This is a genomic window from Flintibacter sp., from assembly GCF_046973065.1.
In genome coordinates this window covers 64,061-146,568 of record NZ_JBKVXZ010000004.1, presented here as the reverse complement: position 1 = coordinate 146,568, position 82,508 = coordinate 64,061, and the positions used below count along the sequence as shown (strand labels likewise).

Annotated in this window: 76 protein-coding genes; 47 read left to right on the top strand and 29 right to left on the bottom strand. The window is 48.4% G+C overall.

Annotated elements, in window-relative coordinates; translation table 11 throughout:
- Positions 1–568: 568 nt before the first annotated feature.
- Together ACLTXB_RS03235 and ACLTXB_RS03230 are read right to left on the bottom strand one after the other, a co-directional pair.
- The gene (locus ACLTXB_RS03235) at positions 569–1,387 is read right to left on the bottom strand and encodes a DUF6138 family protein (protein WP_428226105.1); all 819 of its coding nucleotides are present in this window, start codon (positions 1,385–1,387) and stop codon (positions 569–571) included.
- Positions 1,388–1,400: 13 nt separating this feature from the next.
- A complete protein-coding gene (locus ACLTXB_RS03230) occupies positions 1,401–2,516 on the bottom strand; it encodes a hypothetical protein (RefSeq protein ID WP_428226104.1) in 1,116 nt (371 codons plus the stop codon).
- A 1,214-nt stretch (positions 2,517–3,730) separates the two neighbouring features.
- Between ACLTXB_RS03230 and ACLTXB_RS03225 the strand changes: the two genes are divergently transcribed.
- The gene (locus ACLTXB_RS03225; RefSeq protein ID WP_317336483.1) at positions 3,731–4,873 is read left to right on the top strand and encodes an exonuclease SbcCD subunit D; all 1,143 of its coding nucleotides are present in this window, start codon (positions 3,731–3,733) and stop codon (positions 4,871–4,873) included.
- Positions 4,870–8,163 (top strand): AAA family ATPase, encoded by a 3,294-nt coding sequence (locus ACLTXB_RS03220; RefSeq protein ID WP_412261078.1) that lies wholly within the window; start codon positions 4,870–4,872, stop codon positions 8,161–8,163. Before ACLTXB_RS03225 ends, ACLTXB_RS03220 begins: the two co-directional genes overlap by 4 nt.
- A gap of 711 nt (positions 8,164–8,874) precedes the next feature.
- On the opposite strand, the gene ACLTXB_RS03215 is transcribed toward ACLTXB_RS03220, so the two are convergent.
- Complete coding sequence (locus ACLTXB_RS03215; RefSeq protein ID WP_428226103.1) at positions 8,875–9,087, bottom strand: hypothetical protein; 213 nt, start codon at positions 9,085–9,087, stop codon at positions 8,875–8,877.
- A gap of 271 nt (positions 9,088–9,358) precedes the next feature.
- The gene (locus ACLTXB_RS03210) at positions 9,359–10,036 is read right to left on the bottom strand and encodes an alpha/beta hydrolase (RefSeq protein WP_317335102.1); all 678 of its coding nucleotides are present in this window, start codon (positions 10,034–10,036) and stop codon (positions 9,359–9,361) included.
- Between the two features lie 284 nt (positions 10,037–10,320).
- Between ACLTXB_RS03210 and ACLTXB_RS03205 the strand changes: the two genes are divergently transcribed.
- From ACLTXB_RS03205 to ACLTXB_RS03165, 9 genes are read left to right on the top strand one after another with little or no spacing between them, the layout of a single operon-like run.
- The gene (locus ACLTXB_RS03205; RefSeq protein ID WP_412261109.1) at positions 10,321–13,476 is read left to right on the top strand and encodes a DUF3427 domain-containing protein; all 3,156 of its coding nucleotides are present in this window, start codon (positions 10,321–10,323) and stop codon (positions 13,474–13,476) included.
- A complete protein-coding gene (locus ACLTXB_RS03200; protein ID WP_317335101.1) occupies positions 13,477–13,860 on the top strand; it encodes a (deoxy)nucleoside triphosphate pyrophosphohydrolase in 384 nt (127 codons plus the stop codon).
- Positions 13,850–14,167 (top strand): phosphoribosyl-ATP pyrophosphohydrolase, encoded by a 318-nt coding sequence (locus ACLTXB_RS03195; RefSeq protein ID WP_412261075.1) that lies wholly within the window; start codon positions 13,850–13,852, stop codon positions 14,165–14,167. Before ACLTXB_RS03200 ends, ACLTXB_RS03195 begins: the two co-directional genes overlap by 11 nt.
- On the top strand, positions 14,164–14,622 hold the full coding sequence (locus ACLTXB_RS03190; protein WP_317335097.1) for a DUF6998 domain-containing protein: 459 nt from the start codon (positions 14,164–14,166) through the stop codon (positions 14,620–14,622). The genes ACLTXB_RS03195 and ACLTXB_RS03190 overlap by 4 nt, the downstream gene beginning before the upstream one ends.
- A 1-nt stretch (position 14,623) precedes the next feature.
- Positions 14,624–16,897, top strand: coding sequence for a DEAD/DEAH box helicase (locus ACLTXB_RS03185; protein ID WP_412261073.1), 2,274 nt, complete (start codon positions 14,624–14,626; stop codon positions 16,895–16,897).
- Positions 16,898–16,916: 19 nt separating this feature from the next.
- A complete protein-coding gene (locus tag ACLTXB_RS03180; RefSeq protein ID WP_412261071.1) occupies positions 16,917–17,690 on the top strand; it encodes an AAA domain-containing protein in 774 nt (257 codons plus the stop codon).
- Positions 17,620–19,638, top strand: coding sequence for an AAA domain-containing protein (locus tag ACLTXB_RS03175; RefSeq protein ID WP_428226102.1), 2,019 nt, complete (start codon positions 17,620–17,622; stop codon positions 19,636–19,638). Before ACLTXB_RS03180 ends, ACLTXB_RS03175 begins: the two co-directional genes overlap by 71 nt.
- 36 nt (positions 19,639–19,674) lie before the next feature.
- A complete protein-coding gene (locus ACLTXB_RS03170; protein ID WP_412261067.1) occupies positions 19,675–20,208 on the top strand; it encodes a GDSL-type esterase/lipase family protein in 534 nt (177 codons plus the stop codon).
- On the top strand, positions 20,205–20,597 hold the full coding sequence (locus ACLTXB_RS03165; protein ID WP_412261065.1) for a rhodanese-like domain-containing protein: 393 nt from the start codon (positions 20,205–20,207) through the stop codon (positions 20,595–20,597). Before ACLTXB_RS03170 ends, ACLTXB_RS03165 begins: the two co-directional genes overlap by 4 nt.
- 134 nt (positions 20,598–20,731) lie before the next feature.
- On the opposite strand, the gene ACLTXB_RS03160 is transcribed toward ACLTXB_RS03165, so the two are convergent.
- Entirely contained in the window at positions 20,732–21,808 is a 1,077-nt protein-coding gene (locus tag ACLTXB_RS03160) for a DUF6076 domain-containing protein (protein WP_412261063.1), read from the bottom strand.
- A gap of 137 nt (positions 21,809–21,945) precedes the next feature.
- Here ACLTXB_RS03160 and ACLTXB_RS03155 point away from each other — a divergent pair, with 137 nt between their 5' ends.
- The 9 genes from ACLTXB_RS03155 (at position 21,946) to ACLTXB_RS03115 (ending at position 28,649) form a co-directional block, all read left to right on the top strand.
- A complete protein-coding gene (locus tag ACLTXB_RS03155; RefSeq protein WP_412261061.1) occupies positions 21,946–22,158 on the top strand; it encodes a helix-turn-helix transcriptional regulator in 213 nt (70 codons plus the stop codon).
- Positions 22,158–22,823: a helix-turn-helix domain-containing protein gene (locus ACLTXB_RS03150; protein WP_412261059.1), complete on the top strand. Its 666-nt coding sequence runs from the start codon at positions 22,158–22,160 to the stop codon at positions 22,821–22,823. Before ACLTXB_RS03155 ends, ACLTXB_RS03150 begins: the two co-directional genes overlap by 1 nt.
- Positions 22,820–23,251 carry a hypothetical protein gene (locus tag ACLTXB_RS03145; RefSeq protein WP_412261057.1) on the top strand — a complete coding sequence of 144 codons (432 nt, stop codon included), beginning with the start codon at positions 22,820–22,822 and terminating at the stop codon, positions 23,249–23,251. The genes ACLTXB_RS03150 and ACLTXB_RS03145 overlap by 4 nt, the downstream gene beginning before the upstream one ends.
- Positions 23,252–23,588: 337 nt before the next feature.
- Positions 23,589–23,996 carry a hypothetical protein gene (locus tag ACLTXB_RS03140; RefSeq protein WP_428226101.1) on the top strand — a complete coding sequence of 136 codons (408 nt, stop codon included), beginning with the start codon at positions 23,589–23,591 and terminating at the stop codon, positions 23,994–23,996.
- Positions 23,997–24,092: 96 nt separating this feature from the next.
- Positions 24,093–24,389, top strand: coding sequence for a DUF6809 family protein (locus tag ACLTXB_RS03135; protein WP_412261054.1), 297 nt, complete (start codon positions 24,093–24,095; stop codon positions 24,387–24,389).
- A gap of 57 nt (positions 24,390–24,446) precedes the next feature.
- Entirely contained in the window at positions 24,447–25,649 is a 1,203-nt protein-coding gene (locus ACLTXB_RS03130) for a tyrosine-type recombinase/integrase (RefSeq protein ID WP_412261052.1), read from the top strand.
- Positions 25,613–27,190, top strand: a complete 1,578-nt coding sequence (locus ACLTXB_RS03125) for a tyrosine-type recombinase/integrase (protein ID WP_412261050.1) — start codon at positions 25,613–25,615, stop codon at positions 27,188–27,190. The genes ACLTXB_RS03130 and ACLTXB_RS03125 overlap by 37 nt, the downstream gene beginning before the upstream one ends.
- Before the next feature lie 152 nt (positions 27,191–27,342).
- Positions 27,343–27,834 carry a hypothetical protein gene (locus ACLTXB_RS03120; protein ID WP_428226100.1) on the top strand — a complete coding sequence of 164 codons (492 nt, stop codon included), beginning with the start codon at positions 27,343–27,345 and terminating at the stop codon, positions 27,832–27,834.
- Positions 27,831–28,649 (top strand): hypothetical protein, encoded by an 819-nt coding sequence (locus ACLTXB_RS03115; protein WP_412261046.1) that lies wholly within the window; start codon positions 27,831–27,833, stop codon positions 28,647–28,649. Before ACLTXB_RS03120 ends, ACLTXB_RS03115 begins: the two co-directional genes overlap by 4 nt.
- Before the next feature lie 353 nt (positions 28,650–29,002).
- On the opposite strand, the gene ACLTXB_RS03110 is transcribed toward ACLTXB_RS03115, so the two are convergent.
- The 10 genes from ACLTXB_RS03110 to ACLTXB_RS03065 all read right to left on the bottom strand — a co-directional run bounded on the left by ACLTXB_RS03110 (position 29,003) and on the right by ACLTXB_RS03065 (position 48,397).
- Positions 29,003–32,626, bottom strand: a complete 3,624-nt coding sequence (locus ACLTXB_RS03110) for a hypothetical protein (RefSeq protein ID WP_412261044.1) — start codon at positions 32,624–32,626, stop codon at positions 29,003–29,005.
- A gap of 507 nt (positions 32,627–33,133) precedes the next feature.
- Complete coding sequence (locus ACLTXB_RS03105) at positions 33,134–34,291, bottom strand: PIN domain-containing protein (protein ID WP_412261042.1); 1,158 nt, start codon at positions 34,289–34,291, stop codon at positions 33,134–33,136.
- Between the two features lie 472 nt (positions 34,292–34,763).
- A complete protein-coding gene (locus ACLTXB_RS03100; RefSeq protein WP_428226099.1) occupies positions 34,764–34,943 on the bottom strand; it encodes a putative motility protein in 180 nt (59 codons plus the stop codon).
- A gap of 493 nt (positions 34,944–35,436) precedes the next feature.
- Positions 35,437–40,686 (bottom strand): DEAD/DEAH box helicase, encoded by a 5,250-nt coding sequence (locus tag ACLTXB_RS03095; RefSeq protein ID WP_412261040.1) that lies wholly within the window; start codon positions 40,684–40,686, stop codon positions 35,437–35,439.
- The gene (locus tag ACLTXB_RS03090) at positions 40,686–41,693 is read right to left on the bottom strand and encodes a hypothetical protein (protein WP_412261039.1); all 1,008 of its coding nucleotides are present in this window, start codon (positions 41,691–41,693) and stop codon (positions 40,686–40,688) included. The genes ACLTXB_RS03095 and ACLTXB_RS03090 overlap by 1 nt, the downstream gene beginning before the upstream one ends.
- Entirely contained in the window at positions 41,693–44,458 is a 2,766-nt protein-coding gene (locus ACLTXB_RS03085) for a coiled-coil domain-containing protein (RefSeq protein WP_412261037.1), read from the bottom strand. The genes ACLTXB_RS03090 and ACLTXB_RS03085 overlap by 1 nt, the downstream gene beginning before the upstream one ends.
- A complete protein-coding gene (locus tag ACLTXB_RS03080) occupies positions 44,455–46,029 on the bottom strand; it encodes a hypothetical protein (RefSeq protein ID WP_412261035.1) in 1,575 nt (524 codons plus the stop codon). Before ACLTXB_RS03080 ends, ACLTXB_RS03085 begins: the two co-directional genes overlap by 4 nt.
- A 510-nt stretch (positions 46,030–46,539) precedes the next feature.
- Positions 46,540–47,205 carry a DUF3879 family protein gene (locus tag ACLTXB_RS03075; protein WP_412261033.1) on the bottom strand — a complete coding sequence of 222 codons (666 nt, stop codon included), beginning with the start codon at positions 47,203–47,205 and terminating at the stop codon, positions 46,540–46,542.
- Positions 47,206–47,332: 127 nt separating this feature from the next.
- Positions 47,333–47,842 (bottom strand): helix-turn-helix domain-containing protein, encoded by a 510-nt coding sequence (locus ACLTXB_RS03070; protein WP_412261031.1) that lies wholly within the window; start codon positions 47,840–47,842, stop codon positions 47,333–47,335.
- 144 nt (positions 47,843–47,986) lie between these two features.
- A complete protein-coding gene (locus ACLTXB_RS03065) occupies positions 47,987–48,397 on the bottom strand; it encodes a TIGR04076 family protein (RefSeq protein WP_412261029.1) in 411 nt (136 codons plus the stop codon).
- A gap of 259 nt (positions 48,398–48,656) precedes the next feature.
- Here ACLTXB_RS03065 and ACLTXB_RS03060 point away from each other — a divergent pair, with 259 nt between their 5' ends.
- Complete coding sequence (locus tag ACLTXB_RS03060) at positions 48,657–48,932, top strand: hypothetical protein (RefSeq protein ID WP_412261027.1); 276 nt, start codon at positions 48,657–48,659, stop codon at positions 48,930–48,932.
- A gap of 378 nt (positions 48,933–49,310) precedes the next feature.
- Here the strand turns inward: ACLTXB_RS03060 and ACLTXB_RS03055 are convergent, their stop codons facing one another.
- The 8 genes from ACLTXB_RS03055 to ACLTXB_RS03020 all read right to left on the bottom strand — a co-directional run bounded on the left by ACLTXB_RS03055 (position 49,311) and on the right by ACLTXB_RS03020 (position 54,270).
- Complete coding sequence (locus ACLTXB_RS03055; RefSeq protein ID WP_317336587.1) at positions 49,311–50,258, bottom strand: IS3 family transposase; 948 nt, start codon at positions 50,256–50,258, stop codon at positions 49,311–49,313.
- Between the two features lie 2 nt (positions 50,259–50,260).
- Entirely contained in the window at positions 50,261–50,692 is a 432-nt protein-coding gene (locus ACLTXB_RS03050) for an HTH domain-containing protein (protein ID WP_317336586.1), read from the bottom strand.
- Positions 50,693–50,999: 307 nt separating this feature from the next.
- Positions 51,000–51,638 carry a hypothetical protein gene (locus ACLTXB_RS03045; protein ID WP_428226098.1) on the bottom strand — a complete coding sequence of 213 codons (639 nt, stop codon included), beginning with the start codon at positions 51,636–51,638 and terminating at the stop codon, positions 51,000–51,002.
- Positions 51,639–51,666: 28 nt separating this feature from the next.
- On the bottom strand, positions 51,667–51,954 hold the full coding sequence (locus ACLTXB_RS03040; RefSeq protein ID WP_154038876.1) for a hypothetical protein: 288 nt from the start codon (positions 51,952–51,954) through the stop codon (positions 51,667–51,669).
- Between the two features lie 29 nt (positions 51,955–51,983).
- Positions 51,984–52,397 (bottom strand): hypothetical protein, encoded by a 414-nt coding sequence (locus tag ACLTXB_RS03035; protein WP_298730891.1) that lies wholly within the window; start codon positions 52,395–52,397, stop codon positions 51,984–51,986.
- Positions 52,398–52,431: 34 nt separating this feature from the next.
- Positions 52,432–53,241: a YcxB family protein gene (locus tag ACLTXB_RS03030; protein WP_154038871.1), complete on the bottom strand. Its 810-nt coding sequence runs from the start codon at positions 53,239–53,241 to the stop codon at positions 52,432–52,434.
- A complete protein-coding gene (locus ACLTXB_RS03025) occupies positions 53,241–53,798 on the bottom strand; it encodes a hypothetical protein (RefSeq protein ID WP_298730888.1) in 558 nt (185 codons plus the stop codon). The genes ACLTXB_RS03030 and ACLTXB_RS03025 overlap by 1 nt, the downstream gene beginning before the upstream one ends.
- Positions 53,799–53,826: 28 nt before the next feature.
- A complete protein-coding gene (locus tag ACLTXB_RS03020) occupies positions 53,827–54,270 on the bottom strand; it encodes a hypothetical protein (RefSeq protein ID WP_428226097.1) in 444 nt (147 codons plus the stop codon).
- A gap of 513 nt (positions 54,271–54,783) precedes the next feature.
- On the opposite strand from ACLTXB_RS03020, the gene ACLTXB_RS03015 reads away from it, so the two are divergent.
- The 7 genes from ACLTXB_RS03015 to ACLTXB_RS02985 all read left to right on the top strand — a co-directional run bounded on the left by ACLTXB_RS03015 (position 54,784) and on the right by ACLTXB_RS02985 (position 59,126).
- A complete protein-coding gene (locus ACLTXB_RS03015) occupies positions 54,784–55,173 on the top strand; it encodes a sigma-70 family RNA polymerase sigma factor (RefSeq protein WP_298730885.1) in 390 nt (129 codons plus the stop codon).
- A 151-nt stretch (positions 55,174–55,324) separates the two neighbouring features.
- A complete protein-coding gene (locus tag ACLTXB_RS03010; protein WP_154038862.1) occupies positions 55,325–55,687 on the top strand; it encodes a hypothetical protein in 363 nt (120 codons plus the stop codon).
- A complete protein-coding gene (locus tag ACLTXB_RS03005) occupies positions 55,674–55,883 on the top strand; it encodes a helix-turn-helix domain-containing protein (protein WP_154038860.1) in 210 nt (69 codons plus the stop codon). Before ACLTXB_RS03010 ends, ACLTXB_RS03005 begins: the two co-directional genes overlap by 14 nt.
- Complete coding sequence (locus ACLTXB_RS03000; RefSeq protein WP_154038858.1) at positions 55,880–56,284, top strand: helix-turn-helix domain-containing protein; 405 nt, start codon at positions 55,880–55,882, stop codon at positions 56,282–56,284. The genes ACLTXB_RS03005 and ACLTXB_RS03000 overlap by 4 nt, the downstream gene beginning before the upstream one ends.
- A gap of 228 nt (positions 56,285–56,512) precedes the next feature.
- Positions 56,513–56,827, top strand: a complete 315-nt coding sequence (locus ACLTXB_RS02995; RefSeq protein WP_154038856.1) for a plasmid mobilization protein — start codon at positions 56,513–56,515, stop codon at positions 56,825–56,827.
- Positions 56,827–57,822, top strand: a complete 996-nt coding sequence (locus ACLTXB_RS02990) for a relaxase/mobilization nuclease domain-containing protein (RefSeq protein ID WP_298730876.1) — start codon at positions 56,827–56,829, stop codon at positions 57,820–57,822. Before ACLTXB_RS02995 ends, ACLTXB_RS02990 begins: the two co-directional genes overlap by 1 nt.
- 152 nt (positions 57,823–57,974) lie before the next feature.
- On the top strand, positions 57,975–59,126 hold the full coding sequence (locus tag ACLTXB_RS02985; RefSeq protein WP_428226096.1) for a tyrosine-type recombinase/integrase: 1,152 nt from the start codon (positions 57,975–57,977) through the stop codon (positions 59,124–59,126).
- A gap of 91 nt (positions 59,127–59,217) precedes the next feature.
- Here ACLTXB_RS02985 and ACLTXB_RS02980 read toward each other — a convergent pair whose 3' ends face one another.
- The 4 genes from ACLTXB_RS02980 to ACLTXB_RS02965 all read right to left on the bottom strand — a co-directional run bounded on the left by ACLTXB_RS02980 (position 59,218) and on the right by ACLTXB_RS02965 (position 62,974).
- Entirely contained in the window at positions 59,218–59,910 is a 693-nt protein-coding gene (locus tag ACLTXB_RS02980) for a zinc ribbon domain-containing protein (RefSeq protein ID WP_154038851.1), read from the bottom strand.
- Between the two features lie 26 nt (positions 59,911–59,936).
- The gene (locus ACLTXB_RS02975; protein ID WP_154038849.1) at positions 59,937–60,728 is read right to left on the bottom strand and encodes a competence protein CoiA; all 792 of its coding nucleotides are present in this window, start codon (positions 60,726–60,728) and stop codon (positions 59,937–59,939) included.
- Positions 60,729–61,256: 528 nt separating this feature from the next.
- Positions 61,257–61,931 (bottom strand): alpha/beta hydrolase, encoded by a 675-nt coding sequence (locus ACLTXB_RS02970; RefSeq protein WP_412261017.1) that lies wholly within the window; start codon positions 61,929–61,931, stop codon positions 61,257–61,259.
- 101 nt (positions 61,932–62,032) lie between these two features.
- Complete coding sequence (locus ACLTXB_RS02965; protein ID WP_412261015.1) at positions 62,033–62,974, bottom strand: phosphoadenosine phosphosulfate reductase family protein; 942 nt, start codon at positions 62,972–62,974, stop codon at positions 62,033–62,035.
- A gap of 261 nt (positions 62,975–63,235) precedes the next feature.
- On the opposite strand from ACLTXB_RS02965, the gene dndC reads away from it, so the two are divergent.
- The 8 genes from dndC to ACLTXB_RS02925 are packed head-to-tail and all read left to right on the top strand — an operon-like array spanning position 63,236 to position 72,995.
- Positions 63,236–64,648, top strand: coding sequence for a DNA phosphorothioation system sulfurtransferase DndC (gene dndC, locus ACLTXB_RS02960; RefSeq protein WP_412261014.1), 1,413 nt, complete (start codon positions 63,236–63,238; stop codon positions 64,646–64,648).
- The gene (locus ACLTXB_RS02955) at positions 64,620–66,815 is read left to right on the top strand and encodes an AAA family ATPase (protein WP_412261012.1); all 2,196 of its coding nucleotides are present in this window, start codon (positions 64,620–64,622) and stop codon (positions 66,813–66,815) included. The genes dndC and ACLTXB_RS02955 overlap by 29 nt, the downstream gene beginning before the upstream one ends.
- On the top strand, positions 66,812–67,192 hold the full coding sequence (locus tag ACLTXB_RS02950; protein ID WP_412261011.1) for a DndE family protein: 381 nt from the start codon (positions 66,812–66,814) through the stop codon (positions 67,190–67,192). Before ACLTXB_RS02955 ends, ACLTXB_RS02950 begins: the two co-directional genes overlap by 4 nt.
- Positions 67,189–68,373 carry a cysteine desulfurase family protein gene (locus ACLTXB_RS02945; protein WP_412261009.1) on the top strand — a complete coding sequence of 395 codons (1,185 nt, stop codon included), beginning with the start codon at positions 67,189–67,191 and terminating at the stop codon, positions 68,371–68,373. Before ACLTXB_RS02950 ends, ACLTXB_RS02945 begins: the two co-directional genes overlap by 4 nt.
- Before the next feature lie 27 nt (positions 68,374–68,400).
- Entirely contained in the window at positions 68,401–70,449 is a 2,049-nt protein-coding gene (locus ACLTXB_RS02940) for a DEAD/DEAH box helicase family protein (protein WP_412261008.1), read from the top strand.
- Complete coding sequence (locus ACLTXB_RS02935; protein WP_412261006.1) at positions 70,439–70,636, top strand: hypothetical protein; 198 nt, start codon at positions 70,439–70,441, stop codon at positions 70,634–70,636. Before ACLTXB_RS02940 ends, ACLTXB_RS02935 begins: the two co-directional genes overlap by 11 nt.
- Complete coding sequence (locus ACLTXB_RS02930) at positions 70,633–72,603, top strand: AAA family ATPase (protein ID WP_412261004.1); 1,971 nt, start codon at positions 70,633–70,635, stop codon at positions 72,601–72,603. The genes ACLTXB_RS02935 and ACLTXB_RS02930 overlap by 4 nt, the downstream gene beginning before the upstream one ends.
- 2 nt (positions 72,604–72,605) lie before the next feature.
- The gene (locus tag ACLTXB_RS02925) at positions 72,606–72,995 is read left to right on the top strand and encodes a hypothetical protein (protein WP_412261002.1); all 390 of its coding nucleotides are present in this window, start codon (positions 72,606–72,608) and stop codon (positions 72,993–72,995) included.
- A gap of 60 nt (positions 72,996–73,055) precedes the next feature.
- Here ACLTXB_RS02925 and ACLTXB_RS02920 read toward each other — a convergent pair whose 3' ends face one another.
- Positions 73,056–74,852, bottom strand: a complete 1,797-nt coding sequence (locus ACLTXB_RS02920) for a DUF262 domain-containing protein (RefSeq protein WP_412261000.1) — start codon at positions 74,850–74,852, stop codon at positions 73,056–73,058.
- A 297-nt stretch (positions 74,853–75,149) separates the two neighbouring features.
- Here ACLTXB_RS02920 and ACLTXB_RS02915 point away from each other — a divergent pair, with 297 nt between their 5' ends.
- The 3 genes from ACLTXB_RS02915 to ACLTXB_RS02905 all read left to right on the top strand — a co-directional run bounded on the left by ACLTXB_RS02915 (position 75,150) and on the right by ACLTXB_RS02905 (position 76,512).
- Positions 75,150–75,533, top strand: a complete 384-nt coding sequence (locus tag ACLTXB_RS02915; RefSeq protein ID WP_412260998.1) for a (deoxy)nucleoside triphosphate pyrophosphohydrolase — start codon at positions 75,150–75,152, stop codon at positions 75,531–75,533.
- Between the two features lie 71 nt (positions 75,534–75,604).
- Positions 75,605–76,138: a GDSL-type esterase/lipase family protein gene (locus tag ACLTXB_RS02910; protein ID WP_412260996.1), complete on the top strand. Its 534-nt coding sequence runs from the start codon at positions 75,605–75,607 to the stop codon at positions 76,136–76,138.
- Positions 76,135–76,512, top strand: coding sequence for a rhodanese-like domain-containing protein (locus tag ACLTXB_RS02905; RefSeq protein WP_428226095.1), 378 nt, complete (start codon positions 76,135–76,137; stop codon positions 76,510–76,512). Before ACLTXB_RS02910 ends, ACLTXB_RS02905 begins: the two co-directional genes overlap by 4 nt.
- 119 nt (positions 76,513–76,631) lie before the next feature.
- Here ACLTXB_RS02905 and ACLTXB_RS02900 read toward each other — a convergent pair whose 3' ends face one another.
- Complete coding sequence (locus tag ACLTXB_RS02900; protein ID WP_428226094.1) at positions 76,632–77,597, bottom strand: DUF6076 domain-containing protein; 966 nt, start codon at positions 77,595–77,597, stop codon at positions 76,632–76,634.
- 284 nt (positions 77,598–77,881) lie between these two features.
- Here ACLTXB_RS02900 and ACLTXB_RS02895 point away from each other — a divergent pair, with 284 nt between their 5' ends.
- The 8 genes from ACLTXB_RS02895 (at position 77,882) to ACLTXB_RS02860 (ending at position 82,357) form a co-directional block, all read left to right on the top strand.
- A complete protein-coding gene (locus tag ACLTXB_RS02895; protein ID WP_155857006.1) occupies positions 77,882–78,049 on the top strand; it encodes a hypothetical protein in 168 nt (55 codons plus the stop codon).
- Between the two features lie 63 nt (positions 78,050–78,112).
- Positions 78,113–78,322 carry a helix-turn-helix domain-containing protein gene (locus ACLTXB_RS02890; RefSeq protein WP_024723271.1) on the top strand — a complete coding sequence of 70 codons (210 nt, stop codon included), beginning with the start codon at positions 78,113–78,115 and terminating at the stop codon, positions 78,320–78,322.
- On the top strand, positions 78,319–78,759 hold the full coding sequence (locus ACLTXB_RS02885) for a helix-turn-helix domain-containing protein (protein WP_024723270.1): 441 nt from the start codon (positions 78,319–78,321) through the stop codon (positions 78,757–78,759). Before ACLTXB_RS02890 ends, ACLTXB_RS02885 begins: the two co-directional genes overlap by 4 nt.
- A complete protein-coding gene (locus tag ACLTXB_RS02880; RefSeq protein ID WP_024723269.1) occupies positions 78,753–79,124 on the top strand; it encodes a hypothetical protein in 372 nt (123 codons plus the stop codon). The genes ACLTXB_RS02885 and ACLTXB_RS02880 overlap by 7 nt, the downstream gene beginning before the upstream one ends.
- 344 nt (positions 79,125–79,468) lie before the next feature.
- Positions 79,469–79,882 carry a hypothetical protein gene (locus ACLTXB_RS02875; RefSeq protein ID WP_087299030.1) on the top strand — a complete coding sequence of 138 codons (414 nt, stop codon included), beginning with the start codon at positions 79,469–79,471 and terminating at the stop codon, positions 79,880–79,882.
- Positions 79,882–81,687 (top strand): MobP3 family relaxase, encoded by a 1,806-nt coding sequence (mobP3, locus tag ACLTXB_RS02870; RefSeq protein WP_024723266.1) that lies wholly within the window; start codon positions 79,882–79,884, stop codon positions 81,685–81,687. Before ACLTXB_RS02875 ends, mobP3 begins: the two co-directional genes overlap by 1 nt.
- A gap of 87 nt (positions 81,688–81,774) precedes the next feature.
- On the top strand, positions 81,775–82,029 hold the full coding sequence (locus ACLTXB_RS02865) for a type II toxin-antitoxin system prevent-host-death family antitoxin (RefSeq protein WP_009260451.1): 255 nt from the start codon (positions 81,775–81,777) through the stop codon (positions 82,027–82,029).
- Positions 82,022–82,357 carry a type II toxin-antitoxin system RelE/ParE family toxin gene (locus tag ACLTXB_RS02860; RefSeq protein WP_024723265.1) on the top strand — a complete coding sequence of 112 codons (336 nt, stop codon included), beginning with the start codon at positions 82,022–82,024 and terminating at the stop codon, positions 82,355–82,357. The genes ACLTXB_RS02865 and ACLTXB_RS02860 overlap by 8 nt, the downstream gene beginning before the upstream one ends.
- The last annotated feature ends 151 nt before the right edge of the window (positions 82,358–82,508 follow it).

Sequence of the window (82,508 nt, the reverse complement as noted above, 5' to 3'; positions counted from 1 at the left end):
CCGTGCGCCCAGATAGGGCGTTGAGCAAAGTAGTGTAAGGCACTACCCCGTAAGATAACACGGGAAACAACCTGCCTAACCGAAAGGCGAAAGCTGAAACGGGAACACAGCACGGCAGGAAAGCAGTAAGTCACCTAAAGATAACTTGGTGCGACTGAACTGCAATGTTAAGTGGATATGAGGCTTAAGTTGGGTTTACTGAACGCAAGTTTCTAATTTCTGTTATCGGTCAGGCGGAGGAAAGTATCTGTAACCTCTGGCACACTGGCGATTGGTTATAGGTGTCAATCAATCGGTTATCAAAAACGGTGTGCAATCTGTAGGAGAACCTATGGCAAGGAAACGAAAGCGGAGACCGACAATCCACATTTGCCTATGCTCAACGCTAACTGGGGATGCCCTAAAGTAAAACGCTGGTTGTGTGCAAAAAATGCCATGTTGCAATCCACAACCAGTGAGTAACTGCTGACCGAACGATAACAGAGCCGGATACATTGAGAGATGTAAGTCCGGTTCCCGGAGAGGGTGGTGCGAACCTACCATAGTAATATGGCAAGGCGGTGCCTCCCTACTCCACCTTCTTGGGCAAGCCGGGAATGGGCAGATAGATTTTCTCCTTTCCTCTGCACTCCACCGAGTAACTGCGGGGGAATTCCTCCTGCTCCAGCACCGCGCACAGGTAGTCCAGGATTTCAGCATAGCACTCCTCCGTGGAGTCCCTGGCGGTGATGCGGATGGTGGCAAAGGCGTCATTGGCCGATGCGGTGAAATGCACCGTCTTACGTTGTTGGATGTCCTTTGGCAATTTGCCGCTGCCGTTGGTTTTCAGTTCCTTTACCATGTCGGGACGGATTTGGGAAACCAAGCCGAGAATGTGTTCGGTGGTGAGGGATTCAAAACTCTGCCCATACACGGTATGGCAGACAGCCACATAGCAGGCAAAGCGCAGCAGTCCTTCGTCCACATCCTCCGGACGCAATTCCGGCCGCACTGCGCAGGGCGGAAAGACGGTAAAGCCATCTTCCCGCTCTCCCACAAGGAAGCAGCGTTCCTGCACCTGCTTTTCTATGTACTTCTCCAACTCATAGCGGATCTCTTCCCAGCCCACCAGCCGCCGCATGGCGTCGCAGATGGAAACCGCATCCTCGCAGGGAAATTCCTTCAGCGGCAGCCGGGAAAGATGCCGCTCCAGCAGCTGATTGGGGAGAAAGGGCGTTCCGTTATGATTTCGCACCACGGTCGGGTAGGCGGCGTGATTTTCACGGGCGGCGCCGCTCAGCACATCCTGAATGCAGAGATCCGCTTCCACCAGCACCTCAGGGTCAGTATCCGGCTTATGGATCAGATAATAACGGCCATGCACGCCGTCACGCTTTGGCAAGCTCATATAGGTTCTCCCCTCAGGTCTGCTGGTGCTGCATGGATACGATCTGGCAGTCCGGGCAGAACTCCACATAAAGCGCGCCCTCTGCACAGTCAAACACCGTATCCCACTGGATCTGGGCCAGGTACTTCATGGGCTTCCCACAGTGGGGGCAGGTCGTATATTCCGCGTCCTGCACCCAGTTGGCAAAGCCGCCGATGGTGTTCACATCCTGGCAGGCCGCGCCGTAAAACAGGGGCACAGGCGCTTCGCCCAGCACAAAGGGATTTTCCGTGAGGGCCTTGTAGTCCTCGGGACTGACATAGCAATCCGTCTTCTCCGCTCCGTCAAAGAGTTCGGAGGGAAAGACCTCCACGCCGCCATCCAGAGTGAACCGGTTGAAGGCGGGGCCTTTGAGGAATCCCACGCAGCTGGGGCAGCAGGTGGCAGTCAGGATACCATCCAACCCCAGAAATTTCAGACGCTCATCCCGGCCGTCCAGCACCAATATATCCACCACGCGTCCGCCGCAGTGGGGACAGGTATCTTCCCGTTCTCGGCCAATGCGGACGGGAGATTTCTCGCCAGTGGTTCCCTTGACCATAGGATAGCAGGTGTCGAAGTTGAGTTGGATTTTCTGGCCCTCCTTGTCGAAGGTCCAGCCTCCGATCTGCGCATAGCTGGATGGGTCTACATAGAGGCCCTTGCGCCAGGGCCGGGGATTTCGCTCCAGCTCCAGCAGAGTTTCCATTGCCTTGTCATCTCCTTGCATAGCAAGGCAACTCATCAGGTTGGAGGCCGCGCTGGAATATTCCGCGGACAACAGCGCATGGATCAGACCATCCCGCACATCGGCGGGAGCGTGATAATAGATCTCACAGGGCCAGAACACCTCTGCGGCCAGTGCCACTCGCTGAATCTCCGGGGTGATGGCATCATGGTAGCCAAGCAGCTGCCAGAAGTCGGCGAACTCCGGGTCCTCCATATCAGCCAGCCTCTGGATGTTCTGAATCAGGTTTCTCTGCTTCTCGGCAATCTGTTCCGGCGTCCAGGCAAGAGCAGCCTTCCGCTCCTGTTCAGATTTGCATTTCCAGCACAATCCCTCATAGCCCAAAGAGGTCCCACAGCCGGGGCAGATGTAGTTTAGACTCATATTTCTTAACTCCTTTCCAAAGGTAGAAAAACGCCCCGCGACACCCTGTCACTTGGACAGGCTGACGCAGGGCGTGAAAAGGCCGCAAGAAAGAAGCCACATCTACCCCCAGATGTGGTTTCCTCCACAGGCAAAATCCATTTTTTATATAGAATCAAAGTTATCTTTAACTGATTCATGTGCATCTCCAAAAACTTTCGCCTACATCACGCATGATTCCATGCGTACAGTGTAAGTTGCTTGTGATATTTTTATATATGGTTAGTTGCTTCTTTCAAATCATAAGGTTGGATGGTTCTTTTCCATCATACCTAATTACATGGAAATTATCAACTAAAACTTGAATTGATAAAATCCCAGAAACTGTTCTCTGTTAGGAAAACACATAGATGATGACTGACAACGGGCGTACCAATTTTTAGCACGCAATATACAAAGAATAAGCACTATAAAGCATATTCAAAAAAGCCCTTGAGACATACTATCAAGAGATGAGTGAAGAAGTGAGCCGCAAACGAGTTTCGTTTTCCCAGAAAATCAATTATTAAAAGAGAAATCAAATACTTCGCTCCCACTTTTGGGCGCTTTTCGTACTTTTATTCCTTTTTTGAAAGAATCCTCGTCGCTGTTTATGATGGTCAATTTTTATAAAAATGTATAACTATTTTACAATCTTTGAGCGAGTTATCCGCACTTTGAGAAGTTATTGGTCATCTTTTTGCGATTATTCGTTTCTAACGCCGGAAACGACTTAAAGAGGTTCCCAGCATTTTTTGTGGTTGTTTATAGCAATTTATAGTCCTTTCCACTCCAAAGCAATTACTTTTTAACGATCTTATTTCCAATGTTTCCGTGTACTCCAACGCTGTCTGTGGTCTTACATGTGGTCAAAGAGCCCTTCTTGACCAGGTGCAGTAAAACTGCCGTTACCTGGTTAGAAGGGCTCTCTTGCATGTTCAGGTTTGGGGTATTGTACCTTCGATGAGATCAAGAAGCAAAGTGTTTTTTCAAGCCAGGCGTATCAATTTTTAACACGCCTATACAAAGAATAACCTCTGCGAAGTCACCTGATTTCACCGGAGGTATTCTACCTTGCTATAGATTTGCTGATTCAGTATAATGGAAAAAACTACATATCAATTACTCGGCTTTGGCCCGACCAATACGATGTGATAGTCATGGTTCCGAACACTGATGCTTTAGGGGGTATTTCGATGAAATTCATTCACCTCTCTGACCTGCATTTGGGTAAGCGGGTCAATGAGTTTTCCATGCTTGAGGATCAACAATACATCCTCACAGAGATCCTCCATATCATTGATACAGAGAAACCGGACGGGGTCCTAATTGCCGGAGATGTCTATGACAAGTCGGTGCCTTCCGCTGAGGCAGTAGCTCTATTGGATGACTTTCTGGTGCGAATGTCCAAACGAAGCCTTCGAATCTTCCTGATCAGCGGCAACCACGATTCTCCGGAGCGCATGGCCTTTGGTGGCCGGCTGATGGAGAGTAGCGGCGTCTATCTGGCTCCAGTTTATGACGGCAAGGTTACTCCCATTACGCTCATCGACGAATATGGTCCAGTAAAAGTTTATCTTTTGCCCTTTGTGAAACCGGCCCATGTACGCCGCTGCTTCCCCGAACAGGAGATTTCCACCTATACGGACGCCCTGTGTGTGGCCATTGAGGCCATGAATGTGGACCCAGTAGAAAGAAACGTATTGGTCACCCACCAGTTCGTTACCGGCGCCACCCGGTGCGACTCGGAGGAGTTGTCCGTGGGCGGGACAGACAATGTGGATGTGTCTGTCTTTGAGTCCTTCGACTATGTGGCTCTAGGTCACATCCACGGCCCCCAACAGGTGAGCCGGGAGACGGTGCGCTACTGCGGTACTCCTCTGAAATATTCCTTTTCGGAGGCGGGACATCAGAAGTCTGTAACAGTGGTGGAGCTGGGGACGAAGGGCACCGTATCCGTCCGCACGGTGCCCCTTGTTCCCCTGAGGGATATGGTTGAGCTGCGGGGTACCTATGAGGAACTGACCTTCCGCGGTTTCTATGAGGGAACAAGTTACCAAGAGGACTATATCCACATAACCCTCACAGATGAGGAGGACATTCCAGATGCTGTGCGTAAACTCCAGATCATCTATCCCTACCTGATGAAGCTGGACTATGACAACAAACGTACCCGTGCGGGAATCTGTCTGGATGGAGCGGAAGACGCAGAGCACAAATCACCTCTGGAACTGCTGGAGGAATTTTATACGCGACAGAATGGACAGCCTATGGGCGAGGAACAACATGCTTTCGCCCGGATGTGGATGGAGCAAATTTGGGAGGAGGGTGAGAAATGAGACCGCTGAAATTGACTGTATCCGCCTTTGGGCCTTATGCAGGGACGGTGGTCATGGATCTGGAACCGCTGGGTGAGCAGGGGCTCTACCTGATCACTGGGGACACCGGTGCGGGTAAGACTACCATCTTTGACGCCATCACCTATGCCCTCTATGGAGAACCCAGCGGAGATGACCGGGACCCATCTATGTTTCGCTCCAAATATGCCAAGCCTGAGACACCCACCCAGGTGGAATTGGTATTCTCCTACGGTGGAAAAACCTATACCGTCCGCCGGAATCCGGAGTATGAGCGTCCCGCAAAAAAGGGTAGCGGTACGACAATCCAGAAAGCAGATGCGGAATTGCATCTCCCAGATGGCCGTCTGATTACCAAAGTCCGAGAGGTCACACGGGAGATTACCGGAATCATCGGCCTCAACCGCAGCCAGTTTTCTCAGATCGCCATGATTGCGCAGGGAGATTTCCGCAAGCTACTGCAGGCTGATACTAAAAGTCGTCAGGAGATCTTCCGGGAAATTTTCAAGACCCGGTATTACATGGTGTTTCAGGAAAAAGTAAAGGGCCAGGCCATTGAACTTCAGCGGGACTGCCAGGCTGCTCGGGCCAGCGTGCAGCAGTACATCGGTGGCGTAGTCTGTCAAGAAGATGATCTGTTGCAGCCCAACCTGCTGAAAGCTCAGTCAGGAGATCTTCCCCTTCAGGAAACTGTTGAACTGATCCAGCGTTTGATCGATCAGGATCAGGAAGCAGAAGGAGTCTGTCAGAAGGATTTGGACCGTCTAGACTGCACACTGAAAGAGACCTCCACCCTGCTGGGGAAGGCTCAGGAAGCTCAAAAGGTCAGAGAAAAGTTGGAGCAGGATCGAAAAGAGCGGGAAATGCTGGCATTGCAGATGGAGGTGGCACAGAAAGCCCTGGAGGCAGAGCAAGAAAAGGTGCCCCGGCAGGAATCCCTGAGGAAAGAACTGGCCGCTTTGGAGGCGGAACTGCCCCGGTATCAGGAACTGTCCAATCAAGAGGCGGTACTGGCTACCTTGGTGGAGAGCATTGAATCGTTGGAGAAAACATGCAGCCAGCAGGCAGAGGAGCAGGCCGCAAAGGAAGGCTTACTGGGAAAGTGGAAACAGGAGCTGGATGGGCTGGCCTCGGTGGATGCAGAGCAGGAACGCCTGCTACGTGAGCGGGATCAGGCCGAAGGCCGCCAAGCCGTGCTGGCCGCTTTGAAATCCCAGATCGAGCAATGGCAGGTATGCCTTCAGAAGATCAATACTGAGCAGCATCAACATGAGGAACTGATCCAAAAACAGAAGGAATTAGCCGCCCGATTGGCCGAAGAAAAGGCGCGCCTGCGGGCCAACCAGGAGACGTTCCAGGCCTCTGCCGGGCTTTCCGAAGAAAAATTGGAACTCCTCCATCGCCAGGATCAGGCTCAGAAGAGACAACAGGCTTTGGCTGATCTGCTATGTGAACTGGACAAATACAACGAAGAGGAAACCTCTTTGCAAGTAGCCCAGTCGGACTATGAGCAGGCCAGAGAGCGGTCCGAACAGTTGGAGGAAACTTATCGACGGAAAAATCGCGCTTTTTTAGACGAACAGGCCGGCCTATTAGCTCAGTCGCTGGTGGAAGGCCAGCCCTGCCCGGTGTGTGGCTCTCTCCATCATCCTACCCCCGCCCGGTTGTCCGGTGATGCCCCTACCGAGGCGGAACTGGAGGAGGCCAAAACCGCATGGGAAGAGGCGCAGCAGAAAACACAGGATACTAGTATGGCTGCCGGAAAGCAGCGGGCTAGCCTCGAAGAGCAGGAAAAACAGTTGATTCGGGCAATGACAGATTATATTGATTCGCCGGTTCTGAGCACAGCTCGTGAGCAGCTTATCGCCTGTCAGATGTATGGGGCGGAAGAACTTGCCCGGCTGCACCAGGTGCTGCTGGAGAAGGAGGCCCAACTCATCCATCGGGAAGAACTGGAGCAGGAAATTACCCGCCAGGCAGACTCTCTGACAGAGTTGGAAGAGCAAGCGGCGGAAATGAAAGAAAGCATCAAGCGGACAGAGGTCTCTCTGGGTACGCTGGACGGACAACGAGCACAGTTGGAGGACAACCTTCATCGGGAACTATTAGCCCATTTACAGGCTTGCTCTCTGGAAGACGCTCCGGCGGCAATTAGCCGGACTTTATCTGAGGTGACGGAGAAAATCGCGCAGATGGCGAGACTGGAGCAAGAATTTGGGGAGAAACCGAAAAAAAAGCAGGAGTTGAATCGGAACATCCCCCTGATGGAACAGGAAATGCGGATGTTGGAGGAGAACACCGGGAAACTGAAGGAGGAGCTGGCCGGTGCCCGTAGCCGGCAGGAGGAACTGTCCAGGCAGCTCCAGACGCTGCGCGGTCGGCTGCCCTTCCCGGATCAGGATGGCGCACGGCAAAAAATCACTGCGCTGCAGGAGGAACTGCAGGCCCTTGCTGCCACGCTGGAACAGGCCAAAAAAACGGTCACAGATCAGCAAAAGGCTCTGGCTGCCGCTGATGCCGCCATCAGAGAACAGGAGGATTTTCTAAAAAGCGCACAGACAGCGGATATGGAGGTATTGCAGCAGAAAAGCGACGAGTTGACCCGGCAGCGTACGGAGACAAGTGAGGCGCAGAAAACCATCCATACCCGCCTGGTCACCAACCAGACCGCACTACTAAATATCTGCGAGAAAGCGACGGACCTGGAACAGTTGGAAAAACGGCAGCAATGGCTGCAGGTGCTCTCGGATACCGTGAACGGACGGCTACGTGACCGGGAAAAAATTGCTCTGGAGACCTACATCCAGATGACCTTCTTTGACCGCATCATCCAGCGGGCCAATCTCCGGTTGCTGGTCATGTCCGGCGGCCAATATGAGCTCAAGCACCGGATGGAGGCGGACAACAACCGCAGCCAGAGCGGTCTGGAACTAGATGTTATCGACCACTACAATGGCTCCGAGCGCAGCGTGAAATCTCTCTCCGGCGGGGAATCTTTCAAGGCATCCCTTTCTCTAGCCCTTGGACTTTCTGATGAAGTGCAGTCCGCCGCGGGGGGCATTCGACTGGACACCATGTTTGTGGATGAGGGATTCGGCTCCCTGGATGAGGAGTCCCTTGCCCAAGCCATCCGAGCCCTCACGGGTCTTACGGAAGGAAAGCGCCTGGTAGGCATTATCTCCCATGTGACGGAACTGAAAGAAAAAATAGAGAAACAGATCGTTGTAACGAAAGAGAAAACCGGAGGCAGCCGGGTAGAGATCGTAGTGTAACGGCTCGCGTGTGTCGCAATTTTGCAAAAAGGAGCAGTTTCCGTGTGTTCTATGGGAAACTGCTCCTTAATTTATGTCGGATACTATAAAAAGTTAGGTGTTATTAGAAGAGTAAAAGGTCCTGTTAAAGTGGGAAGGGATTTGATAGGCGTATTAAATTTTAACACGCAATATACAAAGAAATAGGGAGTCTATGATCAATGAGCAAATTAACTCAAATATAAATACGATATAGCAGACCAATAAACTTCTCCGATAAATTTAATTTTAAGACGCTGAAATTGACATTAAAGCATAAATAAGGTTTTTGTTCTAATTTTCAATCAACCGCTCTGTTTATTGCAACAATTATGCAAAATCAAATGTGGTCACTTGACAGCAGGATGGTCATTAGGCTATGAAAAATTATAACTTTTATTGGATTGTTGTGCGCAGCATTTAGGTTTTTAGGGGGCTTTCGATAATCTTTTCGGAATGTGTTCGCTTCTCTTGCACAAAAATCCCAAACGCTTGAACCAAATTTTTTGTGGTGATTTGTGGTGTTTTTCCGCGCTTTCTGCTCGGTATTAAATATTTTTCGACGCTTTTAAATCCGCTGATTCCACGTGTTCCGGCCCCGACTGTGGTCAAATATGGGGTCAAAAACGCTTCCTGACCAGGGACGGCAGGTATCTGCCAGTCCTGGTTGGGAAGCGTTTTTTGTGAGAGAAGTTACTCGATTTCCAGCAGCTGCTGGGCGGCATCCAGTGCCGCCCGCTTATCCCGGATCTGTGGGTCGTCATACGACTTCCTACGGCACATCCAGCAGGAGCAGTGGATCTTCCCCTTGGACAGTCGTCCGGCGGCACCGTGTTCCCATGCAAGGACGTACTCTTCTCCTCCAAGCTGGCGGAGGATCGTTTCCTTGCGATGAATCGCACGCATGCGCTGTTTGCGATAGTAACTGCGGTCTCTGTTCAATTGTGCTCACTCCTTGACTGTTCGGGCCGCCTGCAAGAGTCGTCAAGGAAACATGCTCTCTTACAGGCAACCTATCGGCCAAGAAGAAAAACGGTGATAACCCATTATTTTAATCCTTTCTGTTGTTTGGGCTATTGTACCTCTGTAGAGAGTGTTAAGCAAGTCTTTTCTGTAGGGTAGGCGTATCAATTTTTCACACGCCTATTCAAAGAATAAAAGGCCTGCGGACTGCGGTCTATCTGTTCAGCAACCACTGAATACCCGCCACCGTCCGCTCGATCTCATGGACAAAGTGGTTTCCGAGATTCAGTTGGAACTCTGTGTCGATACCTTTACTTTTGTAAAAAGCCCGGATCTCCTCTGTATTTTCCTGAACTGTTTTCAGGACTGGATTGCGGGTCTTGTCCTCCCTGTCCCCCAGGGAGAAGTAGATACAATCCGGTCGCCGTTTCGGCTCGTGGGAAAAGATGTATTCTTTAAAACCTGGAAACCACAAGGAGCCGGACATACACCCTACCCGCGAAAACACATCTGTCCGATAGATGGCGTACAGAGCGAATAGCCCGGCCAGCGAGTACCCAGCGATCCCCCGCCATGCCGGAGGACTGGCCAAGTCTTTTTCTGCCCTGGGTATGATCTCCTCCACCAGTAGACGCAGGTAATCATCCGCCCCGCCGGTAAAGGGTTCGCCCTTCTTGAAGGCCGCTGGGCTGTCCCAGGGAGCCATGTCGTGGTTCCAATCCAAGTCGCTGATAGCGACCAGCGTAAACGGTGGATAGCCAGCGGTCTGCGTAGCCTCAAACAGCTGTTGCCCCTCATCGGAGTATGTGTTCAGATAAATCACCGGAGAACCGGGCCTGTTGCTAAGGAAAACAAATACTGTTTTGCCTCCTATTTCAAATGTACGACGCATAGAGCCAACCACCTCCTTGCCTGGACGAATTTTTGATCTAAATAGCTTTGTTTTCATTGTAGCGAAATAAAATAACTCCCGCAAGGGGTATGGCGCCCCCACCAATTACTTTTTCTGATGAGAACCGTGTAGAATAGTCCCATTTATTGTATATTCCTTGTGGTAGAATACAATATCCTTGGAGTTGCCTTTGTGGATATTTGCCAGGAAAGGCTTGTCGAATTCTGGAATTCCGATTATACTGAAGAAAAAACGATCCAACCCAAACGGAGAGTGTGACCAATATGCTTCCTCCCGGCCTGTACGAACAAGTCATCAATACCGCTCTGAACCGCGAGCTTTCGGAGATTCCTGACGCCCGCAAATCGGTTGCGCCCATTGACAAGGCAGAGGCATCGAAAGTACTGGCGCAGTATCTGGCGGATGTGGTACAGAAGGGCCTGGACAACGTACTGGACAACGGTGGAGATATCTCCATGCAGATCAGTCTTGCCAATAAGATCGTAGACCTTATTCAGAACACAACCCAAGAAGCTGACTTTGCCACGCTGAGTGTTGAGCAGCGAGCAGAGCAGCTTCTTGCGCTTTTGCGGGAGCAGGACCCCCGGCTGGCCGTAGGCAAAACGGCTGCCGACCTAATCCGGCCAGAGACCTCCATTGCCCAGAGCAGCCTATTCACCGGAGCCATTCATGAGCCCCAGATGTATACGGAACTGAAAAGGGAGATTATCTCCGCCGACCGCATTGATATGTTGGTGTCTTTTATCAAGTGGAGTGGTCTACGACTCTTAATAGACGAGCTGCGGGAGTTCACACAAAATGGAGGCAAACTACGGATCATCACCACCTCCTACATGGGGGCCACCGATGTGAAGGCCATCGAGGAGCTACGCAATCTGCCCAACACCAAAATCAAGGTAAGCTACGATACCAAGCGCACCCGCCTTCATGCCAAAACCTATATCTTTTATCGGGATACTGGCTTCACCACCGCCTATGTAGGCTCCTCCAACCTGTCCAACGCCGCCATCTCCAGTGGCCTGGAGTGGAATGTGAAGGTTACCCGCAGGGATCTGCCGGAGACTATCGACAAGATCGCCGCCACCTTCGAAAGCTACTGGAATTCCAATGAGTTTGAGTACTACTCGGAAGATCAGAAAGAGCGGCTGGCTCGGGCACTGAAGGCAGAAAAATACTTCGACGCCAACAACGCCGAAGTGTACACTATGGATATTGCGCCCTACTCCTACCAGCAAGAGATTCTGGACAAGCTGGAGGCTGAGCGTACTGTTCGGGGCTACACCCGCAACTTAGTGGTGGCCGCCACCGGCACCGGCAAGACAGTGATCTCCGCCCTGGACTATAAGCGCTTTTGCAAGCAACACACCGGGAAACCCTGCCGGCTACTCTTTGTGGCCCACCGGGAGGAGATCCTGCGGCAGAGCCTGTACACCTTCCGAGCAGTTCTAAAGGATGCCAACTTCGGGGAGCTGTTTGTGGGCAGCTACCGGCCAGAGGGCATTGACCACCTGTTTTTGTCCATTCAGACCTTCAACTCGCAGGATTTCACCGCCAAGACCGCTCCGGATTTTTACGACTACATCGTTGTGGATGAGTTCCACCACGCGGCGGCACCTACCTATCAGAAGTTACTATCCTATTACCAGCCTCAGATCCTCCTGGGCCTGACCGCCACCCCGGAGCGTATGGACGGCAAGAGCGTGCTGCCCTACTTCAGCAACCGGATTGCAGCGGAAATTCGCCTACCTGAGGCCATTGATCGCAAGCTGCTGTGCCCCTTCCAGTATTTCGGTGTTACTGACACAGTAGATCTGAACACTCTGAAATGGAGCGCTGGCGGCTACGACAAAAATGAGCTTTCCAATCTCTACACCCTCAGTGGCGCCGTGGCCAACCGCCGCGCGGATCTGGTGATGTCCTCACTGCTCAAGTATGTCACTGACATTGACGAGGTAAAGGGCCTGGGGTTCTGCGTGTCCATCGAGCACGCAGAGTTCATGTGCCGCTATTTCAACGATCACGGAATTCCGTCCATCTTCCTGACCGGAAAATCCTCCGATGAGGAGAGAAAAACAGCCAAGGGACGTCTGGTAAGCGGTGAGATCCGTTTCATCTTCGTGGTGGACATCTACAACGAAGGCGTGGACATTCCAGAGGTCAATACGGTCCTGTTCCTGCGGCCCACCGAGTCCTTGACTATCTTCCTTCAGCAGTTGGGGCGTGGCCTGCGGCTTTCGGAGGATAAAGAATGCCTGACCGTGCTGGACTTTATCGGCCAGGCCAACAAGCGGTATAACTTCGAGGACAAGTTTGCCGCCTTGCTCTCCAATACCACCCGCAGCGTGACCCGAGAGATCAAGGATGGATTTGTCTCCGCACCCAAAGGCTGCTATATACAGCTGGAGAAGAAGGCCGCCAAGTACATTTTAGACAACATTCGCGCATCCTATGGCAATACCGCTGGTCTGGTATCCAGGGTGGCCAGCTTTGCAGAGGACACGGGCTTGGAGCTGACTTTGGCAAACTTCCTAGATTATTACCACTTGGATCCCAGGGCAATTTACAAGTTTTCTTCCTTCTCCCGTATCTGCGCCCGGGCGGATGCAATCTTGGACTTTAACGAACCGCTGGAGGATATACTCACAAAAGCCCTCGGCCGATTGGCCGTTGTGGACTCCCGGCGCTGGATCCGCTTTTTGCTGGACCTGCTGCCTCGTCTGGACGATGTGGACTTTTCGGCGCTGAGCGAGCTGGACCGGCGGATGCTCCAGATGTTCTATGTGACTGTTTGGGGCAAGGCAGCAGAGAGTTGGGAATCCGATGAGGTTTTGGACAACCTGTATGCCCTCTCAGATAGCCCCGTGCTGTTGGGTGAGCTATTGGACCTGCTCCAATATCGATATGAGCAGATCGATTTCATTGACGAGCCGGTAGAACTGGGCTTTGACTGTCCGCTGGACCTCCACTGCACCTATACTCGTGACCAGCTGCTGGTGGCGCTGGATTTCCTAAAACCGGCCACGGTGCGTGAGGGTGTGAAGTGGTTGCCGGAGAAGCAGTTAGATGTGTTCTTCGTGACGCTGAATAAGGCGGATAAGGACTACTCGCCTACCACCATGTATCACGATTACTCCATCAATGAAAACCTCTTCCACTGGCAGAGTCAGAGCACCACAGCAGCGGACTCTTCTACCGGACAGCGGTATATTCACCACCGGGAACGTGGGAGCAAGATCCTGTTGTTTGTCCGGGAGTTCAAGGCGGATCGAATCACAGGAGGGGCCGAGGCCTATACCTTCCTAGGAACGGCAAACTATGTGAGGCATGAGGGCAGCAAGCCGATGAATATCACTTGGAAACTGGATCGGCCGATCCCAGCGAAGTTTTTGAAGAAAACAAATAAATTGGTGGTGGGATAAATGACAGAGGTAGTTGCAGCCCTGATTTGGGATAAAAACAAATTTATGATTTGCCAGCGCCCGGCCAATAAAGCAAGGGGGCTATTATGGGAGTTTGTTGGTGGCAAGGTGGAGCCTGGTGAAACCAAAAAACAGGCGCTCATTCGGGAATGTCAGGAGGAACTGGCCATCACTCTGAATGTAGGTGAGATATTCATGGATGTGACGCATGAATACCCGGATTTGACTGTTCACCTAACGTTGTTCCATGCGACCATCCGGGAGGGTATCCCTCTGAAATTGGAGCACAACGACATTCGCTGGATTACAGTGGATGAGATTGACCAATATGAGTTTTGCCCAGCAGATGTGGAGATCTTGAGGAGGATAAAAGATGCCTACTAAATCCTATCACAAGCTCGTCCGCGACCGAATCCCAGAGATCATCGAAGCGGACGGTAAAACCTGCGTCTGTGAAACTCTGTCCGATGAGGACTATATATCTCTCCTGGACCAAAAGTTGAATGAAGAACTGGATGAATACCAAGAGAGTAAATCCCTGGAGGAACTGGCTGACTTGCTGGAGGTCATACAGGCTGTCGTGAAGGCCCGTGGTTGGACTGTAGAAGATCTGGAGCGGGTACGGGCGGACAAGGCTACCAAACGGGGCGGATTCGCGAAAAAGATTCTACTGAAGGAAGTGCTGGAATGAGCGAAGCAACGATCCAAGATTCAGTGGCAGCAAAAATCAAGGCACTTTACGAAATATCTCATAATCTGGAGGAACTATTCCCTGGACGGCACTATACGCCGGATGGCCATATGATCGGGAGCATCGGAGAGGCCTTGGCAGCCAGCTATTATAACCTGGAACTCTTTCCCGCTTCAGAAGAAACTCACGATGCGAAAGCGCCTGATGGCCGTCTGGTGCAGATCAAAGCAACACAAATCAACCGTGTTGCTCTTTCCAGTGAGCCAGAGTGGCTGCTCGTGCTGAAAATACATAAAGACGGCACTTTTTCTGAGGAATACAATGGCCCCGGCAAGCTGGCTTGGGAACATTGCGGGAAACTGCAGAAAAACGGTCAGCGGCCTATCTCTTTGGCAAAACTGCGAGAACTCCAATCAGCGATCCCGCAGTCTGATCGACTAAAACAAACGATGTGAGGTGACCTCCATGTCTACTTACCGCTCCGCCTCCGGCAGCAGCGCCGAGGATCTGTTCATTGAACTGTTCTCCGACACCTTCGGTGCTGAGAAAGCCGGCTATCTCTACTCCCAGTACCCTTTCTCCGACATCTACCAGAACAGCCGGTTTGCCGACTTTTTGATTGAGAATGGCGGACGGAAGGTGGCCATTGAGATCGACGATGAGGCCTCCCACAACCCCAAGTTGGTCTCTCAGGACAAATTCTACGATGATCTGCTCAAGCAGAACAGCATGATCTACCTAGGCTGGGATGTGTATCGCTGGGCAGTGCGGCAGATGCAGCAGCCGGAGACGGTCAAGGACGAGCTGCGGGTATTCCTGGGCCAGCACCCCAGTTTCAAGGAGATTGAGGACTACCTCCCCACCCAGCGGGGCAAGTCCCTGGACGGCTCCAAACTGGAGCTGAAGGAGCACCAAAAGCAGGCCCTGGCAGCTCTGGAGGAAATGCGCTGTAACTTTGAAACCATTGCCCTGCTCTACCACGCCACTGGCACCGGCAAAACAGTGACTGCCGTCATGGATGCCAAACGATTTGGAAAGCGCACGCTGTTTCTGGCCCACACGGTAGAGCTGGTGGATCAGGCCACCAAGACCTTCCGGGCACTGTGGCCTCGGGTCACGGTGGGCCGCTACGTGGAGAGCATGAAACAAGGCAACGCCTTTGTGGTATGCGGCAGCATCCAGAGCGTGGCCCTGAACCTGGAACGGTTCAAGTCGGATGACTTCGGCTACATCATCGTGGACGAGGCACACCACGCCTCCGCCGATACATATCAGAAGGTTCTGTCCTATTTCACACCGGAATTTACCCTGGGCCTGACCGCCACGCCGGAGCGGGCTGACGACAAGAATATCCTAGATATTTTCAAAAATACTGCTCACAAGCTGGACATCCAGACCGCCGTGGAGATCGGCGAGTTGGTGCCGGTGCGGTGCATCCGCATCCATACCAATATTGACTTAACCAAGGTTCGTTTCAACAGCGTCCAGTACAACATTCGAGACCTGGAAAGCAAGATCTACGTACCGGAGCGGAACCAGCTCATCGTGGACACCTGGCTCCAATATGTAAAGGACAAGCGGACCGTCATCTTCTGTGCCTCCGTCAAACACGCCCAGGAGATCGCCGGGCGGCTTCATGATGCCGGCGTGGCCGCTGAAGCAGTGTCTGGTGAGATCAAGGCCAGTGACCGTCGGGAGGTGCTGGCCCGGTTCGAGAAAGGCGAGACCAAGGTACTGTGCGCCTGTGACCTGCTCAACGAGGGCTGGGACTGCCCTGCTACCGAAGTGCTGTTTATGGCCCGGCCTACCATGTCCAAGGTGCTCTACACCCAGCAGCTGGGCCGCGGTATGCGGCTGTTCCCCGGCAAGGAAAGCCTGATGGTGTTCGACTTCGTAGACAACGCCAGCCAGTACAACATGCCCTACTCCATGCATCGCCTGTTCCGGCTGAAAGACTACAAGCCCGGTGCGCTGGTGCTGGGCACCAAGCAGCAAAAGGTTGCCGAACAGGGCCTCTACGACCGAGGCGAGCGCCCGGATGCCCTCATCGACTGGCCGGTTGATGCCCTGGACTACGAGCTGGTGGACATCTTCAACTGGCAGGAAGAGGCCGCTGGTATGATCTCCCAGATGGAGTTTGTCCGCCGGGTGGATGTGCAGACGGAGACCATCGAGCGGTATGTCCGGGACGGTCTGCTGGTGCCCGACTTGGTGGTGCCCATGAGTGAACACCGAACCTTCAAGTACTTCAAAGAGGAAACCCTCCAGAAGTATGCGAAACAATATGGCTGGACGCTTATTGACGACTCCAACCGCAAGGATCTGTTCCTGGATATGGTACGGCAGATGGATATGAGTTACTCCTACAAGCCGGTGCTGCTCAAGGCGGTGCTGCTGTTCGCCGACGACAAGGGCCGGGTGAAGCTCGGCGACATCGTCACCTACTTCCGGGAGTTCTACGAGGCCCGCCGGGCGGCTGGGCTGGTGGTGGAAAAGGCCAACAGCATCTACGCCAAGGGCGGCTACACTGACGCCCAGGCCCAGCGGAATATCCTGTCCAACCCCTTCAAGCGGTTTGAGGATATGCAGATGCTCCACCACACCAAGACCCTGGGCGTGATCCAGGTGGACGAGTCTGTCTGGAAGAAGCTGACCCGAGAGGAGAAGCAGGAAATTGAGCGGATCTGTGATGAGAAGCTGGAGCAGTATTATAGTCGTCAAAACATATAACCGAAAGTAGGGGAATGCGATGGACAACAAAAAATACATGCTCCTGGTCAATGGCCAGGATAAAACAGACTCCGTCGCCAGCTTCCATTTTCAGGGCGGTATGTGCGAGGTAGTCTATACTAGTTCCCCTAAGTCCTATCGCTACCACGCTGGAAAAGTACGTCTCTTAAAAGCACAAAATCATATCACTCCTTCGGAGTTCATCATTACTGTGGACGGAAATCCTCTTTCGCAGGTTGATGAGATTCTGGATTTTGGCCCCTTTTACCGTTTCCTCCGGAATGAGAAAAAAGCCCTTACATATCCAAAAGGACGGGTGGAACTCCAGAAAAACTGTCTTACGAACCAGAAACAGGCAGGCGTTTTTGAATACTTCAAAGAAACGGCAACGGCGGTCAGTCTGGTAGCTGAAGGTGGCCTCAACATCCTGAGTGCCCAGTACGAACGCATCAAAAGTGTTAGTGATGCAACTGTCCTATCCTGCTACCTGGATGCCTCCAAAAAGCCCGCAGCACGGGCCCTTCCAGAATCTATTATCTACCCTTTTGGGCTGAACCAGAGCCAGAAAACAGCAGTAGAGAATGCCCTTTCTTCTCAGGTCAGTATCATCCAAGGGCCTCCCGGTACCGGTAAGACACAAACCATTTTGAATATTATCGCCAATGCGGTTCGGAATGGCCAGACGGTAGCTGTTGTCTCTAACAACAACTCCGCCACCTTAAATGTGGCGGAAAAAACTGGAAAAGAAAGGTCTCTCCTTTCTGACTGCTTTCCTGGGAAGCCGTGCCAATAAGGAACATTTTCTGGAAGCCCAGACTGAGCGATATCCTGATATGTCGTCTTGGGTTCTAGAGACGGAAGAGAAGTCGCAACTGGATCAGGAGGTAACGATTCTCTCCAAAGAGCTCAGTGAGATGCTCAACGCAAAGAATCGTATTGCAGCCATTGAACAAGAACTCTTACAGCTGACACCGGAAGAACACTATTTTGGTGAGTACTACAACACTTACGCCCAGGCCCCAAGGAATGAGGTGAAAGGTCTCTCCTCTCAAAAGATTCTATCTCTCTGGTTAGAATACGAGCAGTATGCCCAGCAGGAGAACAAACTGGGTCTGCTCCAAAAGATATCCATTCTCTTTCGCTTCAATCGCAGTGCGCTGAAAGTGTTTCTCCAGGCTCCGGAGCTGGTAATTCCGTATCTCCAGCGGCAATTTTATGTGGTACGCCGGCAAGAATTGACGGATGAACGGGCTCAACTGGAGAAAAAGCTGGAGCAGTATGCATTTGACGAAAAGATGGCGGAATTGACGGAAAAGTCTCTGCGGCTATTCCGGGCAGAGCTAAGCAAAAAGTTCCATTGGCAGAAGCCCCGCCAGCGCTTTGAAATGCGGGATTTCCGGGCAAAATCCAAAGAATTCAATCATGAATATCCAGTAATCCTGAGTACGACTTACTCTATCAAGGGCACCTTGAACTTTGAACATATCTACGATTATCTCATCGTGGATGAAGCCTCTCAGGTGGATCTGGCCACTGGTGTCCTCGCCTTTGCCAGTGCCAAAAACATCGTCATCGTAGGAGATCTTCAGCAGCTCCCGAATGTGCTGGACAGTCAGAATACTCAGAAAAGCGAGGAAATCTGGAAGCGGTATTCTCTCCCGGAGTCCTACCATTTCTCTGCTCATAGTCTGCTCTCCTCTGCCATCTCCGCATGGCCGGAAGCTCCTATGGTTCTCCTGCGAGAACACTATCGTTGCCATCCCAAGATTATCAATTTCTGCAATCAGAAATTCTATGGTGGGAAGCTCATTGTCATGACGGAGGACCATGAGGAGCCCGATGTGCTGACCATGTACCGGACAGCACCCGGCAACCACGCCCGTGATCATTTGAACCAAAGACAGATTGATGTAATCCGGCTGGAAGTACTTCCCCGTTTGGCGAAACAAGGGTATGAGAGTATCGGCATTATCACACCGTACAGGGATCAGGTAGCAGCAATTCAAACACAGCTGGGCAAAGAGTTGGAAGTGGCTACCGTCCATAAGTTCCAAGGCCGTGAGAAGGACGCTATCATCCTGACTTCCGTGGATAATATCATTACGAAATTTGTAGATGATCCTCGGATGCTGAATGTGGCGGTTTCTCGAGCGGTCAAGTCATTGACTGTTGTCACCTCGCAGGATCCGCAGAATGATCGAACCAATTACGGGGATCTGGCCCGCTACATCGAGTACAACAACTGCGCGGTAATCGAAAGTACAGTCTACTCCGTTTTCGATTTACTCTATCAGGGGTATGCTGAACAGCGGCGATCCTTTCTGAAAAAGCACAAGAGAGTCTCGGAATATGACTCAGAAAACCTTCTCTACGCCGTAATTCAAGAAATTCTTCAAAAGGCAGAGTTTTCTTTCGTGGATTGTGCCGCCCATGTGTCCTTGGTCAATTTGGTGAAAGACTACTCCATATTGACAGAGGAAGAAACAACTTACGCTCGCAATCCCCTAACCCATGTAGATTTTCTCTTGTTCCGCCGAATGGATAAATCGCCTCTCTTGGCAATCGAAGTGGACGGCGTTGCTTTTCACGCTGCTGGAAGCCTCCAGGCAAGCAGAGATGAGAAGAAAAACCGGATTTTTGAACGGTGCGGAATGCCACTACTTCGTCTTCGAACAGATGGAAGCGGAGAGAAAGAACGCATAGAGCAGGCATTACTGGCGGCAGTTTCTAATAACAGATGATATACGAAATATTACACAGAGAAGAGGAACTACAAGATGAAAGTCATCTGCTTCGGCGATTCCAATACCTTTGGCTATGATCCCCGGAGCTATTTCGGCGGACGTTACGACGCAGACAGCAGGTGGGTAGACATTCTAGCCACGCAAAAAGACTGGACAATCTCCAACATGGGTCAGAACGGCCGGGAGATTCCTTCCTCTGCCCCTTCCTTCCCTGCTGACACAGATCTGATGATCGTCATGCTGGGGATCAACGACCTACTCCAGGGCCGGAGCCCGAAGCAGGCCGCTGAGAGGCTGGAGAGATTTCTCTCCGGCATAACCTTGGATCGAAAGAAGATCCTCCTGATCGCACCGCCGCCGGTAGCCTTGGGGGCATGGGTGCCCAATCAGCAGCTCATTGATGATTCCCATACCTTCGCCCAGCTCTGTCATGCCCTGGCGGAGCGAATGGGCATCTGCTTTGCCGATGCCGGAATGTGGAATATTTCCCTGGCCTATGATGGCGTACACTTCACAGAGCAAGGGCACAAGGCCTTTGCCGCAGGACTTTTGGAGGTGCTCAAATGAAACGGATTCTGCCCTTGTTCCTTCTCCTTCTGCTGTTAACCGGATGCGGAGGAACTGCATCGAATTCCTCATCAGAGAACGACTACCAGCAGATCTCCCAGGAAGAGGCCAAAGAGATGATGGACACCCAGGATGTCATTATCCTGGATGTGCGGGAGCAGGACGAATATGACAGCGGCCACATTCCCGGTGCCGTCCTGCTGCCGGTGGGTACCATTGATGAAGAGACTGCCGCGGAGGTGATCCCCGAAAAGGATTCTACCGTTCTGGTCTATTGCCGCAGCGGGAACCGAAGCAAAACCGCCTCCTCTGCCCTGGCTGAACTAGGCTACACCAACATCTATGAATTCGGCGGCATCAACACCTGGCCCTATGAGACAGAGTCGTGAGAATGTCAACACTCGAAGAAGCAGTCATCCCTAAAATCATGCATCGCTATATCAAAGAAAAGGCCGGCAGAGCTGAGCAGTTCTGCCGGCCCTTTTTGTCATCTGCTCACTGTTTCTGCTTTGCGTTATCACCATCAGAATGCGTCCAACCGCTGCACAAGTTCGTCATAAGTCAATTCCCCGCGCTCTACTTGTTTTTGTAATTCCCACACCTGGGCCATCAAGGTATTCCATTCATCGGCATTGATTTTTCCCCGAGTCTTTCTCTGTTTCAATCTGTTATATACCCGGTAAATTTCTCTCTCAGCAAGTGTGCGCTCGGAATTGCGCCGCAGCGCTTTCTGGTGTGCTCCTACCTTTCTGCAGGTACGCACTGTCTCCCCCGGCGCAATATTATTGCAGTAGCAGGTGTTGTACCCGGCAGTCAGCAAGAAATATTTCCCACAGTTGTGGCATTTCCGCGGAGCATTGCCAACGGTCAGTCCTCGAAAGAACTCAACTTCCAAAAAGGATATCAATCCTGTCAGACCAGAAAACCGTGTCTGCTCCGCCAGGATGATTTTGCCCTTATCTGTGGGAGACTCCATGGGAACAAATTTCACTTGAACCGGAAAACTGTGTTCAGGAGGTGACTCATGATTCTCTCTCCCTGCTGTTTCCATATCACTGTAGAATCGATAGATCCCTGTTGCATAAGCTTCCGAATTTCTTCGCTTCAAGGGTTCTAAATATGCGTCCAGTATCTGCATGATTTCTTTTCGGAAAACCCGCAGGAAATCCATCACACCTGTAAGGCTGCGCAGCTGCTTGCCCACTTCTGCCCGTTGTTTGACTGGTATCTTTCGAAGCACAGTCCAAAACGTTTTTACCAAATCGGCATTCTGAGAGATTGGCTGTGACCAATCAATATGCATATCCCGATAGACCGGCAGCCTGGATACAAGAATCCAGACCTCTTGCATTTTCTCCTGTGCGATCTGCACGGAGTTCTTGGTATCCTCTTTCCACACACGCTGTATGGCATGGTAAACATCCTGTAACGCCTGATCAATTGCAGACAACTCTTCTTCCCCGACATTCAGAATGTCCACGACACACTGCCCGGTCGGATACGCCCGCTCACCCACGTAAACACGGTCCTCATGAAAAAGTACTGAAAAATCATCCAAGCTGCTTTTGAATTTGCGCTCATCAGCAAATCGATCATCCATGCTAGTGGCCTCCTGTGATGTACCCGATAATTTTTTAAATTTCCATGAACTGGTTAAAACCCATTGAATATACTTCATGTTTTTGTTATGATCATTGTACCAGATGGAATTATAAAAGTCAATCGGATGATACAGGTATGAAAGAATCGATCCATAAAAGCTACGACGACCTGCCGCTGTTTCTCAACGCGAAAATGGTGGCACAAGTGTTGGGAGTGTCGGTGTCGAGCGGATATGAGCTGATGCACGATCCGAACTTTCCAACACTGCGGGTGGGCAGCCGCATGGTGGTCCCCAAGGAACAATTCATCCAATGGGTAAACGGCCACGCGAAAGGAGGCGGCGGCTGATGTTCTGCTTCCCCTGTCATCGTGACTCCAGATCCTTCCGTTTCCCGCTTCCGAACCGGATCTGGAAGTACCATCTCAAGTACCCGGCCTTCTCTATGCTGGCCTATCTCCACTACCGGCGTCACCGGGAACTTCCCGGCAAAGCAACGCCGGAGGAAGTGGCCGACACCCTGGATCTGAAAACCGGTGTCATCGGCCCCATCCTGGAAGAGCTGGTGCAGCAAGGCCTCATCACACCGGACCTGATCCCGGTCAGTACCAACGAAAAGTTTTTCTCTCTGCCGGATGAAGTCTTCCACCTGGACCTTGGATGCGCTGCCATCGCCATCTATGCCTTCCTGCTCTACCGGGAGAACCGGAAGACCTATCAGTGCACGCTCAGCTACAAGACCATCGGACAGGCCATCGGCGCCAGCAACAACACCGTGCGCAAGTACGTGCTGGAGCTGGAAGCGGCCGGGCTCATCGCCACTAACCGCACCATGGTGCTGGACGCCAACGGAAAAGAGCGCAACGGTAGTCTCCGCTACACCATCCTACCGGTGCAAAATGCGATGGAGCTGTATCACCAGCGGCTACTGGCTGCGCTAGATGCTGCCGCAGAACGACAGAGGGTGAAAAAGCGCCTGTCCGCTTCCGCCCCGAAAGGAGGTGCTGCCCTATGACCATCCTGGCGGATCTGCTGGATCAGATCCTGGAGCAAGACCCCCATGCATCAGCAGAGTACTTCCTGGTGGCCAGGCAGTACATCCAGACCCAGTGGCAGGCTCTCCACGGGGCACCCATGCCGGAGGAAGCACTGACTCTGTACATGGCCGATCCGTCCCGCGGCGATCTCACGGAGGAACAAAAGGCCCTCGCGCACAGATGCTTGGGAGAAGTGCGCGGCAGCTTCCAGCGCACCATCTGGAATGTGATGCTGTGCGACCAGATGCTGAAAGACGACATCATCCGAAACCTCCGGGAGTTCCGAAATCTGAATCGGCGGCGGTATGCCGGAGGCGGTGCGCCGGAGACGCGTTGTGAGCCCCTGTGTGCGCCCGGCCAGGACAACCCCATCCCAGCACCAGAAGTACATCCCGAAGGCGTGTGACGGGGCTGTGCGGGAGAGTGGGACCGTTTTCTGCGATCCCCCTCTCCCCCCTCGGATTCCGCCCTGTTTGGGGCCCTTTCGGCCGGCCGAATTTGGGACAAGATAAAGGGGCGTGCACCTAAAAGGTACCGTTTCGCCCCAAAAACACCGGACCCGCAATGCGGGCCGGGGTACCGCTGACCGCGGCGGTTTTGGAGGTTTGGTACCAAACAGGGTGCTCTTCATTTGAACAAATCGGGAAACGGCAGAGGATTGAGGGCCGTTTCCAACGTGATCTGAATTGGTACCGGAAGGAGGACCGGAAATGTTAGAAAAACGGGTAAAATCAGGACTCGCGGTGACCCCGCGGCACCTGAAACTATGCGACGACAATCTGCGGCGGGCAGGTGTCAGCTCCCGCAATGACTTCGTGGAGCAGGCCATCGAGTTCTACTGCTCCCATCTTCTGTCCCATGAACTCGCTCAACTGCGCAGCCGGGGTGAAGTTCCCATGGAGCGGTTCGAGACACTGAGCAAATCTCTGGGCACAGGACAGTACAAACTGTCGGTGGAAGTCGCCACCATGGCGCGCATCCTGGCGCGGATGGCGCACCTGCCGGAGAGCGAGGTGCGGTCCATTCAGGCAGACAGTATACAGGAAGTCAAACACCTGGGCCGCGCCCCCACGTTCCTGCAAAGCTATCGTCGGGAACAAGGCGGTTCCTTCTGTCAGGATGATGTCGCGGACGAGGACGATCTGCTGTAAAAGCAAATGATAACTTTCTCTTAACAGTGCTGTGTCTCTCTGGCTATTCCGCACGCCGGACGGTATTGTGTGTAGCAAAAGAAGGAGGCGGCACACATGAACGACTACATGAGAGCACTGCATCAGCGGTTCTTCCGGGAGCCGGACTGCACAGAGATCCGCCGGGAGCTGGAAACGCTGCGTCTCACACTGCGGGACAAGCTGGACCGGCAGGACCGGGAGGCGCTGCTGAAACTGACGGATCTCGCCATCGAGCTGCGGGAGGACGTCTCCCTGGCGTCCTTCACCGCCGGCTTCCAGCTGGGGCTGGGGATCGCCGGAGAGCTGACGCACTACTCGTTCGAAGACGATGAAGAGGAGCGTGCACTGCGCCGGCAGGAGCAAAAAGAGTGATGAGCGTGCATCGCTATATCAAAGAAAAGGAACCAGACAAACAAGAGGTGATCGAGCATGAGTAAACGGAGACCATCCGGAGACGGTATGGTCCGCAAACGGGAGGACGGCCGCTGGGAGGGCCGTATCGTGGTGGGCCACAAGCAAAACGGCGAGCCCATCTTCCGGTACGTGCTGGCCAAGACGCAAAAGGAACTGCTGGCCAAGCTCCACCGGGACATGGATCTCTATCAGGATGCGCAGCTCACCGAGGACAGCCGCATGACCCTGGGTGAGTACCTGGACCGCTGGATGGAGGAGTACGGTGCTGTCACTCTGCGTCCCAACACCCTGCGCAGCTACGAGCAGTACATCCGGTGCTACGTGAAGCCCTACTTAGGCGGCAAGATCATCTCCCGCATCACTCGTCTGGATATACAAAAGCTATACCAGAAGCTGAAAAAAGAAGGCCGGGTCCACGACCACCCAGAGTACGGGTACGAACTGTCGGACACCATGGTGCTCCGCATCCACGCCATGCTCCACCGGTGTCTCAAAGACGCGGAACGGGATCACATCATCCCCTACAATCCCACGGACGGAACCAAGCTGCCCAAGAACAGCTACAAGCCCAAGCAGGTTCTGGACCGGGAGCAGATGGACGCCTTCCTGGCGGCAGTGGACAAGAACGAAACCTGGCGGGACTTCTTCTACACGGAGCTGACCACCGGCCTGCGCCGGGGTGAAATCTGCGGTCTCATGTGGAAGGATTTCGACGCGAGCACCGGGACGCTGAAGATCCTCCGTTCTGTGAATGCCCCCAAGCGAGGGGAGCTGGAGATCGGCGAAACCAAAACGGAACGGGGCAGGCGCACCATCCGTCTCCCGCCCAGCACCATCCAGCGTCTGAAGGAGCGGAAGAAACACTCCATCAGTCTGTGGATCTTCCCGGATCCTCTGGCGCCGGAGAAGCCGGTGCGCCCCAGCGCCGCCTACTACTGGATGAAGGTACTGCTGAAAGAGGCAGGACTGCCCCGCATCCGGTTCCATGATCTGCGCCACACCTTCGCCACCCACGCGCTGGCCAGCGGCGTGGATGCCAAGACGCTCTCCGGCATCCTGGGTCACACCAACGCCTCCTTCACGCTGGACACCTACACCCATGTGACGCCGGACATGCAAAAAGCCGCCAGCGATGTGGTTGGCGGCTTTCTGAAAGATCTGCTGGGAGAGGAGTTGAACCCATGGCAAGGAAACGAAAAAGCGGAACCGGCACCATAAGGCAGCGCAAGGACGGCCGCTGGGAAGGCCGTGCCGTGGTGGGATACGATGAAAAGGGCCTGCCCAAGACGAAAAACGTGCTGGCCAAAAGCAAGCATGAGTGTCAGGAAAAGCTCACCAAGCTCATGGAGGCGGTAGGCAACACCAAGTCTGAAAAGATCCGTGCCGACATGCCCTTCGGAGAATGGGTGGACTTCTGGTATCAGACCTACGTCAAGTCCGGTCTCCGCCCCACCACGCAGCACACCTATGAGACCAACATCTACCAGCACGTCATTCCGCAGCTGGGCCAGATTCCGCTGTGCCAACTGACCCAGAAGGATCTCCAGCAGTTCTACGCCCACCTGAAAAAGGAGGGCCGGCTCATCCGCACCGATCTCTACGGCAAGGGTCTCTCCGACCGGATGGTGCGGATGTGCCACGCCAAATGCCGGGCAGCCCTGGACCAGGCGGTGCAGGAGAACCTGATCCGGACCAACCCGGCAATAGGCTGCAAGCTGCCGCCCAAACGGGGCCGGGAGATGCAGGTGTTGTCCCGCCAGGAACTCCAGCGGTTTCTCATGCAGGCCAAGGCAGATGGATACTTCGAGCTGTTCCTGCTGGACCTGTCCACGGGACTGCGCCGGGGAGAGCTGCTGGCCCTGCAATGGTCCGACTTGGATCTGGATGCCGGGACACTGTCTGTGACCAAGCAGATCTATGAAGTGAACGGAAAGATGCAGATAAGCATCCCCAAAACCAAGGCATCCATCCGCAAGCTGGTGCTGCCGCCTGCAGTGATAGAAGTATTCCGGGAGTATCAGAAAACGGCCAAATGCCGCTGGGTATTCCCCTCGCCCATCAAGGAGGATGCGCCGCTCACCCCCGGCTCCATGCTCCGGCGGCTCCATGTGACGCTGGAGCGGGCCCAGTGCAAGCAAATCCGCTTCCATGATCTGCGCCATACTTTCGCCACCATGGCCCTGGAAAACGGCATGGACATCAAGACCCTCTCCGCCATGCTGGGCCATGTGTCAGCGGCAACCACGCTGGATATCTACACCCATATCACCGGCGACATGCTCAGCGAAGCCGCCGCCAAGATCGACCGAGGCCTGGGCAATGAGGTGGCGGAGGACACTTCGGAGGCAGCGCAGAACCCCCTCGCCGACTTCAAACCGGTCATGCGGCGCATCAGAAAGCCCGGCACCGGCTGCATCAATGAACTCAACGACCACCTCTTTGAGGGACGCTACTCCCCCACCTGGCCGGACGGCACGAAGCATTCCAAATGCGTCTACGCCCACACCCGGGAGGAGTGCGAGGCAAAGCTAAATGTGCTGATTCAGCAGATGAACGCAGAGCGGAAAGCTATCCAAGACCGCCTGCGGGGAATCGTCTCACCGGATAAGCTCACTAAGAAGCAGCGGCAAATCTGGGAATACCTGCGGCTTCACCCGGACGAGACAAATTACAGTATCATTGCCAGGGGTGCAAAGGTGACCCGGCATACGGTGGCCAAGCACTATGGGATGGTACGGGAGATGCTGGGGTTCCACTAACGAAACAATCCCGGCATCCGGTATGCGGAATGTCCCCATTGAAAAATTTCTCTGCCACCAGAAATGGCAACAGCGTATTTTCCTTGTTTATTCGTACCGAATAGCATATAATATTTTTGAGGTGATGTGCTGTGGAGAAGCGCACTGCAAAAGTGAATATCAGTGCCGCAGGCGGAACTGCGGCAAAAGGATCCCGAACCTGCAAGGTCACGCTGCCTACTACCTGGCTGGAGGCCATGGGCGTCAGCGAATCCCAGCGGGAACTGGAACTCTCCTTTGACGGAGAACAGATCACCCTTTCCCGCCCGGATGCCGTCTCTGACGCGGAACACGACGTCCGCACCTTCCGCTTCTACGACGGCCAGCGGCTCTGCACCACTATCCGCGCGGACTTCACGGCGAAAACCGTGTCTGCAGAAAATCATGTGGTCGACCCGGTAAAAACGGCGTTCGGCAATAATCCCCGCCCCTCCTGGGCCGACTTCCAAGCCTTCCTGGAAGAGCGTTGCATACCACGCCAGCGAGCCGGCTTGCGGGAGTATCTAGAGGCCATCGGCGTGGCGGAATATGACCCTCTGCAGATCATCCAAAAAACCAAAGGCCGTATGGCTGAGGATCAGCAGTGGCTGGAGGTGCTGCCATGAGTATCTCTCTGGTATCAAATCAGAAAATTGCAGAGACATCTTCCAAGGGAAATCAGGAAAAATGGTACGACGCTGGCACGGATAGCTGGTACAAGCTGGACCAGTTTGGGTATGAAGCCTTGGCGGAAACCGTGATCTCTCAACTTCTGGAGCAGAGCAATATTGAGTGCGACACTCCGTTCACCTTTCTTCGCTACCGTATGGAAACTCTGCGTGTCCATGGGCAAGAGCGGACAGGTTGCGTTAGTTCTAATTTTCTGAAAGAAGGCCAGTCCATCATCACGCTGAACCATCTGCTGACCCGTTGCTTGGGAATGCCCTTACGGGACAAGCTTGCGCGGATTCCCAGTGACAAGCGCCGGATCGCCTACCTGGCAGAAGCCACGGCAGACTATACGGGCCTTACGGACTTTCCCCAGTATCTGACACTGCTCTTTGAGGTGGACGCTCTGTTCTGTAACGACGACCGGCATCTCAACAATATCGCTGTCCTCCAGGAAAACGGCGTTTACAGCTACTGTCCTATTTTTGACAATGGAGCTGGACTGCTCTCCAACACGCAATTCTCCCGCATGGACATCGAGCCCGCTGCTCTGATCACTTCTCTCAAGGCGCGGCCTTTCCTGACCACCTTCACCCGGCAGCGGAACACCGCCCGCAGCCTATTTGGACCGCAACTCCGGATGCCCATACTAACTGCAGCAGAGATCCGGGAGGTGCTTTCACCCGCGCTGGAATTCTATCCGGCCAGGGATCGCGGCACCATCACTGACCGGGTTACGGCGTGTATTATGCTACGACAGCGGGCGAAGTAAAGCGGTTAGCGCAAGTAATGAAATGACTAATTATTATATCATAAGCGTTGACGTGTGGGATCTATGTGGGGTGTCCACTGTTTCGGCGTATTGAATTTCGGATGATTCCGTAAAACAAGAAATCTCACTTTGGTATAGATGGTTGGTTTTGGGTGCATCAAATTATAGCCTGTGATAATCCATCGATAAAAATCTGCTCCCCCTCGAAAAGATAGCGTTACCTTTCTTCTCAAGAAGGAGCAGAGATACTCTGTACGTCTTACACACTAATAAGGAACTGGAATAGATGTGACCATATTCCAGAAGGGAGAAATTACTGAAGATACTACAAAAGCTGCAAAGCGACTTAACTCTTAATCTCGGTTCTCTTCTACTTCAGTTTTTCTAGGCTCCCTCCTCCTAATCTTGTAATAATCCGGATGATTCTCATCTTCATAATACTCGTATATCCATTTTTTCCTCTTGAACGCATCTAGCAATACTTGATTTTGAGCAGTTCTCTCAAATTTTGGTCTGCTATGAGAATCAAAGATTTGAATAAAGTCTGTTAGCTTGAGAATCGATAAACACTTTAATGCTTCGGCTTGATTGATATCTTGGAGCATCACCGCAAGAAGGTGCACTTTATCTTCAAAAGAAATTTTACCAGCACAAAGCAAATCTTCCTTTAAAGGCTCTTCAGCGATGCGTGGATCATCAATTATTTCCTCAAAATGATCTGTCGCATTTTGCAAAACTATTTCTTTGATCTCATTAGGTTGCTGATTGTATGACAGGTAAAAGGAAGTCATATCATCTTGCTGCAAATTATTTTTGAGTATATATACACAAATTTGAAGCGAATAGTTTTTCCCAATAATCGAAATTGCATCTGTCGAATAGCTGAGTAGCTTCATTTTATAGGAATCTTCAACATCCCATGATAGTATCTCCACAAGCTCTTCTTGAATAAAGAGTTCATCATTGATAAGATCCAAGTATTCTTTTATGTGCTTCCGGATAAATCTAAATAGGCTTGATTCATATTCCGCTCGCACATAGGTTAGGGTAGCAGTGTTCATCTGAATGATATCATTGTCTATCAAGATAGCCATCTTGGAATCCTGAATACCCGAAACGCCGAAATTCACATACTGAAGTCCAATAGTAGCCATGATATCCTTATACCGCTCATCAACAATATTGTTGCAACTCACTATATAGTCAAGTAGGACATCTCTCTCTTCTTCTGTAATATCAATATTTTGGGGTGAAAAATCTAAAGGTTTGTCTGCACTGTTGATATACTTCACAAGTGAAAAATCCACCTTCTGCTTTTCGCCAAGATAACTTAAGATATTACGCTCAGAGCAAATAAGTTCTCCGGAATCAAGCAACGAACTCCAAATTGAATGGTCTGTAAAGTCAGACAAGTTGTGCAACTTAGTGTCTAAATATTCGACATATTCTTTTTTGCTCGATACATCAATATCGCTGCGGTTTAATAGAAAAACAACATTGCTTTCTTCATCTGATATTTTTCCATCGCATTCCTCCAAAAGGATTGCAAAGTAATCCGGCATATTGTCTTCTACTCTCTTGTAGAGGGGAGAGTTTCTTTTTCCACTGATTATTGTATAACTTTTATGCCGAATGTCCTCAACAATATCAATTCCCCACAGTTTTTCCAAAAATAATGCTATATTATCAAAATTAAGGTCATATAGATTATTTTCATATACTGCGCGGAACAGTTCTTTTTCAGCGTGTTCATAATCAATCTCAGGGAAAGAAACATTTAATTGATTGAATGCAGCAATCAGTTTATCAATTTGCGGAGTATCTATCGACAAGTAATCTTCCGAGTTATTAATGTACTGTGTCAACACTTTATTTCGGTTAACTGTATCAAGCGTATCCTGATCTAAATAATATAACATATAAACCGAAAATAATTTTAATTGCTCCTGATTAAACCCATCCACATCCTGCATATCAACAAAAAGGCTCGGCCATTGCGTATTAAAAGCCCGGATAAAAGCAGGTATATTGGTTGTAAAATCAAAGAATTGAGCAACAAATATAGTATTTTTTGTACTGTGCAGTTGAGAAATTAGGTGAGATAAATGTTCAGATGCACTTTGCGCACTTAAAAGATAGTCGCAGAGCATGAAGTTTAGAGTCTCTTCCTGATCAAAATCAATGGGACGTAAGCGATGAAATACCATTTCTGGTGATTTTAACTGGTAATCATAAGTCTTGGCTTTTTTGTCCGTGATACTACGAAGGTAGATTTTGTCGACGCGGCTCAAACTGTCTTCATAGAAATATGTCATATAGTCCGCATAAGTTTCATCTATATATCCCTCTCTAATCAGATATTTAACAAGAGGAAAATATTCATTCGCTTTTACTTCATTAAAGGTAGTTTCTTCTCCAATTTCATTAGTGACAGTCAAACTAAAAATATGATCAACAGTCTCACGGGTAATTATAGAAGATAATGGCGCATTCTCTATGCTACGAAGTTCTTTTTCTTCTGTAGCGAGTTCTTTCTCAAGTTGTCCTATAACACCTTTTTCTTGATCTTGTACTGCCTGCAGTCTTCGATTATAGTCGGCTTGATCCGTATCACTTAAACGGGATGTATAGCGAATTCTTTTAGGCGCGAAAATAAGATTTAACTCGTCAGTTGTTTGGGCAACTTCTTGTTTAGCGTTTGCGATCCGTCCCCGTTTGTCCTGAATTGCACTACGAAGTTCCTCAACCCTATTTTCAATAAACTTACTTTTATTATCAAAAAGTGCAAATACAAACCCCCTATTCAATTGCAAATCGCTAAAATCTCGCGGGAACAAGTTCTTATAAGTTATCAAGGCGAGCATTTTGTTGTAGTCCAGCTCAGTCGTATTCAGCCTGTTATAGTAAATCAAGAACTCGTTACAAATATTTTTGAGCAAGCGCATGTCGTCCACATATAAAGATATGCCTTGTAAAAAACCTTCATCAAATTTTGAAAATAAATCATTCTTTTTTAGGTGCGAAATAAACTGATTGTAAGAATTTGAGCTATCTACGACGGGAACTACAGGAATGATATAATCAAAAAACTTTGTACGATCTTTGGAAATAAATATATCATCTCGCAGCAAATAGAAGAAACGCAGAATCTTTTTTCCCTCTTTACTCCTCTGAATATTCGCTAAAGTGTTTACTTCGCGAAGCCTTTCAAAAATTCTATGCGCATCGAAACGATCCATATCCTCAAAAACAATTACATCGGCATCAACATTTTCAAAAAGATATAAGACCTCATTGAGATATTTATCAAAAAAGGAGTCATTACTTTCTGAGAAGATTTCAATTTCATTGCCTTGAAAATTTAGTTTTTTAAAGATACTTTTATTTTTTTGAATTACTAATAGCTTGAACAAGAAAAGGCCAGCAAGACCAACGCACAAAACTCCACTGAATATCAAAGAAAGATTGTTAATAGACGGGTTTAATATATTTTTCACAACGCTAGCTGACAACCCGCTAACAAAAGTGGACCATCCATGAAAAAACAAAATATGAAAAAGAGCAATCAAGAACACCAATACTGCGATTGTGTATCCTAAGACTATCCTATTACTGGTGGACTTTTTTACCCTAAAATTGGTTTGAGGGATTTTATCAGTGGGTATTTGATGAATAAGTTGGTTGAGAATCTTTCCTTCAAGAACAGATTCTTTTACAGGAGAGGAATCATCAGCGGAAGATTTTTCAGAATTATCTTGGAAATGGGCCAAAGAAATGTGCAAAAAAGTTTTTTCTTTATGTCTTGATTTATAAGCAGCAAGCACACTACTTTTTCCTGCTCCATATGCGCCAGAAATTGCAACGTTTCGAATATCTGCTTCTTTAAAAATAAAATCTATTGCAGAATCATAAACATCCATATCGCAAGTGTTTACTGGTGTGAGTTTTTCAAATATATATTTTTTGCTTTCTCCCATATTCTCCCTCTCATCCTCTATACAACAAAAGCCGTACGGAAAATCCCGCACGGCTGGCATTGCAGGCTCAAAGCCTACCGTTTTTTAATTATACACTCTTTTGACAAATTCTTCAATGAGAACCATTGTATTGGCCACATTCTTCAACGTAACGCCTTAATATAATAAAATTAAAAAATCAAGGTGACCAGATCTGGTCACCTTGATTGGGAGAACACTACGCTCAATCTTAGAGTCATAGCTGTAGCTTCATACCGGTCCTCTTCTGGGCCTGCCTTACAAGCAATGTACTTATTCCATAAGAAGATGCTGCTGCAGTGCTCAACACTGGACGTGTACCGGTAAAGGGCGGTCATTTCAAGACTGTGCGCATTAGTACAGCAATCCATGTTTCGAGAAAGGCTTTTGAGGACAGGCTGGCTATGGAAGACTGTGGGAAGAAACTGAAAACCGAGAGCACCATAACTATAAAAATACGTACAATAATATTGCGTACTAGGGTGCATTTCAATGTCTGTAGTATTCTTCCAATCCATCCATTTGATCTGCTTTTGCATTTTCCTCCGGATCCTGAACAAGACGTTCCACTCTTGAATCCTGATCCAGTTTAATATCACATGTAACCGATTCTACAGAAAAACTATAATCAAGATTCTCTTCTTGAAAACAAAGCTTTAATTCGCAATAAAAATCTGCATCGTGCTCTTCGTATACGTCATAATGTGGTACAAAAACATATTCTTTATCTTCTGAATCCCAAACACCACTATCAAAATCATCGTAACTGCCATATACCGAAAAGTGCGCAGAGCAGCGGACTGTTACAATTGCATTGCCTTCAGATATTTCGTCGACGGAGTCTAGTTTTACTTTGAGATTTGAAATTTCCAAAACATCTGTCTCATCGTAATCAAATCCTTCAACTATGCCCTTCCTATCATAATCGGTCCCATCAACTTCAATATCGGATGCCTTCAGTTCCCTCAAAATAATTGAATGTATTTGATCTGCATTAGAAGAAAAGTACTTTTCTATTTCTTGATAAGTGTGGTCATTTTTGTTGATTAAATCATAGAGATCCTGCAGTCGTGACAGGAATTGAAATTGAGAGCTACCGTGAAGTGCCTGTTTAAATCCTTCATCATCACTAATAACCCATAGAATCTTTCCTTCTGGAAATTCCTTTTTCAGTTTTGCAATCATAATAGCGTCGGGAAATTCGTGCTTTTTCTTTTCGCGATTCTCAAATGGAGCAACACCTGAGAAATAATCATTTAGTATGGCGTCACAAGTTATACCTTCATTATTTAAAATAATAGCGTTGCAATCCAGTAAGTATTGTTCAAATTCCGTTTTCAATTCGCCTTTAACAAGTTCTTTTGTCGGCAAATTAAAACATGAATGGAAAGACGTTTTTACCAGAGTTTTCTCATCAATGCGCTTTTGGGCATCCTTCATAGCTTTTTCAAAGTAGCCAACAGCGCTTTCCGCATCTTCGCAAATATGTGCCTCAACTTCTCTTTTAACTATGTTGCTAAGGAAAAGTCTGATTTTACCTGCTTTTATATATCGAAGTAGAATCCCCAATTTGCTATCTTCGCTTATATCGTACTTGCAAGCTATAAAAATATTAGAGTCGAGAAAAACAGATATGGGATAGTCCATGCTGCTGCACCCCTCTTATAAACACTTTGGGTAGATGACTGTGTGAGTCTACTTCCTTTTATATCAGGACAGAGTTATTTTACTATATAATCAATCTCAATATCAATATATCAATGATGTCCCTTCTCGAGTAAATGATTGGTTCAGCAAGGATAAGATCAAGGATGTGATGTATGGGACTTTCATGCCCCGAATATGTACCAGCTGATCCAGACGTGCCTAGATGTGAGAGTGGGAGAACTATCTGGAAATGCTTTTTGAGAACATCGAATACGACGTTCCTATTCAGAATAAGCGTGTGGAGTGTGAGCATCTGGATGAGACGGAAGATCTTACTGCAAAAGGTTGGCCTGTCCCTCTAAATTTAAAAACCCACGGCAAGCTGAATAGCTTGCCGTGGGTTTTCTGCCATTCCTAACCGGTGGGTAACCGTTTAGAAAATGCCAATATGCTCTGCATGGTTTTGAATTATTCAGGCATAAACATCAAACGCATACTGAGCAGGGGCGGGAACAGAATTGACCATATCCTGGATGAGAGAAATTGCCTGACTTTCTGCATCATCCATCGTTCTCTTCATCAGGGAAGTGCTGTAAGCACTCTGAATCTGAGCGGTCTGCATTCCCATGATAGACTCTATCACAGCAATCACCCTTTCTCATGAAATGATCGTCCCCGTTGTTTTTATCGACCGGTTCATCCTGTTTGATAAGGACCTACAGCATAAAATACCGCACTTACTGAATGAAAACACCGGGTAAGGAATAGGATCTAAAACGAGAGACTCTCCGCCACCCCATGTAAGTACTATGACAATTCTGCTCTCATGCTGATCTCTTACCCAGTCTCCCCCTTATCCGTTGTCCAGTGTGCAATAAAAAGTGCAAAAATCAAATGCACTTGGAGGCTACCAGTGTGAAATCCCCCATTGTCAACTGACTTTACTCACCGCAGAATCTACAAAACAATTTGTGATAAATTCTTGGCGCCATCAACTGCTCTTCTGCGAGAACGACCTATCTTTAAAATCTACAAGATGCACAATGAGGATGCTATGCCCATTACTTTTAATTCAGTTTTTAATGGCAAACACATATTACGAGTATTGTTCCCGTATACTGCCAGGCTTCAAAAAGCTGTCTACTTCAAATGTTATCAAGGATTTTTTGGACAGCATATGGCTTAGCATATTTGATATAAGCATCACTCACGAAAATAGTATCAGCAGCATGCGGCTCAACCCACATTGCGGGATAGACAACAACCCTTTTTTTATTTCTTCGCCCAGTTGCAATGATTTCACCATCAGAAGTAATCTCACAACCAGATTGCTTAAGAATATTCGCCAAAGGCATAATCATTTTAATCTGGGTCTCCGGTTTGATTGGTGAAGCATTTACCCCATGAACGCCCCATTCAAGAAGTTGGAGTGCAGTGAAGCGATCAAGCATACCATGTACATATTGATTTCTATAATGCTTTAGACATTTAGAGCATGCAGATCCGCAATTGCAAGAACTTAGCAGTTCCTTCATATCGGTAAGTAGTTCAGCAATCGCATCAGCTACACTGACAGCATAACCGGCACCACTGGACAGGCTATCATAAAGATAAATATCAACATAAGAAGCTTCAGAACCAGTTCTAAGACGATAACCAGTAACAAGTTCGGCAAATTCAATATCGAGCTTTTTACTTGCCACAAGTCGTAGCGCTTCAGCTAAGGATTGCGCTGCGCGATTAAGCCATGGATTGTCGTTTCTTCTGACATCAATGATCCTGTCGTCAATTGTGAATTCAAGGACTAACATATCAGTTATAAAGTCATAACCAAGATTCACATTAAAGCAGTTTCTATGACGGCATTTACTACTTCGAACAAACTTCGACTTGTAGGGCCTGTTAATATCATTTAGAACAGAAACATCATCACCCGGCATAGCAGCTCCACAATCCTTGCAGACCATAAACCCTTTGTCATCCAATCCTTTATTCAGCATGATAATTCGTTGGTTCGTCCGTGAAGCAATTCGTATGTTTTTACAGCCTGGAGCCAGGTTCATTTCTTCAGCCTCAGGTAGAGTTGAATACAGAGGCTGCTGCACAGCAGTGTATTCTTCTGACAGCTGAACGTCTGGCATTGATTCAGCATTTCTCGGTGCAAAACCCCAGGGACGCATCATTTCGCGGGTAATCTTCAGATCGCTGTTTCCGCAAAACGGGCAGCGCTCGGTTTTCTCCTCCATCAGGCCAAACCAACCACACTCAGGACATGAGATGACAGGTTTTACATAATTAGGGTCTTCGGTGTAAGCACGTGCCGGAGTTAGCAATTGCCCATGACGGCGTTCGCTTCCAGGATAGTAGAATCCACCAATCTGATAGGTTTGTTTATCAACAACAATTGCTCTACCAGGGGCATATTCGCCAATAGCCACATCCAGGCCGCGGTCAACCTCGTAAAGAATTTTTCCGTATGTATCTGGTATATAGGTACTTACAACATTCTTTGGAAAAGAATATGTTGGGATGATTCCTTCTTCATAGAGCGCATCCAGAAGAGTCTTTGCCTCCCCTTCCTTAGCTCCTTCTTCTACTCCAAAAAGTTCGGGATGCATCTGACATTTTTCTCTAAGTGTATCGAAAGATTTTTTCAGCTCATCCTCAAACACTGAATAGTGAAATGGTATCCCGACAGGTAGAAGTAACTTGTCTTTATCAGCATTGTAAGAAGCAAGATAGTTCTTAAAATTGTCAAGGAATTCATTCAGGAAAACTGCTGCTGGAACCGTGTCAAGGCTCATATGATTTTCTGAAAGGAATTCTTGGAGAATAACCATAGCTAGATGACGTTGGAGGAGTTTCTCACTTCTGATATCTATCCAAGGCTTGCGAGGGTCTCCGCGGAACATGGGAATTGGATCATTGAAGTACAATGTATCATGCGGACCATCTTCACAGAAAGTAACGATGGTAGACAAACTAGATCCACGTCGGCCTGCACGACCAGCTCGCTGCTGGTAATTTTCACGCATAGGAGGAATATTGCGTAAGCCGACCGCAACCAAAGAACCAATATCAATACCAACTTCCATGGTGGTTGTGCTGCTAAGGATATCAACAGGTGTTTCACCATCTTGAATTAAATCTTGGAAGCGCAGTTCATATTGTTCGGTTTTACTCCAAAGATCATCACGTTGGTCCTTATGTGAGAGCTGGGCAGTATGTTCCTCGGTGTCAATTACATGAATTGGCTTACCTTGAAGCGCATCATCGACTGGCTGCCTCCAGAAGCTAAGTGCCTCGCATTCACCAGATTTCATTTCATGGATATGAGAAGATCCACAGCTTGGACATTTACCTTTCAGCGTAAAAGGAGTCAATTCAGAGCATTGTTCACATTTGTACCATACATGAGAAGCATCAAAACGTGGTTTTACTCTAGAGAGATCAACATATAATTTTCCATTGTCAGGCTGCGCTGAATCAAGGAATGCTTCCTTTAACACCCGTTTCCACACCATCTCTGTTTCATTTCCGTCATGCCATTCCATGATCTCGCGAATAGTTTTTGAGAATCCCCAATCCTTATCCAGTCCGTAACCGCCGTAATTGGGGCGGACTTTCAACCGAATTGTATCACTAATTGTATGGCCGACGGCTGTTGACATATCGCAAATTGATAGTATCCAAGCATTAAAAAAGTCAATAAACTGCTCATCAGTAACTGTCACGTCGTTCTCTTCAAGTGCATCTACAGCATCAAAAAGAGCCTGATCAGTCGGTTCAATCCAGCTTGTGGCCGAGTCATACAAGGTATTATAGCCACCAGCAAACAACCGTAGGAGGTATTCCTGCATCTGAACAGGAGCGTTTGCAATCGTGAATCTTGGGGTATACTCTCGCCCTCGTTTTACACAGCGATTATAGTTATTCAGCGCAACAGTACAATCTTCAGCAAATTTTACCCGCTCAGGTGCATGAAAAATCTGCACATGATGCTGACCGGCGGCAAGGCAAAAGTAATCATACAACGAATTCATTGACTGCTCAACCGGTTGTTCTTCCATCGTTTTGATGGCAATTGCAAACAATTGCCTTGCAGCAGAAATATCCGAAGCCTCTGACATATCTCGAGCAAGCTTTGCCGCACGCTGACGACTATCCGAAAACAGTAAAACTTTGCGTCCTTCGTTAGGAAACCGATCTGGATTATTATCCTTTCCCGGCACAGCGGGTTGCAGTTGGAATTGTGCTTTGATTAGGTTGAAAAAAGACTGATTGCCTCGGGTGTTAAACGAAGTGAGCTGTAATGTAGAAAGCTGATGCCTGCAATGCGGACAAGTGGGGAATGTAATAATCTGTGGTCTGCCTTTTGCGGAGTAGTTGCAATAGTACAGTTTTCTAATCCAAGGTTTTCCAGAAGATGAGTCATCTGTAAAGTTAATAAATCCGCTTTTAACATCAAGATAGCAGGGGCGTATAGCATTTTTACCCTGTTTTGGAGGAAGTTCAAAATCGTCAGTTGGAATGAACAGATGTATTTCTTTCATCCTGTGATCCATCAACTGACCAGGATAATGCCAAAGATATACATTTCCATGAAGCCCCGAGTCATCTTCAAGAACATAGCCTTTGAAGAACAGCGCACCACAACGTCGATCATTATAAAGTTCGTATACCACACTACCACAGTGCGGACAAACCAAATTACCATCCGATAGGTAGATTTCTCCTAAAGCGAGTCCGCCTTCCGAATGAGCGCAACTACAATTAGCATTGGTGCAGGCATATACTCCCGAAATACCTTTGAAGAGCATGTGCATACGCGCGGGGAAAAGAACAGAACCTTTTGCGTTTTTTGCAAGCGGCGCAATTGCTAAAAGGACACTAACCGCCTTAAGCGCATCCTCTTGATTGAGATTCTGAAAGATACCAGAAGAAAGTTCTCCCAGAGATACTGCATTCCCGCGGCAATACTTAATAAGCTCATGGAACGGGCGATAATAGATTAGATTTTCGTACATCCAGTTGTATACTGATTCCAAGGATGTAATGCCAGGATCAAATCCATCTAATTGTCCCCAGAATGACAATAGCGCAGAAAGTTTCACGTCATCCCTGTCTTCAAATTGACCAGGATCTGAATCTAAGAGGAGCTCGGTGGGAATATCATATTTCAACTGCCCGTCAATCACCTCCCTTTCACCCGTTAAGTAACAGAACCGGGTTGCTGTGTCGGAAGCAGTAAGCTCATTAGCAAACTTCATTACAGAATCAACGTCTTGCTGGTCTTTGTTGGGCATACTCGCGGTAGTGAGTATAAATTGCACACGATCACGACTGATACCGAGCTTATGGAACAGTCTGCGAATCAGTAATGCCACTTCACCTCCAGCTGAACCACGGTACATATGAGCTTCATCGATAACAAACAGTAATTTATTCTCACTGTTTGAAGCCAGCCATGCGCGTGTGTCATTCCAGATTTTTTGTTCTCTGGGACGCAATAGCATATATTCCAACATAGAATAGTTTGTAATGAGAATATCCGGGCAGAATTGCTGCATTTCAAATCGTGTGATCAGCTCTGCATCATCATCATTTGGAATATGTTTACTCTCATGCAGTCCTTGGAGGAAATGATTCATATCCGCCTTTGCAGGTATTTTTCCTTCTTTGAGAAGATGATTAAAGAATTCTTTTTCAGAATCACTTTGTGGAAAAGACATTCTTGCTAAAGTTTTTTCAAGTTTTCTGTCCTGTTCAGTGGATGGTTGAGCTCCTGGATACGGGGTTCTGCCAGTATACATTCCAAACTGAGGGCGACGCACCCCGATACCGCATGTATTCCGGAAGATTTTAATAAATTTGTTGTCAGGATCCCCGATCATTCTTCTAAGTCGGCTAACTTGGTCTGAAACTAAGGCGTTCATGGGATACATAATAATTGTGCGAACACCTCGTTTTGCCCATGATTCCTTGAAATTCCTTGCTTCAGTTGCCATCTTTGCAAGAAGTGGCCACATAAAACACTCGGTTTTACCGGAACCTGTACCAGTCGAAACAAACAAGTTTTCTCCTCTGGTTGCAGCTTCAAGCGCCGATATCTGGTGAGCAAATGGAGATGGGAATACTCCTATACCAGCTTTTGCTAACTGCAAGAAATACTCTTTCATCCAATTCTCAAGGGACGATGTTTCAATGCCATTTGGCACTGTAACATATGCCGGAGAGGATTCAATAAAAGGCCTTTGGTAAAGCAAGCCTTCATCGTCAATATGCTTATTTAGAGTTGAAAGCAAAATTGGAGACTTTCCAAAATACTGCGACTTAATATAATTCTCTAGTTCCGTTCTTAACTGTTTATGGACAGAATTAGCTCCATTGGACATCAGGTTATCCCTCCTTTGAATTCATATCCCTCATCGGATAGAATATTTTTAATAGCCGCAAATACTTCTGCGGAGAGCTTCCGTCTAAAATTACATGGAAATGATGTACATATTTCAGGCCAACTGTACAACTTCAAAAACTCCAGTTCGCGTGGCGGAAGCAAATAATTCATACGGATATGAACCAATGATCCATCTTCAAAGTACTCTATCGGCGGTAATGTTCCAAAGTTCCACAGGCAGGCACATGTGAGCGTTCTGTAATTATAATTTTCCACCTGCCACTGAGGAAGCGGACTGACTTCTAGTACAGCATTAACATAGCGATAAATATAATATAGTTGAGAACCTTTCATGCCGGTTCGAAGAATTGAAATTGTACCAGTTTTGTCCGGCTCATTTACCCAGTACCCATGGGAAAAGGGTCCTTTCAGGCGAAGATACTCTGTGCCAACTTCAAATGATAGATTTGATTCCCAGGAAGCGGCAGAGAGTGTAGTTTGCCACAATGTTTGTAAATTCTCTTGTTCGAGGCCAAACATTGTTTTTACATTATAGGGGTTTTTCCCACCATCCTGCTTAGAATAGAACCCAATACCAGACACACAGGAGATATTGTCCAAAGGAATACCTCTTTGAAATAGAACTCCACCAAAGTGTTCTTCGCATTTTCTTGATGCCACTATCCGGTTCGGGCGGTGATAAACTACTCCTACACTTAAGAATTGATTTGTGATTTCCTCTTCAAGCTCCGCAGAAGTATACGGCAATGTCCCAGAAAGTTCCGGATACAATGATTTGTAACTGCCAAGCGTAGTGCGAATTCTTCTTTTCAGGTGCACAATAGAGACAGGGGCTTCTGTATCGTCCCAGAGGGAAGCATACGCCATCATTCCGCAAATGCTATAAACAAGGCGCGTTTTCCACTCATCTGCTGTTTCCTGGTTCCCTTTAAGAATGTGATATTGTTGTGATACTTTTGAGAGAAGTCCATTATACTTATCCATCAGTTTTTACCTAATACATATTGAAGATCCAACTTGAGATTCTTTGAAATTGCGATGCCCTTCTGTGGATCTGCGATTACCTCGATGAGTTCATTTATTTCCATAGAAGCATAGGCAATCGGAAAGATGAAAAACAAGAAATCGTCATCTGCTGTAGCAGAGGGATAAATGTTGTGCATGGTAGCCACAAGGCTGTTGATTTTACTTCTGACTAACGAGCTCAATGCGAATTTTGAAAGAACTGTGAGATCTTTGCGTGTACCTTTCTCTGCCGAATAGGGTTTAAAATCGTCAGCAAAGTAACCTCCATAGTAATTTCCAGTAGCTTTTTTATCCACCAAACTCTCCGTAAACAGTGGCAACATGAAGCCATACAGGCTTTTGGGTTCAACCTGAATGTCTTCTACATAAGGATGGGTAGCTATATAAAAAATATCTTTTTGGGAAAGTATTTCTGGGAGTCTGTTCATCCAACTGCCTGCCAGAAGGTTGTTAATTATTACGATGTCTTCACCATCATCACCGATTTGTTCAATTACTTGGTGGACATAGCCACCCTCACAGCAGAGTGTGCCATGTTTATGAGCAGTTACAGCTGCGCAAAATGCTTGGGCAATGTCGATTGCATTGGGACCAACAAGTAAAAGTGGCTGTTTTTCAATATAAGCAGCACAAAGAAACGCAGCGAGGCCACTTCTGTATTGTTCAGCAACACCTGCCTCTGCAAGTTCAAATACCGCTGTGTTGATAACATCTGCCCAAGAGTGATGTGCTTCAAGTTCATCAAGATGTGCAAATTCAGGGAATGTGCGATATACAGCCGTATCGAGTCCAGACGCAGCATCGACTGAGGTGGGAGTTGTTGTTCCAACAATCTGCACTGGTTGTCCCCCAACAAATGCCATACTTGCAATAAAATCCGCCGCATTTTCACGAGCTTTCTGGATACGTTCAGCAATTGCTTTTTCGACACCGTCGGCCAGTTTTTCTTTTTCAGCTATGATATCAGAAAGGCGCTCATCTTCTGCTTTGGTTTTGTTGAATGCTTCTTGTGCTTTGCCTAAGTCCTCCGCAGCAGATTTCAACTCCGCATGGAGCAGATCAAGCTTTTGTTGGGCTTCAGTCAAGAGTTTTTCATTCTCTTTTTCCCAATCCTGGCGAATAAGTTCTTTAGCTTTTTCTTGAAGTTCGGTGTTGGCAGAAAGAGCCGAGTGGATTATTTCGTCTTCTAAACTATCTCCATCGATATATTTCCAGACTATGTTCAGAAATTCATCCAGCAGTTCTTTTGCAGCAGGTTTGGAGCAGCGACATACGGCTTCGATTTTACACGTTATATCGTCTACTGGAATCGCATCAATAAAATCCTTAAATGTCTTATATTGAGCACGAGTTACCGCCCTTGCCTTATATGTAGCCCAGGAAATCGAAGATAACACGATGTCTTTTACAATATCAAGTGGGCTTTTCAAATGATAAAGTCTACTCGGAAGTCCCGCAAACGCGTTTCGATAAAATGTCAATCCATTGTCCAGATGCATAATATCTTCACTTGTAAATTCATATACCGGCACTACAATGCAATCTTCAGAAATTTTTGTTTTTTTGTTAACCGTGTTGAGTTCTTTACCGGCACAAAGGATACCTATATACTCACCTCTGGATGCGTATATGGAGAACATAGCTCTCTGACTATGAGGCTGGTATTCGATTCCGTTTTTCAAAAGGTCAACCAACTCATCGAGGTTCGATGCCTCTGTAATGTTGATAACTTCAATTGCATCTATTTTCGTGTTGTACTGGGATAATATATAATACCTAGAAGGATCATTTTCATTAGGAATTCCAGACCACGTCCAAATGCCATAAAATCCATCATCGGAAGGCCCATCTTGGTGAAAAATCTTATTCCAATTTGTGAAGTGATTTGAGGCATCTTCATTTCTTGAAAAAACATGATATTGTCCATTATGATTGAGATCAGCATAGCGTACTAGACGCTTCTGACCACTATAATCCGTTGTAACACAACATAAAGACACAATTTCATCTGTATTGGCAGAAGGCAAAATAGAAGTATCTGTATCATCAAACTGTGCAAGATACTCTGCATCGTCACTCTTGAAGGCACTAGGTGCAGCCTCTAATTCTGAAATTTTTGCTTGTGCTTCAGCCAACAAGGATGCCAATCTGTTTTTATCCTGTTCAATTTGCTGGATTCTCTCTTCACACTCACTTTTTATGGCATCAATGCTGTGTTGGGCGTCCTCAACTTGATCAGAAAGGCGACGATTATCTTCTTCCATGGCCCTAATTCGCTCAGATGTTTCAGCATTTCTTGCACGCTCTTCTTTAATATCCTCCATTCTCTCGCAAAGATTAGAGCATTCATTTTTATCCAAAGGATTCCCTGTTAACCTAAAATACAAGTCGACATTATTGGCAAAGAAGGAGTCAAGCATTGTTGTTGCTAAGGCAGCACCATGAGATAAACCTTTTCCTTCAAGTTCAGCTATATTTTCTTGAATCTCCTTTAGCCAGTTTTCTACCCATATGTTAACCCACGTTGCAATAAAAGGTTTATCAATATTAGTTATAGCAATCGACAGCGCATGTTGCTCTGTCAATGATTTAGCTCTAAACCCTTTTTGGATTTTTGAAAATTCTTGTTCGTTTCTTTTAAAGAGTTCTTTGAACTCTTTACCTGTAATAATCTCGCAGAGAGTTGATTTTTCTTCTTTTGTAAGAAGCCCAATGTAGTTCATAATTTATCTCCCTGTATATTTGTATTTATACTCCGATAGATATCCTGCAATCTCCGGTAGGATTTCTCCTTGATGGTACCCTCTCTGATACACTTCCGTATCCACCGGCAGATCTGCGGATAACAACTCATACCGGCTAAAATATTTCGTAAAGAATGAGGGGCAGGAATAGATTCCCCCGATACGCTATTAATTTGCTCTAATATTTTGGATTCGTCATTTGCGATGATAGACTGTTGCTTTTTGAAGTCAATCTTCCAGACAATATCAAGACCGATGACAACTTGCACGCTTGCACCGTAGGATAACCCATCCAATTCAATCTGTTTGTCTGCAAAAATTTTTTGCTTATCGACAACACGGTTATTGTTAGAAATAGTGATCTCACCATCGAATGTCGATTTGAAAAGCAGTGTTTTATTGTATGGCAGGACATTCGTCTCGCCAGGTGTAACCTCAGAACCTAAAAGATCCATTACTAAGATTGTTGGAGATGACCCTACTCGGTTGAGAGGTTCTTTCCAAAAGTAAGTATATTGTAAGGCTTGAGTGCGTCCTGCTGATATCAACTGTTGCCTTCCGGAGCAGTGAACTTCATATAGTCTTGGATGAGTGGTATTATAATTTAGCTGGCAAAGTGTTGCACAAGGAAATGTCTTGACTGTTGCTACATCACCTTCGACAAGTATATACATGCTATCTTGACTATGTTTTACGATATAATCTCCTTCTAGAAATAATGGCCACACTGGCTGCAGCGAAACCGGGTGATCAGTCAAACGACAATGGAGGTCAAGAAAGAAACGGGCAGCTTCTTCGCTAAATGCAGATGCAGAAACTACATAAAGCGTCCAAGTATCCCAGCCGAATTGTTTCTGAGCAATCTCTCGAATTCGTATACTTTTATATGATTTTCTATAGAAATAACCTCGCTTTAACAGGTAGTATTCTTTCTCAATCTCAACATCGGCATCGTATGTGAGTTTTTTGCCAGAAGCCTTTTCAAACAAAGTCCCCTCCGGATCAATACCGTTAATCTCTGTTGGCCAGAATTCGCGTAGTTTATCGCTTCCGTTTTTTAAATTGAGAGTGTATTTTTCAAATGGTCTTTCACCGATGGGAAGATATGTAATGTTTTCGTAATTTAGTCGTTCTTTTGTAAACACGTACAGTGTATCCGACACTCCCTGCGGCTTTATTTCTATACGAAAATCTTTGCTGAGTGAACTAATTGGAGCGCGAATCAAGCCAACTTCGAATCTAAACGAAGATGATGACACACCCGTAATACGGATTGGTAAATCATGTTCCTGAGAACCATAAGAGATTGAGTAACCAGCCCCCAATATACGTTCAGGGCAATTTTTACTTTTTTCATGGGCACTATGCCTAAAGTGGCGTGTTTGTACTGCACCATCGGTAAGAGAAACATATTGCCCACATAATTCACACATAAACAGGCCACTGTGAGCAGATACAGTACCACCTGGATGCAATTTGGCCGCTTGTTCTGCCGTAATTCGCTTCCAACCGTTATCTGACCACATACAGACATGTGTTAGTGAGGCCATATACACATTTCTCCTAACTTTGATGAAATAATGTTCTTAGCCATTTCATCTCGAATTATACTTTTAGAAAGGTAGGAACTAGTAATTGCATTTATTGCATCTGCTATAACAAATTACCCACTATTGATATAACAACATATAAATAAATGGCCATGCAGGGCCTGCCCTGCGCGGCCAGCATAATAAAGCACCTGCTATTGATTTATTATATCAAAAACCCTATTTTTTACAATGTGACAGCTAAAATTATAGAGAAAACAATAATACGACACCTGTTTATCTTTTTAGATAGTAACTACGAAAAAGATTCCTTTTTCGTATATCATCCTCATTAAATAAAGGAAAACCGCCTAAATAGGCGGTTTTCTATTAAAAGCGTCCCAAGTTTGGAACCTCAAACTCCCTGCATCTTACCCCAAAAGTAGATGAGAGCCAGCTTACAAGCTGGCTCTCTGATATCGTAGGCTGCTCCTTACGCTCTCACATCGATGGCGTCCCCGCTGGTGAGGGTCAGCGTCCGGCCATCCGCAGGGACGATCTGCTGTTCCACGGACTGCCTGGTAACGCCGTCCAGAAGGCTGGGATCAAATCTCGCCCCGGTTTCCAGTCAGGATTTGCTGCTTTCACAATGTTATAAAAGGCCCGCTCATAGCACCACTCATACTGCTCCAGCGTCCAGGTTCCCGTCAGACGCTCAGATTTCTCCACACTCAGCTGATAGCGGGTAAATACGGCGGTCCGGTCCGACTCCCCGCTGCCCATGCCGTTGAAGCCAATGTACTCCCGCAGGGTCGTGTCGAACATGTCCTGCCGGGCGGCTTCCGGGATATCGATGAGCTTTTGGATGGTGGCAGGGTCTTTGCCCGTGATATCCATGCCGGCCACCCCGTAGCAGTTGATGCGGTCTCCGTCCTCATCCAGCTGCCCCATGAGGTTGCGGATGGCCATCTCTTCGTCTCCCTCGTAGAGCTTCAGCAGTTCGTCCACGGAGGAGGAGTCCTTTCCCAACATACGCAGCAGCATGCGGAGTTTCTCCAGCTGGATTTCGCTTTCGCTCTGGGCTTCAGACTTCGTCATCTTTCCCTCATCCAGCATGGCCTTCGCCGCCTGATAGCGTTTGCTGCTGGTGTCGATCACGCCGGTATAGGGGCGAAAAGGAATCGCTGGCATTGCCATAGAAAATTACCTCCTCTTCCTGGCCGCTCAAACAGCTTTCTTATAAGATTCATCGACCGAAACTACAGAATCTTTAAGGGGAAAAGGACAGGGGCAGTATCTGAGAATATATATTTCCCTGGATCAATCACGCCTTTTTCCGCGTCAGGAAAATACCTACCAGCGCCGCCACCAGGGCGAAGGGGGCCAGGCGGGCAAAGCCCCATTCAAAGGCGTGGAGGACCGTGCCCATGACAGCAGTTTCCGGATCGCTGAAATCCCAGCCCAGGTACGGGCTGTTGACCACGGCCAAAGCCGCAAATCCGGCCACGAGAAGTGCGCAGAATGCGATCAGGGACCAGTGGAGGACATCTCTTCGAAAAGCCTTTCTCCGGGCGAATTGCAGATTGATGATCTCCAGCTTTTCTGCGAGGGCTTTGACCGTGTCCGCCTCCGTCTCTGCCACAGTCTCCCCCAGCAGCGTGCTCACGGGTGTCTCCAAGGCCTCCGACAGGGCAATCAGCAGATCAGAATCCGGGACAGACAATCCCTGCTCCCATTTTGAGATGGTCTGCCGCACCACATTCAGCTTGTCGGCAAGGTCCTGCTGGGAAAGCCCCTTGGATTTCCGAAGCGCTTTGATGTTTTCATTGAGCATATAGATTCACTCCCTTCGACCTCAGTGTAGGCAAAGCGGCCCGTTGCCGCAAGCAACGCAGATTAACACAGCTCAATACCGGGCCAGCTTTTGCGGGGGATCGGCGGTTTCAGCCGGTCTTTGCCCAACGAAAACAGCCTTTGCTCAGCCGGTGTAGGCGTCGTCTGCCGTATTCTTGAAACTCTGCTTCTCCAGCCAATGTTTCTCTTCTTCGGTTTCCGGGATATCGATCCGCTCGATTTTGAAAATCACCGGTCTGGTCCCATCGTTGCAGCAGGCAATCATCATCCGCTCGTCATTGGTCCACTTGTGCATAATCGACCCACCCTGCAAGGCGGTGTAGACATACCGGCTGATGGCGTCCCACGCCTCTCCGCAGAACTTTCCATTCATCAGGTGGTAAAAATCATCCTGTTCGGCGGTGCGCTTGAGCAAAAAGGTATCTCCCTTCTGAAAGCAGGGACAGGGGCCCGACTTGGGATCTGCCAGATACTTCTCCTGGTACTCCGGGAACACCTTGGTCTCCAGTACTGTGATTCTGCATTCGTGCTGCATCGATTCATCCTCCTCATCTTCTGATTTCAGGTTCTCCACTAAACTTAAGGGTGGGCCGATCTTCTTGCTGCCATTGTACCGAAAAAAGATCCTTCCGGCAAGCAGGGGCATCAGGCGCAGCAGCTTTTAACAAGCAAAGATTACCGCCCGCCAACATCCGTGGATGTCCAGCGGGCGGTGTGGGATCAATCTACGGAACCCTTTGGCGTTTTTTTCGTCTATGCAGATAGAAGCACAAATTTACAAAGGTGGAAAGTGCATGAAGAAGCGGAATGTAATCAGCATCATGCTCTATCTGCTTGGCGTCGCTCTTTTTGTGATTGCGAATTCCTCAGTTGTCAGCGGCAGTCCGATCCATTTGACGTACTTTCAACGGGTCATTCTTTGCAGCGCGGCAGTCTGTTCCATCGGAACAGCTCCATTCATTTATCAGTCTAAAACAAGAGTCGGAATGGTTATGAAGATGATCGTTGCAGCAGCATTGATTTGGTGTATTTTTGCATTTGGCGGGTTTATGAATAACAGTATGGCATAAAAGGCGGCAACCAAGCAACTTCCCATTTGGTGAACTGAATATCAGATACTGACTGCAGGGGCAAGGTTGGAATACACCTTGCTCACTTTTGGTCTTTAAGAAAGCGATGAGGCCGCCAGACACACGCCAATATTCATCTATAATCTGGCCCATAATGAAGAAAAGCCCGTCAAAATCGTACGATTTTGACGGGTTTTGGTCCGAGTGGGGAGACTCGAACTCCCGGCATCTTGCTCCCAAACTAATGTCTAACCATCCAACGGCACATTTTGTGGCCTTTCCATCCCTTTTCGGTGGGGTAGCACTTCCTTTGCAGCCCTGTTCCATCCGTTGTTTCCATACATTTCTCTCTAAAGTGCTCCCCAAGTCAAGGACATTTTAGTTTGACCCATAGGGCGGAAGCATGTCCACGGGATACTCACCTGTAGTTATATAGTTGTAGTATTCGTTGGGAGAAAGTTTTGCCAGATCCCACTGGTAGCGGTCATTGTTGTAGTAATCCATCCAGCGGTCTATAGAAGTCTTCACAGCCTCGAAAGAGGTCCACCCCGGAAGCTCACCCGCCAGTTCATCCTTCATATGCCCAAAGAAACTCTCTTGAGGTGCGTTGTCCCAACAGTTCCCTCTTCGAGACATGGATTGGCGTAGATTGCTGTCTTTTACCAACTGTATGAATTTCAAACTGGTATAATGAGCTCCCTGGTCGCTGTGAATCAGCGTTTCCCTGTTCAACGAAACACCGTGGTTCTTCACCAGCAGGTTCACGGTCTCCAGGACAAAGTCCACTTCCAGCGACTCACTCAAAACATAAGCAAGAACCTGCTTTGTACAGGCGTCAAGGATCGTGGAAAGGTAGCAAAATGCTCCGTTCAGCGGGATATAGGTAATGTCAGTCAAGAGAATTGCCCTTGGACCATGAGTTTCAAATTTTCTGTTGACCAGATTTTCCGCCGTGCTCCCCATCTGAATCGACTTATGCAGTCTACGATATGGATTCGGTTTTCGGATGGGACAGGCAAGCCTGTATTTCCGCATCAGGCGGCGAATCTTCTTTACATTCATCCGTATTCCCATGCGCAGCAGGCGCATATGGATCCCGCGAACGCCCTTTGCATACCCTCGAAATTGGTACGCTTCCAAAATCTTCTCAAAGTCCTCACGGTCCTTCGTCTCGCGGAGGTCTCTTGCTTTTCCTGCACGGATCCAACGGTAATATCCGCTGCGGGATACTCCGGCCAGCTCACAAAGTTCTTTCACAGTCAGGATGTTCTTCTTGTCTGCTAATGCCTCGCGAACCGCTTCAAATCGAGCACCGGCAGTATCCATGGTTATTTTTCCTGCTTTTCGTGCAGTTTCATAACTTTTTTTAAGAACGCCATTTGCTGTTGAAGGCACACGATTTCCCTCTGCATACGCTTAGCAGTTTCGTTGGATTGCGTTCCTGCAAAATCTGTCTGTTGTTTCTGTTCGCTTTTTATGCGGATCCCACCGGGATTACCCTCACGAAACCCTTCCACAGATTTTCCCGCCTGCCGGAGTCGCTTTGATGTATTATGAATCCGCTCAAAACCAAGAATTTCCGTATTATACCCCAGTTTTCGAAAAGCTGCCGTTCCTGTATAACCTTGAACACTGAGGTCCCAGAAGGCTTCTTTGAATGCAAGCGTATAGGATATGGTATCCTCTGTTACGCGCAGCGTGTATGGATTTGCCTTTAAGTTTTTGATTTCCTCTGGTGTGAATTTCTTTTTTGTGGCCATACGGCACCTCCATCTGTTGATTCTATGATAACACAGATGAGGTGCGTTTGACACCTTGGGTCAAGTGCGTGTCCACCCTCTGGGGACATGGGTCAAATTCTCGTGTCCACTTTATGGGGTATAGTTTACTCGGCGTATGGGTCAGGATATGGGTCAAAAGAAATCTTCCTATAATTTGGTGAATTACAGGAATGTTCTCTCGTGATAAGTAAGAGAAACCACCCAAAAGTAATCGAAATATCTTTTCACGGCGGTGACGCGAACAGAAAAATATGTTAAGTACGAAAAGATATTGGAACAGTACAGCTTATTGCAGCACCCATCTCTGCCCATCGGGGAATTCCATCAGGGTGCCGGGGATGACTTCCGCAATCTCTCCGGTTGGCCAGCGGCGGATGACCGTCTCCTCCCGGTAGTCTGGGTCTTCGAACCAGCGAGTAAAGTAAAGATTGTCTCCCTCCCGACTGTAAAATGTTTCGGTATTCCCAATTTCAAACTCTGCTGTCTCCGGCCAGAGAAACTGGAGTCGTTTTTCAAAGCTATGTCTGACCAGCATGAGGGGTGACTGTTGGAACATTAGATTATAGCAGTCCTTGATTGCAGACCGGGATAGTTCGGCCCGGAGCGTCAGCTGCTCTGGTGTGGGATTGTACTGGAACACATAGATTTTGCCTGCTGGAAAATCTGCCATCAAGATTTGCAGTCTTCCATTTTCAAAGCCGGGAGCGTCAAAATACTGCCCCTCGTGGGCGACGATAGGCTCCACGGTGTGCCCGTCGGGATAGTGGAGGAATAGCAGGCGGTTCTGTTTGATGGGGTGACCATCCTGGTATAGCTCCTCCGCCTCATACAGGTCACCGCTGACATAGTCACAGCACCAATACCACTCCGCAGAGCCGCTGACAGGCCGCATATTATATAGGCCCTTCGTTGAAATGATCTTCATCGTGTGCCTCCTTTGCATTGCTAATTTTTCATGGCCTCAAAAGTATACGGATGAACAAAAGACCGCCCAAAATCAAAAGAACTATCACCCAAATGAATTTTTTCTCTCTGATACCACGGAAAATTTCACAGGTATAGGTAATGATTATTAGGATTGCCCCCACAAAGCAGAGTAACAACCCGATTGGAGTACCAATGCAAAATAGAGGTTCCGGATCGGCTGCGCCGGAGACGATTATTCCCAATAGAATGCTCAAGCCCAGTACACCGATGAGCAGGGCAATTTTGAATAATCGAATATTTGAATTGTGCTTCATTTCTGAGTCTCCTGATTTTTATATGGATTCTACACCCGAACAAAGCCATTCTGCCAGAGCATTTCTCCGATTTTGTGTCGGCGGATGCACCACTCCTGATGTGGGCACTGGAGCTTCAGGTAATCCAGCTCGAAGGTAGCCTGTTCCTCCGTCAAAAAGAAGTCGCTCTTGATAATGTTCACAGGCTCGCCGTCCTTTGTTTCGTCCCATCCAGCGAATTGCCAGACGAAATCAGGCAGGCTCTCCCTTTGGACATTATGGATGGACTTTTCCTCCACACGATAAGTACAGTCATAGTCACAAAAGCCCGGCACTTGCTTCAAATAGTGGGCGGCAACCGCTTCTGCCTGGGCTCTTGTCCCAAACAGACCAATGAAGAAGTCCTCCCGATGCGTCTTATCCGACAGCGCAAGATCCGTCAGGTTTAAAGAAAACAGCGTCATATCAAAGCCCCCGATCCGGTAGGTGTTTATATCATCAGGAGCCCAGAAGCCCGTTGTCGATGATTTCGACCCAGTGCTCTACCCGCTCCTTCAAAAAGTCCCGCAGGTCAGAAACCGTTCCTGCGGTCAGATCTTTTTTCTGCAAAATCAGGAATCGCTTGTCGAAGATAACCAACAGCAGATCCTGCGTCTCCAAGACCTGTTTGAAATCAGTGTATGGAAACTGGGCGGACGCATTCCCTGATGTGTTCACAGTCATCGTTTCTTCAGAAAAGATGACCTGCATGTCAGCCTTGCCCGCAGCAAAGTCGGCACGGTCCCTGCCCGCAAGTACCTTTCGAGCCGCCCGCTCGAAGGGGTCACGCCGCCTGCGGACGAGCAGGGATGCCAGGGCGACGATCAAATATTGGGCGGCCAGATATACCAGGATCGCCATCTCATCGGGATCGCCCAGTACTGCTGAGAGGAAAAAGATTCCGGCCAACAGGCTTAGGATGCCCAGCGTTTTTGGCAAATACCGCCAGAGCTCTACGACACCGGCACCAAGGCATAGCCCACCTGCAATGGATAGCAGGAGCGAGTCTGGAGTGAGAAAAGCTGTGGGAAGTAATAGCAACGCCATGATCCAGTTAACCAGCCCCAGGATCTGCCCCTTTCGGCGGCGTCTGGCCCGAAGCGCTGCGGGAGTTTTTTTCGTCCGGTTCAGCCGGTCAGTCGCAGCCCACAACTTGGGGCAGACTGCACGGGAAACGAACTCCATTCGAACCTCCAAAGCCTGACTTACCTGGGGGATCAGGGCGTCCGGTTCCAGAGGGGTGCATTGAAATACAAAGTTTTGTTCCATTAAAGGCCCCTCATTTCTTCTTCAAAATTTTTCATTGCCATCTGTCGAGTGGGAAAATCGGCAAGAGTGCAGGAAAACGGCGCGCCAAACAAAGGCTGGGATAACTGTTCCACCCAATGCGTCAGCACCTTCGGGGAGAGGGGCCGCTCCTCCCGGAGAAAGATCACCCCGTAATAGGGCGGTACAGCCGGGGAAAGCAGCTGCGTCAGAGGGGCGCCGCTCTGGGCTGGAGTATTACAGAAAGCCAGATCCGGCGAAAAATGCGGATAGTACAGCGCCCCGACGAACAAATCCTGCTCACCATTCCTGAGCCGCTCGGCCTGCTTCAAAAAGTTGGGATGATCCGGACTCTCTGGCTTTATAAACTCGCCGTCCTGAATCATCTGATGGAGCGCAGGCAGGTTATAGAAGTCAAAATGAAAAAAGGAGTTTTCTCCAGCCTCGTCCTCGGTGAGAGAAAATTCGGCCCCGTTGAAGGTATCCCAGTCCTTGCCGCAGCGATAATAGCCCCACCAGTAGTTCCAGTCATGGATGTGCAGATATTTGGTGTGTTTCATCAAGACATCCCCCTTTTCGGCACAAGCCTTAATCCCAAAAGTTAAACAGAATTTCCCCGATCGTGTTGGGTTGCCAATAGCGCAGCTGCTCTTGCTCTGCCGGAGCCAGTGCATCCAGCAGCACCACATCGATGGATCGTTCCAGCAACGAGGGGGAGAGCAGCTGATTCGGCGGAAGCAGGGCGGCCAGCATAGCTGAGGGCGCTGTAAATCGGAGCGGCTGTGCTTCCCAGCAGTCGGAACAGGCCAGATGGCCGGTATATGCGTTCATGAACAGAATTTCTGTTCCACTGTTTCGGACGATTTGTGCGGCATAAAAGTTTTTCCCGCATAATGAAGTGTCTGTTTCTCCCACGGTGCACCGGCTCTCTCGGGCCAGCTGATAGACCAGCTGTAAGAATTCCCCTCGCTGGATGGGCTCCCGGAATGTGCCCGCTTCAAAAAATCCTGTGGCTCCAGCTGGTAGCTGCATCATGTTCCCTCCTTGTACGAGAGTGATCCTCGGTCCGATTTTTAATGCCCAATTTTACCATAGAGACACGACCAAATTTTTTCTAAATCATGAACAAATAACAATTTAAGAAAATCTTAAACGGATAGGGGGTGAGAACAGGGATTTTATCATCGGACCACGGAACCGAATCTGAACCCCAGCAACGGTACCGATCAATAGCGGGCTACAGGATGACCAGAGAACACGAGCTCCTACTCAAAGATTGCGCCGCAAAACAAAATAAAAGACCATAGTTCATTTTTGCTGCGATTGACGTTATCGAATATTTGTTCTATAATCAAGATAGGCGAAAGCCAAAACTCGCAGCTTTCCGGTGAGGTCCACACCCCGGTGGGACCTCAGACATTCATGGGCCTCGTAGGGCACAATGACCACCCTGAACGAAGGAAACTTCCATGAAGGTCTTCAGTATTTGGCGCTGTGCCGGCAGCGCGGGTGTGTACTTTTCCGTTGAGAGCGGAAAGGACATGAATGAACGACACAGTCGTTGTGATCTATAATGGGGAGCCAGTATCAGTGCCAAAGGAGGTCGCAGACTTCCTGGAGCAGGATCGGAAACGGCAGCAGGCACAGGATAAGCAGGACGACAGGCATCTGAGTAAAAGTGAGTTTGAAACGGTGCTGTTCTGTTCAGAATGTGTCAGGCGTCCCGTGGAAGATGAAGCGCTCCGGAACCTCCGGCTTGAAAATCTGCGGAAAGCCGTCAAGGATCTGGGTGAACAAAGCCGTGAACTCATCGACCTTCGATATGGCAGGGAACTGACCATGGAAGAGATCGGCAAGGTCTACGGCATCTCAAAAGCGGCGGTATCAAAGCGGCTGAAAACACTCCACGAAAAGTTGAGGAGCTCTGTCACATGACAGGGCCCCTCAACTTTTTTATTTTTCTGGTTTACAAATCGGCTGTAAGTGTCCTTATCAGTAGAGGGTAAATTCTCAATGTCTGAAAATCTGGTTGAATGGCCGCAGCCAGAGTGCCCTCATCAAAATCACAAAGAGGAGTGGATCGATCATGGATCAGTTTCAAATGGATCATCAGGCTTTGTATCATCTCTTAAAAATCAAGTGCGAGCGGGAAACGTTGGATGATATCCTCCAAGGGATGCGTACGCTTCTGGCGGATGAAGCGATGCCAACAGCGGAGCAGGTCCGCGCATTTCTTCAGGCCCCGGATGGCGATACAGCCCTTGACCCCCAGCAGCAGATGGTGGCAATGGATCAGATGCTTCAGTGCATGGAGGTGAACTTTCGTACCTGCTGTGATCTGCTGCGGTATCAGCAGATGAAGAAGGCAAGCGCGGTCCGCGACATGGATGAGTTCCTGGATGTGCTCTATCCCGGGAATACGGAGGAAGAACAGGATGAAAGTGTCTGAGTACAAGTCCTACAAGGACCTGCCTCTGTTTCTCAATGCGGAAATCGTGTCGAAGGTCCTGGGCATCGCACCATCGTCCGCCTACGAACTCCTGCATGAAAAGGATTTTCCTTCTCTGCGGATCGGCAACCGTATCGTGGTGCCCAAGGAACCGTTCATCCAGTGGGTGGATGCGCACACAGGAGGGAACGGATGAAGCAGCGGAGCAACGGAAATTTTTTCTCTCTGCCCAATGAGATCTTCCTTCTGGGACTGCGTCCCGGCGAGCTGGCGGTGTACAGTTACCTGCGCCGGTGCGAGGACCGAGGGACGCACCAGTGCTGGCCCAGCTACAAGACCATTGGAAAAGCGGTGGGCATGAGCGAGAACACAGTGCGTAAGTACACACTGCGGCTGGAAGAACGGGGACTGCTCTCCACCGAGCCCACCGAGGTGGTGACAGCAACCGGGCAGAAACGAAACGGAAATCTGCGCTACACCCTCCGGCCCGTTCAGGAGTGGATCGCAGCACACTATGACCGCCAGCTGGAGCAGTTGGAGATGACCACAGCACGTCAGAAAGCTGCGGCGATGCAGGACAAGTGCAGCGGCCTGTGAGCCGCTGTGTGCGGCTTGTCAGCTCTGGGGGACGAGGATACCTCCCCCTCATACGAAGCCTAAAAAAACGCCTTGGAATGCAGATTGTAACGAGGATCACAGGGGGGTGTCGGAGGACGATGCCCACCCTCGGGTGGGGCAAGCATAGCGTCCGGCTATACGCCGGTCGCACTCGCCGGGGCAGAGCACCGGCCCCCCCTGCCCCCTAAAGGGGGAGAAAGGAGAAAAATGCAGAAGAAAAAAACGGCCATCATCACCGCAAGGATGACACCGCAAACAAAGGCAGAGATCCAACACCGGGCCAAACAAGCCGGGATGACTGTCACCGATTACCTGGTCACCTGCGCCCTGGACAAGGAAATCATCCAGGTAAACGGTCTGGACGAGATCCTGTCTGAACTGAAAGCCCAGGGCAGAAATCTGAACCAGCTCACCACGCTGGCCAACATGGGCCGTATTCAGTTCCTCCGCAGCGATGAACTCATCGACCGGTACGCTGATCTCTATCAACGGATGACCGGTATCGCCAGGGGGGGACGGTAGTGGCGACCTTCACAGCGGTGCGAAACAAGAAGCAAACAGCAGGAACGATGGCAGGCGTGATGAAGTATGTAGTCCAGAGGAAGAAAACTATGCTGGGTGACCGCTGGATGGTTACCGGACACAACTGCGTGGCCCAGTCCTCCTACCTGGAGATGGTCACCACCAAGCGCCGCTTCCAAAAGACGGACGGGCGTCAGTTCTATCACTTCGTCCAGTCCTTCTCTGCCGTGGATGATCTGACACCCCAGGAGGTCAACGCCATCGGAATCGAGTTCGCGCAGAAGCAGTTCCCGGACTATGAGGTCCTGGTGGCCACCCACATGGACACCAACCACCTGCACAACCATCTGGTGGTCAACAGTGTGAGTTGTGCGGACGGCAGAAAACTCCACCAAAATGCCGCCGACCTTCAGCGGCACCGGCAGGTGAATGATGAGATCTGTATGACCCACGGGCTAAGTGTGCTGGAGCCGCCGAAAAAGCACACCCGGAAACGGCAGATGCGGCCTGGGGAGTATCAGGCAGGACTCCGTGGTGACAGTTGGAAGCTGGATCTGATCCAGGCGATCAATGAAGCGCTGGAGTACGCAGACGACCGGGAGAGTTTTATCGAGAACATGGAGTACGAGGGTTACGAAGTCAACTGGGTGCCAACTCGGAAGCATATCACATTCACCTGTCCCAACGGCAGAAAGTGCAGAGACAGCAGTCTGCACGATGAGACCTTCCTGAAAGAAAATCTGGAGAAGCTGTTCGCCTACCGCCAGGCCACGGGCTTCTGTCCCGGCACTCTGGAGCCGGACGAAGGATGGATGGGGGAACTGGCTGCCGGGTTGGTGCAGCTGGGCAGGGCGCTGGAGAGAGAAGCGGACCTTCCGCAGCTCCCCACACCGCCGGTCTGGACAGACAGCAAGCTGCGCCGCCGGGAAGCGTTGAAGAAGCTGGCCATGGGGCAGAAGCTGAGCCACGACACCGACCAACAGCAGACCATGTAGTGACGCGGCCCCCCTCAAAGATTGCGTCGCAAAACAAAGATAAAACCCTTTGTCCGGAAGGAAAGTGTGAAATCTTTGATAACTCCAGCCCAACAGCGTGGCTATTTTACAGAAGATGTAGTATGTTGTGTTGCTGATAGGAGGCGATCGATATGCCGAAAAAAAGAGCCAATGGCGAGGGAAATATCCGCAAGCGCAAGGACGGACGCTGGGAGGGTCGATTCACAGCGGGCCGGGACCCGGAGACCGGAAAACAGATTTTCAAGAATGTGCTGGGCAGGACGCAGGCGGAGGTCAAGGACAAGCTGAGAAAAGCGCAGGAAGCAGCTAAGGGGATCGACTTCACTAAAACGGAGTCCTACACGGTGGAGGAGTGGATGCGGATCTGGTTTGAAACCTACTCCAAGCCGCAGATCCGGGAAACGACAGCGGCCTGCTATACCAACTACATTGAGCACCACATCATCCCCGGCATCGGCCATATCAAGCTGGAGAAGCTGACGTCCCGAGACATCCAAAAGATGTACAACCATATCAAGACCAACGGGAGGGTACCGCGATATAACAGCGTGAAGGAGGAGGGGCTGTCCAACCGCTTTGTTCGCGGGACCCACATGGTGCTCCACCAGGCGTTGGACCAAGCGGTGAAGGAACGGATCATCCCCAGCAATCCAACGAATGGATGCCGCATCCCACAGCTCGAGAAAAAGGAAATGAAGGTCATTGCACCGGAGCAGGTGGGCTCATACCTAAATGCCGCCAAGGAAAACGGGGTGCTCCCCATGTTCTATCTGGAACTGACCAGCGGCCTGCGCCGTGGGGAACTGCTGGCTCTGCTGTGGGAGGATCTGGACATCGCAGAACGGACGATCTCTGTGACCAAAACGCTCAGTGCCAAGACGGGGAAGATGACGGTCAGCCCACCCAAGACACAGAATTCGATCCGAAAGGTCGTGATCCCCACCGAAGCGGTAGAATTGCTGGTTGAGGAGCATGAAAAGCATCCGGACAGCCCATATATGTTCCCTTCTCCTGTGACGGGGAATATGTACCACCCGGATGCCATAGGGCGGGTACACAAGAAACTGCTCAAGCAGGCCGGATTACTGGATATCAGATTTCATGATTTACGCCATACCTTCGCAACACTGGCACTCCAAAACGGAGTAGATGTAAAGACTCTGTCCTCCATGCTGGGACACTACAGCGCGGGCTTCACTCTGGATACCTACACCCACGCTACCATGAAGATGCAGATCGAAGCTGCAGACAAATTGGGCGGTTTTATGGCGCAGACTGTCTGATGATGGCACATAATAAGGCGGGAGCAAATGGCATCATTGCTCCCGCCTATGATTGATGCGATATATTTGAAGTTTCTGTTCGGCATTGCTATCAATCAAAATAAATGTCGAGTTCCTTCAATTTATCTGCAAGTTCTTCATCCAGTTTATTATGATTGTCTGTAAAAGAATTTAAACTGCCTTCAGCTGTAAGAGGCATGTTTGTAAATTTCACAAACAGATTATAACAATCTTTAAAATCTGAGTATTCTTCATCAAAGGCTTTCGGATGCTTTGTCAAATCTTTAATCAGGGTTTCGGCTTTAGTCTGCAGAGTGTATATTTCATTAAGGTCATCTACAAAGTCTTGATCTTCATATAAACTTGACAGTGCATCGTTAAAGTCATCATAGAATTGCCCGCTGCCGCCATTAGCCTTAGTGTATTTATCGGTTTCCTCATCAGATGTTTGGAATATGCTATTCTTCCAAACATCTGTGATAAGAATGTTTGCAGTTTCAGCTTTTCTGGCCCCATCGGCTATCGTATTATATAAATCAACGAACTGATTATATGTGTTGACTGAGGAGGCATTAGAGTATAAGAACCACGCTCCGGCGATAAGTATGAGAAGAATAATGATGACAACTATGCCTTTATGTTTTTTCTTTGGAATTGGTTCCCCTACATAAGTTGCTCTATTTGGCATCGGATCTTCATCGGTTATCTGGACAGATGTGCCACAACTTGGACAAAATTGCATATCATCTTGAAGTTCCTTACTACAAATTGGGCAGTATCTCATATAAACCTCCTCAATGAAAAAAATAGTTAAAATCTCCTGGGATGTCTATTTCGAATACCAGATAAGTGGTTAAATACTGCATTAGACACTGCTATGCGTTGACTTTCCGCTGCCTTCCTTAGCTCGCGTTCTCTTTCAAGAACTGATTTTTTCGTTTCTTCAAAAATGGCTTGGATTGAAAGAATGTCATCATCTTGTATGGCACCAAATTCCTTCAAAAAATTCTCGGGCATTATGGGTAAAACCGTTGTATGGCAACGGACTTCTTTAGGGTCTGGTGCCGCAATACAAAGGAGATTTTTCTTTTCTGGCAAATAATTCTGTATAAAAAGACCATCTATTGGGGTCCTTATATTGGAAAATAGTGTGGTCCTTCGTTTCCACACCAATTCAAAGCAATCATCAACTTTCATTTTGTCAGTTGCATCAAAAAGCCAGACAACTTGATGCCCGCAGTTTTTATAAAAGCTGTTTCGATCCTCAAATTCTCCACTGCTTATGGGACTATGTTGAAATTCAATGACCGTGCCGTTGATTAGAATGTCTGCCCTGTGAATGATACCATCTTTTTCGACGATGACTTCTCTATTATGGAGAGGGAACTTTGACTGCCAGTCAAAATGCCAATCGCTCATATCATGTTTCCAGTTATCAAGGCAAGGAGTGTTTTTCTTGTGGGCGAAATGTGTGCGGATGTTCACCGAACTTGCGGCCTTCACCACAACAGGACTACTGCATACGGGGCAAAGGTAACTTTCACCGGGGATAGCTTCGTCTATTGAAATCCTCTTGTTATTCTCTGTCAGAGCCGTGAACATATATCATCCATCCAAAAACACAGTCAAACATGTTGTAGTCTGTTTGTATTTATAGTATATCAAACCCTATATAAATTGTCAATTTAACCAGCACTTGGAGACTTATGCAGGTGGTAATATACAGAAAAAGGCAGTAGATTTTATTGAAAAATCTACTGCCTTTTGGTCCGAGTGACTGGTCTCGAACCAGCGGCCTCGTGGTCCCAAACGATTGAACTAAATTTTTTCTGATACTTTCTAATGGTTTTTAACCATTTTTACTCCATTCCGATCACTCTTTGTCGCTCTTAATTCCACTGTTTCCGAGCGTTCCGACGCTGTCTGTGGTCAAACATGTGGTCAAAGAGCCCTTCTTGACCAGGCGCGGCATAACTGCCATAGCCTGTTCAGAAGGGCCCTTTTTTATGTTCAGGTTTGGGGTATTGTACCTCTGCAGAGGCTGAGAAGCAAGAGGTTTTTTCGAGTCAGGCATATCAATTTTTAACACGCCTATACAAAGAATACAGCCTGGTGGGAGGAGGGCCTAACTCACCTGCTCAGGAGCCAACAAAGGCCTGCAGCGGTGCGATCCACAGCATGATTGTAGTGGTTCCCAGGGTTCAACTGAAACACCGTGTCGATCCCTTTGTCCTGGAAGAAGGATTGGATATCTTCCGTGTTCTGGCGGACGCTTCGCAGGATCGGGTTCCGGGTCTTGCTCTCCTTATCTCCCAGCGAAAAGTACATGCAGTCCGGCCAATGCTTTGGTTCATGAGAGAAGATATACTTTTTCATACTTGGAAACCAGAGAGAGCCGGACATGCTGCCTACACGGGAAAACAGGTCCGTCTGGTAGATGGCATACAGCGCAAACAGCCCCGCCAGAGAATACCCAGCCACCCCTCGCCAACGAGGAGCTCCGTCAATCTCCTTCTCTGCCGTTGGGATGATCTCCTCGGTCAGGAGCCGCAGATAGTCGTCCGCACCACCGGTGCAGGGAGCAGCATTTTTGAAGGCAGGTGGACTGTCCCAGGGCACCATGTCGTGGTTCCAGTTCAGATCGCCGATGGTTACCAGTGTAAATGACGGGCAGCCAGCTGCCTGCGCGGCCTTAAATACCTTCTGTCCCTCGTTGGAGAAGGTATTGAGGTAGATAATAGGTGTGTTTACTTCAAAACTTGGGAAAATGGATATCGTTTTACCCTTTGTTGAGAATGTGCACATAAATTGAATCATCCGCTTTCTATTTTGACAGGGGGCTACACAATTGAAAGTCCATTTTAACGTACAGAAAAAATGCAATAATAAATATAACGGAAATAATTTCAATAGGGAATTCCACATTCCTTGAAAAGTGATGCCCAGCGGGATATCATATACTCATATTGCTTTGGGTGTGTCTGCGCCAGCCGTTCAAAGCGGTTAATTCCAAATTTTCGTCGTTCTGAGCACAATCCAAAGCCACAATACATACAGCCATTTCTTTGATAGCCTTGACTATATAGATCAGAAACAGGAAGATTGCAAAGTTTAATGTAGTCCCATATGTCTTGGTTTGTCCAAAAAGATAATGGTCGGCATTGGTTATCTTTCTTTTGAAAAAAGATATTAGAACCATAGGTAATCCAATCTCTTTTTCGAATTTGACTTTCTTCTGCCAACGTTCCAATGATACTACATTGCATCTGCATATGCTTTGCCACGCGCTTCAAAGGCGATTTTTTTAATTTTTCACAGCATAGGTCAGAAATATTGCAATTTAAATAAGGCAGAGCTTGTGGATACATACGTTCCAAGTAATCCAATGCATGTTGTTTGGTTACTGGTGTTTTAGCGTGTCGGTATGTCCGTATTCCGTTAGCAATTGCTTTGGAGAATAGTGGGTATCCGTAGGTTGCGACTATACGTTCAAATGTCCATATAGAACCATCTCTGCATATCGGATGCACGGAAACAATATTTTTACCTCGATGCCGTTCTGCACCAACAAAAGAAAGGGTTTCTGGATATTCGCATCCTGTATCCGAAAATAAATGTAGAATATTGGGCTTCAAGCTACACACAAGTGATGATAGCACGGTTGAATCTTTTCCGCCAGAAAAGGAAATGTATACTTGCTGATCGCCAAAAGTTTCTATACAGTTTAAAATCAAGTTTTTTGAAAGATTGATTTTATGCTCTAAAGGCAGTTTTTGCAAGTACTTTAGGCTCTCCTTTCTGGACTGAAATTCTCGAAGTATAGTTATTTCTTCATTTCTGCAAACCATGTCTTCCTCCTCATAGCTTCCTTTGAAAAGCATTTGTGTTGTGTTAACTCTATTCCAAAGGAATTGCAAGAGGTTTTTATAAATTTAATGGCGTAGAGAGAAGGTGTAGTTTTTCGGCCTGACAAGGTGGATTTTTTTTCGGCAAAATGATATACTAAATAATGGTGTAGTATTGGAAAGGATATTGCTTTCTCTACGATGAGAAATCTATTCGGTGTTTCCATACGACCCAAAGACTTCTAAAGGGAGCAACGGTCATACATGAAAGAATACAATGGGAAGCCTTTGGTCGAGGGCCTACTTGAAGAAATAGAGTATGTATATAAATCTGATAAACGCCCTTGGGTCATTGGATACAGTGGCGGAAAAGACTCTACGGTTGTTGTGCATTTGGTATACCAAATGCTAAAGAATTTACGCCCCGAGGAACGACACAAAACAGTCTATATTGTCTCCTCCGATACGCTTGTGGAAAACCCACTGATTAAAATCTACTTAGATAACATGCTTCAATTATTACGAGAAGCAGCCAAACGGGATCATTTACCACTCTCTGTGAATAAGGTAACTCCAGATCCGGACACTTCTTTCTGGACCAATGTAATTGGCAGAGGCTTTCCGACACCGCGTCTAAACGGTACATTCCGTTGGTGTACCGACCGTTTGAAGATTGCTCCCAGTGGACAGTTTGTAGAAAATATCATTAAGGAACAACATACTGAGATCGTATTTATTTTGGGCGTGCGCAAGGCCGAAAGCGCTGCCAGAAAGCGCCGCATCGAAGGCAGAGAATTGGCAGATCGTCTTTTAAATCGCCATGAGACGATCAAAGAAGCTTATGTATATCCCCCTATCGTTTCTTTATCTACCGACGATGTCTGGGACATTTTGATGTCCAATAATCGAAAGAATGCTTGGGGGGGAGATAATTCTCAGTTAATTGAATTGTATTCCGATGCAGACAGCGGCGAGTGCCCGTTTGCAGGATATTCTTCCAAAGACGATCAGCAACAGTCTTGTGGTCAGTCCAGATTTGGGTGCTGGATTTGTACGGTTGTGCAGGAAGATCGTTCCTTGAATGGTTTCATCCGCTCTGGACACCGCGAACTGATTCCATTGGCCGAATTCAGAAAATGGCTCATGAGTATTCGTGATGTACCTGAGTATCGTGAAAAAAAGCGCCGTGATGGAAGCGTATATCGCACTTCGCAAAATCAGCTTGGCTTTGGCCCGTTTACCTGGAAGGCTCGTCAAATGATCTTGCGTCGCCTTCTGCAAACGCAGAAACAGATGAACTATGAACTTATCACCATCGATGAGTTTCGCGCAATTGACCGCATTTGGGATGAAGAGCAGGATTTGAGTTGCCGTGTACTGGTAGACCTTTACTACGATGAGATGGGAGAACGCTTGCCTTGGGACGAATTAAAGCACCCTGTCTTTGATGAAGAAACGTGCAAAAAACTGGAAATATATGCAAATGAATTTTTGGTTCCTATGGACCTGATGAAGAGCATGATTTTTAGAACAAACAAAACCAAATTTTTCTCTAACACCCGCATTCTTCGCGACTCTCTCCGGAAAGCTGTTACACAGCAATGGCTTCAGGAGGCTGAATTGGTGAATGTGCAGGAAGGAACCCGGAATGAAGATCAACAGAGTGACACTCTATAATTTCAGCTCTTATGTGGGGGAAAATACGATTGCATTGGGTACCCACAATGAGCAAAATATTATTCTAATTGGTGGAAACAACGGTGCCGGCAAGACCTCTTTTTTTACCGCCATTAAATTGGCTTTGTACGGACCCCAGTGTTTCCGTTTTCAAGACAAAAATAACCGTTATACCGCACGGATCAAAGAGCTGATTAACCACGATGCATTTTTGTCTGATAATGTAAAGGCCTATGTCGAAGTGGAAATTGATCTTCCTACGGATCGTGTACACACGCTGTATACTATCCGCCGCGAATGGTCCTTTATCGAAAAGCGCCTTCAGGAAAGCTATACTGTATACAAAGATCATCAGCTTCTTGCCGACAAGAACCTGGACTTCTTTCAGAACTATCTGTTCTCAATCATCCCCCCCAACCTGTTTGATTTTTTCTTTTTCGACGGCGAAGAAATCGGTGATTTTTTTGCAACAGGAAACTACAGTAACTATATCAAAAATGCGGTTCTGACTTTAAGTGGTTACGATACTTTCAATATTATACAAAAATTCTGCGATTCCTATATTGGGGAAGAAGAAGGTAACGAAGATTACGATGAGGTTGCCAAACTGGTAGAACAAGAAGAGGTTAACCTCTCTGCTTATACGACCAGAAGCACGGACTTGGAATCGCAAAAGCAGCAGTTAGCTGCACAACTGCTCTCTGCTCAGGAGGAAAAAGAATCTCTTGACCATCAGTTTGAGCGTTCTGGCGGTTTGACCGCGCAAGAACAAGAACGTCTTGAAGCACAGCGCGCAACACAAGATCGTGTAAAGAGCGATAAAGCGAAGCGAATTCGAGAGTTTGTAGAATCTATGATGCCGCTTTATATTACAAAGGATCTTGCTGCCGTTGCCTATAAACAGCTTAAAGATGAACAAGCCGTTCGTCAGTATCACACCATCTGTGATTTGTTGGATGTCCAAACCGTTCAGGAAGTCTTGAAACAGCAGTCTATTTGTAATGTTGCGCAGGTTCCTACATTGGCACAGGCAATTTCCGACGGAATTGCGGAAAAAGTGTTGCCTGCCTTTTCGCTGGAATGTTTTACTTCCATCCACGACCTATCCCAGGAACAAGAAAGCCAGGTTGTCAGTGACATTGTCAGAACACAGCATTTTGCTGAAACAGAAGCGTCTCAATTGATCAAAGCCATCACAGATAAGAAAAAAGCTTCGCAAAAATACGAAGAGATCAGCAAAAAAATTCGAGAGGCATTACCTTCTGTGGACGCCGCTGCCTATTTTGAAAGAGTGAAATTCCTTACTGAACGCATTGCTGCTTACGAGGATAGTCTGGAAGTTCTGGACCAACAAATTGCGGAATTGGAGGTAAAAATCACCGATCAAAAGGCTCTGGTCGAACGCTTGCGCAAAGCATTGCTGGCCAAAGCGAAAGACCGTACTGCGCATGAGTTTACCAGCCGTATCAGTCAAGTTATGCAGCGCATGATTTCTGATGTAACCAAGGAGAAATTCCACCAGATTGAATCCCTGACACTCGAGATGTTTAATAAGATCATCCGCAAAGAAAACTTTGTGCAGCTTATTGAACTGGATGATAATTTCAATGTAAACCTCTATAAGAAGCAGACCTATATAACGCGCGATTTGCTCCTCTTAGCCAACAACATCGGGGTGGATGCCTTAGAAAAACGGCTGGGGAGTGCTGGGCTTAGAGAGGCCGCACATCTGTTGACAAATGACTCTATTGATGATTTACGTCGGTATTTTTCCGGGAAAGTTGTCACGGATCAAGTCTCTTTCCAGGACGATATAGAACTTCCACTATATAATCGTGTGGAACTCAACCAGTTATCCAAAGGCGAAAAGCAGGTTTTCATTCTCTCTCTGTATTGGGCAATCATCAAAACATCAAATCAGGTTGTTCCATTCATTATCGATACGCCTTTCGCGCGTATCGACACAGAACACCGCGAACAGATTTCGGCCGTATTCTTCCCAAACATTAGCGGTCAGGTTATCATTCTCTCCACCGACGAAGAGGTGGTGGGCTCATATCGTGAAATCATCCAGTCGCACATTGCTCATGAGTATCTCCTTGAGTACAATGTGGAACAGGGATGCACCTCCGTAAAACCAGGTTATTTTAAGGAGACAAAGGTATGATTTTCAAACTAAAAACTTCCCAAAAAACGCAGCAAATTTTTGCAGAGATTGGGAAAAGTACCTCCTTAAAGCCGTACACGCTGGTCAAGCATGCGATTGCCTGGTCTTTAAAAGAGCAAGGCAAAGTCACATCGTTCAGTAGTGACAACGAGGGACTTGAGCTAAATCGTCAAACGATTACCGGGGAATATGACGATTACTTCAAAGTTCTAATTGAGCAGGCAGAAGGCCGTCATTTAAGCAACGAGGAATACTTTCCCAAATATATCAAAGCACATATAGATCGTGGGGCGATAATTCTGGAATCCCGCTATAAGCACGCCGGCGACCTGGATAAATATGTGCTGGAAACCTTTGGGGTTGGAGATACCGTATGATTTATTTAGACAATAGTGCCACATCTCCTATCGCTCAGGAAGTGTTTGAGGCAATGCGCCCTTACCTACAAGAAGAGTATGGGAATCCCTCCAGCAAGTATTATCTGCTTGCCGCCCATGCTGCTGATGCTGTGGAAAACAGCCGGGAGTGGGTTGCTAAGTTAATTCATGCCAAACCGGAAGAAATTATTTTCACCTGTGGTTCCACAGAGAGTAGCAATATGATTATCAAAGGTGTGGCAGACTACAAAAAATACTACGAAAAAAAAGGCAACCATATTATTACATCCAAAGTGGAGCACCATGCCACATTAAACACCTGCCGCTTTTTGAACGGTGACATTTATTCTAACCAGGATGCAACTTTTTCGCTGTTTGGCAAAGTCCCCAAAGTAGATCGCGGTTATGAGGTCACCTTCTTGGATGTAAACAAGTATGGCCAGGTGACACCAGAGTCCTTTGAAAAGGCTATACGTCCCACAACCACCTTAGCATCCTTTATATGGGCGAACAACGAAATTGGTTCCCTAAACGATATGGACGCTTTGGTTACCGTTGCACACAAGCATCACGTGTTGCTTCATGCCGATGCCACGCAAATAGCTGGAAAACTGCCCATCAATGTTGACCAAACAAAGGTGGATTTTCTTTCTCTATCCGCTCACAAGTTCCACGGGCCAAAGGGCGTGGGGGCCGCTTATATTCGGGGAGATGATTATGGCCTTCCTCCAATGAGTGCTTTTATGCACGGCGGTGAGCAGGAGCACGGTCTGCGTGCCGGCACATTGGCGGTTCACAACATTGTTGGCTTTGGAAAAGCTGCCGAGTTGGCCATTGCAAACGAACAGCGACAAATTGCCTGCATTCAGAAACTGGAACAGACAGCCAAAAAGATTATTGCATCCAACGAACACCTGGAACTTTTGGGAGACTCGGAACATCATCTTCCAGGTGTTATAAGCTTGATTGTAAACCTGGACGATTTTGACAACGAGCGTTTTGTGAAGCGCATTAGTGCAAAATTTGCAGTTTCTACTGGGTCTGCCTGTACTGCGGGTATGCCTTCCCATGTTTTACAGGCCATTGGTAAGGGAGATGCTGTGTCCAGGGTTTTGCGCATTTCGTTGTCTGCGGAAAACACCATTGATCAAGTGGAAGCTTTCCTGAAAGAGCTATCCTGATATAATTTTCCGAAAGGGGATGATGGCATGAGTTTACGTACAGTGTCATTCCAAGACACTTACTGGAGCGGGGAAAATGATTTGATCAAAGAATTCTATGTTCCCTGCATGGAAGAAAGCATTGAATATTGCCGCGCCGTCGGCTATTTTCATTCTTCCATCTTTTGCTACATCACCAATGGTTTGTATCCCTTTATTCAACACGGCGGGCGGATGCGCATTGTCTGCAGTGTGAATGTAAGCCCGGAAGATGAACACCAAATTGCCCTCGGTTATGATATCCGCCAACTGTTAGAGGACAAAATTGCTCCAGCTACCCAGGAACTTATTGATCTAAATATTGCCAACATTAAGAATCTCTGTTGGCTTATCAAAAACAATCGGTTGGACATTAAAGTATGCCTTCGTAAGGATCCAAATACTCCAGGCGCATATCGATTATTTCACGAAAAATTTGGTATTTTTAAGGACGCAGATGAAAATGCAGTTTCCTTCTTAGGCTCTGTAAACGAAACACTTGGAGGATGGATCAATAATGAGGAATCTTTCGAGGTCTCTCAAAATTGGATTCCGGTATTACAATCTCGGGTAGAACAGAAAATCCAACGCTTTGAAAAGTTATGGGATGGAACCGCCGGAAATATTGTAACATTTGACTTTCCTAAAGCATCTCGTCTGAAGTTGATTCAAAATGCTCCGGAGCATCCCGTCGATTACATTTATCGCATATCTGCCGGAATCCACCCCAACTTCAAACCGCGTTCCTGCCAGGAGGATGCTAAAAACGCTTTTTTACAAAAGAACTTTTCCTGCCTTTTTATGATGGCAACTGGTTCTGGTAAAACCAAAGCGGCTATGTATGCAATTAGCCAAATTGATACCTGGAAACTCCTCCTAATCTGCGTTCCCAGCCTGGAACTGGTAGAACAATGGGAAGCAGATGTTCACTTGTTTTATCCTGACACACCTATTATTAAGTGCGGGTCTCCTTATCGTGGACACAAGGAACTACTGAAATCCCTAACGCAAGCACGTTTTCCGGAACAAGTAGTGGTCATTTCAACCTATGACTCTGCGCAGGGTGATTACTACATGGCAAAGTGGAAATTGGCCAAAACGGAACAATTTGCTATGATCTGCGATGAAGTCCACAATATGGGTGCTCCAAAATCTCAGTGCCTTATGGAATTGAATCCGGCATACCGCATTGGACTTAGTGCTACTCCACGCCGGAACTTTGATGAGATCGGATCCGAAAAGATTTTAGATTTCTATCATCAAAACACTTTTGAATTCTCAATCAAGGATGCACAACGTGAGCACTACTTGGTAGAATACCAATACAGGATTCTCCCCTGTGCGATGCCGGAAGATGACTGGGAATTGTATAAAACATTTTCAAGGGAAATCGTACAGCTCCAGCACACACTGGAACAGGAGGACAACGAAAAGGAGCAACTCCGATTGCGCCAGCGCATAGAAGGCCGTTACCGCGATCGTGCCAAACTACTCAAGAAAAACGATCAAAAGGCGCAAACTCTGCAGACAATCTTTGATGAAATCCCTCCTACTGCACGTGTTCTTATTTACGGGGATGACTTGCACCATTTGGCTGAAATTGGACAAGCGTTAGACCACATGGGCAAATACTATTTCAAATATACTGGTGAGTTGGACGCACAAAAAGAACGTCCAACGATCCTGAAGGAATTTCGGCAGGGAATCCGTAAAATTTTACTGGCCGTCGGATGTTTAGATGAAGGTATCGATATCCCTGCTTGTGATGTTGCTGTGTTCATCAGTTCTTCGACCTCCGAACGTCAGTTTATTCAACGCAGAGGCCGTGTTCTTCGTGTCGCCCCTGGAAAAACATCTGCCTGGATTTACGACTATCTGGTCTATCCTATCCTTTCTGCCCGAACCAATGATGATGAGCGCCGTCTGGCATTGTCCATGATTGACGCACAATATCGGCGAATCAACTTAATGGTAGAAGATGCCATCAATGGAATTCAAGAACGTCAAAAACTTGATCAGTTTTTATCTCAGCGGAGGCTAAATCCGTATGATTTTTAAGGAGGTCGGCCAAACGATGGATCTATTACTTGTTAAAGTTGCTGAAGAACATCATATTGATGCCGGTGTTGTAGAGAAAATTCTCCAGGTGGAGAAAGACCATGTGTATCAAAAAAGCCGTCATACTCGTGGGCCTATCAGACAGATTATTGCTGAGATGAGTGAACAGGAGGATTCGGATCAATGATTTTCAATTCACTCCGTATAAATAACTACCGCGCCTATTACGGGGAGAGTATCTTTGATTTTCCTACGGAGGGCGAACGGAACATCAGCATCCTTTATGCTGATAATGATGTGGGAAAATCTTGCTTTTTTTCAGCAGTTCTATTCTGTCTGTATGGGCCTAAAGACAGCGATAATCTCAAAGATCTCATCAATGTAAACGCACAATCAGAGAAATCCTATCATGCTGAGGTTTCTTTGTTTGTTGAGAACGGAAAGGATAAGATTGAGATCTCTCGTTCCATTGACTTGCGTGGGAAACTGGACGCCACCCCAAGCAGTAAAGACTTCAAATGCATGCTGGAGTTGATCAAAAATGGTGTTCCGCTAAGCAGCGACGAAGATGAGAAAGCTGATTTTATCAATTCCCTTGTGCATGAAGATGCCTCACAGTATTTCTTCTTTGACGGCGAAAAAATCAACGACTACAGTACAGCCAGTGGAAGTCAATATAAAGATGCCATTGCTCGTGTGCTTGGCATTAAAGAAATTGACAACGCCGTAGAAGATCTTCGCTTACTAAAAAAGGATTTTGAGAAAAACCGGGATGCTTGGATTCAGACCCAAAACAAGTATCAGGATATTTTGCAGCAAAAGGAAGAAGCGGACCAGAAAGTTGCCGAGCAGGAAGCTCTGTTGGATCAGTATGAGCGAGAAATAAATGCTGCCAATGAGCAGATACAAAAGGATGAAGATAAGCTGAAGGATTTCAAAGAAATTTCCGAAAAGGTCACCCAAAAGCAGAGATTGTCTGAAGAAATCAAGGAACTTACGGAAGACTTGAAACGTGTCAAAAATGAACAATCGGAATGTTTTCAAAAGAACGCTACACTTATGTTGGCAGCTTCCATTTTTGCCAAAATGCAGCAGGATACATATGCTGAATCGGCTGAATATCACATCACTGAGCCGGTGAAAGAGTACCTTGTTCGGCTTATGGAGCAGCCTGTCTGCGTATGCGGCGAAGAAATGACGGATTCCCACAAAGAAAAGATTCAGGCATTCATTCGCGATCATCTGATTACAGACGATGACATTCTCATTGAAAAAGAGCGTCGTGCCCTGTTTAATTCCTGCGCGCAATACCAACCACACGGATTTCAGACACGTGCTGCTTACTTTTCTCTGAGCGAGGAGATTTGGAAAAAAGATAAGGAACGTTCTGCCAAAAGGGAAGAATTTGAGCACCTGCGAAAAGATATTGGTTCTTTTAATGAAGAAGCAGGTGAACGCATTATCCAGAACATCGCCAACACAGAGGCCAAGAAGCAGGAGGCAGAAACCCGCCGCACACGGACGCAGGTTTTATTAGAGCAAGACCAAGAAAAGCTTGCCCGGTTGGAGGAAAAACTTGCGGAACTCAGCCAGCTCGACAAAGAAGGGGCTTTATGCCAGAAGAAATTAGAAAATACCATTGCGTTGGAAAAGGTCTTCAGCGAGTATCGCAATCGTCTTCTGGAGGAAAAACGTGCTTCTGTGGAAAAGTATGCTACTGAAGTTTTTCTGCAAATTACTAACGCTCCCCAAAAGTACAAAGGCATTAAGATTTCGAAAGACTACAGCCTGTTGCTCGAACTTACAAATGGAGAAACCTATCAAATTGAGCCTGGCCGCACGCTGAACCCTTCAACCGGTCAGTCTAAGGTGATTAGCCTTTCTTACATTGCTGGCCTAAATCGCTCTTCCAACTTTGCCGCACCGGTTATTATTGATAACCCCCTTGGTCTGTTTTCGGATGAACATCGTGCTGCAATTACTCGTTTCTTGCCACATATGGGCAAGCAGGTGATCTTTATGGTCTCTACCGGTGATCTGACCGAGAAGTATCAAAATGAGCTAAAACCTTATGTCAAGACTGTGTACAAGCTGGAAAATCATAGTGATCAAACCTGGCCCAAGACGGTAATTGCAAGCAAGGAGGTATATTGAAAATGGCTGAACAAGAATTCTTTTCAATAAATCCTTCTACCCATATTCGAACCACATCTGAAAATCGGCGTTTCTATGATCTCCTGGTAGATGAAAAAAACATTTTCTCAACCAAATATCAGCTATACACATTTGCAATTATGGTTGCACTAAGAGCTGGTGCTGCTCCTGATTCTGCGACGAAAAATCTGGACATTTGCTTGGTTGGAAATGTGGACAAAGATAATTTTGCAGTAGCTAAGGGATTGGTTGCTCACCTTTGTCCTGAAATCAATAATGGAAGTGACCTTTTAAAACGCATGAATGAGTACGCCGACTCCGGTATTGCAATTTTGCGTACTGACTATGAAAATAGCGATGAGGATTTTGATCCAAGCGCATATCTGGAATGATTACATCAACAAGCATTCAAAAGAAACCGCCGCAAAGGCTTCCTTTGCGGCGGTTTCTTTTTATTTGACAACAAAAATTTTGCATCCAAAAGTGATTAAATAGTTTTCCCAATCATCTGCGTCGGGAAGTTGCCATGTATCATGCTTGGCCAAATTTTGATTAATTTTATAACAGGACTTCTCATATGTTTCTTTTTTCTCTGCAAATGGTTTGTTGCCAACTCTACTACCATTATCCTCTCTTGAAAGGATTGTAAGGTTTTTTAATTTGTTTATGCTGTCTTGTGGAAGAGTATTCCCGCCTTGTGCATGTTGAGAATCGATATGTTCAATCGTTACATTATCATAGTTAATTATGTGCTCTTTATTTGCATATGGCTTCCCGTTTTCTCCTTCTTCATGCCATCTGTTATAATCGCATAAAGTGCTAAAGAAATACCTTAAAGATTTATTTCCGCCAGACGGTTGATATGTGAGATCTTTAAGTCCTACTTTAAACCTTTCATCGTTTGCCTTTTCTTCAAGCATTTTTTTTAGTGTACTCGATAAACCTGACAGTGAATAATTTTGAGGATCATGCCGAATCTTTTTTGCTTCCTTGTTATACAGTTCACTTAACACTTGGTGGGGGTTATTGCAAATCGTTTTATATCTAAACATAAACTTTTCAAGCATGTGAACTAAGTCGGCGTATTTTTTCTGTTTTAATTTTGTGGCAGCCAATAAAAGAGGTAATGTGATATCATATGACAGAAATGTTACCAAAACTTGAAGGCGATTTCTATCCCATCCTGTAACTGACTGTTCTTCGGGATATGGCCATTCTCCCGCAGTAATTTTTCTGTAAATCCGAATTTCAGCAAGAAGGTCTTGTACTTTAGTCAATAACCCGTTGGCTTCATCTTTTGACTGCGGTAGCACACCATCAAACGGTCCCGGAAAAAATGCCGCTAAAAAGTCATCATACAGCGATGCTCTCCCGGCACGCTTTCCACAGCAAGAAGCATAATAAGTTCGCAAAAAACTTTCAACCTTTGAGGGCTCCTCTTCTAATATCTCATCCCAACATTTTTGCACCTGTTCTTGTTCTTCAGGGAAATGTTCGAGAACTTCCAAAGTTTTTGACTTTAACAAATCCCCTTCATTTAAACCTGCGCCACGATCATTTAAAACTTGAAAGAGTTTATATGCCGAATCTCTGGAATCGCAGTCCATAAATATTACAGTACAGTTAGATTGTAGTGCATGTTCAATTTTAGCAAGCATATCGATTTTTTCTGTATCGACTGCACATTGATCAAGCTTTTCTTTTACAAAATTCCCCAAAAGCTGATTCGCTTTCTTAATTTTATCGTGAGAATCTCTGGTTGGTGTTACAACTCTATTGTTGAGAATTCCTTCAAAAAAATCTTTATCCGCCAGTGATAACACAAGTTTGTGTACAGTTAAGGGTTTACGATTGATTTCGTCGTTATAATTAATATATTTTTCCTCAAGCTTTGCTATACGAGATTTTATAATCTCCACATCATCTTTTGATAATGTTCCACTGGATAACAATTCTTCGTACTTTCTAATGATGCTAATTATAAGAAGGATTGAGGTGGTAAGACGCTGCTGACCATCAATTAATTCTTTTTGTTGGCGGGTAGATCCATCAACCTTTTTGGAGACACAAACAATTCCTCCAAAGAAATGATCTTTTTCAGAATCAGCTAAAATTCCATCCAAATCCTTTATAAAATCGCTAACCTGTTCGGACTCCCAAGCATAATACCGCTGGTATTTTGGAACCTCAAAAAGGAAATTTTGCTCAAACATCCGACCTATTGTGATATATATGGGCGAAATTACCATAATTTCCTCCTGAATCTCAACGCTTTTCTTGCTTTTATACTATTTTTTGATTATACCACCCGTCGTTCAAGAATGCAATTTTTTGATTATAAATATTTGTTTCCCGATTAATTCATTAGTTACTCTCAAATTACAATAAATTTTCGGGTAGATTTAGTGATAACTAAATCTACCCGAAAAAGTAAATAGGAAAAAATGCTTGTCCAGCATTATGAATATAGATATACTGAATATGTAAGTGCTGAAAATCCGCAGGGTTATATGGGTGCCTGCTTGATGACGGAATAGGTGAAGCGAATGGTTGAAGTAGTTGCAGCTCTGATCTGGGATCAGAACAAATTCATGATTTGCCAGCGCCCGGCTAATAAAGCTCGAGGGCTGCTATGGGAGTTTGTGGGCGGCAAGGTGGAGCCAGGTGAAACAAAAGAGCAAGCGCTCATCCGCGAATGCCAAGAGGAACTTGCTATCAAACTGGATGTGGGAAATGTATTCATGGATGTGGTCCACGAGTATCCAGATCTGACTGTCCATCTGACCTTGTTTAATGCGTCTATTCGCGAAGGGACTCCCCAAAAGCTGGAGCATAATGATATCCGCTGGATCAAAGTAGATGAAATCGACGGATATGATTTCTGCCCAGCAGATGAAGTAATTCTGAGAAAACTAAAAACCATCAAGTGACCTTGGATGCTGAATAAAACACATCCAAACTATCTAAAACATATCATCTGCAGGGAAAGGAAAAATGGACGATGAACGTCATCTGCCTTGGCGACTCCAACACCTACGGCTACGACCCACGGGGCTATTTCGGTGGACGCTACGACGCGGACTGCCGGTGGGTGGACATCCTGGCTACAGAGACCGGCTGGACGTTCTATAACATGGGCCAGAATGGCCGGGAGATTCCGTCTGCAGATCCCGACTTCCCTGCTGACACAGATCTGCTGATCGTCATGCTGGGGACCAACGACCTGCTCCAGGGCTGCAGCCCGGAGCAGGCGGCTGAGAGATTGGGGCGATTTCTCGCCGCTGTCCCGTTAGACCGAAGCAAGGTCCTGCTAATCGCTCCGCCGCCGATGGCTCTGGGCGAGTGGGTGCCCAGTCCGCAGCTCATTGATGACTCCCGCACTTTTGCCCGGCTCTGTCAAACCCTGGCGGAGCGAATGGGCATCCGCTTTGCCGACGCTGGGAAATGGGATATCCCACTGTCCTATGACGGCGTACACTTCACGGAGCAGGGCCACAAGGCCTTTGCTGCCGGACTTCTGGAGGAACTGAAATGAAGCGAATCTTACCTTTGCTGCTTTCGCTACTGCTGTTGGCCGGATGCGGTGGGAATGCCGCCGCCGGCTACCAGCAGATCACCCAGGAGGAGGCCAAAGAGATGATGGACACCCAGGAAGTCATCATCCTGGATGTGCGGGAGCAGGACGAGTACGACAGCGGCCACATCCCCGGCGCGGTCTTGCTGCCGGTGGGGAGCATCGACGAGGATACCGCCGCTGAGGTGATCCCCGAAAAGGATTCCACTGTTCTGGTCTACTGCCGCAGCGGGAACCGCAGCAAGACGGCATCCTCTGCCTTGGCGGAATTGGGCTACACCAACATCTACGAATTCGGCGGTATCAACACCTGGCCCTATGAGACGGAGTCATAGCCCCGGAAATAGGGAGCCTAAACACATGTACCCCCTGCAAAAACTGCATCGCCGATACAAAGAATACACGGGACGCGCCTTTGGGCGCGTCCCGTTGCTCATTTTCTGCCGATTTGTCCTCACGGCTTCCCCAGCCAGTCCTTGAACTCGTCCAGGGTGATGACCTCCCGGTCGCATTTCTTTTTCATCTCTCTGGCCTGTTCGCTCCAGGCATAGAACTGCTCGTCGGTAATACGGCCGGCCTTGATCCAGGCGAAGCGCTTCTTGTACTCCTTCCGGTAGGCCTTGAACACCGGATCATCGGACTGCTTTTTGGTCCACTGCTGAAAGGCCCCGGCCTCCCGGCAGGTCTGCTGGCCGGAGGCCACTGGGCGCTCACAGTACTCCGCACTGACTCGGCCGGTCTGTGGGAACCAGCGGCCGCAGTTCTTGCACCGCCGGACGGTGATCCCGCGCTCCACACAGCTGCGCAGGGAGTAGTCGATCATGTCCGAAATATGGAGGGGATACAGGACCGACGAGCATCGGCCCAGCTCCACCGGCTCAAAGCTGAGGGGAATGGGGTGGAACACAAACAACTCCGGGTCCTTGGGAGCGTCGTAGAGATAGTGTGCCGCCGCCTGCTTCTGCGGGTCACGCCCCGCCTGATCCACATCCAGTACCAGGTCAAAGAACCGTTGCACCTGCCGCTGATACAGCGGGAGCTGCTCTGGAAGGCTCCGCAGTTCCTCCAGCATCTGCCGGTCCTCCTGTTCGCTGACCGGGATATCCGCACCTATCCGGGAGAAGCGGTCATACCAGCGCACATACAGAAGTTCCAGATAGATGTGCCAGCTCTTCAGTTGGCCCAGCTCCACCATGGTGGCTGTGCCAGCCTCCCGGCCTCCATCTTGAAACAGACGCTCCCAGCTCTCTGCGATCCTACGGAGCGATGGAGTCAATTCGTCGCAGTCCATTTCCAGAAAAGACAGCAGGCTCTCCAGGAACGGGAGTTCCTTGTAGGTCGAGGGAACGCCCTGGACCCCGTAGCTATCAAATTGGAAAACCTCTTTTTTCTCAGAGAAGTACATCTTGGCATACCACATGTCGGCGCCCTCCAAAATAGACAATCGTAAAAAATTTATAAAATAGTCTTGACAAGGGGGTAGGTTCACATGCTACAATACTCTCACAGGGGACTGTCAAAATAATCTTACAATAGTCTAACACCCGCAAATCCGGTTGTCAACGGGGAATTGGTCCCCAACATTCGGAACGGCACCTTGAAAAATGAATACCCATCACCAGAGACGATACTCCACGGGGAAGTAACGCCAGGACGTTGTCGCAGAGCACCGACAATTGAGCGTGCCAAGGGGAAGAAAACGCTGTGTTGGTCAAACAAGGCCGCAGGGCAGGAACAGGTATGGTGTATGGCCAAACCCAGAAAGACAGAAAAGAAAAAGACAGACCCTGTAAAAAAACCGCTGAACTGCTGCAACAGTTCAGCGGCCTGCCGCGTTTCGGAAAACACAGCCTGATCTGTGTCCCAGTTTAACAGAGAGACCTCCGAAACGCAAGAAATTTTTTCTCTGAATTTGAACACCGGAGGTACTAAACATTGAAACTGTCTGTCTACAAATCCTACGACGACCTGCCTCTGTTCCTCAACGCCAAGATGGTGGCGCAGGTACTGGGCGTGTCCATCTCCACCGCCTACGAGCTGCTCAACGATCCCGGTTTCCCCACGCTGCGGGTGGGGAGCCGTATGGTAGTTCCGAAAGAGAAGTTCATCCAGTGGGCGGAGGGACAGTCGGGAGGTACGAAATGAGAAAACAGCACTGGCCCAAGCGGGACCCTATCAAGAACTACTTCCCCCTCCCCAACGAGATCTTCTCCCTGGGACTGTCTGCTGGGGCGATTGCAGTCTACGGATTTCTCCTCCACCGTGAGGACCGGAAGACCTATCAGTGCGTGGCCAGCTACCGGATCATCGGAGAGGCTGTGGGGATGAGCGTCAACACGGTGCGCAAGTATGTGACCGAGCTGGAGGAACGGGGTCTGATCCGGACGGAGCGCACCACCGTCACCACCCGGGACGGCCGCACCCTCAACGGCTGTCTGCGTTACTACATCCTGCCCATCCAGATGTCCATTGAACAGTTCTATGAGCGGCAGCTCCACGTAGCTGACCTGGCGCTGGAACGACAGAGAGCGGAACAACGCATGGCAGCGCTGAAGAGAAAGGAGTGTGCATCCGGATGCTGATGCAGATGATCGACTGCCTGATCGAGCAGGACCCGTCTCTGTCAGCACGGCGCACCATAGACATGCGGCGGTACATTGTCAACCGGTGGAACCGTACGCACGAGGAACCTATCGACGAAGACGGGGTGGCCCTGTTCCTCTGCGATGAGAACCGTGGAACCCTGACAGATGAACAAAGAATCTTTGCGAAGGAGTGCCGTGAGGAAATCAAGGCCTGCTATCGAAATGCGGTGTTCCAGATGTTTCAGTGCGGGGAGATGATGCACCGGCATCTGGTGTCCGGGCCAGAGGAATACTGCCGGATTTTTCTGCCGCAGTACGCCGTCCCCTGCAGCAAGCAGCTCTCCCCGTGTAACGGCCTGTGAGGGGCTGTGCGCCTCGATTTCGGGAGGGGCAGAGACTCTGCCCCTCCCGGCGGTTTCGGGGCGGATTTGGCCCGTTGTTCCACCGCTGTGGAGGAGGCCTATCCGGGGAATTTGCCGCCCCGTAACTGATTTACGGAAGACGAAAGGAAAAGCAGGAGAAAGCCCTGGCGCTTTTATGGCGCCTGGGCGGTCACTTCCGCCCGCAGTGCGGGCGGTTTCAGGGGTTGGAGTTGGCGCTGTTCCGACCAACCTGATTTGAGATTGGCGCTGTTTTTTCTCAAAAGCCGCCTGAATCCACGCTGTGACAGGCTTTCGGGCGGCGCTGATGCAATAAGGAGAGGATTTTGAATTTGAAAAAGGAAAATAAGAAACATTCCGTCTGGCTCAGTGAATCCGCCTGGACCGAGGTGGAATCGCGCTACCGGCGAGATAACTGCTCCACCAGAAACGAATTTATTGAGAAGGCCATTCGGTTCTATTCCGGTTACCTTGACGCGGAGTCTGCCGATGCTTACCTGCCCCGGGTCCTCGCCGATGTGCTGGAAGGCAAGCTGAATGCATTCGGTAAACGGATGGGACACCTGCTGTTCAAGCTGTCGGTGGATCAAAACCTCATGGGGAATATCCTGGCCGCCGACATAGAGATTGACCCGGATCAGCTGCGAAAGGCCCGCGTCCGCTGTGTCAAAGAGGTAAAGGAGACCAACGGTGAGATCAGTTTCGAAGACACGGTCCGTTACCAAAAGGGGGCTGAGTGATGCCGGGACTAATCCAGAAGTCGGGCTACATCAAGCCGGGAAACGGCGGCAGTCACTACGCCGAGTACATCGCCACCCGGGAGGGTGTGGAGCTGATCGAGGCTCCGCCCCCCTCCCATGACGGCGGCGGATACCTGGAATATATGGCCCAGCGTCCCCGCTCCCACGGACTGTTCTCCGCCGACGGTCCCGCCGATCTGGAGAAAACCATGGAGGAGATCAACGGACATACCGGACCGGTGTGGACCTTTGTCTACTCTCTGAAACGGGAGGATGCCCACCGGCTGGGCTATGAAAACGGTGAGAGCTGGCGCAGGTTATTGCTGGCTCATCAAGCAGAATTGGCGACAGCGATGAAAATTCCGCCAAGCAATTTTCGTTGGTGTGCCGCCTTCCACGATGAGAAACACCATCCCCACATCCACATGATGGTCTGGTCGGCGGACCCAAAGCAAGGATTTCTAACAGAAAAGGGTATCGAGAAGATGCGCTCCCAGCTGTCCAATGAGATCTTCCGGGACGAGCTGCTGTCCCTGTATCAGCAAAAAGATCTGTCCTACAGCCAAGTGCGGGACGCGGCGACGGAGGCCATGGGGCGGCTCATCCGGGAGATGGAGACGGGCCTGTGCCACAGTTCGATTATCATGGAGCAGATGGAGACGCTGGCCGGGATGCTGGAGTGCCACAAAGGGAAAAAGGTCTACGGCTACCTGAAAAAGCCGGTGAAGGCCCAGGTGGACGCCATCGTGGATGAGTTGGCCAAGATCCCGGAGGTGGCCCAGTGCTATGAGCAGTGGAATCAGCTTCGAGATGAGCTGGAGCGTTACTACAAGGATTCACCCAGAGAATACCTGCCGCTCTCACAGCAAGAAGAATTCAAAGCCATCAAGAATATGGTCATCCGGGAGGCGGAGCGGCTCCGGCTTGGCACATTTACCTTCGAGGATGCCAGCATGAAAGATGAAGTGGACGAGGATCAGGATGCGGTGTGCTTCGCCTGGAACTCCAGCTGGCGGATGGCCGAGGTCTACCAGAGCGCCAAGGAGGTGCTGGAGGAGTACGAAAATCCAGAGGAGGAAAAAGCGGAGCAGGTACAGGTGCTGGAACAACTCTGGCAGAGAGGTTTCCCCCTGGCCGCCTACCAGCTGGGCAAGTGCTGGCGGGATGGTCGGGGCGTTCTCCCCGATGACGAGCAGGCGGAACTGTGGTTTCAGCGGGCGGCGGACGCGGGATATGACTTCGCCCAATACGCACTGGGAAAGTTCCTGCAAGGCCAAAATCGAACGAATGAGGCGGTATCCTGGTATGGAAAAGCGGCGGCGCAGGAGAACACCTGCGCCGCCTACCGCCTGGGAAAGCTGTATCTGGAGGGGAAAGATGTTCCGAAAGACGTGCAAAAGGCGGTGGCCTATCTCACCGACTCCGCCGAACATGGAAACCAGTACGCCCAGTACGCTCTTGGAAAACTGTACCTCACTGGGCAGGGCGTCAAACAGGATCGGGAGCGGGCCTGGGCGTATTTCTATGAATCGGCGGAACAGGGAAATGAGTACGCCGACTTCTTTCTGGAGCACTTCGATCAGGTGCGCAGGCCCAATGTGTTCCTGGCGGCCACCCGACTGCTCCACCATCTGAGTCAGATCTTTCGTGACAACTCGGTGCCGCCCGCCGCCCCGGTGGGACAGCGGGTGGACCGAAAGCTGCGGCGGAAGATCCAGGAAAAGAAGATCGCCATGGGCCACAAGCCGGATGACCATGAGGAAACTCCCCGGCAGGACATGGGCGGCATGACCATGGGGTGGTAGCAATCGCCAACGAAACCGCAGTAAAAAATGCTGTTGAATTTTACAGCAGATCGAGGTATACTAAGGGCAAGAAAGGGGCTGAATACCATGCCGAACATCAAACCCATCTCTGATCTGCGTAATTACACGGAGGTTCTGCATGACGTGGCAGTTGGCGCTCCGGTTTTTCTGACGAAGAATGGCCGGGGCCGCTACGCCATCGTGGACATGCAGGACTATGAGCGGACACAGGCCACCCTCCGGCTGATGAACGAGCTGGCCAAGGGCCGCAAGTCCGGGGAGGAAAAGGGCTGGTTGACGCTGGAGGCCGTAGAAAAACATCTCGGAATCGCAGATGAATAACCTGCATTTATCCGACGAGGCGCAGGCTGATTTGGACGGGATCAAGTCCTATATCGCAAAGAATTTGGAAAATCCCAGCGCAGCGATCTCCACGGTACGGAACATCACAAAGGACATCCGCAGATTGCGGGAGCACAGTCTGATTGGCGCGTCCCTGTCCTCGATTGCCGATGTCGAGAGTGACTATCGTTTCCTGGTGACCGGCAGTTACCTCACTTTTTACCGAGTTCTTGACAACGATGTCTATGTGGATCGTGTGCTCTACGGCCGCCGGGATTATCTTCGCATCCTCTTTGGAGATGTGCAGGACGACGAAACAAACGAATAGAGACAATCTTCTCCATAGGGAGAAACGATTTGTCACCGGAACCGTCTGCAGAGATGCAGGCGGTTTTTTCTATGGCAGGCATATCAAAATCTGGACCGCAATACAAAGATAAAATCCTGCCCGCAGATGATAACTTTCTGAAAATAGTTGC

Excerpts from the sequence above, each read along its gene's own strand:
- mobP3 (WP_024723266.1), top strand. The coding sequence starts at position 79,882 with ATGCCGGGACTAATCCAGAAGTCGGGCTACATCAAGCCGGGAAACGGC.
- ACLTXB_RS03180 (WP_412261071.1), top strand. The coding sequence starts at position 16,917 with ATGGACAACAAAAAATACATGCTCCTGGTCAATGGCCAGGATAAAACA.
- ACLTXB_RS02965 (WP_412261015.1), bottom strand. The coding sequence starts at position 62,974 with ATGGTTTGCAGAAATGAAGAAATAACTATACTTCGAGAATTTCAGTCC.
- ACLTXB_RS03175 (WP_428226102.1), top strand. The coding sequence starts at position 17,620 with ATGTGGCGGAAAAAACTGGAAAAGAAAGGTCTCTCCTTTCTGACTGCT.
- ACLTXB_RS03030 (WP_154038871.1), bottom strand. The coding sequence starts at position 53,241 with ATGGAACAAAACTTTGTATTTCAATGCACCCCTCTGGAACCGGACGCC.
- ACLTXB_RS02980 (WP_154038851.1), bottom strand. The coding sequence starts at position 59,910 with ATGAGATACTGCCCAATTTGTAGTAAGGAACTTCAAGATGATATGCAA.
- ACLTXB_RS03165 (WP_412261065.1), top strand. The coding sequence starts at position 20,205 with ATGAAACGGATTCTGCCCTTGTTCCTTCTCCTTCTGCTGTTAACCGGA.
- ACLTXB_RS02985 (WP_428226096.1), top strand. The coding sequence starts at position 57,975 with ATGCCGAAAAAAAGAGCCAATGGCGAGGGAAATATCCGCAAGCGCAAG.
- ACLTXB_RS02930 (WP_412261004.1), top strand. The coding sequence starts at position 70,633 with ATGATTTTCAATTCACTCCGTATAAATAACTACCGCGCCTATTACGGG.
- ACLTXB_RS03075 (WP_412261033.1), bottom strand. The coding sequence starts at position 47,205 with ATGGCAATGCCAGCGATTCCTTTTCGCCCCTATACCGGCGTGATCGAC.
- ACLTXB_RS02970 (WP_412261017.1), bottom strand. The coding sequence starts at position 61,931 with ATGTGCACATTCTCAACAAAGGGTAAAACGATATCCATTTTCCCAAGT.
- ACLTXB_RS03160 (WP_412261063.1), bottom strand. The coding sequence starts at position 21,808 with ATGGATGATCGATTTGCTGATGAGCGCAAATTCAAAAGCAGCTTGGAT.
- ACLTXB_RS02955 (WP_412261012.1), top strand. The coding sequence starts at position 64,620 with ATGAAGATCAACAGAGTGACACTCTATAATTTCAGCTCTTATGTGGGG.
- ACLTXB_RS03190 (WP_317335097.1), top strand. The coding sequence starts at position 14,164 with ATGAGCGAAGCAACGATCCAAGATTCAGTGGCAGCAAAAATCAAGGCA.
- ACLTXB_RS03150 (WP_412261059.1), top strand. The coding sequence starts at position 22,158 with ATGTTCTGCTTCCCCTGTCATCGTGACTCCAGATCCTTCCGTTTCCCG.
- ACLTXB_RS03035 (WP_298730891.1), bottom strand. The coding sequence starts at position 52,397 with ATGACGCTGTTTTCTTTAAACCTGACGGATCTTGCGCTGTCGGATAAG.
- ACLTXB_RS03225 (WP_317336483.1), top strand. The coding sequence starts at position 3,731 with ATGAAATTCATTCACCTCTCTGACCTGCATTTGGGTAAGCGGGTCAAT.
- ACLTXB_RS03000 (WP_154038858.1), top strand. The coding sequence starts at position 55,880 with ATGAAGCAGCGGAGCAACGGAAATTTTTTCTCTCTGCCCAATGAGATC.
- ACLTXB_RS03105 (WP_412261042.1), bottom strand. The coding sequence starts at position 34,291 with ATGGACTATCCCATATCTGTTTTTCTCGACTCTAATATTTTTATAGCT.
- ACLTXB_RS03230 (WP_428226104.1), bottom strand. The coding sequence starts at position 2,516 with ATGAGTCTAAACTACATCTGCCCCGGCTGTGGGACCTCTTTGGGCTAT.
- ACLTXB_RS03210 (WP_317335102.1), bottom strand. The coding sequence starts at position 10,036 with ATGCGTCGTACATTTGAAATAGGAGGCAAAACAGTATTTGTTTTCCTT.
- ACLTXB_RS03070 (WP_412261031.1), bottom strand. The coding sequence starts at position 47,842 with ATGCTCAATGAAAACATCAAAGCGCTTCGGAAATCCAAGGGGCTTTCC.
- ACLTXB_RS03010 (WP_154038862.1), top strand. The coding sequence starts at position 55,325 with ATGGATCAGTTTCAAATGGATCATCAGGCTTTGTATCATCTCTTAAAA.
- ACLTXB_RS02995 (WP_154038856.1), top strand. The coding sequence starts at position 56,513 with ATGCAGAAGAAAAAAACGGCCATCATCACCGCAAGGATGACACCGCAA.
- ACLTXB_RS03195 (WP_412261075.1), top strand. The coding sequence starts at position 13,850 with ATGCCTACTAAATCCTATCACAAGCTCGTCCGCGACCGAATCCCAGAG.
- ACLTXB_RS03200 (WP_317335101.1), top strand. The coding sequence starts at position 13,477 with ATGACAGAGGTAGTTGCAGCCCTGATTTGGGATAAAAACAAATTTATG.
- ACLTXB_RS02935 (WP_412261006.1), top strand. The coding sequence starts at position 70,439 with ATGATTTTTAAGGAGGTCGGCCAAACGATGGATCTATTACTTGTTAAA.
- ACLTXB_RS03060 (WP_412261027.1), top strand. The coding sequence starts at position 48,657 with ATGAAGAAGCGGAATGTAATCAGCATCATGCTCTATCTGCTTGGCGTC.
- ACLTXB_RS03040 (WP_154038876.1), bottom strand. The coding sequence starts at position 51,954 with ATGAAGCACAATTCAAATATTCGATTATTCAAAATTGCCCTGCTCATC.
- ACLTXB_RS03020 (WP_428226097.1), bottom strand. The coding sequence starts at position 54,270 with ATGCAGCTACCAGCTGGAGCCACAGGATTTTTTGAAGCGGGCACATTC.
- ACLTXB_RS03125 (WP_412261050.1), top strand. The coding sequence starts at position 25,613 with ATGGCAAGGAAACGAAAAAGCGGAACCGGCACCATAAGGCAGCGCAAG.
- ACLTXB_RS03110 (WP_412261044.1), bottom strand. The coding sequence starts at position 32,626 with ATGGGAGAAAGCAAAAAATATATATTTGAAAAACTCACACCAGTAAAC.
- ACLTXB_RS03055 (WP_317336587.1), bottom strand. The coding sequence starts at position 50,258 with ATGGATACTGCCGGTGCTCGATTTGAAGCGGTTCGCGAGGCATTAGCA.
- ACLTXB_RS03205 (WP_412261109.1), top strand. The coding sequence starts at position 10,321 with ATGCTTCCTCCCGGCCTGTACGAACAAGTCATCAATACCGCTCTGAAC.
- ACLTXB_RS03025 (WP_298730888.1), bottom strand. The coding sequence starts at position 53,798 with ATGAAACACACCAAATATCTGCACATCCATGACTGGAACTACTGGTGG.
- ACLTXB_RS03235 (WP_428226105.1), bottom strand. The coding sequence starts at position 1,387 with ATGAGCTTGCCAAAGCGTGACGGCGTGCATGGCCGTTATTATCTGATC.
- ACLTXB_RS02880 (WP_024723269.1), top strand. The coding sequence starts at position 78,753 with ATGCTGATGCAGATGATCGACTGCCTGATCGAGCAGGACCCGTCTCTG.
- ACLTXB_RS03045 (WP_428226098.1), bottom strand. The coding sequence starts at position 51,638 with ATGAAGATCATTTCAACGAAGGGCCTATATAATATGCGGCCTGTCAGC.
- ACLTXB_RS02950 (WP_412261011.1), top strand. The coding sequence starts at position 66,812 with ATGATTTTCAAACTAAAAACTTCCCAAAAAACGCAGCAAATTTTTGCA.
- ACLTXB_RS03050 (WP_317336586.1), bottom strand. The coding sequence starts at position 50,692 with ATGGCCACAAAAAAGAAATTCACACCAGAGGAAATCAAAAACTTAAAG.
- ACLTXB_RS03005 (WP_154038860.1), top strand. The coding sequence starts at position 55,674 with ATGAAAGTGTCTGAGTACAAGTCCTACAAGGACCTGCCTCTGTTTCTC.
- ACLTXB_RS03155 (WP_412261061.1), top strand. The coding sequence starts at position 21,946 with ATGAAAGAATCGATCCATAAAAGCTACGACGACCTGCCGCTGTTTCTC.
- ACLTXB_RS03130 (WP_412261052.1), top strand. The coding sequence starts at position 24,447 with ATGAGTAAACGGAGACCATCCGGAGACGGTATGGTCCGCAAACGGGAG.
- ACLTXB_RS03135 (WP_412261054.1), top strand. The coding sequence starts at position 24,093 with ATGAACGACTACATGAGAGCACTGCATCAGCGGTTCTTCCGGGAGCCG.
- ACLTXB_RS02940 (WP_412261008.1), top strand. The coding sequence starts at position 68,401 with ATGAGTTTACGTACAGTGTCATTCCAAGACACTTACTGGAGCGGGGAA.
- ACLTXB_RS02865 (WP_009260451.1), top strand. The coding sequence starts at position 81,775 with ATGCCGAACATCAAACCCATCTCTGATCTGCGTAATTACACGGAGGTT.
- ACLTXB_RS02945 (WP_412261009.1), top strand. The coding sequence starts at position 67,189 with ATGATTTATTTAGACAATAGTGCCACATCTCCTATCGCTCAGGAAGTG.
- ACLTXB_RS02920 (WP_412261000.1), bottom strand. The coding sequence starts at position 74,852 with ATGGTAATTTCGCCCATATATATCACAATAGGTCGGATGTTTGAGCAA.
- ACLTXB_RS02905 (WP_428226095.1), top strand. The coding sequence starts at position 76,135 with ATGAAGCGAATCTTACCTTTGCTGCTTTCGCTACTGCTGTTGGCCGGA.
- ACLTXB_RS02900 (WP_428226094.1), bottom strand. The coding sequence starts at position 77,597 with ATGTGGTATGCCAAGATGTACTTCTCTGAGAAAAAAGAGGTTTTCCAA.
- ACLTXB_RS02925 (WP_412261002.1), top strand. The coding sequence starts at position 72,606 with ATGGCTGAACAAGAATTCTTTTCAATAAATCCTTCTACCCATATTCGA.
- ACLTXB_RS03170 (WP_412261067.1), top strand. The coding sequence starts at position 19,675 with ATGAAAGTCATCTGCTTCGGCGATTCCAATACCTTTGGCTATGATCCC.
- ACLTXB_RS03145 (WP_412261057.1), top strand. The coding sequence starts at position 22,820 with ATGACCATCCTGGCGGATCTGCTGGATCAGATCCTGGAGCAAGACCCC.
- ACLTXB_RS02915 (WP_412260998.1), top strand. The coding sequence starts at position 75,150 with ATGGTTGAAGTAGTTGCAGCTCTGATCTGGGATCAGAACAAATTCATG.
- ACLTXB_RS03095 (WP_412261040.1), bottom strand. The coding sequence starts at position 40,686 with ATGTCCAATGGAGCTAATTCTGTCCATAAACAGTTAAGAACGGAACTA.
- ACLTXB_RS03115 (WP_412261046.1), top strand. The coding sequence starts at position 27,831 with ATGAGTATCTCTCTGGTATCAAATCAGAAAATTGCAGAGACATCTTCC.
- ACLTXB_RS02910 (WP_412260996.1), top strand. The coding sequence starts at position 75,605 with ATGAACGTCATCTGCCTTGGCGACTCCAACACCTACGGCTACGACCCA.
- ACLTXB_RS03065 (WP_412261029.1), bottom strand. The coding sequence starts at position 48,397 with ATGCAGCACGAATGCAGAATCACAGTACTGGAGACCAAGGTGTTCCCG.
- dndC (WP_412261014.1), top strand. The coding sequence starts at position 63,236 with ATGAAAGAATACAATGGGAAGCCTTTGGTCGAGGGCCTACTTGAAGAA.
- ACLTXB_RS03085 (WP_412261037.1), bottom strand. The coding sequence starts at position 44,458 with ATGAACTACATTGGGCTTCTTACAAAAGAAGAAAAATCAACTCTCTGC.
- ACLTXB_RS03220 (WP_412261078.1), top strand. The coding sequence starts at position 4,870 with ATGAGACCGCTGAAATTGACTGTATCCGCCTTTGGGCCTTATGCAGGG.
- ACLTXB_RS02885 (WP_024723270.1), top strand. The coding sequence starts at position 78,319 with ATGAGAAAACAGCACTGGCCCAAGCGGGACCCTATCAAGAACTACTTC.
- ACLTXB_RS03015 (WP_298730885.1), top strand. The coding sequence starts at position 54,784 with ATGAACGACACAGTCGTTGTGATCTATAATGGGGAGCCAGTATCAGTG.
- ACLTXB_RS03090 (WP_412261039.1), bottom strand. The coding sequence starts at position 41,693 with ATGGATAAGTATAATGGACTTCTCTCAAAAGTATCACAACAATATCAC.
- ACLTXB_RS02860 (WP_024723265.1), top strand. The coding sequence starts at position 82,022 with ATGAATAACCTGCATTTATCCGACGAGGCGCAGGCTGATTTGGACGGG.
- ACLTXB_RS03215 (WP_428226103.1), bottom strand. The coding sequence starts at position 9,087 with ATGCGTGCGATTCATCGCAAGGAAACGATCCTCCGCCAGCTTGGAGGA.
- ACLTXB_RS03080 (WP_412261035.1), bottom strand. The coding sequence starts at position 46,029 with ATGGCCTCACTAACACATGTCTGTATGTGGTCAGATAACGGTTGGAAG.
- ACLTXB_RS02975 (WP_154038849.1), bottom strand. The coding sequence starts at position 60,728 with ATGTTCACGGCTCTGACAGAGAATAACAAGAGGATTTCAATAGACGAA.